Below are 114,047 nucleotides of genomic sequence, written 5' to 3' on the forward strand. Positions count from 1 at the left end.
TGAAAAAAATTCTGACAGGGATCACGACGGCGGCCATGCTGATGGGCAGCGCCGCCTACGCGGAGACGACGCTCAAGCTGGTTGAGGTGATCACCAGCCCGGAACGCACCAAGGTGCTGCAGAGCATCGTTGACGGTTACGAGGCCGCCCATCCCGATGTTTCCGTCGAAATCATCAGCCTGCCGTGGGGGCAGGCGTTTGAGAAGCTGGCGACCATGGTTGCCGGCGGCGATATCCCCGATGTTGTCGAAATGCCCGACACCTGGCAGGCGCTTTATGCAGGCTCCGGCCAGCTGGCAAGCCTCGCCGATCATGTCGCCGACTGGGAGCATGGCGCAACGCTGACAGACAAGACGATTGCAATGGGCAGCCAGGCGGGTGATCTCTATATGATCCCCTACGGGTTCTACCTGCGCGCGATGTTCTACAACAAGAAACTGCTGGCCGAAGCCGGTGTCGAACCGCCCGAAACCATGGAAGACTTCATGGCGGCATCGGCTGCGGTATCGGAACTGGACGGCAAATCAGGCTACTGCCTGCGCGGTGGTCCGGGTGGCACCAACGGCTGGGTGATGATGGCGGCTGCGATGAACGGCACCAATGACTTCTTCACCGATGATGGCAAGAGCCGCATGAATGAGCCAGGCTCGGTCGAGGGCATCCAGTTCATGCTTGATCTCTACCAGAAGGGCTATGCCCCGAAGGATGCGGTCAGCTGGGGCTTCAATGAGATCGTCGCCGGTTTCTATTCTGGCACCTGCGCTTTCCTCGATCAGGATCCTGACGCGCTGATCGCGATTTCGGAGCGGATGCCAGCCGAGGATTTTGCGGTGATCCCGATGCCTGTCGGCCCCTCCGGCAAGGCATTCCCGACCATCGGTTTTGCAGGCTGGTCGATCTTCAATGCGACCAAGCATGAGGACGAGGCCTTTGATCTGGTGGCGGCGCTGTCTGCACCTGAGGCCAATGGCACCTGGGCCAAGCGAGTTGGTGTGATCCCGGTCCATAAGGGCGCTGATCAGGATCCCTATTTCCAGACCGAGCAATTTGCAGGCTGGTTCAAGGAGTTGAACGGTGAGCAGTATGAGCCGACCACCATGCCGACCTTTCTGGAGAAATGGGGCTATTTTGCAAGCACCGTGGTTCTGGAAACCAGCCAGGAAGCGCTTCTTGGTCAGCGCAGCGCACAGGATCTGGCCGATGAATGGGCGGATTTCCTGACCGGCGAATATGCGAAATGGCAGGCAAAGCAGTGATTGCGCGCGCCCAAAAAAACGTCGTGCCCGGGGGAACCGGGGCACGGCGCTCGCTCTACTGGCACTATATGGTTGAGCCGTTTCTCTACCTGTCGCCGATGATCCTGTTGATCGGCAGCGTCATGCTGATGCCGCTGGTGATTGGGGTGTCCTACTCGTTTCAGGCCATTGAACTGCTGAATCCTTTCGACACTGGCTGGGTCGGGTTTGAAAACTATCAAAAGCTCTGGACGGATCGCAAATTCTGGATCGCGCTTGAGAACACCTTCTTCTGGACGTTCTGGTCGATCTTCTTTCAGTTCTTTCTCGGGCTGGGGCTGGCGATGCTGCTGAACACGCAGTTCTTTGGCAAGAAGCTGTTTCAGGCGCTGGTGTTTCTGCCCTGGGCGGTGCCGACCTTTCTGTCAGCCCTGACATGGGCCTGGCTGTTCAACCCGGTGATCGGACCGATCCCGCACTGGCTGGCCGCGCTTGGGGTGCTGTCGGAGCCCTACAATATCTTGGGTGATCCTGATCTGGCGATCTGGGGGCCGATCACCGCCAATATCTGGTTTGGTGTGCCGTTTTTCGCCATCACGCTGCTGGCTGCGCTGCAGTCCATTCCGGGTGAGCTGTACGAGGCTGCCGAAATCGACGGCGCCAGCGCGTGGCAGAGCTTTACCAAGATTACCCTGCCGTTCCTGGCGCCAATGATTGCCATCACGGTGATGCTGCGCACCATCTGGATCGCCAATTTTGCCGATCTGATCTTTGTGATGACCGGGGGTGGTCCGGCCAATTCAACGCAGATCCTGTCCACCTACATCTTTACCACCGCGTTCCGCAAACTGGACTTCGGCTATGCCTCGACCATTGCGGTGGCGCTGCTGATCATCCTTCTGGCCTATGCTGTCATCCTGCTGTGGATGCGCAGACGGCTGGTCAAGATCTGAGGATCACCATGGCTAATATCGCGCGTTCATCCAGACGTCATCCAGCGCTTGCGCTTGGGAAATATGCCGCCATCGCATTCTATCTCGGCTTTGCGCTGTTTCCGCTCTACTGGCTGATGAAAATCGCCGTTACGCCCGATGCGCTGATCTTTTCCGAGGGCACGCGGATGCTGCCCAGTGCAGTGACGTTCGAGAATTTCGCCACCGTGCTGTTTGAGACCGAGTTCCTGGCCTATTTCCGCAACTCTCTGACAGTCTCGCTCGGCACGGCGTTCTTCACCACGCTGATTGCAGCCGGGGCGGGCTATGCCTTCTCGCGATTTGTCTTTGCGGGCAAGCGGATCATCATCGGCGTGATGCTGATCACCCAGATGTTCCCGCTGCTGATGATCATCGCGCCGATCTACAAGATCGTGGCTGATCTGGGCCTGCTGAACTCGCTCACCTCGCTGATCGTGGTCTACACCGCCTTCAACATCCCATTTGCGACCTTCCTCATGCAATCCTTCTTTGACGGGATCCCAAAGGATCTGGAAGAGGCCGCGATGATGGATGGCTGCACCCGGTTTCAGGCGCTGCGCACGGTGGTGTTTCCGCTGACACTGCCGGGGCTGGGGGCGACGCTGGGTTTTGTCTTTACCGCCGCCTGGTCCGAGCTGCTGTTTGCGCTGATGCTGATTTCAAAAAATGACGCGATGACCTTCCCGGTCGGGCTGCTGACCTTCGTATCGAAATTCTCGGTGGACTGGGGGCAGATGATGGCGGCTGGCGTGCTGGCGCTGGTGCCAAGCTGCCTGTTCTTCATTTTCATACAACGCTACCTGGTGCAGGGCCTCACGTCCGGCGCGGTCAAAGGATAGGGGGCCGGATCATGGCACGGATCGAACTCAGAGATGTTGCGAAACGCTATGGCGCTGTTGAGGTGCTGCGCGATATCAATCTTGATATTCAGGACGGTGAATTCATCGTTCTGGTCGGGCCATCAGGCTGCGGCAAATCTACCCTTCTGCGGATGATCGCAGGGTTGGAGCCGATCACGTCTGGCGATTTCGAGATCGACGGGCAGCGCATGAATGACGTGCGGCCACGGGATCGCGACATTGCCATGGTGTTCCAGTCCTACGCGCTTTATCCGCATATGGATGTGGCGCGGAACATGGGGTTTTCCATGGAGATCCGCAAGGAACCGGCAGAGGAGCGCAGATCGCGGGTCGCCAAGGCCGCCGAAACCCTAGGCCTGTCGAAACTGGTGGATCGCTTGCCCAAGGCGCTATCGGGCGGGCAGCGCCAGCGCGTTGCCATGGGGCGCGCCATCATCCGCGATCCGCGCGCGTTCCTGTTTGATGAGCCTCTGTCCAATCTGGACGCGGCGCTGCGTGTGGAGATGCGGCTGGAGATTGCTCGGCTGCACAAGCAACTGGGCGCAACGATGATCTATGTGACCCATGATCAGGTCGAGGCGCTGACGCTGGCGGACCGCATTGTGGTGTTGAATGGAGGCGATATTCAGCAGGTCGGCTCGCCGCTCGATCTCTATGAGCGGCCCGCCAATAAGTTCGTGGCGCAGTTCATCGGCTCTCCCACGATGAACATATTGCCGGTATCCGGGGCCGATAGCGGGGTGATGGCCCGCAATGGCATGATGCTGACGCTGGATCATCTGCGCGACACCGCCGCAGCTGTGGATCTGGGCATCCGACCGGAGCATCTGGATGTGGTGGCACCGGGTGAGGGGGATCTGACTGCGGTTGCAGATGTGGTTGAACGTCTGGGATCGGACACAAACATCTATGCCAATGTCGATGGGCTGGGCCCGCTTCTCGTGCGCAAACATGGCAATATCCCGGTCCGAAACGGGGATCGGCTGGGATTGCGGGTGCAGCGGCAGAATGCTCATATCTTCAACGCAAATGGCAGGGCCATCCGGCCCGCTGCCTGACGTGCGACACAAAGGAGAGTAGCCATGGTCACGCCGAACCCTGCCGGAGCGCTGGATGCAGCCGGTTTCTGGCTGGACGACCCGGATCACCGCGCTTTTCTGATAGCGGATGCTCGCCGGCAACTGGGTTTCTTTTCTGCGAGTCTGGGCAAGGGACCGGGCTTCCATACCCTTGATGCCGCCGGTCAGCCATTGCCGGACAACACACAGGAGCTGCACACAACCACGCGTATGGTGCATTCCTACGGGCTGGCGCATATCTGCGGCTATGCCGGTGCCGACCGGATCATTGACCATGGCATCGCCTATCTCAACAGTCATCATCGCGATCCCGTCCATGGCGGGTATCTTTGGGCGATGAAGGGCGACACGGTCGCTGATGATCGCAAACTGGCCTATGGGCATGTCTTCGTGCTGCTGGCGGCCTCCACTGCCAAGCTGGCCGGGCATCCAGGTGCGGATGCGTTGCTGTCGGATGTCGCCGAGGTGCTGGACCACAGATTCTGGGAACCGCAGGCGCAGCGCTTTGCTGATGAATGGAACCGGGACTGGACGCCGTTTTCATCCTATCGCGGCATGAACGCCAATATGCACGGGGTCGAGGCGCTGCTGACAGCCTACGAAGCCACCGGCGAGTCGATGTTCCTCGAGCGAGCGGGGCATATTCTGGCTTTTTTTGTCGGTGATATCGCCGGGCAGGACGGCTGGAGACTGCCAGAGCATTATACCGAGGAGTGGCAGATTGATCGCGCCTATGCCGGTGATCCGATGTTTCGGCCTGCGGGCACCACGCCGGGCCATTCCTTTGAGATGGGGCGGCTGCTGTTGCAGCACTGGGATCTGGCCGGACGGCAGGATCCAGGCGTTCCGTGCCGCGCCCGGAAGCTGATCGAGCGGGCCCTGGCGGACGCCTGGCTGCCGGATGGCGGGTTTGCCTATACGCTTGACTTCGAGGGTAAGGTTGCGATGACCAATCGCTTCTGGTGGCCGGTAACCGAGGCCATCGGCGCGGTTGCCGCTTTGATCAGGCTGGACGCCCGGGCCGAGGACGAGCTGTGGTATCGCCGCCTCTGGAGCTTTGCACAGGCCCATTTCATTGATGAAGAGCGCGGTGGCTGGTATCCCGAGATTGACCAGGCGGGGCAGGTGACGCAGACGATTTTTACCGGCAAGCCGGATATCTACCACGCGCTTCAGGCCTGTCTGTTGCCCATGGGCGCCTTGCAGTTGGGCCATGTGTCAGGGTTGAAACAATTGCCGACACCGCTGTTGTCCTGAGTACGGCGCGCACCTGAAAAAACCGGTCCGACCACCCATCCATCTGCCGCTAGTGCAGCGCCTTGGCCCGGACATTGGTGAGCCCCGCTCGGCCCGGACTGTACCTGCGCCGGGCGTCGCAGGGCGGCCGACATTATCGCGAAATATCGACGCGATGACACCGTAAAAAATCCCGACATCAACCAAATAAGGGCTTAGCGAATGAACGCTAAGCCCTTGGAAACTTTGGCTCCGGCGGTAGGGATCGAACCTACGACCAATTGATTAACAGTCAACTGCTCTACCGCTGAGCTACGCCGGAATGTGGGGCTGATATATGGCGTGCATTCTGGCGCGTCCAGAGAAAAAATGCCCTCGGCTGCATTTTTTTGACAGCTCGATCGCGCAGGGTTTTGGGCCGTGGCGGGGCTGGGGCGATTGGCGGTCTGCGCCGCGTGATGGCCATCAATATTCCGTCGTCCGGCGATACGGGGCGTGCTGCCGCGCGGCTACTTTCCGCATCGAAACTGTGGTAGGCTTACCGGATGGGGATCTTTCGATCTTGCAAAGCGACCGGCGCTGCGGGTGTCGGGAGACGCGGCTGGACAAGCCAATCTCGGCAGGAGAGACGAGATCGAAAATACCAGAGCCAAAGAGGCGGGACCGCGCGGCTGAGTGCGGCGGTGTTCCCCCGCTAATGGGCCATCCCCGAGGGTGTCGAGCGATAATTTTGACACAGACAGAGCATCGCCAAGGGCGTGTGCTCGAAGGGGGACGACATGGCGAAAGTGACATTTCCGGGACGTTGGCCGCCGTCGGCAAATCTTGCCAGCAGCACGGTGAAGGCCTGGCTGCGGTACGAGCGGCAGTATCCGGGTTCGCGCCGCCCGTCGCGGCTGATTTCACATCCGACGGCCCCCTATGTCGCAGAGGCCACCGTCGGGGCAGCTGACGGGCCGATCAATCTGGCTGCGCTGACCGGCGCGGCGGCCGACTATCTGAAACACCTGAGAGCCTATGTGAACGCGACAACTCCGCCTCTGGGCGCGGCGGACCCGATGCTGGACCTGATTGCAGGTGTCGCCTCCGCTGGAAGCATGCTTCGCTGGTGCGATATCTGGCCGGAAATTGATGGGCCGTCGACCCGGTTGAAAGGGCAGATTGCCAGTTGGAACATGTCACGCAATCCGAAGGGCGCGATGCCGGGCACCGTGATCCTGGTCGCGACCGAGGGGATCGAGAACCCATTGCTCTCGTCGTTCCTGATGCGGTTTCCCTCAGCAGGATTTCGGGTGCCGGTTGAGGTGCGCCAGACAACACGCGGCTTTGATCTGATCATCCGCGGTCTGACAGCTGAATTCCCAGGCGGTGCAAATCGCGCGCTGTCGGCGATCCTGGCCAACAGCAGTGCTGACGAAAAACAGTCTATTCTGAGCCGGTTGGCGCAGTCGTTGTCAAGCGTTCCGATCGGGTTTCAGGCGGCAGATGATCCTGCAACGGCCGAACCGCAGGCCGCCACGGATACCGGCGATTTGCCGACGGCGTCGACCACCGATGATGCTGCGGACAGCGACACGGGCGGCGAGGCGCCCCCGGTCGTCTCAGCGCCGCGGATGATGTCGATGCTTGAGGAAACTATCGCCAAACAGGCCGGGGTGGAGGCGCGGTCGCTGTTGTTGCAGGATATCCAGTTTTCGGCGGAACAGGACAATGTCGCTGCGGGGGCCTGGGAGATGACGCTGGTCCTGCTGGCGCGCGGGCAGGAGACAACGCGCGGCGCGCCGCTCAGCTATCGGCTGACGGTGCGTCTGCGGTTGCAGGACCTCGCTCAGAACAGCGTCGAAGTCGTGTCGGTGACGCGGGTGCCGCTGGTGAGCCATGCAGTGGCAGGTGGTGGCCCCCGGGTGCCGGAGCTGGAGCCATTTGTGCGGGTGTTCCCGGTGCCGCCACCGGATTGGGGCGGGCACCCGGCGCCGCCCTTGTCCTGGCGGCGCCCCACGCGGCCGGACAAGATCCTTGACCTGTTCCGCGAAAATCGCGCGATTAAGCTGGATCTGGGGATGAAGATGCAGCGACCGGCCTATGTGGTGCGCAATTGCCCGCGTTTTGTGCCGGGTGATGGTCACGGCGATCTGCCCAAGCCGCTGCCGCCGATGGATGTGTCAGATGTGCCGCCACGCCGCAACCTGTCCACCGCAATCAGCGCCTATTGGCATAGCACGGTGTTCTTTGACAGCATGAGCGGGCTGGGTTTGGCACCGGATGCCTATGTTGCGACGGCGGACGGACCGCTGGCCGTGCATTACCGCTCGGGCATCGTGCCCGGACCCGGCAGAAGCGGTCGGACAATCAACGCGCAGGTGCGTTACGACGTGGCGCCGGATGCCGCCCAGCAGAGCAAGCCGAGCATCGACATGCATCTGGCGCTGGCCAATCTCAACCGCTGGGCCAGGGTCAAGCCGGGGACGCCAGATAGCCAGCTGGAGCCGCTGGGCATCGCCAGCAGCGGGCGCTGGATGCTGCATGAATTCGGTCATTACCTGCTGGCGGCGCGGATCGGGCAGCTTGAGTTCGATTTCGCCCATAGCGCCGGCGATTCCCTGGCGGCGGTTTTCTTTGACCCGTTGTCGGATCTGTCCAGCCCGGCCTATCCGGGCGATGCACGGATGCGGGGCTGGACCTTCCCGTTTGTCTTTGCGCCACGGCGGCATGATCGCACCCCGGCCATGGGCTGGGGCTGGTACGGTCTGCTGAACCGCTCGGTTGTTGAGGATCCGCCCAAGTCCGGCACCGAGCATAAGGCCTATCTGACGGAGCAGATCCTGTCGTCCTCATGTTTCCTGCTTTACCGCGCGCTTGGCGGCGATACGCTGGCAGGGAGCGACGCCGATTGGGGGCAACGCACCCGCGCCTCCGATATGACGCTGTATCTGCTGCTGCAGGCAATGGCAGGTCTGGCGCAATCGCCGTCGCGCGCTGAAATGCTGGAGGTTGGGATGGAAGCCGCAGGCTGGGGTGCCCCGGCGTTGGTTCCGCTACCCAGAGGCGGGGCGGAGTGGCAGCCGGCAACCTCGCACAAGGTGACACGATGGGCCTTTGAAACCATGGGCATGTTTCCGGCGAACCCGGAGAAGATCAGCAGCAAGGCGGGAGCGGCCCCGGTGGTGGATATCTACATCCGCGATCGCCGCGCCGATGTTTTTCCAACTGGTGATGGCCCGGTGACAGTGGGGCGCGGCAGCTATCTGCCGGTCTCTCTGCACTGGGCGCAGGATGCTGATTGGGTAATGCCGGGACTGGTGCCGGATCTCGGTAACCGGGGAACGGTCGCGGCGCAGGGTGCAGGGCTGCGCGTCTGGGGCGGCTGGGTCCTGAACGATAAACCGATCTCGCAGATTATGGACCGAAGCATCCTCTGGAGTCCGCATCCGCTTGCGCTGGGGCCTTGTGACATCGGCCCGGATCAGCAGGCAGCATCGGATCTGACGCAGAATGACGTGCAGCAGATCACGCAGCTCTGTAAAGATACGCGCAATGCAGCACCCGCAGGGCTGCAGCTGGTGTTTTTCTATGAGCTGACCCATGTGAATGACCGCGCCAATACCGACCCCGCAGCGGGACTGGCGCCGCAGATCGGCGCAGGCGAAACCCCGCCACAGACGGTGCAGGCCCTTGTCGATCTGGTCGCCTGTGACAACAATCTGGGCCTGCACATGATCGGCTAGGGTCGGGAGCCAAGAGGTCCCGGAGCTCAGGCGATTTCGCCCGAAATCCACGGTGTCGGCCATTCTGTCTTGGCCTTGTCAAGGATACGGTGCAGCGTCGGAACATTGAGATGTGCCCAGGGGACTGGCCCGGCGTTCGGATCAACCGGCGCGCGGTCCATCATGCAATACCAGATCCCCGCCGCGATATGGCGGCCCGCGGTTGAATCCGACGGGTAGTGCACGCCGATCCGCTCGCGGTTCACCGCGATCCGGTTGGCCATGGTCAGCAGCGGCGAGGCGATAACGTTGGTGCCAAGCAGATCGTCATAGGTCGGCTTGCGCAGCAGAGTGCCTGCCGGGATCTGGATATTGGTTCCCGTGCCATCGGACTCATAGCCCCTCACCACGCCGAATCGCTGTGCGATGCCCGGAATCTCCAGCAGTAGCAGCGACAGGAAATGGGCGAGAAAGGCGTGGCCGCTGGGAAAGGCAGGATGGGCAGGCGGACCAAATGGCACGGTTAGCCCCGGACGCAGAATTGAGGGGCGGACCCGCTTGTAATGGGCTTTGTAGCTCATATAGGCGACATTGCCGACCGCCAGTCCCAGATCAATAAGCTTCAGCGTGAAGGGGTGATCAAAGCTGTTGGCCCCCAAAAAATGGATCAGATAGGCCGGCAGGCCATCGGCCTGAATGTCGCATTCGACCATATATTGCTGACGATCATCCTCCATATACATCTTGAGCACTTCCAGCTCGGCGACGATGATCTCAAAGGCCTCCTTGGCGGCGTCCTGAGAGTCCGTTGGGGTTCCGGTTTGGACATAGCGCCAACGCAGATCGTTTTGTTCCAGCCAGCGGTCGCCGACATGGGCGGGATGCCAGTTCTGGTATTGCGATGCGAATTCCAGTGCTGCCATGGTGCCGGGTTCGGACCTGTCCGCCGCACGCAGCCATTCCCCAAGGTTGGGGTCAAATGGCAGCGCCCAGAACCGCAGAGCAGGATCCCAGTCCTCGGTGATCCATTCCAGCGCGATAGGGTATTGCGGTTGCGCCGGTGTGCCTTTGTCCTTTGGGATCTGATAGGGTGTGATGATCATCGACAGCGGGAAGGGATCGCCACCGTTGTTGTCCGGGCTGAAATCCAGCGTCCAGGGCAGGAGGCCCAGCTCTTTGGGCGTTGCGTAGTAGCTGCGCAGAATGCCGATGCCGGCGTCTGCGCCATTGCCCAGAAGATAGCCGTTATCCTCAATCCCTAATCCCAGACCCGCGCCAAGCCCCAGACCGTTGCCGAGGCCCAGACCATTGCCGAGACCCAGGCCAAGTCCTTGACCTGCGCCCAAACCCAGCCCGTTGCCAAGTCCTAATCCCAGGCCGTTACCCAGCCCCAGACCATTGCCCAAGCCGAGGCCGTTGCCAAGCCCAAGACCATTGCCCAAACCAAGACCGAGCCCAAGTCCCAGACCAAGCCCGTTCGACGACGCTTGCGAGTTGCCATGTCCAGCCATCAGTAATCCCCCTTAAACCGTTGAATACGTGTTAAAAACAAACTGTGTGACTGCGCGTGTCGGTGCTCTGCCGGTCTGCCTCTTGATGTCCTTCCTGCTTGCCGGGTTGCCCCGATCATTGTTGTTCCAAATCCTAATCAGGCAGCCCTGCGCGTGTCAGACCATCGGTCAGACGACCCAGGGCTTCCTTTGATTTCAGCGGATACCAGGTCGCAAATTTCGATACCGAAAATCCCGGATCCAGTTCGATTATTTCCCGGCCCACCTTGCGGGCGCTCTCGGTCTGCCCGCTGAGCGCAAAGGCGGCGGCGAGCAGCCGGAGGCTGGCCATGAACCGCGGTTTGTTGCGGCGGGCGTTCTTCAGGAACCGGATCGCTTCAGGCATGTTGCCATCGACAAATTCAGCAAGGCCCGCAGCAGTCAGGAAGAAGAAGCTCAACGGATCATAGGGTGCCAGTCGCCAGACATTGAGCAACCGTTCACGGGCCTCGGCGCCGTCGCCAAGATAGGCATATGTCGTCGCACTCAGCCCCCAGGCCAGCGGCAGGTTCATGTTATGGGCCAGCGCATCCTCGAAGAGTTCCAGCGCATCCTCGGGGCTGTTCTCATGCAGGCTGAGCACATGGGCGCGGATCGACAGGGTCAGCGCGTCATCGGGGTCCAGCTCGACCGCGCGGCGGGAATGGTTGATCATGGTCAGAATATCGTCGCGCGGGTTGTGGGAATACCCTTCTGCCAGAAAGAAATTCATGCACCAGGCCAGATAGGCGTGAGCCTGGGGGTAATTAGGGTCGAGAGACACGGCGCGCTTCAACAGAGCGATGGCCTCTTCATAGCTGTAGTCATCCAGCTGATAGAGCCGCGCCAGCGCCCGCAGGACACATTTATAGGCGTCCAGGCTCTCTGTGCTGCGTGCGCTGATATGCTCCGCCTCGGTCGACAGCACCTTGGGTTCCAGCATGGCCAGAATGCTGGAGGCGATTTCATCCTGAAAGGCAAAAAGATCCTGCAGGTCACCGCGATAGGTCTGGGCCCAGATCGCCCGGTTGCGCAGAACATCCATCAATTCGACAAAGATGCGGAGCTGGTCGCCATGCTGGTCGACGGAGCCGGTCAGCAGATAGGCAACGCCCAGATTGCGGCCGATCTTGGCAGGGTTTTCCTTGCTACTGCGGAATTGCAGCGTCGAGGTGCGCGCCATGACGAACATGGTGCGGCTGCGGGAGACGCCGGAGATGATCTCCTCGGTGATGCCATCGCCGAAATACTGTTCCTCGGCCTGCGCACCGCGATCCTGAAACGGCAGGACCGCCAGCGTCGGGCGGTTTTTCCAGTCAGCATGAGGATGTAGCAGAACACTGTCGCCGCTGCTGCTGAGGACCTGATAGACGTGGACGGGCCGGTCAATATTCTTCAACAGCGGCGCGCCGAGGTCGTGAAACCTGAGCGACAGCTTCCCGCGGACGATATCGCGGACCATTTTGGTGACCACCACGGTGCCCGGATTGGCGAGCTGATGAATGCGCGAGGCGATGACAACACCGTCGGACTGCACTGTCCCCTCATCGTCGATCACATCGTCGATATTGACACCGATACGGATTTCCATCGGGTTCTCTTCGGCGACCTGCTGGCGCAACCGATCCTGAACAGCCATCGCCCAGAGCACGGCATCCGTGGCGCTGGTGAATTCGACCAGCAGCGCATCCCCGGCATCCGACCGACGCACGCCGCCATAGCGTTTCAGCTCATCCAGCAGCACGGTGTCGCGCAGCTCGCACCAGCGACGGACAGTCTCAGTTGTGCTGATCTCCATATGCCGTGTGTAGTCTGCCACATCGGCAAAGGCGAAAGCTGTCAGTCGCGTCGAGATCTTTGGAAACGTTGTTGGGATGGGCCTTTGCATGGATGATGTCCTGCCGCCAGTAGGGGGGCAGTATATCGAACGGTCGCGATTTTTAAAGAATGTAGACCGGCGGTTTGCGCATCTTTGCCAGCTATCTGCGAAATGGGCACCCTGCCGGATGATCAGCTTTGAGAGCTATCAACCTCAGGGTAGACGGCGGTCTTTTTCACCACACCGTAGACGAAACTGGTGTCAATCGAACTGATGCCGCCGATGGGATGCAGGCGCGCGCGTACGAAGCGTTCGTAATCTTCCAGATCGGCCACCACCACACGCAGCAGATAATCGGCAAGGCCAGTCATCACGAAACATTCCAGGACCTCAGGCGTGCCACGGATCTGGCGTTCAAAGTTGGCCACCACGCTTTCAGTATGGTTCTCCAGGCTGACCCGCACAAAGACCGTGACCGGCAGGCCATAGACCTTGGCATCAACGTCGATGCTATAGCCCTGAATGACATTGCTGCTTTCAAGAATGCGCAGCCGGCGCAGGCAGGGAGAGGGTGAGAGGTTGACCTCCGCCGCGAGATCGAGATTCGTCATCCGCCCATTGCGTTGCAAGGCCCGTATGATGCGTCTGTCCGTCGCGTCCAATTTTGGCTTCTCTGGCATATTATGCCAATCCTTATGCTGTCTGAAGGTAAATTAGCAACTAATCGCCCAGCTGACCATCCTAAGATGCTGGAAACACATTAGGGTGATTTTCATGAAAAAGACCGACTCCAGCTTTTCGACACGTGCAATCCACCATGGCTATGACTCGCAGTCGCAGCAGGGGGCGTTGAACCCGCCGCTCTATCTGACCTCGACCTTTACCTTCGACTCCGCCGAGGCGGGCGGCGAGATGTTCACCGGTGAGCGTGAGGGGCATTTCTATAGCCGCATTTCCAACCCGACACTGGACCATCTGGAGCAGCGCATCGCCAATCTTGAGGGCGGCGAAGCCGGGCTTGCGACCGCTTCCGGCATGGGCGCAATCACCTCGACCCTATGGTCGTTTCTAGCGGCCGGGGATGAAATCATCCTAGACAAGACACTATATGGCTGCACGTTTTCCTTCATGACCCACGGGCTGCCACGATTTGGCGTCAATGTGCGTCTGGTCGATATGACAGATCCCTCAAATCTGGCAGAGGCGATCAGCCCGAAAACCAAACTGGTCTATTTCGAAACCCCGGCAAACCCCAACAATCGCCTAATCGACATCTCGGCGATTTCCGAGATCGCGCATAAAGCTGGCGCAAAGGTGGTTGTCGACAACACCTTTGCCACGCCGGTGATCACACGCCCGATCGAACTGGGCGCCGATATCGTGGTGCATTCGGCAACGAAATTCATCAGCGGCCATGGCGATGTGATCGCCGGTCTGGTTGTCGGCTCAAAGGAGGACGTCACCCAGATCCGTCTTGTCGGGCTGAAGGATATGACCGGTGCGGTGATGTCACCCTTTAGTGCGATGCTGTTGATGCGCGGTTTGAAGACGCTTGAACTGCGAATGGAGCGTCACTGCAAATCCGCCCGCAAGGTGGCTGAGGCGCTGCAATCCCACCCGGCGGTGGAGCGGGTCTATTACCCGGGCCTTGACGGCTTTGCACAGAATGAACTGGCCGCGCGGCAGATGTCGGGCTTTGGCGGGATGATCCCCTTTGAGGTTGTTGGTGGCAAGGCTGGCGGTATCGCCATGATGAACCGGCTGGAGCTGGTCCAGCGCGCGGTGTCGCTGGGCGACGCCGAAACGCTGATCCAGCACCCGGCCAGCATGACCCATTCGACCTATACCCCCGAAGAGCGTGCAGAACATGGCATCGCCGAGGGGCTGCTGCGGATGTCAGTTGGGCTTGAAGGTGTCGATGATATCATCGACGATCTGATGCAGGCGCTGTCCTCGCATAACGCTTACGCCGCCGCCTGAGTATGGCGGCCCCGGGTGGGGTGTTTCATTCCGCCAGATTTGACAGGTCCCCTCCGCATTCGTGCGGGAGGGAGAGTATCTTCACCTAATCAATGAGTTGACCCATGACCTCTTCAGTGGCCGCGCCGATACCTTCCTCCGAAACGCTCAAGACGATCGAGCAGCGGCTATTGTGGCTGTCCCACTGGATGATCCACAACGCCAACCACCTGCGCCCCAAGGCGGACGGCATCAAGGTTGGCGGTCATCAGGCCAGCTCGGCTTCTATGGTGTCGATCATGACCGCGCTCTACTTCAGCGCGCTGCGGCCAGAGGACCGGGTGGCGGTGAAACCCCATGCCTCGCCGATCTTTCATGCGATCCAGTATCTGATGGGCAACCAGACCCGCGAGAAGATGGAAAACTTCCGGGGCTTTGGTGGCGTGCAGAGCTATCCGAGCCGCACGAAGGATATTGATGACGTGGATTTCTCGACCGGCTCCGTGGGGCTTGGGGTGGCGATCACTTCCTTTGCGTCGATGGTCCAGGATTATGTTACCGCGAAATCCTGGGGATCCGATGCGCCAAAGGGGCGGATGGTCGCGCTTGTCGGCGATGCCGAACTGGACGAGGGCAATGTTTACGAATGCCTTCAGGAGGGATGGAAGAACGACCTGCGCAACACCTGGTGGATCATCGACTATAATCGCCAGTCGCTGGATGGGATCGTGCGCGAAGGGCTGTTTCAGCGGATCGAGAAGATCTTCGACGCCTTCGGCTGGGATGTGGTGAAGGTGAAATACGGCGCCTTGCAGCGCGCCGCCTTTGAGGAGCCGGGCGGTGACAAGCTGCGCCAGTGGATTGATGACTGTCCCAATCAGACCTATTCGGCGCTGACCTTCATGGGTGGTGCTGTCTGGCGTCAGCATCTGCTGGATGATCTGGGCGATCAGGGCGACGTCAGCGCGCTGATCGAGCGCCGCTCCGATGCAGAGCTGGCAGCCTTGATGGAGAACCTCGGCGGCAACTGCGTTGCGACCATGGCCGAGACATTTGCCGCCATCGACCATGACCGCCCGGTCTGTTTCCTCGCCTATACGGTCAAGGGCTGGGGTACACCCATTGCCGGCCACAAGGACAATCACGGCGGGCTGATGAACAAGACCCAGATGGCCGAATGGCAGCGCTATATGGGGGTTGCCGAGGGGCAGGAGTGGGAGCCCTTTGCGACCGTGCAGAACCCCGCTGCATTGCAGAGTTTTCTGGATCAGGTGCCGTTTTTTGCAAAAGGGGCGCGGCGTTATCACGATGCCCGCCTGCCGGTGCCGACAGTCGAGGTGAAAACCGACCGCGAGATGTCGACCCAGATGGGCTTTGGCAAGATCCTCGATGATCTCTCCAAAGGTGACAGCGACCTTGCCGCGCGCATTGTGACCATGTCGCCGGATGTGACGGGGACCACGAACCTTGGCCCCTGGGTGAACCGGCGCAAGCTCTTTGCACGTAAGGCGCAGGCGGATGCCTTTATCGAACACAAGATCCCCTCAACCGCGAAGTGGGAGTTCACGCCAGAAGGCCAGCATATCGAGCTGGGCATCGCCGAAATGAACCTGTTCCTGCTGCTGGGGGCTGCCGGCCTGTCGCAATCGCTGTTTGGCAAGCGGCTGATCCCTATCGGCACGGTCTATGATCCCTTTGTGGCGCGTGGCCTCGATGCGCTGAACTACGCCTGTTATCAGGATGCCCGCTTCATGATCGTGGGCACGCCTTCCGGCGTGACCCTGGCGCCGGAGGGCGGTGCGCATCAATCCATCGGCTCACCCCTCATCGGGATGAGCCAGGACGGGCTGGCCGCCTTTGAGCCGGCTTTTGTGGATGAGCTGGCGGTGATCATGGAATGGGCCTTTGATTATCTTCAGCGCGACGGCGAGGGCGATCCGGATGAACGCACCTGGCTCCGGGATGAGACCGGCGGTTCCGTCTATCTGCGCCTGACCACCAACCCGATTGAACAGCCGGGCAAGCGGGTTGATGACGCCTTCCGTCAGGGCGCGATTGATGGCGCCTATTGGCTGAAGCAGCCGGGGCCGAACTGCGATGTGGTGATTGCCTATCAGGGGGCGGTTGCGCCGGAGGCAATCAAGGCCGCTGCCGCCATCGGCGAGGGACGCCGCGATGTCGGCGTTCTGGCAGTGACCTCGGCCGACCGGCTGAACGCAGGCTGGACTGCTGCGCAGCGGGCCCGGGCGCGCGGTGTGCCGCAGGCACAAAGCCATATCGAGGCATTGCTGGCGGAGCTGCCGCGTCACTGTAAACTGATCACGGTGATCGACGGCCACCCGGCGACGCTGAGCTGGCTGGGCAGTGTGCAGGGCCATCAGAGCATTCCGCTGGGGGTCGAGCATTTCGGTCAGACCGGCACCATCGCCGATCTCTATCGCCACTTCGGCATTGATGCGCAGGCGATCACCGAAGCGGCCGATGGGCTGACCGCAGGCAGACGGCTGAAGGTCGTATAGCAACCTCGACCCAATGCAGCGCCAGCCCTGACCGATTGGCAAAGGTAGGAAAGCGGCAGGCATCCGTGCGCCCCCGCGCATCCCGTCGCGCAGGCCCCGCCACCGCCCGCAGGGATTGAGAGGCCAATATAATAACGGCTCCCGAAGTAATCTTCGGGAGCCGTATGTGCTGAAGGTCGGCAGGCGGGCCAAAGCGGGTGTTCGGTGCCGTCGCATAGGGTGTCAACTATCTGCACTACGCGGGCCTCGGCGAAATCACGATACGTATAGATCGATAACTTTGCGGGCCTCAGCGATCACCTCTTCGCGAAATGCCGCTGGCCCATGGACCTCGGCCTCAGCGCCCAGAGATAGAACGTCACGGATGGCCTTTACGCCAACCTCCATTTGTACGTTTACGCAGAACCATCCTTTTCGTTTCGGGATCAGAACAGGGGACTGCGGTGCAAAACCCATTTCGTTCAACATGCGCAGACCAGTTGAACTGACATGAAGTGCAACGGATTGAGACTTCAGCCGGTGCTCGAAATCTGCGATCCAGCTGTTCCAAAAGGCGCTGATATCAAAAGTCGTCGGGCGTGAGAACGTGTCGTCAAGAACCTTGATGCTCCGGATATTTGCAATCTTGTAGACACGTGGGGTTTCGACGAGCGCAACGAGATACCAGTTACCGGCTTTCAGGACAATCGCCAGGGGCGATACAACGCGGTCCACGACGCCTTTCCAGCTCTCGTATTCTATCGACAGTCGCCGTTCATTCCACACCGCAGCGGCAACCTCCGACACAAATGGAGCAGTGTCCTTCTTTCGATACCAACCCTGCGGATCCAACAAAAACCGCTCGGAAACAACAATGGCCTGATCGCGCGCGGGACCAGAGAGCGAAGCCATGACTTTTAGCTCTGTTTGGCTCGCAGCTTTCAGCAAACCCAGATCATCCAATGCAGAACCAAGCCCAGCCAGCAGCAGGCTGCGTGCTTCATCCGCATCAAGGCCTGTCAAACGGGTCTGGTATCCATCCATCAACCGATACCCGCCGCCTCGTCCCCGCTCGGCGAAAACCGGGACACCTGCATAGCTCAGCTGATCGATGTCCCTGTGGATCGTGCGCAAGCTGACCTCAAACTCATCGGCCAATTGCTGTGCCGTCATCAGGCCGCGGGTTTGGAGAAGCAACAAAATTGACAGTAAACGCGAAGATTTCATCTGCTCTCTCAAAAACATGACACGAAGTGTCATGTTATGTCGTTCATAAGCACTCTTGTCACGAAAGATAAGGGAGACACCATGCACACCGATTGCGACCCCACGGCGACAACCGCTGTTCAGAATGATTTTGACTTCATGTTCGGGTCTTGGACTGTAAAGCACAGACGCTTGAAGGAGCGGCTAACCGGCTGCGATGATTGGGAGGTTTTCGATGGCCTTTCGCAAACTCAGCCAATTCTTGCAGGCAATGGAAATATTGAAGACAACTTTGTCGGGTTTCCTGGGCAGCCTTATCGCGCGATTGCGTTGCGAAGCTTCGATCCTGGTTCAGGGGTGTGGGCAATCTGGTGGCTCGACGGTAGATTACCCCACATGCTTGATACACCGGTAAAAGGTGCATTTACAGGAGATATCGGCGAATTTCGCGCGAATGACGTGTTGAATGGGCAGCCTATAATAGTCAGATTTCTTTGGAAAAAAGGGCCGGTGCCGCGATGGGAGCAGGCGTTTTCAACCGACGATGGAACCACATGGGAAACCAACTGGACGATGGACTTTACACCGGCTGCCTGATGAACGACAGGGTTCTGCCGGATAACGGGCTTTGGGACGGAGCGTAGAAACGGTCAAACGGGCCCACAACCGCCGCTGAGGAATACGCAGCATCCTTCACGAAAAGCCGGTGTTGATTTGGATAACACAAAGCCCGGACCGCAAGATGCGCTCCGGGCTTTTAATCTTTTCGTCGCAGATGGTGTGACCACGACGCCAAGAGCCGGTGATTGGCTCTGCGGGCGTGTCATGAACTGCCGTCAGCTGGCGTCGGCATCGACCTCGCGAAAGATGCCGACCAGTTTGGTGACGTCTCCGTTGTCGTCGCGGATCGCCATGCCTTTGCTTTCGACGCGGATCTCGACGCCGTCCTTGCGGATCAGGCGTTTGACAAAGCGGAAGCCTTCACCGCTTTCGATGGCTTCGGCGACATTGCGTTTGACGTCCTCGCGATCATCGGGATGGAAGAAGGCAATCGCGCTGTCGATATCCGGCACATAGTTCTCTGGCGTCACACCGTGGATCTCATAGACCTTCGGCGACCAGTAAGGGGTCTGTTCATCAGCCTCGATGGACCAGAAACCGATCCCGACCATCTCCTGTACCAGTTCGGCCTGTGTCAGCAGCGCCTCGGCGCGCTGGCGGGCCTCGACGGTTTCGGTGACATCGGTGCCGATGGTGAAAACCGTCGGCTCTCCGGTGATATGGTGCGGGAAGCGATGCCGGTCCATGTTGATCCAGCGCTCTTCGCCGCCATCGGCCAGTGTCACCTGACGCAATTCACTGTCAAAGCCTTCGGCCTTGTCCAGGACCGCGTCGTCCTGCTCGAACATCTCCTTGCCCGCTTCATTGTCTTTGATGAGTGAAAACACATTTTTCGACAATGCCTTGTCACGGCTGAGGCCCAGCAGCTCAGCATAGGCCTCACTGATGCGCAGGATTTCACCGCTGCGGGTCCGGTTCAGCAGCAGCAGTTTCGAATTGTCGAGGATCATCTCCATCTCATGCGCCATGCCGGGGAATTCCGACACCACCATGGTGACGCCAAGGATCTGCCCGTTGACATCGAAGTAGGGCGAGCAGGTCAGCCGGATACGGGTGCCGCGCGAAGTGAATTCCTCGGTGACGGTCTGGCCAAGGCGCAGCGCCTCGCTACAGATCGGCGCCAGGATCGGGAATCCTTCCGGCAGGGCGCATTGGCTGATGTGCGGGCTGGAGATGGGCCGCCGGATGTTGAACATCCGGGTCGCCGCCAAAGTCGCCTGAGTGATCTGAAGCGCACTGTCGGCCACAACAATCGCCAAGGGCGTGCTTTCGAGCACAGAAATCAGCTCGCCGGTGCGTCCGCTCAGCTCGGACGCCGTCACCTGCAATTCCTCGTTGACGGTGATCAGCTCCTCGTTGGTGGACTGGAGCTCCTCGTTGGAGGTTTCCAACTCTTCGTTGGTGGCCTGCAACTCTTCATTGGTGGATTGCAGTTCTTCGTTCAGCGATTGCAGCTCCTCATTCGAGGTTTCAAGCTCCTCGATGGTCTGCTGCAGTGCTTCGCGGGTGGCTGCAACCTCATTCTCCAGATTGCGGATCCGCTCAAATGTCGCGTCACCTTCCTCGCCGACGAACGGAGCCTGATCGATCTTGGACCGGTCTACGGTCACCGGGGTGAACACCACCAGCGCTGCACGTTCGCTGATCTCCTTGGCCACGATCGGGTAGACGTCGAGCCGGATTTCCTCATCGTCAGTCTCGGCAAGAAGGTGGCGGGCACCGCCCTTATGGGTGCCGTTCTTCAACGCGATGGTGATCAGGCTGCGGGCTTCTTCGCGCAGCGGGCTGCGCAACAGATCAAGGTGCATCCGCAGCGAACTGGTCTCGTTCACCTCAATGAACTGGCTGACCGAGCCATAGACACGCGCGATGGAGAAATCTTCGGTCACCAGCAGGGAATTCTTGCCCAGCGACTGCGCCAGCGCCTCGAACAGCTGGCGATCGGTTGATGGCGCCTGCTGCGATGGCGGCTTGATGGTTGGACGCTGCACCATCATCGGGATCGACGGCATGTTATAGGGCTGCTGCGACTGATGGGCACGCAGGGAGCGTTTGCGATAGACATGACTGGCTGAGCGGTCCTGCACAAACAGCTCATCCGATCCGGCGACGCTTTCTGCGGTGCCGAGGAACAGCAGACCATGCGGTGACATAGCGTAGTGGAAGCGCGACATGACCTTTTGCTGAAGCGGATTACCAAAATAGATCAGTAGGTTCCGACAGCAGATCAGGTCCACCTTCTGAAATGGCGGGTCCTGGCAGACGTTGTGGTCCGAAAACAGAACCGCATTGCGCAGATTATCGACCACCCGGACACCATCGGTCTGCCGGATAAGGTATTTGTCAGCCAGCTCCGAGGGGATATCGTTGAGTGCGGCGAGGCTATAGACTCCCTTACGGGCCGTCTTCAGCGCGTCCTTGTCGATATCCGTGGCAAAGATCTGGACCCGTGACTTCAGCTGGTTGGTCGGATTGCCGAGCGCCTCTGACACGACCATGGCGATGGAATAGGCTTCCTCGCCGGTGGCGCAACCCGCAACCCAGATCCGCAGGGGGCCGGGGCCGCGATCCTTGATCAACTGCGGCAGCAGAGTCTTCAGAAGCTCGAATTCCTCGCGATCACGAAAGAACCGGGTGACGGAGATCAGGAGATCCTGGAACAGCGCATCCACCGCATGGGGGTTGTTGCGGCAGAACTGCGTGTATTCCTCCTGGGTTTCGATCCCCAGGGCGATCATCCGCCGCTCGATACGACGGCTGATTGTTGTCTGCTTGTAGTCGCGGAAATCGACGCGGGTGCGCGCAAGAAGGATCTGCAACAGATCCGAAACCGGTGAATCCCTCAGACTGTTTTCGTGGCGAAACGAGGAAAAGTCACGCGGTGAGGAGAGGATTTTCTGTAGATTGGTGCCAATATCCTGCGGCCGCAGCACCAGATCAACGCAGCCGGTCTGCACCGCTGCTACCGGCATGCCGTCGTATTTCGCGCTTTCGGCGTCCTGTGCAATGGTGATGCCGCCAGCCTCGCGGATGGCCTGCACACCATAGGCCCCATCGCTGCCGGTGCCGGACAGGATGATCGCCATAGAGTTGTCGCCGTTCTGCTCCGCCAGGCTGACCAGAAAGCGGTCGACCGACGGGCGCGGGGTGCCGGGTTCGGCATTCGGATCCTGCAAGAGATGCAGACGGCCTTTCGAGAAGATGACATCGCTTTTGGGCGGCGTGATATACACGACATTCGCTTCCGGCACGGTGCCGTTTTCGATGGTGCCAACTTTCAGCTGGGTCTGCCGCGCCACCAGCTCGGTCATCAGGCTTTTGTGGTGTGGTGACATGTGTTGCACAACAACATAGGCGGCAGGCGCATCCACAGGGAGAGTCGCGACGAGCTCTCGGATGGCTTCCAGTCCACCAGCGGACGACCCGATTCCGATGATTGTCAGGTCATTCTTCGTTTGCGTTGTCATATGCGTGCCTATCGTCTACCATATGTAAACCTCTTATCCTCTAGATCGATGTCAGGTCCATGGCAAATCCCGATCGGACTGAGGTTTTGACCGGACGATGTGTCTACCGTCACGGTTGAGCAATCGAGGAGGCAACATAATGCAATTAATGGTTGTATAGAGCTTGACGTGGAATGTTACTCCAAACTACGCTGCTTAAACGGTTTGTAAACTACTCCTAACTACATATTAAAGACATCTCCAGTTATACAGGTTGGGTGTAATGAACGTTGTTGCCATGACTGACAATATGGATGCTGGAGAGGATCAGCGCAGGTTCATCGTGAACCTTATGGCTCAGAAGGGGCAGCTGCCCTTTGTCCGCTCTTGCGAAGTGGTCAGCCCGACATTCCGCAATCGCACATCCTTCGTCAAATCACTGGCGCTGGAGGACGTGTTTTGCGACTCGATCGCCGAGGGGTTGAACGACTGCGTTAAGATGCTGTCGGGCGACACACAGGTGATATCGCTGCCCTCGCTGATACTTGAAGTTCCGGGGCTCGTCCTTGCCGGGGCGCATATCCTGACAACGGTCAACGATGACGGCAGCCAGTCCATTATTATCAGGTTCCGGATCAGCCTTGGCGGTATTGGCTATGCGTTCCGCCCCGACGTGGGCTTTGGTGCCGGGCTTGAAGATCTGACGCGTGAGGTGAGCGCACAGGTGCTCACCGATCTTGCGCTGCCATTGCTGAATGTGCTTTCGGCGACCGATGCGGGTCTGGTCGATGCCGAAACGGCAATCGGCTCGCTCAGCCGGCAGCTTGCGGATCGTGTCCATGAGATTCGCTTCCAGATCGAACTGGTGAAGCGCTATACAGACGGGTTGGAACGGCAGCGCAACAGCTGCACCGCCCCAGAACCCGCGCCAAAGCAACTGCGTCAGCTCAGCTCCGGCTGACACTTGCACCGCAAGGGGCGTTAATCCCGCAATGTCGCTGCAAATGATGGCTCCACATCTTCTGATACCTGGCGTCAATCGTCATGGTGGCTGCTCTGCTTGCGGATCTAGGTGCAATGGATTCCACCGCTGAATATAATGCCTTACCAAACGGGCGGAGACGCAAGGCCGGTTGAGTGAATTGCCTGACTGGGTTGTATTCAGCCGTTCTTATCGGGCGGTTCAACAGCCTGTTTTCATGGCAATGCGGGGGCGGGGCGCCTGCGTTGACCACAAGCCTTCTCCCCAAGGGCGGAACGAATACCTCGCTTGCATGGACGTGTCACGTCAGGAGGCGCGTCAGCTCCGGTAAGTTTTAAGGTTAGATATTTTAATCTTGAAATAAATATCCACTTCGGCCTAGGCTTGCCAAAGCGGCCGGTGCAACGGCCGATGGACGGAGCGCAGCCCGATGGGTGTGCGGGGATCTGGACGGCAGCCATATGCTGACCGCTGTCATCGTGACAATTCCATACATCCCCGCAAAATGCTGGCGCCGCGCGGTCCAATCGGAAAGAGTAAGCAGCGAGGAGTCACCACAGAAGTGACCTTCATTGCTCAGATAGATCAGGGAGATGGACCAATGACGACACTTAAGACCATGGCGCTTGCCGCAGCGGTTTCGACGCTGGCCTTGGCCGCCGGCGCCGAGACAAAGATTGGCATGATCACAACGCTATCCGGCGGTGGTGCAGGACTGGGTGTCGACGTGCGCGACGGCTTCATGCTGGCAATGGAACAGGCCGGCCGCGACGACATCGAGGTGGTCATCGAGGATGATCAGCGCAAACCAGAAAGCGCCGTACAGATCGCCGACCGCATGATCCAGTCCGAAAAGGTTGACATCATGACCGGGATCATCTGGTCCAACCTCGCAATGGCAGTGGTGCCCGCGGCGACGGCTCAGGGCGTGTTCTACCTGTCGCCCAATGCAGGCCCCTCCGCGTTGGCGGGCAAGCGCTGCCATGAGAATTATTTCAACGTCGCCTGGCAGAATGACAACCTGCACGAGGCAGCAGGTGCCTATGCAAATGACGCGGGCCTGAAAAACAGCTACATCCTCGCCCCGAATTACCCCGCAGGTCAGGACGCGCTGACCGGCTACAAGCGCATGTATAAAGGCGAATTGGCGGGCGAGACCTACACCAAGCTTGGCCAGACCGACTATGCCGCAGAGATCGCCCAGATCCGCGCATCCGGTGCCGACAGCGTCTATTTCTTCCTGCCCGGTGGCATGGGGATTTCATTCCTCAAGCAATACGCCGACAGCGGTGTCGATCTGCCCGTTGTAGGTCCGGCCTTCAGCTTTGATCAGGGGATCCTGCAAGCAGTCGGCGGCGCCGCGCTTGGGATCAAGAACACCTCGCAGTGGAACAAGGATCTCGACAACCCAGCCAACACGGCCTTTGTTGCGGCCTTTCAGCAGAAATATGAGCGTCTGCCGTCGCTCTATGCAAGCCAGGGCTATGACACTGCCAACCTCATCCTGAGCGCGCTGGACAAGGCAAGTGTCGATGACAAAGACGCCTTCCGCGCCGCGCTGAAGGCGGCAGAGTTCGACTCCGTCCGGGGAGATTTCAAATTCGGCGACAACCATCACCCGATCCAGAACATTTATGTTCGTGAAGTCATTCAGGAAGGCGATGTCTACACCAACAAGATCATCGCAACAGGTCTGGAAAATCACGCCGACGCCTATGCGGCAGACTGCAAGATGTAAAACCATCTGAGTGATGCGGGCCAGTGGAGGACACCGGCCCGCATATCACAAACCCAGTTGTTGCGGAGGCACGCTGCCTCTGCCTTGGTGGAACTGTCACATGTCCCTCATTCTAATATTGGAGCAGATCCTGAACGGATTGCAGTTCGGGGTGATGCTCTTCCTCATGGCGGCTGGCCTGACGCTGGTCTTCGGCGTCATGGGGCTGATCAATCTGGCGCATGGTGCGCTTTATATGGTTGGCGCCTTTGCCGCTGCCATTGTCGCGGGCTGGACCGGTTCCTTTGTGCTTGCGCTGGTGGCCAGTCTCGCTGCCGCCGCAGCCGCCGGCGCGCTGGTCGAACTTCTGGTGATCCGCAAGCTTTATGATCGGGATCATCTGGATCAGGTGCTGGCGACCTTTGCGCTGATCCTCATATTTTCCGAAGGCACACGCTGGGTCTTTGGCTCCTTTCCACTGTTCCTCGATGTGCCAAGCTACCTGTCGGGGCCCGTCACCCTGCCGGGCGGTATTCAATATCCACTCTACCGGCTGACGATCATCCTGATCGGGCTGGTGGTGGCGGCTGGTCTGTTCTGGCTGATCGCGCGCACGCGCATCGGCATTCAGATCCGTGCAGGTGAGAATGATCGCGAGATGATCGCCGCACTTGGTGTAGATATTTCAAAGCTCTACACGCTGGTCTTCGCGCTTGGGGCAGCGCTTGCGGGCCTCGCCGGCGCATTGGTCGGGGCCATCCAGTCGGTTCAGGTCGGCATGGGAGAGCCCGTGCTGATCCTGGCCTTTGTGGTGATTGTCATTGGCGGCATCGGCTCGATCAAGGGGGCGCTGGTCGGCGCGCTTCTCGTCGGGCTGACGGATACACTTGGCGGGGTTTTCCTGCCGCAGTTCTTTGGCCTGTTCATGGAACCTGCAAGCGCGACATCCATCGGAGCATCGCTTGCGTCGATGCTGATCTACATCCTGATGGCTGCAATCCTGTTGGTGCGCCCATCCGGTCTATATGGGGGACAGCATTGATGGCGCACGAAAAACTGTTGAACGCGGCGGTGATCCTGCTGCTGTTGGGAATTCCGCTCTGGGCGCATTTCGTCGGCGACCCCTTTGTGATCACGCTCGCCACCAAGGTGGCAATCCTGGCGCTGGCAGGCGTCGGGTTGAACATCGCACTTGGCATCGGCGGGCTGGTCAGCCTGGGCCACGCGGCGTTCTTTGGAATTGGCGGCTATGCGATGGGGATCCTTGCCGCCCATGCGCAGAACTACGAGCCGCTGGCACAGTGGCCGATGCTGATAGAAGGCACCAACCAGATGCCGGTCATTTGGCTGGTCGCGGTTCTTGTCAGTGCCTTTGCTGCATTGGTCATTGGTGCGCTTAGCCTGCGCACATCGGGTGTCTATTTCATCATGATCACCTTGGCCTTTGGTCAGATGCTGTATTACTTCGCCATCAGCTGGACCGCCTATGGTGGCGAGGATGGTCTGTCGATCTGGGTGCGCAATGAATTCCCCGGCCTCAACACATTGGTTCCATTGCAGTTCTTTCTGGTCTGCTATGTGATCTTATGTGCTGCGCTGTGGTTTGCGTCGCGTCTGGCGCGGGCGCCTTTTGGTCTGGCGCTGGCAGCTGCGCGGCAATGCGAGGCGCGGGTGGAGACGGTCGGGATTACGCCCTACAAACTGCGGCTGACGGCTTTTGTCATCTCTGGCGCGATCACCGGTCTGGCGGGGGCGCTATTTGCGGATCTGAACCGCTTTGTCAGCCCGACCATGCTCAGCTGGCACACCAGCGGCGAGATCATGATCTTTGTCATCATCGGCGGGGTTGGCCGCCTGTTTGGTCCGGTCATCGGCGCGGCGCTGTTCATCCTGCTTGAACACTTCCTCGGCGGGATCAGCGATTATTGGCAGATCTACCTTGGCGGTCTGTTGCTCATCATCGTGCTATATGCCCGCGGCGGCGTGATCGGCGCAATCAGCGGACGGGAGGTCGCCCATGACTGAGGTGCAGAGGTCAGAGCAGGTTCTGAAGGTCAGCAATCTCAGCAAATCCTTCGGCGCATTGCAGGCGAGCAAGAACATCTCGCTTGATCTTCGGGCGGGGGAAATTCATGCGCTGATCGGCCCAAATGGAGCAGGGAAATCCACACTTATCAAACAGATATCCGGTGAACTTCGACCGGATAGCGGATCAATCTCCCTGCTAGGCCAGCCGGTTGACGAACTGGATCGCGTGGCGCGGGCGCGGATGGGACTGGGCCGGACCTTTCAGATTTCGGCCCTCGCGATGGAGTTCACGGTGCTGCAAAACGCAGTGCTTGGCGCATTGGGCGCGCGGGGCGGCGTGTTTCGGTTCTTGGGCAATGTCATGAAGGACAAGGCGCTGGTGGCACAGGCAGAGCACGCATTGGATCGTGTCGGACTGAGCAATGAGGCGGCGCGGCGCACGGCAGATCTCTCTCATGGGCAGCGCCGCCAGCTGGAGGTGGCCGTTGCGCTCACCATGGCGCCTAAGCTGTTTTTGATGGATGAACCCATGGCCGGGCTTGGGGCTGGCGGATCACAGGCGCTTACCGGGTTTCTCGACCAGCTGCGACAGGAGGCGCCAATCCTGTTGGTGGAACACGATATGGATGCGGTTTTTGCGCTTGCTGATCGGATCAGCGTCCTGGTCTACGGCGAGGTGATCGCAACCGGCACCACCGATGAGATCCGCAACCACCCCGAAGTCCGCCGCGCATATCTGGGTGAGGAGGAGGCGGTATGACGCTGTTATCGCTTAAGAACGTCACGGCCTCTTATGGTCCGTCTCAGGCCTTGTTTGGGGTCGATCTGGAGATCGGCGAAGGTGAGGTTGTCGCGCTGATGGGGCGCAATGGGATGGGCAAATCAACCACGATCAAGACCATCTGTGGAATGTTGCCCGCAAGCGACGGGACGCTGTCCTTCGCCGGACAGAACCTGCGCAAACTGCCGTCGCACAAAATTGCAAGGCTCGGCGTTGGTCTGGTGCCGGAGGGGCGGCGATGCTTTGCACCGCTGACAGTGGAGGAGAACCTGACCGCCGCGGCGCGTCCGGGCCCATGGGATTTTTCCATGGTTGCGGATCTTTTCCCCCGTTTGGCGGAGCGTCGCGATCAGACGGCTTCCTCCCTGTCGGGCGGAGAGCAGCAGATGCTGGCCATCGGACGCGCGCTGATGATCAACCCAAGATTATTGATACTGGATGAGGCAACCGAAGGTCTGGCCCCGGTGGTCCGTCAGGAGATCTGGGCCGCCATTGCCCGACTGAAACGCGATAGCGGCCTTGCAATCCTGGTGGTGGACAAGACCCTGCGCGAACTGGCGGCTGTGGCGGATCGCGCGGTGATCCTGAACAAGGGGGTGACGGTCTGGACCGGCGGCATGGCCGCGCTGACGCCCGACTTGAAAGACCGCTATCTGGGCGTCTAGGCGCTGCCGCGGCTTGGACTTGTGATCTGGCTTTGCTAGGCAGGGCAAAATCCCCGGCCAAGGAGCCTGACATGCCCGCCATCACCCTCTGCATTCCGGCCTACGCAATGGGCGGCGACGGTGCGCGCTACCTTCAGGACTCCTTTGAGCACCTTTGCAATCAGAGTTTTACCGACTTTGATATCGTCGTCTCCGATCAATCCGATGACACCGCGGTAGAGGATGTTTGTCGATCCTACGAGGATCGTCTGTCGATCACGCATCTGTGGAACCGCGAGGGGCTGCGGCAGGCCTCCGCCAATGTGAACAACGCTATGGCCCATGCCACGGGTGAGGTGATCAAAGTGTTGTTTCAGGATGATTTGATTATAGATCCCAATGGATTGTCTCATATTCATGATGCAATGGGGCAGGGCGCTGACTGGTGTCTTTGCGGCTCTGGTGTGACGCGGGACGGCAGCAGCATCCTGCGCCCGATGGTGCCCCGTCTGAGCGCGCGTTTGCATTTTGGCAAGAATACCGTCTCAAGCCCCTCGGTGCTCGCAATGCGCCGCGCTTCGGCGCTGGAGTTTGACGAACAGCTGATCTGGCTGATGGATGTCGACCTGTATAAACGGTTGTGGGACACCTACGGCGACCCGGTCATTGTGCAGGGGACCATCATTGCCAATCGCATGCACGACGGGCAGGTCAGCGCCTCTGTCAGCAAGGCGCTGCGACAGAAGGAACTGCGCTACGTCGCCCGGAAATTTGCCCGCAGCACCACGCTGCGCGGCTGGCTAGAGTATCTGCGGCAGCGTCTGAAGGCGCTGTAATCCAAGGCATGGGGTGACGGGCAAATCGGCCTTTGCCCGTCAACTATCTCAATGGCTTAGCGGGGCAGGTGAATGTTGAACTGCTCACGTATCGCCTTGTCCAGAACCGGATCGAACTGTGCCTGCGATGGCTCCGCGAGGATCTGAAGCTTGCGCGCAATGGCCTTGGCCACGAGATCAGGTTTGTCGATCTCCACCCATTCCTTTGGCGATGTGCGATCAGCCAGAGCCGGGTAGATATAGTCGGTCTGCATACGTCCCAATGTCTGGTCCGACCCCAGATAATGCCCCGGCCCGCCGATACAGGTGGCGCGGATTGTCTCCAGGCTGACCGAATCTTCGTCAACCTCGATGCCGCGGACGCAGCGCAGGGCCTGCCCGATCAGATCATCCCCGAGGATCAGCGACTCCAGACAGAAGCCGAGCAGAGAGGCGTGCATTCCGGCGGCCTCGTAAACCATGTTCAGTCCTGACAATCCGGCCAGAACGTTGGAGCACATCTGCTCCCAGCCGGCCTGCATGTCCGGCATCTTGGCATCGGCAATACCCGCTGCTGCGCCACCGGGCAGCCCGTAGAAGGCGTGCATCTGTGCACAGCCCGCCGATAGCAGTGCCTGTTCGCCGGAGCCGCCGGACATCGCGCCGGTGCGCAGGTCGGAGACAAAGGGCCAGGTTCCAAAAATCGCGGGCGCGCCGGGCTTTACCGCGTTGACGTAAACCAGCCCGGCGAGGCATTCGGCAACCGCCTGAACAATGGCGCCGGCAATCGGCGCAGGCGCGGTGGCGCCGGCCTGTCCGGCAGACAGCAGCAGAACCGGCATACCTGCAAGGATCACTGCCTCCATCGCCTGACAGCTTTCGGTGGCGAATTTCATTGGCGGCACAACAAAGCAGTTGGAATTGGAGACAAAAGGCCGTTCGCGCCAGGCCGCCTCTCCGCCCGCGATCATGTGCAGCATCTCCATCGCCGGCGCAACAAAGGCGGGATCCGAGAACGACGTCCCCACATGTTTGGTCGTGCCGGAGCAGCAGGCGTAGATGGTGTTCAGATCCATCTCGAGGTTATCGGTGATATCGCGCGCCACCATGGGCCGTTGCAGGAAGTGGATATTGTCCATCCTGTCGCAGATACGGGCGGCATCGTGCAGATCCTGAACGGTGCATTCGCGGTAGTTTCGCCCGTCGATCTCGACCAGATGGACCGCCGCACCCGCAGTGCCATAATGTACTTTGTTGCCAGAGAGATGCAGGTCGTTCTTCGGGTCGCGACCATAGAGGGTCACGCTGCGATTGGCGTTGCGAATTGTATCTTCCACCAGAGCGCGCGGAAACCGGATGCGGCCGTCCTCGCCCTGGATACATCCTGCGGCAGTCAGATAGGCCACACCGGTTGGTGGTGCATCTGCCAGCCCGATCTGTTCCAGCGCGTCCAGGGCCGCCTGATGAATGCGTTCGACGCCGACATCGCTGAGGGGGCGGTACTGCCCGCCTTCCAGTCCGGGGCGGACCGGGCGCAGGTGATCGGCAAGCGGCGCGGCACGGGCGGCACGACGGGCAGCGCGTCCGCCGCTACGGGCCGCACGAGGGGAGTTCGATTGATCTGTCATTGGGGTCTCTCAGGTTTTGGGGTCGGATCTGATGGGTTCAGATCCGCTGTGGCCGCCCCCGTGCCGCACGTCCGCGAGCCGCCCCGATCGTGCGGCCGATCAGGCTGATGATCCATCGCTCGCCTGACTGTGGTTCCATCTGGATGCCTGTCATGTCGACACTCCGCTTCACTCTGGACATCGTTGCACAGAAGGGGGGCGATTCTGTTCCATTTGCGACCAATGTGAAATTTGCGACAGAAATTTCACGCAGGTCTGGAATTCCCGACCGCTGGCAGCTGCGGGCGGGTTTGGAAAAAATCTAATTAATCAATGAGATTGCGATGCGGTTTTCATCTGCACCAAAGGCGCGATTTCGGGCAATCTCAGGACAGGATCATACTGAACCGAGTGTTAAACATTCTGGAGGATACTGGTCGCAGATGGGTCGTCACGCGCGCTGAAGCAGCGCGCAGCCAGAAAAGGGCAGAGCCGATGATACCGGCCAAATTACGCACCACGTTGAAGAACTGCCTGTCAGCGGGGCCGGCACGCCGGTCGGATGGTTCTGGCCATCTGTGGCGAGGGGCAGCCGCTGGTCTGGTGCTGAGCATCGGCATGGCGGGGCCGGTTGGCGCTGGCGATTGGAGCGGGTTCTTTCTGGGTGCCTCCATGGCTCGGGTGACCGGTGCCGCGTCTGACGGCGGCACCACCAGCGCGCCCGGTCTGCATCTGGGGTATGATCACGATTTCGGCCGCGTCATCCTGGGGGGAGAGGTCGAGGTTGATCGCAGCGGCGGGGCAGGCGACAGCCAGGCAGAGGATCAGACACACCGGATCAAGCTGCGGGCCGGATATGACATGGGCGAAACACTGGGCTATGTCACCATCGGATCGGCACGTCGCGAAACAGCGACAGACAGCGACAATGGCGCGGTCTACGGGCTCGGCGTCAGCTATTCTCTCAACCGGGCGCTGCGGTTGAGCGGCGAATACCTGCATCAGGACGCCAATGACGGCGCGGCGCTTCAGGCACCAGCGCGTGATATCCTGTCGATCCGCGCGTCATTTCAATTCTAGCGGCTGACACCCGCCGCACCACGCCCAACGTGTTTCCGCGCCGCGGCGGTTCCTGATCTCGTCAGGTTCGGCGCGGCAAAATCCACCCTTGCCGATCAGCATAGCGCCTTTTCGGGCATGAGCGGCAATTGGCCCGTTGGCGGTTGGGCGGGCGCAGTCTTGCCAGTCGGCAGATCCGCGCCTCAATCCTATCGGCAGGAACCTGCCCTGAGCCCTGATTTTGGGCCAATAGGCGCGCAAGATCTCCAAAAAATCCGCAGGGGGCTGGAACAAAGCGGCCGGCAATCTTCTTTAGGTGAGGCAGACGCGAGAGTAGCGCGTCCAAGCAAAGACAGATGTCGAAAGACAGACAAGGAGAAGTCGAGATGACTCGTATCGTATCCATGGCCGCTATCGCCGCCGCACTGAGCACTCCGGCCTTTGCCGGCAATCTGGAAGAGCCCGTCGTGGCACCAGCACCTGCCGCACCGCCCGTTGTGGTTGCCAATGACGGTGGTGACTGGACCGGTGCCTATATCGGTGGCCAAATTGGGCAGCTGGACGCAGACACCAGCAATGGCCTGTCGGGAGATGACGTCTCTTACGGTGTTCACGCCGGTTACAACTATGACTTCGGCCGCTTCGTGCTGGGTGGGGAAATCGACTATGACGCCACCGATGTGGATCTGGGCGGCGGCGCTGCCACTGTGGACTCGGTGATGCGCGGCAAGGTCAAGGCCGGCTATGATTTCGGCCCGGTGCTGGCCTATGTGACCGGCGGTGTGGCGCAGGTTGATACCTCCGTCGGTGATGAAACCGGTGAATTCTACGGCATTGGCGTGGCCTATCGTGTCACCGACCAATGGACCGTCGGCGGCGAAGTTCTGGAGCATGACTTCGACAACCTGGGCAGCACCGGCATCAGCGCCGATGCGACCACCGTGTCGCTGCGCGCCTCTTACCAGTTCTGATGTTATCCCCTCGGGGATGATAGCGGCGCGTCCATTTCGGTGGGCGCGCCGTTTTCATGTGCAGATACCCCGCCCGGATCCCCCCGTACCCGCGGTGTCCTCCTGTGGTCGATTTGCAGGCTTGGCGGAGCTATTGCCTTGTGTTATGCAAATCCCATGAACCGGCTGTGCAACATTATTACCTGCTGCATTACCTGCTGAAAAACTCAGCGGGCTGGTTTCTGTCGTTCCCTTCTTTTGAACAAGTTGCTAAGCCCGCGCTGCGCGCCGCTGATCTGCGGCACCCGTTGGGAGATTGGCCTGAGGCGCCCTTGCGTTCCGGTCAGACGAAGGATTTGTGATGACGACGATCAAGCTGCACAACACACGCACCCGCGGCAAAGAGGTGCTGAACCCGATCAATCCCGACGATGTACGCCTCTATCTCTGCGGGCCGACGGTCTATGATCGCGCCCACCTGGGCAATGCGCGCCCGGTGGTGGTGTTCGATGTGCTCTATCGCCTGTTGCGCCATGTCTACGGCACCGATCACGTCACCTATGCGCGCAACTTCACTGATGTGGACGACAAGATCAACGCAACCGCTCTGGCGCGCAAGGAGGCTGGCGCCCCCGGCACGCTTGAGGAATTGGTGCAGCAGCGGACCGAGGAAACCATCAGCTGGTATCTGGCCGATATGGCTGAACTCGGGGCGCTTGAACCGGATCACATGCCGCGGGCAACCGCCTATATCCCGCAGATGATTGACATGATCGAAGCGCTGATTGCCAAGGGCCATGCCTATGCCGACGGGGCAGGCCATGTGTTGTTCTCGGTCAAGAGCTACAAGGACTACGGCGCGCTCTCCGGTCGCTCAGTGGATGACATGATCGCAGGCGCCCGGGTTGAAGTGGCGGATAACAAGCGCGATCCGATGGATTTCGTATTGTGGAAGCCCTCCACCGATGAGCTGCCGGGCTGGGACAGTCCCTGGGGCCGAGGGCGCCCGGGTTGGCATATCGAATGCTCCGCCATGAGCCACGAGCTGTTTGGCGCGAGTTTCGACATTCACGGTGGCGGCAATGATCTGATGTTCCCGCATCATGAGAATGAAATTGCGCAAAGCTGCTGCGCCCATCCCGAGGGCGATTTTGCAAAAATCTGGCTGCACAATGAGATGTTGCAGGTCGAGGGCAAGAAGATGTCCAAATCACTGGGCAACTTCTTCACCGTGCGCGACCTGTTGGATCAGGGCTATCCGGGCGAGGTGATCCGCCTTGTATTCCTGCAAACCCATTATCGAAAACCGATGGATTGGACCGACAAGAAGGCAAAGGAAGCGGAGGCAACGCTGCGCAAATGGCGGGCGCTGACCGCGGGCATCGAGCCCGCACCCACCGCTGCTGCCGCGGTTCTGGAGGCGCTGTCGGACGATCTGAATACAGCGGGTGCGCTTGCGGAGTTGCACAGGCTGGCCTCGGCTGGTGCCGCGGCGGATCTACTTGCATCGGCCAAACTGATGGGCTTGCTGAGTGATGAGATGGGGGTCTGGGCGGCAGGTGAAGATATTGATTTAAGCGCCTATGAAAAAGCGCTTTTCGAGGCGCGAGAGATCGCAATGAAAACCAAGGATTTCGCCGAGGTCGACCGGTTGAAGACCGCCTATCTTACCGCAGGCGTCGAGGTGCGGATGTCCAAGGAGGGGGTCCAGCTGGTGCCGGGGCCGGATTTCGACCCCGAAAAACTCGGCGCGATCTAGCCCCCCGATACGGATCCTCGCAGGCGGGCGCCGGGCCCGCCTGCGCCAGATCCAACAGACAGCAGAGGCCCTCATGACGGGGCAACGACCATACTTTGCCAAGCCATGAGGCCAGCCATGACCAAAGACCGTCTTTACCTTTATGACACCACCTTGCGGGACGGGCAGCAGACGCAGGGCGTGCAGTTTTCCACCGCTGAGAAAGTTCGGATCGCAACCGCACTGGATGGGCTTGGGGTGGATTACATCGAAGGCGGCTGGCCGGGGGCCAATCCGACGGACAGCGGCTTCTTTGAAACCGCCCCCAGAACGCGGGCCACCATGACCGCTTTTGGCATGACCAAACGGTCCGGGCGTTCGGCGGCAAATGATGATGTGCTGGCGGCGGTGCTGAACGCCGGCACCGCCGCGGTCTGTCTGGTCGGCAAGAGCCATGATTACCACGTGACCCATGCGCTGGGGATCGATCTTGAGGAAAACCTCGACAATATCCGCGCCTCCGTCGCCCATCTGGTGGCCGAGGGGCGCGAGGCGCTGTTTGATGCCGAACATTTCTTTGACGGATACCGGGACAATCCGGACTATGCGCTTGCGGCCTGTCGCACAGCGCTTGAGGCCGGCGCGCGTTGGGTTGTGCTCTGTGATACCAACGGCGGCACCCTTCCGGCGGATGTGGGCCGCATCGTCAAGGAGGTGATCGCGGCAGGGTTGCCGGGGGAGCGTCTGGGGATCCACACCCATAATGACACCGAAAATGCGGTGGCCTGTTCGCTGGCGGCAGTCGACGCCGGGGCGCGGCAGATTCAGGGCACGCTCAACGGTCTGGGCGAGCGCTGCGGCAATGCCAATCTGACAACGCTGATCCCGACGCTGTTGTTGAAGCAGCCCTATGCCGATCGCTATGACATCGGTGTCAGCCGGGAGGCCCTGAGCACTCTGACGGCGCTCAGCCGGATGCTGGACGAGATCCTGAACCGGGTGCCGACGAAACAGGCCGCCTATGTCGGGGCGTCGGCCTTTGCGCATAAGGCGGGGCTGCATGCCAGCGCGATCCTGAAAGATCCAAGCACCTATGAGCATATCGACCCGGCGCTGGTCGGCAATACGCGCATCATCCCGATGTCCAATCAGGCAGGTCAGTCGAACCTGCGCCGGCGCCTGTCCGAGGCGGGCCTGAGCGTCGAGACCGGCAACCCGGCCCTCGCGCGTATTCTGGAGCGGATCAAAACCCGTGAGGCCGAGGGCTATTCCTATGATACCGCGCAGGCCTCGTTTGAGATCCTGGCGCGCGAGGAACTGGGGCAATTGCCCAGTTTCTTTGAGGTGAAGCGGTACAAGGTGACGGTCGAGCGGCGCAAGAACAAATACAACCGCATGGTGTCGCTCTCCGAGGCGGTTGTTGTTGTGAAAGTGGACGGCCAGAAGCTGTTGTCGGTCAGTGAATCCCTCGATGAGACCGGCAGCGACCGCGGGCCGGTCAACGCGCTGGCAAAAGCGCTGACCAAGGATCTCGGCCAGTATTCCAAGGCGCTGGATGACATGCGGCTGGTCGATTTCAAGGTGCGGATCACCCAGGGCGGCACCGAGGCTGTCACGCGGGTCATTATCGACAGCGAAGACAGCAAGGGGCGGCGCTGGTCGACGGTCGGCGTCAGTGCCAACATAATCGACGCCTCCTTTGAAGCGCTGCTGGATGCGATCCGCTGGAAGCTGCTGCGGGACACCGACACGGCGGGCGGCGCGGCTTGATGCTTGCATTTGACGATGATGTGACCGCCTGCGCCGATCTGGTGCAGAAGGGCGACCCGGATCGCTTTGCCACGGTGATGGCTGCGCCGGTAGAAGCGCGGGCGGCGCTGTTTACGCTCTACGCCTTCAACCTTGAGCTGGCGCGGGCGCCCTGGGCCTCGGCGGAGTCGATGATTGCCGAGATGCGCGTGCAGTGGTGGCGCGATGTCGGGACAGAGATTGCGGCCGGTGGGCCGGTGCGACGGCATTACGTCGCAACGCCACTGGGGACGGTGCTGCGGCCTGACCTTGCGGTGCATATTGATGCGATGGCAGAGGCGCGGCGCTGGGACATCTACCGCGACCCCTTCGAGGATGAGGCAGCGCTGGCGGATCACATCGACAAGACGACGGGCGCGCTCATGTGGATGGCAGCGGCGACACTGGGCGCGCGGGATGAGACGCTTGTGCGCCGCTTCGCCTATGGCGTGGGCGTCGCCAACTGGCTGCGGGCAATTCCGAAGCTGGTTGCCGAGAAACGCGTCCCGCTGCTGGATGGCACGCCGGAGGGGGTGCGCGCGCTGGCGGAGAGCGGTCTTGCAGCGCTGAAGGACGCTCGCTCCAATCGTGCTGCAATCGCAAAATCCGCCTTGCCCGCGCTGCTGCCGGGCTGGCAGGCCAGCGCGATGCTGCAACAGGCGGTGGCGGAGCCTCGGCGGGTGGCCGACGGGACCCTGGGCACCAGTGAGTTCCGCCGCCGTGCCAGCCTGATCTACCGGGTCTCCACCGGGCGATGGTAAGGCATCAGACGCCGGATAGGACCAGATAAGAAAGACGCCTGCGGCTCCCCGTCAGGCGTCTTTTCATGTCGTGCGGTCTCGGCTCGCCGGAGATCAGTGACCGTGAACAGGACGCGGTTTCAGCACCAACCACAACAGCGCGCCGCCCGCCAGCACCAGGAAGGGTGCCATCGCCATATTGACTGCGGTCCAGCCTTCGACCGGACTGCCACCAGAGCAATTCATCAACCCGCCCGAAGCCAGCGAGGCAAAGGTGACACCGCCAAAGACCAGCAGATCGTTGAGCCCCTGCATCCGGCCGCGCTCATAGCTTTCATGAGCACCCGCCAGCATCGTGGTTGCGCCGATGAAGCCAAAGTTCCAACCGATACCCAGCAGGACAAGGGCGACAAAGAAGTTTTCCAGATCAACGCCTTGCAGGGCAACAGCGCCAGCCCCGCCCAGGATCACAAGTCCCGCGCCGACGATTTTTTCGACACCGAAACGCGCGATCAGATGCCCGGTAAAGAAGGACGGTACATACATCGCCAGCACATGGGCTGTGACGACATCCGCCGCGCTGCCTTCGCTGAAGCCGCAGCCAACAACGGCCAGCGGTGTCGAGGTCATCACCAGGTTCATCAGCGCGTAGGACACCATGGCGCAGATCACTGCAACCGCGATGGTGGGGTTGCGCAACAGCTCCATCCGGCTGCGCCCTCGGGGCGCATCTTCGCTGGGCACCGGCGGTTTGGGGATTTTCAGGAACAGGAACAGGACTGCGCCCAGCACATTGACGGCGACCACGGCCATATAGGTGCCAAGGAAAGGGATCACAAAGGCCTGGCTTGTCGCCTTCACGATCTGCGGGCCGATGATCGCGGAGAGCAGACCGCCAGCCATCACATAGGAAATTGCCTTGGGCCGGAACGCATCAGAGGCGGTATCGGTGGCGGCAAAACGGTAAAATCCCTGTGCACTCATGTAGATGCCGGTGAGGAAACTGCCGAGGAGAAAGATCGGAAACGAGCCGAGGTAGAGCCCATAAGCCCCGATGACACCACCCAATGTGCCACCAGCGGCGCCAACAAAAAAACCCGCCCTACGTCCGTAGCGCTGCATGATCGCCGAAATCGGCGTTGCCGCCAGCATGGAACCGGCCACAATCAGCGAAATCGGCAGCGTTGCGAAACAGGCATTGCTGGCAAGCGATTGACCTGCGAGACCACCAATGGTGAAGATCATCGGCATCTGCGCACCCAGAAAGGCCTGCGCGAGCACGAGAATGACAACATTGCGCTTGGCGATGCGGTCGTCGGGGAGGGGGAGGCTGTCTGTCATGGCAGATGCGTATCCCCGAAAATCCGACAGGGCAAGATTGATGCTGCATCGGTGCGCTATGCGCGCGAAAAAGACGCAAAGGAGCGGTAAAATGACAGGATCGCAAACTCCGGTCGGTCAGTTTGGGGGTGACGCCCGGTCGGCCGCAATCGGGCGGATCATCACCAGCGATGCCTGTGTGCGTGAGGGCGCCCAATGGCTGGCCGCAAGCGACCCGCGCTTTGCCCGCGCGATCGACCTCTGCGGGCCCCTGCCGCTGCGCCGCAAACCGGAGGGTTTTGCCGAACTGCTCAGCGCGATTGTCAGTCAGCAGGTGAGCGTTGCCTCCGCCAATGCGATCTGGGGCCGGATGGTCGGAGCCGGGTTGGACACTGCGCCTGCTGTTTCCGCCGCCAGCGAGGACGACCTGCGCGCGGTTGGCCTCAGTCGTCAGAAGATCCGCTATGCCCATGCTCTTGCGGCAGCGGGACTTGATTTTGACGCGCTGCGCCAGCTCCCCGATGCCGAGGTGATCAAAATCCTGACACAAGTGTCCGGTATTGGCACATGGACCGCAGAGATCTATGCGATGTTTTCGCTTGGTCGGGCGGATGTCTTTGCCCATGGTGACCTGGCCCTGCAAGAGGGGGCGCGGATCCTGCTCGATCTGCCGCAGCGGCCAAAACCCGCCGAGATGCGCCGCATAGCTGAAGCCTGGTCACCCTGGCGGTCGGTTGCGGCGCGCGTGCTCTGGGCCTATTACCGTGTGGCAAAGGACAGGGAAGGGATCCGATGACACGAGTATTGACAGCTGAACGCAAGGCGCCCCTGTCGGGGCAGACACGATCTGTGGTGGTGTTTCTGCATGGCTATGGCGCCAATGGGGCCGATCTGCTGGGGCTGGCGGACCCGTTGGGGGAACATCTGCCGGATACGCTGTTTGTGGCCCCGGATGCCCCGGAGCGCTGCGCAGGCACGCCCTTTGGTTTCCAGTGGTTCCCGATCCCTTGGATCGACGGCTCCTCCGAAGAGGAATCGATGCGCGGCATGATGGCCTCCATCGAAGATCTGAATGCCTTTCTGGATGCGCTGATGGTGGATGAGGATGTGCTGCCGGAACAGGTGGTGCTGTTTGGATTCTCCCAGGGCACCATGATGAGCCTGCATGTGGCCCCGCGTCGCGAAGATGCGGTGGCTGGAATCGTTGCCTTCTCCGGCCGGCTGCTGTCGCCCGAAACGCTGAAGGACGAAGTTGTCTCGAAGATGCCGGTATTGCTGGTGCATGGCGACGCCGATGACGTGGTGCCGCCGCAATCTCTGCCAGAGGCAGCTGAAGCTCTGGGGGAGGCCGGATTTCAGGACGTCTTTGCCCATATCATGAAGGGCACAGGCCACGGCATCGCGCCCGACGGTCTGAGCGTGGCGCTGGCCTTCATGCGCGACAAGCTGAGCCTCTGATCCGCCAGAGCGGTTTGCCAGACAAAACGCCGTCGAAAGCCGTGCAGCCTAGCGCTTGCGCGGCTTTCGTGGTTTGCGGGGCGGCTTTTGCGGGTCTGACGGGGTTGTTTTTGCGCCTACCGCCTTGCGCCGGGCAATCGCCTGCCGGTTCGGGGCGGGTTTGGGTTTTGGCGGACCGGGGATGCTGGGCACCTCCAGATCTTCCCAGGTGCCGGGGCTGAGCCCGTCAAGAGTCCAGATGCCGATGGCCGCCCGGATCAGGCGCAGTGTCGGATGGCCCACTGCCGCTGTCATCCGCCGTACCTGCCGGTTGCGGCCTTCGCGAAGGGTGAGGGCGATCCAGCTGTCGGGTACGGATTTACGCACCCGGATTGGTGGGGTCCGCGCCCAGATTCCCTGCGGTTCGTCGATCAATGCGGCCTTGGCAGGTCGGGTCAGCCCATCTTTCAGCTCAACACCCTCTGCAAGCGCCTGAATGGCGGCCGCATCCGGTGTCCCCTCGACCTGCACCCAATAGGTTTTCGGCATCTTGTGCTGCGGATCCGAGATCCACGCCTGCAAGCGTCCCTGGTCGGTCAGCAGCATCAACCCCTCGCTGTCGCGATCCAGTCGCCCGGCCGGATAGACACCGGGCAGGTCAATCCAGTCGCTCAGCGTGGCGCGCGGGCTGCCCTCGCTGCCGCGGTCGGTGAACTGGGGCAAAACATCGAAGGGTTTGTTGAAACGGATCAATCTGGTCATCAGTCTGCAATAGGCAGCCCCCGGCAGGCTGGCAAGGGCAGCGGCGTTGCCGGCAGTGATTTCGCATAGGGGATTTTGCGACCGCCGACCCGCCAGCAGCTGTCATGCCGCTGTCACGGAATCATCCTACCGCTTGAGGCGAAGCGAGGTCAGTGCCCCGTTGCGATCATTGATAATGGGGGCTTGCCAGCTGACTGACACGATATATAGTTAAATCAAAGCAGGGGCGGGCTCCCCGCTCTGGTGTCGAAACGCAGGCAGACAGGGCGGTTGAGCCGTTGCAGAACATGCAGATCCATCAGCAAGAGATGACAGCATATGTCGCGCCTCCGGCGTGGACTGCAATCCGTGGTCCTGTTGCGCCGCAGAATGACACCGGGGTGAGGACGCGGCCGCAGACCGGGCTGCGAATACCTGTCTGGCCTTACCCGTGCCATCTGTCGGTATCCCTGCGGAGCACTGGCAGCAAGAAACCTGATTTGAAGACAAGCGCGTGGGCTCCACGCGCTTTTGTTTTTTTCAATACCGGGACGATCCGGCAGGCTGGAAACAGACTGCTGCGCCGTCCTGGGCAACGGCGTTGGTCCGGGCGCAGGCCACCGCTGTTGAAACGAGGAGGTGCAGTATGACCGTCGCCGTTGGTAATCTCAGAACATTGATTCTGAACGCGGATATGCAGCCACTCAGCTGGGCGCCGCTATCCGTCTGCAATTGGCAGGATGCTTTTGTCGCCGTCCATCAGGAGCGGGTCATACAGGTCAAAACCTACGAAGATGTGGCGGTTCATTCGGCCTCTGCCTCCTTTGAAGTTCCCGCCGTGGTCGCCCTCAAGCGGTATCGCAAGCGCAAGAAGGTGGCCTTTACCCGCTATAATGTCTTTCTGCGTGATGAATTCTGCTGTCAATACTGTGGCAAGCGCTTTGCTGCGAAGGATCTGACGTTTGATCACGTGATCCCTCGCAGCAAGGGCGGGGCCTCGTCCTGGACCAATATCGTGGCCTGTTGCAGCGCCGATAATCTGCGCAAGGGCAATCTGAAACCGCAGCAGGTCGGACTGAAACTGCGCCGCAAACCCTTTGCTCCCAGTCCGCATGAGCTGGATGCCATCGCCCGCCGTCTGCCCCGTCCGAAGCCTGAATTGCATCAAACCTGGATGGATTTTCTCTATTGGGATAGCGAACTGGACAGCTGAATCTCATCAGTCGTTCAAAAATAAACTAAGGCCCCGACCGGACAGGCGGGGCCTTTTTCCTTAGAATAGCAGCGAGGGACAATCCCGATCTCAGCCCTTGGCGCGCTGCACCATGCCGAAGAGATCGCGCGGGTCGTCCGGGTCGGCGAGCATGTCCAGCTCCAAAAAGAAATCCGTGTCCTTGATCCGGTCACGGATGTAGCGCAGGGCCGAGAAATCCTCGATTGCAAAGCCGACACTGTCAAACAGGGTGATCTGCTTGTCATCTCGGCGACCGGGTTTCTGGCCAAGGATCACCTGCCAGAGTTCCGTCACCTCAAAATCCTCCGGCATCTGCTGGATCTCGCCCTCGACGCGGGTTTGCGGCGGGAATTCCACAAAGACATCAGAGCGGGTCAGGATACCCGGTGCCAATTCGGTTTTGCCGGGGCAATCACCGCCGATGGCGTTGATATGGACGCCGCTGCCGACCATGTTGTCAGTGAGGATGGTGGCATATTGCTTGTCAGCGGTGCAGGTGGTCAGGATCTGCGCGCCTTCAATCGCTTCTTCGGGGGTTGCGCAGGACACCACGGTGAGGCCGCTGCCAGCAAGGTTGGCGGCACATTTCGCGGTCGCCGCCGGGTCGATATCGTAGAGGCGAACCGATTTCAGCCCGCAGATTGCCTGCATGGCGAGCGACTGGAACTCCGACTGCGCGCCATTGCCAATCATCGCCATTGTTGTGGCGCCCTTCGGGGCCAGATGTTTTGCAACCATCGCAGAGGTCGCGGCAGTACGCAGCGCGGTCAGGATGGTCATCTCGGTCAGCAGCACGGGATAGCCTGTGTAGACATCGGCGAGCAGGCCAAAGGCGGTCACCGTCTGCAACCCCTCTGAGGTGTTCTTCGGATGGCCGTTGACGTATTTGAAGCCATAGGCTTCGCCATCAGAGGTCGGCATCAGCTCGATCACGCCGACGTCGGAATGGCTGGCAACCCGCGGCGTCTTGTCAAACAGCTCCCAGCGTTTGAAATCCTCTTCGATGTAATCGGCGAGGTCCCTCATCACGGTGTCGATACCGATCGAGTGAATGAGGCGCATCATGTTGTCGACGCTTACAAAAGGCACAAGCGCCTTATCCGAAGGTTGGGTCATGACCGGGTCCTTTCACGGGGGCTAAGGTGGATGCCTGCCAGCATGCAGCGCATTGACCCGCCAGCGGTTTCAGTTGTTAGAATGGCGCGCCGCAGGGGCGTGCCGTACTCGGCGGGCGCAGCCTGATGCTGGCTCATTGATAGCTTCGCGTCGGACGATCAAACACGCGCCGACCCAGGGCTGAGGCACAGAGATCGACCATCAGATGGGCCGTGCGCCCGCGTTCGTCCAGAAACGGGTTCAGCTCGACCAGATCGAGCGAGGTCATCAACCCAGAATCATGCAGCATCTCGCAGACCAGATGCCCCTCACGGACAGTGGCGCCGCCGGGGACGGTGGTGCCGACAGCCGGCGCCACGGAGGGGTCGAGGAAATCGACATCCAGCGAGACATGCAACATGCCGTTGACCTCGGCCACGCGGTTGAGAAAGGCCGAGAGCGGACCTGCAATGCCGTTCTCGTCAATCTCGCGCATGTCGTGACGATGAATGTTGCTCGCCTCCAGCGCCAGCCGCTCCGGGGTGTCGACCGACCGTAGACCGATCATACAGACGTTTTCCTGCGGCACCGGGTTCTGCACCTTCGGAAAGCCCGCAAAATCCGGACGGCCGGTGAAATACCCCACCGGCGTGCCATGCAGGTTGCCACTGTCGGAGGTGGCCGGCGTGTGGAAATCTGTATGGGCGTCGAGCCACAGCACGAATTGCGGACGGCCTTCCTTGGCGGCGTGGTTGGCAACACCGACAACGGATCCGAGCGACAGGGAATGGTCTCCGCCCAGGAAAATCGGCAGGCCGTCCTTCATCGCTTCTTCTGCAGCGCGGATCAGGCGGTTGGTCCAGCCAATGGTTTCATTGCGGGCAAAGACAAGACCGTCATTGTGGTCGGCCTCATGGCTGGCCGGACGCAGGTTGCCCTGATCAATCACCTTGTGACCCAGGCTTTCGATGGCACGTCCCAGACCGGCGGTGCGATAGGCATCCGGCCCCATCAGGCACCCTGCACGCCGCTTGCCACTGTCTACGGGAGCGCCGATCAGAATACAGGTCTTGGATGTCACGCGCATATCTCCTCTGCGAAAAATGAATACTCTTAGAAAGCTCCGATTTGAGGTGGAATCCAGCAATCATTTCGCTCATATAGTAGGGCAAATCGTCAAGATGGAGATCAGATTGGACAAAACGGATGAACGGCTGATTGCCGCCCTGCGCCATAACGCACGCGCGTCACTCTCCGATCTTGCCTTGCAGCTGAACCTGTCTCGGACCACCGTCCGGGCACGGATCGAGCGGCTGCAGACCAAGGGCGATATCCTTGGCTTTTCCGTAGTGCTGAAAGAGGATGTGCTGCGCGACCCGGTTCGCGGTCTGATGATGATCGGTATCGAGGGGCGCGGCACCAGCCGCATCACCCGCCAGCTTCAGGGGCTGCCCGAGGTGCGGGCGATCCATACCACCAACGGGCGCTGGGACCTTATCGTCGAGCTGGGCACCGAAACGCTGGAAACGCTGGATGCCGCGCTGGCAAAGATCCGTACCTTTGAAGGTGTGGTCAGCAGCGAGACCAATCTTCTGCTCGCCACGAAGAAAGACAGCTGAAAAGGATAGATCGCCGCGTGGAGAGCTGCGGCCGGGGCCCTGTGCATCGGCTCCCGGTGACTGGCTGCACCGGGATCAGATCCGGTTTTTGCGCATGTGGTTGGCTGCGGCTATCCAGATCACCGCCAGCAGCAGCGAGGCAATCGCATTCCAGCTGGCCATCGACAGGCTGAACAGCTCCCACGGGACCTCGTCGCAGCGCACGAGCGGTGCCGACATGATCTGCTGCATCAGATCTTCGGAGCTCAGATTGCCGATCGGGCCGGAGGTGCAGGAGTTCGGACCTTCCCACCAGCCACGCTCAACCCCGGTATGATAGGCACCGATGGCGGCAGTCGCCAGCGCGGCCAGCGCGCCAAGGTAGGGCAGGATCAGCAGCGGTACCGCCAGTGCCAGAGCACCGATGACGACAGCTGCGCCATGCGGATAGCGCTGCCAGATGCACAGTTTGCAGGGGGCCATCTCGCCTAAGTATTGAAATCCAAAGGCACCAAGCAGCAGTGCAGCAGATCCGGCGCTGGCAATCAGGATGAGAATTCGGCTCATGTTTACAATACCTTCACTGCAAGAAACCCGCCGAACAACAACACCACAAAGACCGTAAAGACAAGCCCCAGCCGACGTTCGATGAAATCGCGGATCGGCGCGCCAAACTGCCACAGCAAGCCCGCAACCACAAAAAACCGCAGCGCACGGGCCAGAATGGAGGTCACAACGAAGGTTGCGATTGGCATCCCGGTCCAGCCTGACATGATTGTGATGACCTTATACGGAAAAGGCGTGATCCCGGCGATCAGCACCGCCCAGAACCCAAAATCATTGAAGCGGCTGTTGAATTCGACCATGGCATCTGCCTTGCCCATCGCGGCCAGCACCGGCTGGCCGATGCTGTCGTAGAAAAATGCGCCAATGGCGTAGCCGAGCAATCCGCCAGCCACGGAGGCGACCAGAGCCACCAGTGCAACCAGCCAGGCACGTGATGGGCGCGCGAGGATCATCGGGATCATCAGAACATCCGGCGGGATGGGAAAGACCGAGCTTTCGATGAAGGCAACGCCGGCCAGCCACCACAGCGCCTTTGGGTGGTCGGCCAAGGCCATCGTTCGATGATATAGCGCACGCAGCATCCTGTGAATCTCTCCCTGGCAATCCGCCCTGAGCGGTGCCACGTCGGGATGAGCAGGTCAACCACGATGGTTGCCCGCTAGACAGCCGTCGGCAGGCAGATGTTTTTTTGCCGCCAGCCGCGCGATTTGCCTATGGACCTCGGCCTTTGGCTTGGGTAGGAACGGGGCAGAGGCCCAAGTGGCGGAATGGTAGACGCAGGGGATTCAAAATCCCCCGCCTTTGCGGGCGTGCCGGTTCGAGTCCGGCCTTGGGTACCATAGATTTCAAGGGGTTACGTGATCAGTTCGCGTAGCCCCTTATCTTTTTAAAATCCGTATAAGCACAATGTAAGCACCGTGATTGCGTGTAAGTTGCCTGTTGGAATCAACGCTGATTTGCAAGCGGGATAGTCTTGCGGCATGGTTGCCGTGGATTAGTTAAAGGAGATTGCTGATGGCTGATGTAAAGCCGCGCACAGATGTTGCTCGTGTGGCGTATGAAATGGCTCTTATGATCTGGCAAGCAGAGCACGGCGAATACGAACGACCAAAGTTCGATGCTGCGCCCCAGTTTATTCGCCTGGTCGCGGAGTGTACTCGTGCACTTTCACATGACACTGGGTCGCTAAACCCGGAGAAAGTGCTTGTATCCAAGTAGGACGCGCGCCCCGGCTGACCACTGGTTTGCCGGGGCTGTCTTTGACAGCTTTATGAAAATGGGATTTTCAAGTGAACCCCAGAAACTTTATGATCGCAGCAGTAGTCGTTTGCAGCGCTATTGCTATTTATTACACAGGCTATGTTAGGAATGAAAACCGCTGTGCTGATGAGTTGCATGCAGGCATTGAAAGCGCCATGGCTACTATTGACCGCTGGCGCAAAGAGCGCCCCGACTATGTCACACAAACCGATGGCGAGTTGCTCCAAATGAAAGCCGACCTCGCGAAAGCCAATGTTACAGTTGCGGCAATGTCCATAGACCAACACCGGCATGCCTGCGACGTGTATCTTCGCGGGTTCACGCTTTCTTATAAGTGATCTTCAGCATAGAGACTTGATCCCCAGCGCTCCTGATCGACATGTGCCAAACTCTTTGTTAGGTTCGCAACTCATTCATTTGTCGCTGCGAGTGGTGAGGCAGCTCTAACGAACCCCAGATGAGCATCTGGGGCGCTAGAGTTTTGGTGAGAATGGCCGCTCTTCGCGGGCGGGCCAGGGGCTGGCGGCTATGGCATCCTTCAGGGCCTGATATATCTCCGGATCTATGGCCGTTCCCTGCATATCATCCATTATCTCAAAGGCCTTTTCCAGCGGCAGTGCCGAGCGATAGGGCCGGTCCGCGGTCAGCGCGTCAAAGATGTCAGCAACCGTCAGCACGCGCATGTCGGTGGTGAGATCGGCGGCTGCAAGCCCATGCGGGTAGCCTTTCCCATCGAGACGTTCATGATGGGCCGCTGCCACCTCCGCCACGTCTTCAAAGACCGAAATCCGCCGCAGAACATCGTGTCCCAGCACGGGATGCAGCTTCATGCAGGCGAATTCTTCCTCGGTAAGCTTGCCCGGTTTGTCGAGGATCGCATTGGATACCCCCAGCTTTCCCAGATCATGCAGAAGTCCGGCCCGCACCATCCAGCGACGATGCACCAGATCATGGCCCAACTGTTCACAGATCATGTCCGTGTAATGGGCGACCCGTTCGGAATGGCCGTAGGTAAAGGGGCTTTTTGCGTCGATAACCTTTGAAAAAGCGTAGGAAATTTCATCGAGATAGGTTTCATCAACCGTGAGGGTCGCCCGGGCGGAGCGATCCGAGAACACGCTCGCTTCCAGTCGACTGCTGGTCAATGCGTCATAGAAACCGGGGGATCGGATCACCCGGGTAAACACTGGAACGAGATCGGGATCGAACCAGCTTCCGGCACGCTCCTCCAGCTCTGTAGCGGCGGCTTTTGAGCCCATCTGCAGCGTGAACACATCGGTGACCTGAGCCATCAGCGCAATGCGCGAGAACAGCGGAATCTCGTCGCCGCTGATGCCGGCCGGGTGGCCGCCGCCGTTCCAATGCTCGTCCAGCCCTGCGATCCCTTCTGCGACCTGTTCGGAGAACCGCATCAGCCGGGCGATCTCCGCGCCACGATCGCAGCGGGTCTGGATCAGCTCAGTCGCCAGACTGCCGCTGCGGCCAATCACGCCGGTCACTGTTTTCAACCGCTTCAACCGGCTGTCGCCCTGGCCGGTATGGCGCAGGACAAATTCGAGCTTCTGCCGGGTGGTTCCGTCTACGAATTTGAAATTGCGTTTGAAGGTCAGATCATCCGTGCGGTAGAGCGCGCAGATGCGGGCGGCGTTTGAGCTACAGCCAAGATCCTTCAGAAGCAGGGTAAAGTAGAGATCAGCGCGATCCTCCTGCGACAGATCGAGGTAATCGGCGACCTGCATGCCGATCCAGCAGCATCTTACGCAATGACCCTCTGGCTGGCCTTCTGTAAGATCAAGCGCGTGGCTGAGCGCGCCGAGGAGTTCGCCTAGCTGGACGGTCTGGCCGCCAACCTTTGGGTATGTCACGCCATGCAGGACACCAGAGGAGACGGTCGCAACCGTCATCCCCGGACCCGGTCCGGACAGCGAATAGGGGGTCGGCGTGGCCACCATGACACGCATCCTTGTTCAAACGCGCGTCAAGCCTACTATCTTGGCCTTAATCTCAGGTTACCGCCCCGTGCGCGGCGCATTACGAGGGGCGTCGCCCGTTTGGCAGCTCTCTGTCAGACCTCTGACAGCCCCATTTCAGGCCACCCGATTGGCCGAGGCCCGCAGCAGCGTTTGCGTATAGGGGTGCTGTGTCTGCCCGGCGCGCATGGCATCAATGCTGAGCACCTCTACAATCTCGCCATGCTGCATCACCGCCGCGGCATCACACATATGCGCAACGACCGCGAGGTCATGAGACACCATCACAAAGGTCAGCCCATGCGCGGCACGTAAATCGCTGAGAAGGTTCAGGATCTCCGCTTGTACCGAGACATCCAGCGCCGAGGTCGGCTCGTCCAGCAGCAGGATATCCGGCCGTGGGGCCAGCGCGCGGGCGATGGCGACGCGCTGCCGCTGACCACCGGACAGCTGGTGCGGATAGCGAAAGCGGAACGACGGCCCAAGACCAACATCCTGCAGCAGCTGTTCCACCCGTGCATCGATGTCGCGGAACCCGTGCAGATGCAGTGTCTCCGACAGCACCTGATCCACGGATTGACGCGGGTGCAGCGAGGCATAGGGATCCTGAAACACCATCTGAACGGTCTTGTAGAATGCGCGGTCACGGGTCGGTCCAAGCCGTTTGCCCTCAACCGATATCTCACCATTCCACTGCGGCGCGAGACCGGTGATGGCTTTCAGGATAGTGGATTTTCCTGAGCCGCTTTCGCCGACGAGGCCGAAACTGGCGCCGGTCTCGACCGCCAGAGACGCCGATTTCACGGCATGGACCAATGCGCCACGGTCGCCGAAATAGACGTTTAAGTTATTGATTTCCAGCGCCATTGTCATCTGCGACCCTCCACGCTAGGCGCATCCCGCCAGGCGGGATCACGTTGCAGCACCTCAAGCCGAGGACGCGGAGCATCAAATCGGGGCAGGCTGCCGAGTAGACCTCGTGTATAAGGGTGCTGCGCCTCGTGCAGCTGATCGGCGTCGCAGACCTCGACGATGCGGCCTGCATACATGATCAGCACCCGATCACAGAACTGCGACACCAGATTGAGATCGTGGCTGATAAAGATCAGCCCCATGCCGCGTTCCTTCACCAGCCGATCCATGATCGACAGCACCTGTCCTTGCACCGAGACATCCAGCGCCGAGGTCGGCTCATCCGCGATCAGGATTTCCGGGTTTGGGATCAGCATCATGGCAATCATGATCCGTTGCCCCATGCCACCCGACATCTCATGCGGGTAGGCGGTCATCACGCGCTCCGGGTCGCGGATCGACACGGCCTCCAGCATTTCCAAGGCCTTGGCATAGGCCTCGGTCTTGGTGGATTTGCTGTGCAGGCGGTGGGCTTCGATCAGTTGATCGCCGATGGTCATCACCGGGTTGAGCGAGAATTTGGGATCCTGCATCACCATGGAGATCTGTTCGCCGCGAACCTTGCGCATCTCGCGCTCCGATTTTGCCAGCAGGTTCTCGCCGTGCAGATTGATGTGATCCGCCTCGACGATGCCGGGTGGCCGGATCAGTCGTAGGATGGCGCGACCGGTCATTGACTTGCCGGAGCCGCTTTCCCCAACGATGCCGAGCCGTTCACGGCCGAGCGAGAAGGACACACCGCGCACTGCGTCAAAGATGCCATTGCGGGTGGGAAACCGCACCCAGAGGTTTTCGATATCCAGAAGCGGGCTCATGAGGCGCTGTCCTTTGGGTCCAATACGTCGCGCAGGCCATCTCCCAGCAGGTTGAACGCCAGCGAAACGGCAAAAATGGCAAGACCGGGCATGGTGGCCACCCACCAGTGATCGAGGATGAACCGGCGCCCTTCGGAGATCATCGCGCCCCATTCCGGGCTTGGTGGCTGGGCGCCAAGGCCGAGGAATCCCAGACCGGCGGCGGCCAGAATAATGCCTGCCATATCGAGCGTCACCCGAACGATCAGCGAGGAGATGCAGAGTGGCCAGATATGTTTGATGATGATCCTGAGCGGGCCTGCGCCTTGCAGGCGGATCGCGCTGATATAGTCGGAGGAGCGGATCGTCAGTGTCTCGGCCCGCGCCATCCGTGCATAGGGCGGCCAGGCAGTGAGCGAGATCGCCAGCACCGCGTTTTCGATCCCGGCGCCAAGAGCAGCGACAAAGGCCAGCGCCAGCACCAGCCGTGGAAACGCCAGGAAAATATCGGTGATCCGCATCAGAATGATATCGGCCCAGCCGCCGACGTAGCCGGAGACGGTGCCAACCAGAAGGCCCGCAACCGGTGCAATCAGCGCCACCAGCGCCACGATATAGAGGGTGATGCGGGCGCCATGGATCAACCGGCTGAGGATATCACGACCAAGGGAATCCGTGCCCAGAATATGCCCCTCGCTGCCCAACGGTTGCAGCCGATTGGCGAGATTCTGCACATATGGGTCATGGGGCGCGATCACCGGCGCCAGCAGCGCGATGGAAATCAATAAAATCAGGATGGCCAGCCCGACCATCGCCATATGGTTCTGCTTCAGCGACAGCCAGCCCTGATAGAGTGCCGCCAGCCGGGCCTGACGCCGCGATCTCGGCGTGTCGGTCAGCAGCCAGGCGCGCAGGCCCTGCTGAGGGGCCGGGGTTTGCGATGACAGGCTCATTTCGACCTCGGATCAAAGACTTTGTAGAGAAGATCGGAGAAGATATTGAGGCAGATGAACACAAGCCCCACAACAACTGTACCGCCCAGTACCGCATTCATGTCAGCCGACAAAAGTGCGGTGGTGATATAGCTGCCGATCCCCGGCCAGGAAAAGATGATTTCGGTCAGAACCGATCCCTCAAGCAGATTGGCATAGCTTAGGGCGATCACGGTGATCAGCTGCACGCGGATATTGCGAAATGCGTGCGTCCAGACGACGGCCCATTCACTCATGCCTTTGACGCGGGCGGTGGTGATATATTCCGCCGAGAGCTGTTCGAGCATGAACGAGCGCGTCATGCGGCTGATATAGGCAAGGCTGTAATAGCCGAGCAGCGCGGCGGGCAGCACGATATGAGAAAACGCGTCTCGAAACGCGCCCCAGTCACCTGCAATCAGCGAGTCCACCAGGATCATGCCTGTGACCGACGGGATCATATCCTCGTAGAAAATACCCTGACGTCCGGGGCCGCCGACCCAGCCCAGAATGCCGTAGAACAGCAAGAGCCCCATCAGGCCGAGCCAGAAGATCGGCATGGAATAGCCCACAAGTGCAATCACGCGGGCAATCTGGTCGATCCAGCTGCCCCGGCGTACGGCGGCGATGACCCCCAGCGGCACGCCCAGAATGCAGCCGAAGAGAATGCCAATAGTGGCAAGTTCAAAGGTCGCCGGAAACACGCGCGCGATATCGGAGGAGACATCCCGCGCGGTCAGCAGCGAGGTTCCGAAATCACCGCGCAGCACATCGGTGACATAGTAGAAAAACTGAATAGCCAGCGACCGGTCCAGACCCAGCTCACGATAGGCGGCATTATACTGCTCCTCGGTGGCGCGTTCGCCCACGATGGCCAGCACCGGATCGATGGGCATCACGCGACCGATCAGGAAGGTGACGAACAAGAGGCCCAGCATGGTGACGGCGATGGACGACAGCGTCACCAGTGTGCCGCGCGCCCAAGGGGGGAGGGGCAGCCAGGGCCGCCGCTCCGTTTCTGTTGCGAAATTCGCCATTTTACTTGGTCACGTCCCAGTAGGCGACAGAGGTGATCGCCCCGCCGAGGCTCAGCCCTTCGACATTGTCGGCCATGCCAGCCTGTTCGATCAGCTGGAACATGATGGCAAAGGGAGCTGTGTCGCGGAACTCTGCCTGAATTTCGTGGTACATCTCGGCGCGCTTGTCGGTGTCGCCCTCGACCACGGCGGCGGCAACCTTTTCCGTCAGCCCGCCGGTGTCCCAGCCGTTGCGCCAGGCCAGAAGACCGGTTGCATTGGCTTCGTCCGAGTTATCCGGGTTATAGGCAAAGGTCCCCGCATTGGTATGCGGATCAGGATAGTCCGGGCCCCATGCGCCCAGATAGATATCCAGTTCCCGCGCGCGGTATTTGCCCAAGATCTGTTTGCCAGTGCCAACCTCAAGGTTCAGCGTGATCCCGGCCTGTGCAAAGGTGTTTTGCAGCGACTGTGCAATTTCCAGCCGTTCCTGCGCCTCGCGCACACCGACCGTCAGCTCCAGATTCTCGACACCGGCCTCTGCCAGCAGCGCCTTGGCCTTTTCCACATCGAGCGAGAAGGGGTTTTCGTCCACAGCGCCCAGATAGGTCTTCGGCAGGAAGTTCTGGTGACCGACATACCAGTTCTTCAGGAAGCTGTTTTCCATCCCGTCATAGTCGATGAGATATTTCAGCGCCTGACGGACCTGCGGCTTCGACAGTTCCGGGTGTTTCTGGTTGAAGGAGACATACATCAGGCGGCCGCGCATTTCGCGCAGCACCTCGACACCCTCAACACCGGCCAGACCGTCCACATCCGAGGGCGTCAGATCGCGGGCCACGTCGATATCACCGCGTTCCAGCATCAGGCGCTGGGTGGCGCTTTCCTGAACGTGGCGCACGATGACGCGCTTCATTTCTGGCTCACCGCCATAATACGAGGGGTTTGCGCTCAGGGTGACACTTTCCTTCGGCTTCCAGCTGGCCAGGCTGTAGGGGCCGGAGCCTGCCGAATTGGTGGTCAGCCAATTGTTGCCCATATCGCCATCGACCTCATTGGCCATGACCAGTTCCTTGTCGACGATGGCGCCGATGGTCGCCGTAAGGCAGTTCAGAACAAAGGAGGTCGCATAGCGTTTGTCGGTGGTGATAGACAGCGTATTGCCATCAACCTTGATGGTTTCATCGACGTTTTCGGGCGTAAAGCCAAACTGCGTGATGATGAAGGACGGCGTCTTGTTCAGAATGACCGCGCGCTTCAGCGAAAACGCCGCATCCTCGGCCCGGACCGGGTTGCCAGACTGGAAGGTCACGCCTTCGCGCATGGTAAAGGTGATGGTGCGGCCATCCTCGGAGACGGTCCAGCTTTCGGCCAGATCGGGCTGATAGCCTGCGTCCAGATCGGAGGGGTCAAAGTTGACCAGCTTACCATAGATGTTGCGGATCACATCGGCACCCGCAAATTCAAAGCTCTGCGCCGGATCCAGCGTGGTGATATCGTCAATGCGGTTGGCGATAACCAGCATATTGGCGGGCGTCTCAGCCATGGTCGCCATCGGGGTGAGGCCAATCGCCAGCCCCAGCGCGGCGGTGCCAAGAAGGGTATGAATGGTTTTCATCTTTAACTCCCTATTGTGTTTTTGATCTTGGAATATCGCGCTGTTGTCAGCGTCTTGTTGTTGTGTGGGTCTGAACCGGAGCGCGCACCGGTCAGCTGCGCGCCTCCGTTTTCGGGCTGCGCCAGGTGGCATCCAGAACCCGCAGCCAGTTGTCGTGACATAGTTTTTTCATCAACGTCTCATCCACACCGTGGTGACGCAGAGCGGCGCGAAGCGCGGGCAGGCCTGCAACGGTCCTGATCTCCCGCGGTACGGTGGCCCCGTCGAAATCCGAGCCGAAACCAACCCGATCCTCGCCGAGCTGGCTGATCAGGTGGTCGATATGGCGCAGCATCCGGTCAATCGGGGTGTTTTCGTCCATCCGACCATCTTCGCGCAGAAAGGCGACCGCAAAGTTCAGGCCGACCATCCCGTCACTGTCGCGGATCGCGTGCAGCTGGCGGTCGGTGAGGTTGCGGCTGTGCGGCGTCAGCGCATGGGCATTGGAATGGGTGGCCACCAGCGGCGCTGCGCTCAGCTTGGCGACATCCCAGAAACCGGCCTCGTTCAGATGCGACAGGTCGATCATAACACCCAGATCATTGCAGCGCCGGATCAGCCGTTTGCCATCCTCCGTCAGCCCCGGACCGGTATCGGGTGATCCCGGAAACCGGAAGGGCACGCCATGGCCGAACCTTGTCGGGCGGCTCCACACCGGACCGATTGAGCGAAGCCCGGCCTGATAAAGCAGGTCGAGCATGTGGAAATCCGGATCAATTGCCTCCGCGCCCTCCATATGCAGCACCGCCGCCATCATCCCGGTCGAGAGGCAGTCGCGAATATCTTCGGTTGTGCGGCAGACCTTCAGCGCGCCGTCGCTTTCCAGCTGAAACAGCAGGGACGCCTGCGACAGCGCGACAGGGGCGGCATCGGCCCAGCTGATCGCCGCCGACAGCGGCATATCATAGCTGTCTGCCATCATCTCGTCTTCGCTATCCAGACTGTGGCCATCCGGAATATAGATCGCAAAGAAGCCGCCGCCAAAGCCGCCCGTGCGCGCTTTGGCCAGATCAATTTGGCGCCCGCCGTTGCCTTGGAACCCGTCCACGCCGGATGAAATATCGCGATTGTGCAATCGCAGCAAAACATCGTTGTGGCCGTCGAAAATCAGAGGGTCAGTCATATTTCTTCCTAATTCCCTGATATGAGGTCGTATCTTTTGCGCTAACGCAAGGGAATTTACGCCCGTTTCCGGGATAAGACGGACGAAGGCCCAAAAACTGCCATCTAACTGGGAGGAATGGCGTGACAGCGGTCATCTTGCCCGCTGGTCGTTCGACCGGGCCGGGAAGATGTTCGATTATCGCGCAATGGCGACTCGGCTGGTCAGGCCTGTTTCAGCCCGTAGGTGGCGAAGGCAGCAAGCGCCTCCTCCATCTGCGCCGTGCTTAGCAGTTTTGGTGTGCCGATGCTGCGGGCCAGTATGTACGTCCGCGCCAGACTCTCCAGCTCCACCATGCGCCACATCGCCCGCGCCAGCGTATCACCGGTCACGAGGGCCCCATGGTTTGCCATCAGGCAGGCGTGGCGGTCGGCCATGGCGTGGACGACATGATCCGACAATTCAGCCGTACCGAACAGCGCGTAATCCGCCAGCGGCACGTCATCTCCGCCAAAGGCCGCGACCATATAGTGGCAGGCCGGGATCGTCATGTGGTTCACGGCGAGAGCGCAGCAATGCGCCGGATGGGCATGGACGACCGCCATCGCCTCTGGCTTCGCCGCAAGCAGCGCCTGATGAAACTGCCACTCCGACGACGGGGCCGGCTGTGCATCCTCGGGATCAGGCCCGCCCGCAAGCGGCATTCGGACGATCATCTCCGGGCTCATCGCCTCATAAGGGATGCCGGACGGGGTGATCAGCATGTCACCCCCGGCGATCCGCAGGGAGATATTGCCGGAGGTGCCCTGGTTGATGCCGGTCCGGTTCATCTCCAGGCAGGCATCAATGATGGACTGACGCAGGGCGCGGCTGTCATCCGGGGCGGGTCTAGTCATGGCGCGGTCACCCGGCCTTGCGGATAAGATCGGGGAACAGCGCCGCCAGCCCCTCGGCAGAGGCATCGCAGATGCCGCGCTCTGTGATCAGCCCGGTGACCAGCCGATTGGGGGTCACGTCAAAGGCCGGGTTGCCGCAGACCGTGCCGTCCGGTGTCACACGCGCAAGCCCGATGTCGCCGCTATCAAGCACGCCCTGAACATGGCTTACCTCGCGGCTGTCGCGGTCCTCGATCGGGATCTCGGCAACGCCATCGGTCACCGTCCAGTCGATGGTCGGCGAGGGCAGGGCGACATAGAAGGGCACCCCGTTGTCATGGGCTGCCAGTGCCTTCAGATAGGTGCCGATCTTGTTGCAGACATCACCCTGACGCGTGGTGCGGTCGGTGCCGGTGATCACCAGGTCGACCTGTCCGTGCTGCATCAGATGACCGCCGGCATTGTCGGTGATGTAGCTGTGGCTAATACCATGGCTGCCCAGTTCCCAGGCGGTCAGCGCGCCCTGATTGCGCGGGCGGGTCTCATCGACCCAGACATGGATCGGAATTCCGGCATCATGGGCCTGATACATCGGGCTGGTGGCGGTGCCCCAGTCAACCGTGGCGATCCAGCCTGCATTGCAATGGGTGAGCAGCCGCACCGGCTCACCTGCGGGTTTCTTCTGTGCGATCTCACGGATCAGGGTCAGCCCGTAAGTGCCGATGCGCCGGTTGATTTCAACATCCTCATCGGCGATTGCATGGGCCAGTTTCAGTGCGGCGTCAGCACGCTCATCTTCGGGCAGGGGACGCAGGACCTCCATGCAGCGGTTTAGCGCCCAGCGCAGGTTGATCGCAGTGGGGCGGGTCGCATTGAGCTGCTCCCAAGCGGCCTCCAGCGCACCGTCCGAAGGATCAAGCTCGGCCGCCAGCGCCATGCCATAGGCGGCGGTGGCTCCGATCAGCGGCGCGCCACGCACCCGCATCTCGACGATGGCGGTCGCGAAATCATCCAGTGTTGCAACCGGCTGAATGCGAAACTCATGGGGCAGCCAACGCTGGTCGATAATCATCAGAACCGATTGATCCTCGTCCCACCAGAGCGAGCGATAATGTGTGCCGTTGACCTTCACTGCGGTGTCCTCCGTTGATGGCTGGCCCAGCGCCGCCGCTGATGCCGTCCTAGCGCATTGGCGGTAAAGTGCAATCCTCTTGCGCGCTAGCCGCCGCGCAACCTCTGCATGAGGTAGATTTCATTCTGGGGCCGGAGCGGTTCATCAAGACTGGCAGCAATGATCCGGCCGTCCACGGCAACGGATACGCCTGCGTCGAGAGCCGGTGCAAGTGCGGGATAGGCAGATTTGAGCGCTGCGATCATCGCGCCGATTGTGGTGGCCTGAACCTCCACTGCGTCCTGCCCATCTGCAAACCGTCGCAGGCCCGACCAGAGGTGTACGGTCAGGCGCGGTGTGCCCGCGCCCTGACCTGTGGTGCTGTACTCAGGTGCCATTGCGGCGCCTCAGCCCGTCTTGGCGCGCTGCTGATCCAGGGCGGCCAGAATGCGCGGTGGCGACATCGGCAGCGCATGCAACCGCACCCCCGCCGCCGCAGAGACTGCATTGGCGATGGCCGCGAGAGGCGGACAGATCGAGGTTTCGCCGACACCGCGCACGCCGAAGGGATGACCGGGGTTCGGCACCTCGACAATCACCGTGTCGATCATTGGCAGGTCCGAGGCGACGGGGATCCGATAGTCGAGGAACACCGCATTCTGCAACCGCCCGTCCTCGCCGTAGATATATTCCTCATTCAGCGCCCAGCCGATGCCCTGTGCGGCACCGCCCTGAAACTGACCTTCGACATAGGTGGGATGGATCGCCTTGCCCGCATCCTGAATGACCGTATAGCGCGTCACAGCGGTCTTGCCGGTTTCGGGATCCACCTCCGCATCGACGATATGGGTGGCAAAGGAGACGCCGGCCCCTTCGGGCGTCGCCTCGTAATGGCCCGAGATCGGTCCGCCGGTCTTGCCCATGTCGCGGGTAATCTCCGCCAGCGGCATCGGGTCGAAGTTGCCCGCATTGGGACCGGAGGGCACGGCATGGCCGTCCTCCCATTTCACAGCATCCTCGGGGATACCCCATTTGGCAGCGGCACGTTTGCTGAGCTTGGCCACGGCATCCTCTGCCGCCTTGATCGTGGCAAGGCCGCTGGCATAGGTCACCCGGCTGCCGTGGGAGACGTCGTTATAACCAAGCGTGGCAGTATCGGCGATGGTGACGCGGATGCTCTCATAGGGAATGCCCAGAACCTCTGCCGCCATCAGCGCCATGGAGGCGCGGGAGCCGCCGATATCGGGCGTGCCAACAGAAATCTGACAGGTGCCATCCTCTGACAGCGACAATGACACCGAGGTTTCGCCACCATGGTTAAACCAGAAGCCGCAGGAGATCCCGCGCCCCTGACCGGGTTTCAGCGGGGCATTGTAGTGGGGATGCGCCTTGGCAGCCTCGAGCGTTTCCACCAGACCAATGCGTTCGAACTTTGGCCCGTAGGAGGCTTTGGTGCCCTCGCGCGCGGCATTTTTCAGGCGCACTTCGATCGGGTCGAGATCCAATTTGCGGCAGAGCTCGTCAATCACAGATTCCACCGCGTAGGCCGCCATCGGCGAGCCGGGCGCGCGATAGGCCGCCTGTTTGGGGCGGTTGCTCATGACGTCATAGCCAATCTGCTGGACGTTCTTCAGATCATAGGGCGCAAAGGCACACATTGCGGTCATATCCGCAGGCGCACCCGGAAAGGCACCGCCCTGTAGGCGGAAGGTGCCCTGTGCTGCGGTGATGATACCGTCTGCGGTCATGCCGATCTTGATATCCATTGAGGTCGAGGAGGTGGGGCCGGTGGCGCGGAACACCTCGGGGCGGCTCATCACCAGTTTGACCGGGCGATTGGACTTGCGCGACAGGGCCAGTGCGACAGGTTCGATGAACACCGTGGTCTTGCCGCCAAAGCCACCGCCGATTTCCGAGGCGGTGACGCGCAGCTGCGATGTCTCAATCCCCAACAGCGCCGCGCAGTTCTTCTGCACATACCAGTGGCCCTGCGTACAGCACCACAGTTCACCCTTGCCGTCCTGTCCCAGCTGGGCAAGGCAGGCATGGGGTTCGATATAGCCCTGATGCGTGGCCTCGGTGACAAAATGCTCCTCGACCACCAGATCGGCCTTGGCAAAGCCCGCCTCGACATCGCCATGGCCGCTTTCGTGGTAGCGCACCACGTTTGGGTGCATCCCCTCCGGCACAGAGTAATCGGCAGCGCCCTCGCGGATCACCGGTGCATCCTTGGCCATCGCCTTATCGACATCGGTCACATGGGGCAGCACCTCATACTCGACCTCGATCAGCTTCAGCGCGTCACGAGCGGCGAGGGCCGAGGTGGCCGCCACAGCCGCGATGGCATGGCCATCATAGAGCGCGGTATCGCCCGCCATCACGTTTTCCAGCACATTCCATTGTTCGCCTTCCAGCCCCGGCGCGGGTTTGATGGCGTCCGAGAAATCGGCACGGGTGACAATCGCCTTCACATCGCTCAGCGCCTCGGCCTTGCTGGTGTCGATATGTTTGATCCGGGCATGGGCGTGAGGGCTGCGCAGGATGGCCCCAAAGAGCATTCCCGGTGCCGTGATATCGGCGCCAAAGCGCGCCTTGCCCGTGACCTTGTCCAGACCATCGGGGCGGTTGGGACGGGTGCCCACCTGGGTGAAATCGGTCTTGCGTTGATCCAGAGCCATTATGATGCCTCCCGCATCTCTGCCGCCGCGTCCATGACGGCGCGAATGATCTTGTCATAGCCGGTACAGCGGCACAGATTGCCCGCCAGCCAATAGCGCACTTCGGTCTCGCTGGGGTCGGGGTTCTTCTCCAGCAGCGCCTTGGCCGCGACCAGAATGCCCGGCGTGCAGATACCGCATTGCAGCGCGGCGTGGTCGATGAACTTCTGTTGCAGCGGATGCAGTGTTTCGCCAGCACCGATGCCTTCGACGGTGGCGATTTCCTGGCCTGCGGCTTCGACGCCGAGCACCAGACAGGAACAGACCAGCCGCCCATTGAGAGTGATCGAACAGGCGCCACAGTCGCCGGTGCCGCAGCCTTCCTTGGCACCGGTAAGGTTCAAACGGTCGCGCAGCACATCAAGCAGCGTTTCGCGCGGATCGCAGAGGTAATCGACGGCATCGCCGTTGACGGTGGCCGAGACGTGGATCTTCGTGCTCATGCTTTGTCTCCCTTGGCGCGGGCATAGGCGGTTTCTGCGGCGCGGCGGGCCATCACGCCCGCCACCTGCGTGCGAAAGGCAATGGTGCCGCGTTTGTCGGTGATCGGTGAGCAGGCATCAGAGGCAGCGGTGGCCAGTCGCCCCAAGGCCGCGTCGTCCAGCCTGGAGCCGATCAGGGCATCGGCACAGGCCTGCACCAGCAGTACCGTGGGCGCGACAGCTCCGAGGGCAACGCGGGCATCCGCGACGGTGTCGCCCTCCAGCCGAAGCCAGACACCACAGCCGACCACGGCGATGTCCATCTCGGTTCGCGGGATAAACCGCAGATAGGCGTCGCCCTGACCGGGCACGGCGGGCGGCAGATGCACCGCCGTGATCAACTCGCCGGGCTTCAGCGTGGTCTTGCCGGGAGCTGCCGGAATATCCACGACCGCGGCGCGGCGATTGCCGTCAGGTCCGGTGATGCTGACCGATGCACCTGCCGCAACCATAGCCGGCACGCTGTCGGCGGCAGGGGAGGCATTGCAGAGGTTGCCGACAAGCGTGGCCCGGCCCTGCACCTGGGTGGATCCGATCAGGTCCATCGCCTCGACCACGCCCGGCCATGCGGCGGACAGGTCATCATGTTCGGACATTTCGGCTCCGGCCACCGCGGCGCCGATGGTCCAGCTGCCATCGCTTTCCTTGCGGATGTCGCGGACGCCATCAATCGCCTTGATGTCGATCAGCGTATCCGGCGTGACGATATCGGCGCGCATCTGCACCAGCACATCGGTGCCGCCGGCCAGAACACGGGTAACCCCCGATGCTGAAGCCGCCAGCTCCGCCGCTTCGGCAAAGCTGGTTGGTCGGTGATAGTTCATTGGGACTGTCCTTTTGCTGGCCTGCTGCAGGTGGCTGATGGGTGGGTCCGGATGTCCGGGGCATGGAATGCGCTGCGGGCTGTCTCGACGCATATGCCTGGCGGCGGGCCAAGGCGGTGCGCTTTTCGGTATCTTGCGTCCTTGCGCAGTCTTCGGCAAGCCGCCATCGCAGCCGGTTTTGGACATAGGCGTGAAATCTCACGCTCGCAAAGCACAATCGGCAGTGATGTTCACATACCGCACAGGGCAACGACCGAAGGCGCGCTTAGGTGGCAGGGGCCCATAAACGGGGAGGGTATTGCGCTTTTGCCCCTTGCGGTGTCGGATCCAGTCTTTTATGGCGGCGGCAATTCCAGAAATCTTCTAGAAAATATCGCCATCAAAGGGGTTTGAATGGCGAAGTTGGGTTGCGCATGGGTGTGACAATCTGCCACAGTGCGCCGAATCCAATGGATGTGGATGCGGGGGAATATTCCGGGATTGGTATCAGATACGCTGAAACCTCGTGCCTGCGGGGCCACGGGCAGATCGTAAGCCTTGACTTGGTCTGATGCGCCTGAAACGCTTTAACCGCTGGACCTGCCGGAAATTGTTGCCAGAACGCGCGACAAAACACACCTGGCGTCTACATGTCCCCAAGGGTTCAACGACCCCAGCCGCGCCGTGTGCGGCTCTACGGTTTCGAAGACAAAAACGTGGGAGAACACTACATATGACCAACACCAAGCTGGCCGTTAGCGCCCTTGTGGCTACCGCCTTCATGGCACCTGCCGCGATGGCAGAAGAATTCATCACAATCGGTACCGGCGGTGTGACCGGCGTGTACTACCCGACCGGTGGCGCGATCTGCCGTCTGGTCAACAAGACCCGCAAAGAGCACGGTATCCGCTGCTCCGTGGAATCCACCGGTGGCTCCGTCTACAACATCAACACCATCCGTGATGGTGAGCTGGAATTCGGTGTGGCGCAGTCCGACTGGCAGTACCACGCCTATAACGGCACCTCCAAATTCGAAGAGCAGGGCGCCTTTGAAGGTCTGCGTGCCGTGTTCTCCGTTCACCCGGAGCCCTTTACCGTTGTGGCGCGTGCCGATGCCGGCATCACCAATTTCGACGACCTCCAGGGCAAGCGCGTCAACATCGGCAACCCCGGTTCCGGTCAGCGCGGCACCATGGAAGTGCTGCTGGAAGCCAAGGGCTGGGGCATGGACAGCTTTGCGCTGGCAACCGAGCTGAAGGCCGCCGAACAGTCCGCAGCGCTCTGCGACAACCAGATCGACGCCATGGTCTACACCGTTGGCCACCCCTCCGGCTCGATCCAGGAAGCCACCACCGCCTGCGACTCCGTCCTGGTGACCGTGGATGGCGAAGCGGTTGAAAAGCTGATCGCTGACAACTCCTTCTACCGGACTGCAACCATTCCCGGCGGCATGTACCGTGGCTCCGACGCGGATGTGAGCACATTCGGCGTTGGCGCGACCTTCGTGACCTCTGATCAGGTCTCGGACGAGGCGGTCTACACCGTGGTAAAAGCGGTCTTTGAAAACTTCGAAGACTTCAAAAAACTGCACCCGGCCTTCGCCAACCTGAAGCCTGAGGAAATGGCAACTGCGGGCCTGTCCGCACCGCTGCATCCCGGCGCGGCGAAGTACTACAAAGAACAGGGCTGGGTTGAATAACCAGACCGATTGATCGAACGGGGCGCCATGGCGCCCCGTTTTGCACCTGCGGTCTCCACGTCCGCTGACCGGGGTGTCAAGAACAAGTGGAGCAGTACCTGCACCCAAGCGGTACGAGCTTTCGAGGGGAACCATCATGACAAGTGAAACACAGGGCAAAGGTCCGCTGTCGGAGGAAGAGCTTCAGGCTCTTGTTGCCTCATCAGACTCCGGCGCCCGCAACCCGATTGGCAGCGTAGGGCTGTTCCTGGCCATTGTGGCCTGCATCTGGTCGGTCTTTCAGGTGCTGCTGGCCTCTCCGGTTGCCAATCTCGTGCTACCGGGCAGCGTCGTAAACAATGCGCGCCAGATCCATCTGGCCTTTGCCATTTTTCTCGCCTATGCGGCCTATCCCGCGCTGAAGAGCAGCCCGACGGACCGGATCCCGGTTCAGGACTGGATCCTGGCGCTGATGGGCACATTTACCGCACTTTATGGCTATATCTTCTACGAGAAGATCGTGAATGCCGGTGGCAAGGGTGATGACATCGACACGGTCTTTGCTGCGATCGGTCTTGTGCTGCTGTTTGAGGGCGCGCGCCGCGCCCTTGGCCCGGCGATGGCAATCGTGGCCTCTGTGTTCCTGCTGTATGTTTTCTTCGGCTCATCCGAGCTGGTCCCCGATGTGATCCGCTGGAAAGGCGCATCGCTGGACCGCGCGATGGAGCAGATGTGGATCACCTCGGAAGGTGTGTTTGGAATCGCGCTGGGGGTGTCGACGAAATTCGTGTTTCTCTTCGTGCTGTTCGGTGCACTTCTGGATAAGGCGGGTGCCGGCAATTACTTTATCAAGATGGCCTTTGGCGCGCTTGGTCACCTGCGCGGCGGCCCGGCAAAGGCGGCGGTGGTCGGCTCTGCCGCAACCGGTCTGATCTCCGGCTCCTCGATTGCCAATGTCGTGACCACCGGTACCTTCACCATTCCGCTGATGAAGCGGGTTGGCTTCACCTCGGAGCAGGCCGGTTCGGTAGAGGTTGCCTCCTCTGTCAATGGCCAGATCATGCCGCCGGTTATGGGCGCGGCTGCGTTTCTTATGGTGGAATATGTCGGCATTTCTTATGTCGAGGTGATCACCCATGCGTTCCTGCCGGCGACGATCTCCTATATCGCGCTGATCTACATCGTGCATCTGGAAGCCGTAAAGCGGAAGATGCCGACCCTGGGCAACCGCGAAGTAAACCTGATGCGCACGGCGCTGGGTATGCTGAGCTTCTTCCTGATGTTTGCGGGGCTGTGCTATGGCACCCAATTCCCGGTTGATGCGATCGAAGCCGTCGCACCAAGTGCAGCCGGCCTGATCATCACCTGTCTGGTTGCATTGGTCTATGTCGCGCTGGTCTATATGGCAGCGCAGGTTCCCGACCTTGAACCCGATGATCCCAACGCCAAGGACATCGAACTGCCCGAGGTTGGCGAGATCTACAAGGCCGGTCTGCATTACCTGCTGCCGATCATCGTGCTGGTCTACTTCCTGATGATCGAACAGAAATCGCCGGGACTGTCGGCTTTCTGGGCGACCGCCTTGCTATTCGTGATCCTGCTCACCCAGAAACCGCTGAAGGCGCTGTTCCGCGGACAGAGCAACCTGCTGCACAACTTCATGGATGGGCTCAACGACCTGTGGCACGGCATGGTGGATGGTGCGCGCAACATGATCGGCATCGCGCTGGCAACAGCAACAGCCGGCGTGATCGTGGGCACGGTGACCCTCACCGGCGTTGGTCAGGTCATGGCCGATCTGGTTGAGTTCCTGTCGGGCGGCAACCTGATCCTGATGCTGGTGATGGTAGGGCTGTTGTCCCTGATCCTCGGCATGGGTCTGCCCACGACGGCGAACTACATCGTTGTCAGCTCGCTGATGGCTGGCGTTGTGGTAGAACTGGGGGCGCAATCAGGTCTGATCGTGCCGCTGATCGCGGTGCATCTATTTGTGTTCTACTTCGGCATCATGGCGGATGTGACACCGCCTGTGGGCCTTGCGAGCTTTGCCGCGGCGGCTGTCTCCGGGGGCGATGCGATCCGTACCGGCTTCATCGCCTTCTTCTACAGCCTGCGCACCGTGGCGCTGCCGTTTGTGTTCATCTTCAACACCGATCTTCTGCTGATTGATGTCACCTGGGCTGAGGGGATACTGGTTGCGGTGACCGCCACCATTGCGATCCTTGTCTTTACTGCCGGCACCATGGGATATTTCCTGACCCGCAGCCGGATCTATGAAAGCGTGGCGCTGGTGGCAATTGCCTTTGCAATCTTCCGTCCCGGCTTCTTCATGGATTACATCCAGCCGCCGTTCACGCAGGTGGAGCCGGCCGAACTGGTCACCGCGCTCGACGATGTCCCCGAAGGCACCGAAGTGCGCGTGAAAGTGGCGGGTCCCGATTTCGACACTGGCGAGATGACCGAAACCACTTTGGTTCTGACCGTCGGCGCAGAGGGCGGGCAGACAAGCCTCGATCAGTTCGGACTGCTGCCGCTGGAAGAAGACGGCATTGTCAAACTGGAAGAGCCGATGTTCGGCACCCCGGCGCAGCCGATGCTGGACGGGTTTGATTTCTATCTGGATGACCCGGTATCCTTGACCTCGGTGCAGGTGCCGTCGGATCAGCTGCCCAAGGAGCTGATCTTTATCCCGGCGCTGCTGCTGCTGGGGCTTGTTGCCCTGATGCAGACGGGCCGTGCCCGCAAAGAGGAGGCAATGGCATGAGTAAATCTGTTCTCTGCGCGCTGGAACTGAACGGCGACACGACGGACCGCAAGGTGCTGGCAGAGGCGGCCCGACTGGCCGATCTGGATGGCGCGCAGCTGGATGTCGTCAATGTGCTGCCCGATTTTGGCGAAAGCTGGGTCTCGGGGTTCTTCGAAGAGCACCACCATGAACGCGCGGTAAAGGAAACCGCAGATCATCTGGGCAAGCTCTGCGAGGAGGTCCTCGGCGCCGAACGCAACGCCAAGGTGCGGCATCTGGTGGCCACCGGCAAAGCCTATCAGGAAATCCTGAAGGTCGCGGACAAGGCGGGAACCGATCTGATCGTGATCGGCGCGCATAAGCCGGAGCTGTCGGATTATCTGCTGGGACCCAATGCGGCGCGGGTGATCCGCCATTCCACCTGTTCGGTCTATGTGGTGCGCTGATCCGCAGGCATTCTAACCGCATATCTCCGGATTTAAGGGGCGCCCGATCGGGCGCCCCTTTTTCCGTCGCCCATGCGCCCGGTCTGCCTTTAGTCGGGAGGCGGCGCGTAACCTGTCATCTCCAGATATCCCTTACCGCTGTGGCTGCCAGTGATCCGCACCGGTCCCTCCCAATAGGGAAAGGACATCGCCATCCAGGCCTGCGGGTTCAGCGCGGTGACTTCGATATCGAGGCCGCGTTCGGGCAGGCGCAGGTTCCACTCCGTTGGGACCGCGCGACCGGCAACCTGTGTCAGCCCGCGCGGCGTCGCCTGAAGATGCCCCGGCTCCAGCGGAGAGGGCGTGCCATCGGCTGCGATCCATGTGCCTGAGGTGAACAGGCTGCTTCCCCGCAACTGAAACCCCATCAGCTTTTCGCCACTATCAAAGCGCAGCGAAAACCAGTCCCAGCCGCTCTGATCCTCAGACAGGGGCTGGCTTGACCATTCACGGTCCAGCCAGCCTTCTCCGGTCACCTGCACCGGGCCGCCGGGCAGCTGCAATGTGCCGCTCAGCTGATAGTGCGGCTGGGAATAATAGTAGCTGGCCTGTCCATCCGCCGATTTCACCGAATAGCCGCCATCTCCCTGCAAGACCAAGGGACCATTGGCTGTGAGAGAGAGATCATAGCGAAAATCCTGCCCGGTCGCGCGCAGGCTCAGCGCGTCCAGACCGGCATCGCGGCCGCGCATGAACCAATCGTCGATATAGGCCTCAAACGGAGCGGTGCTGACACCGGCCTGCCCAATGCCACCCCGCGCCAGCCGCTCGGCGTGAAAATGGGCGTCGGGCGTCGTCAGACCAGCGTGGCCCATCCAGATCTGGGGGTCTTCCCAGGCGGATGCGGTCGGCATCGAACGGGCATCACCCGGTTGCAGGGCAGACCGGAACAGCGTCCACTGAACCCCGTAGTCACGCCCGTCATCTCCGGTCAGATTGGCGGTCAGATACCACCACTCGATGCGGAACTCGGGGTGGGCGCCGTGATCACGCGGGAAAACCAGCTGGGTGCCGCGTGCAGGTACTGCAAACCCGTCCACCTCGGTTCCGAGCCCGGCATATCCCTGCGCCGCAGCCGGACCGGCAAGCCGGATGACCAGCACCAGCACCGCGACAAGGCCGCAGAAAATCGCTTGGAGAGCAGGCTTAACGTTCATTGGCAAAGACCCTCAGCAGATCGGCGGGTTTCAGCTTTGACAGCCGCCGTGCCGGCAGGGCCGCCGCCAGCGCGGCCGCCGCCAGCGCCATCAGGAACAGCCTTAGCCAGTCCAGCGGAAACAGAAACATCGGCAGGCGCCAGCCGAAGGCTTCGACATTGACAACCGCGAGCAATGCCCAGCCCAGCAACAGGCCGAGAGGCAGGGCGAGCAGGGCCGTCAGCCCGGCCAGGATCACGCTGCGTAGAAGTTCATATCTGGCCAGTTGACGGCGTGTCAGCCCCATCGCCCAGATCGGCGCCAGCTGCGGCAGACGTTGGCTCCAGAGCGTCAGCAGGCTGGTCAGCATTGCAAAGCCAGCGACGCCGAAAGTCAGCAGATTCAGCGCTCCGGTCACGACAAAAGTACGGTCAAAAATCGCCAGCGACTGCCGTTTAAGCGCGCTCTGGTCGATGAAGGCACTGGACGGCAGATCGAAATCCTGTTGCAGCTGACGGCGCAGGCGCGCCACGTCCTCAACCGGCAGACGCAGGCCAAAACGGCGGTTCTCGATCAGCGGGCGATGCTCCAGCAGGGTGGCGAGACCGACAATCGCCTGCGGGTTGGGGTTGCCATAGTCGGAATAGACGCCTGCTATCCGCATGTGCCATTCCGGTGCAATCTGCAGTAGATCTCCGGTTTCCAGGTCGCCACGGCGCGCCAGCTGTTCGTTGATCAGCGCGCCGCTGCCGTCGGCCACCTGCTGCCAGACGGTTGCGTCGGCCTGCAACAGCGGCCAGTTGTCGCGATAGGTGGCATCATCGACCACACCGTAAACGTCCATCGGGGCGCCGCTGTAGCGCTCATCACTGTGGCGGATTGGCAGGGCGCGGATACCCCTCTCCGCCAGCCAGGGCAGCACCTCATCGGCCATCTCGTCGCGCGGAAGCGTCATATAGAGCTCCGAGGCCAGCCGTTGATCTAACCAGGCAAGGAAGGTGAGGCGAAAGCTGGAAACCATTGTGCCAACACCGATATTTGTCGCCAGCGCCAGAAGAAGTGCCATCAGCGCCAGCGACAGACCCGGCAGCTGCGCGCGCATGTCCGCCCATAACCAGAGCGTCACCGGGCCACGCGCCATTCGGGTTCCGACCAAGGCCAGCCGCGATAGCGTCAGCGGCAGCAGCAGCGCGGCCCCCAGCATCAGACAGCCGAGAAAGACAAAGCCAGCCAGCAGCCCGTCGAACAGCACCGGTATTGCTGCCGCCGCCAGCACCATCAGCGCACCGGTCGCAGCAGAGAGCCGATGGCCACGCAGCGCCTGCTGACCGCGCGCGGTTGCAGCTGGCGCTGCGAGAATGGGCAATCGCGACAGGCTGTACCAGCTTTGACCACCGGCCAGCATCATGCCTGCCAAGGCCATCGCAAGGCCAGAAAGCACCCAACCTGGACGCAGGTTCAGGCTGCCATCGACCGAGGCGCCATATAGCCCCGAAAGGGTTGCGCTGACACCGGGAAGGAGAGCCGCCGCGATCAGATAGCCAAGGATCAGGCCAAGCAAGGCCGCCGCAAGCGTGATTGCCAATAGTTCAGTAAAAACAAGCCAGACCAAAGTATTGAGCGGTAACCCTAAACTGCGCAGGCTGCGGAACATGCCGCGTCTCTGCTCAATCCCCAATGCGATGGTGCCCTGCACGATGAACAGGCCCACCGCAAAGGACAGCAGCCCAAAGGCGGTGAGGTTGAGGTGAAAACTGCGGGTGAGCTGCGCCGTATCCGCGCCGGTTGATGCGCTCTGCAAACGCAGGTCAGGCACCAGTTCGCCCAGCGATCTGAGCCCGCTGGGTTGCGCATCCAGCACCATCAGGCGGCTGATCGCATCCGGTCGCGCGAGCAGTCGCGCCGCAGTCGCTATGTCACTGATCAAAACGTCTCGGGGGACCGCTGTGCTGCGCGTTGTCGGAGGCAGATCAAGATCGAGGCCGGTCACATCCGTCTCGGGGTGCAAGAACAGGTGACCAGGTGCCAGCAGCAGATCCGCCGGGGAAAGCGCCACGGATGTGTCGCCGTCGGATTCCGTCGCGGTTCCGGCTTCGCTCAGCCGTTCCATCATCGGATGCGAGAGGATATCAATGCCCACCATCTCAAGGCTCCTTCCGTCGGGGCCTTTTTGTTGGTTTATGAGGTCACCGATCAGTATCGGCGAGAGCTGCCAACCTTCACGTCGCAGCGCAACATATTGAGAAATATTAATATCTCCCTCTGGATTTACGAGATAGCTTTGTCCGGACGGGGAGATGCGCGCTGCGGCTTCGGCATAGCTTGCACGCGCCTCGGCATTGATCGCCTGCACCGCAGACCAGAGCGCGGTGGCCAGCGCGAGACCGGTGATCAGCATGGCCAATTGCAGCGGGTGCTGGCGCCAGTGAGACAGGATCGCGGAGAATGCAGCCGCTCTCATGTCCCGGCCTCACGCAGGCGGCCATTGCTGAGGTGGATTTGCCTGTCTAGCAAGCCCGCAATGGCCTGCGAATGGGTCACGAGCAGCAGCGCCGCGCCAGTTTCCCGCACCAGATCCAGCATCAGCTCCATGACCGAAGCACTCGACGTTTCGTCCAGATTACCGGTCGGCTCATCCGCCAGCAGCAGCTTTGGGCGCAGCGCCAGCGCGCGGGCGATAGCGACCCGCTGCTGCTGTCCGCCAGACAGCTGTTCGGGGTAGCGCCGCTGTAGTTCGGCCAGCCCCAGCCGACGGGTCAATGCCTCGATCCAAGGGGCATCAACCGTGTCTGCCAGCCGGGCATGCAGGCTGATGTTCTGACCAACGGTCAGGGCCGGGATCAGGTTGAACTGCTGAAACACAAGGGACACATGTCGTCGCCGCAGCGCCGCGCGCCCGGTGTCATCCAGCTCGGCGAGGGACACATCATCCACCACTATGCGGCCGCGGTCGAACTGATCCAGCGCGGCCGCCAGATGCAGCAACGTGCTTTTGCCGGATCCGCTGTCTCCGGTGAGTGCGAGGCTGCTCCCGGCGGCCAGATCCAGCGAGACACGGTCCAAAACCGGAACAGCGCCGGACGGCCCCGAATAGGACTTGCTGACCTCCTCAATGATTAGCATCGACGTATAACCTTTTGCGGTTGTTATGGTTTGTCCGACTGCGCCGCGATACATCCCGCGACCAGACAGGCTGATCTTGTAGGCTGACCTTTCCGGGGATCCCGGCCCAAGACAACAGATAACATTGACGCGCCCTGATGTAGGCCCCATTTGAAGCTTGCCCATGCAATAATGGGGTTGGGCTCAACAAAGGCTATGCCATGTCGCTGTTCTCACTGCCATTCCGCTGGTCATCGCGAGGTCTGGCACCTGCCATTCTGGCCGCTCTGGCAGCGGTCCCACTAACGGAGGTCGCCGAGGCGCAAACGGCATCCGGCAGCCGCGAAGCGCTCTGCCGCAGCCGGGCGGAGGCCTACGCCGGCGCGCCGCGCAGTGATGCCCCTGACGGTCTGCGGCTGGGCAATGATCGCGCCGGGATCACTTTCTCCGGGACAGTTCGGATCGGGATCAGTGTGCAGGAGGGCAAGCTGCGCCGCGCGAGATCACGCAGCGGTTCCGAAGCCGAGGACCGCGATGATTACTTCAACACGCCCGAGGCGCAGCGCAAGCGGCTGGTCAAACAGTACTATCGCGATTGCATGTCGCAGCGCTGATTTCGTAGACTGCGCCAAAATCGGAGCCGTGAGCCGAGCCGATCGCGGCTGATCGACAGATCCATCGGCGCAAGGTCAACGAATGAGGGCAGGGACATGACACTCATCCAGCAGCTGCTGCTCGGCAGCCTGTACCTTGGGATCTGCCTTGTCGTGGAGGCTGGGTTGCTGGTGTTCTGCATCCATGTTCTGCGCAGACGGCTTGGCGTGCTGCAACGTGGGCGGCGCTTTGTGCAGATGAGCGCAGTGCTGGCGGTTGCGATCGGGCTGATCGTCTTTGCCCATACGCTGCAGGTCTGGATCTGGGCCACGGCGCTGATTTTCTCTGGTGCCATAGGTGACTGGAATACTGCGATTTATTTCTCGCTCGCGACCTATACCACCCTCGGCTACGGCGATATCGTCCTTGGCGAGGGGATGCGGATCTTTGCCGCGTTCGGCGCAGTTACCGGGCTCTTTGCCTTTGGCATCAGCACGGCGTTTCTGGTGGCTGCATTGCGAGAGGTGTTCCTGCTGGAAGATACCGCGCCGGTGAGAGTGCGCTGACCCGTCACCTCCGGCGTGGTGCCCTACAGGATTGGCGCCAGCAGGCGGGCGACAGGCGCACCAAAGCGGATGGTCACCGGTTGCGCGTCCAGATCCGTCTCCAGAAGTGTTGACGATGCCATGTCCTCATCCAGCATCTGCGCCACCTGTTCTGCCGTTTCCGCATCAAAGCACAGCGCCATACTCTCAAAATTCAGCCGGAAAGAACGGTTGTCGAGGTTCATCGTGCCCACCGCCGCGATGGTATCATCCACGACAAAAACCTTCTGGTGCACAAATCCGGCCTGATACCTGTAGATTTTGACACCAACCTCGCGCAGGTCGTCAAAATAGGCGTAGGCAGCCAGCCAGGGTGCGTAGTGATCCGCAGTCTCGGGCAACAGGATGCGCACATCGACCCCGCGCATGGCAGCGTTCTTCAACGCAGCCACAACATCCTGATCCGGCACGAAATAAGGCGAGGCAAGCCAGATCCGGGAACGCGCTGCGGAGATGGCAGAGAAATACAGCATCGAGCCGTTGATCGTACTGTCTCCCGGCCCGGTTTCGACCACCAGCGCGGGTTTGCCTGCGCCCTCGACCGGGGCGCAGTCCCAGGTCAGCAGGTCAAGGATCGGATCCTCGGTCAACCAGAACCAATCCTCCGCATAGCCCAGCTGTAGCTGCTGCACGACCGGGCCGGTCAACCGCACCTGCGTATCGCGCCAAGCGCCAAAGGCCGGGTCGCGCCCCATGTATTCATCGCCGATATTCATTCCGCCCGTAAAGCCGACACGCCCATCGACGATGACCGTCTTGCGATGGTTCCTGAAGTTCAGGTGAAACCGATGTTTCGGGCCGGGGCGGGTGCTGGGGTCAACCTGATTGACACCTGCCGCCTCCAACGCCTCGCGGTATCGGTTTGACAGCCCGTGACTGCCTACCGCATCCGTCATGAACCAGACAGCAACGCCGCGCGCGCGCGCGTCAAGCAAGGCGGTCTTGAACCGCTGTCCGATCTTGTCATCGCGCACGATGTAGAAATGGACCAGAACGTAATCCTCTGCCGCATCAATGGCCTCGATAATCGCATCGGCGATTTCAGCGCCGTTTTTGAGCAGCTCAAACCCGTTGCCCCGGCAAACCGGATAACCGGCCAGCCGTTCGAAGGGGGCCTGGTTCGCGGCCAATTGATCGCGGTCCTGTGTGTGAAGATCTGAGTAGACGCGCAGCGCGTTCAGGACCCGCTCCGCCTTGCGCCGGGTGGCGCGATACCTCGAAAACCGGCGTTGCCCGAAAAACAGATAGAGCGGCAGCGCCACCAGCGGAGCGGACAGCAAAAATACCACCCAGCCGATTGCCCCTTGCGGCGTGCGGGCGGTGCGGGCCGCCTTCAGAGAGGCCAGACCCGCAAGCACCCACATCATCAGTACAGCCGATGTGCTTATCGCAATCCAGGCCATCGCCGCGCTCCCTGTCGCATATCTTCTGGCCAAACCTACATCCGGCGGATGGGCTTGGCTATATCTCCCTGAAAGGGCTGGTTTTTTGAAGCGAGCTATGAGACCGTCAGGCCATGAGCATGCGACCCTATGTGAAACCCGGCGCCTATGCGTTGTATCTGGCCGCCAAGCGGTTCAACGACAAGAACGGCTGGGTGCTGAGCAGCCATATCGCCATGTCGCTGATGCTCGCCTTGTTTCCCTTTATCCTTTTTACCGTGGCGCTCACCGGTGCGGTGGCGGGGTCATTGTCGGGCGGGGTTGATCTGGAAAACCTGGTGGAGCTGGTCTTTGGCTCCTGGCCGGAAAGCGTCTCGGATCCCATCGTGCGGGAGGTCTATTCGGTGCTTGCCACATCTTCCACCGGGGTGGTCACGCTGGGTGGTGTCATCGCTATCTACTTTGCCTCCAACGGGGTGGATGCGGTGCGTCTGGCAATGGTGCAGGCCTATCATGAACGCGATACCAGGCCGTTCTGGAAGACCCGGGGCCTGTGCATTGGTCTGGTAATCCTGGGGGGCGCGGGCATTATGGCGGCGGCGGTGTTTGAGCTGATCCTGCCGCTTTATGCGCGCCATCTGGCCAGTTTCTTCCCGCAAGTCCCGCTGAGAGGCAACTGGGAGGGCGGTCTGAACGGGGTTCTGGTTGCGGTGATCCCGCTGGTTGCTGTGTTTGCCTTCCACATGCTGCTCCCGGCGAAGCGTCACCGGCTCTCCCAGGTGCTACCGGGGGTGCTGCTGACAGTGGTGCTGTGGTGGGCGGCCGGCCTCGCCTTTGCCATCTACATCAGCAGTTTTGCGGCCTATTCGGCCACCTATGCGGGACTGGCGGGGGCAATGGCGGCGCTGATCTTTCTCTATCTGAACTCAGCCATTCTGATCCTTGGTGCGGAACTCAACGGGGTGCTGCTGCATCCTACCTCCTGACCTGTCGCAGGCGTTTGCAACCGTCCGAGTGCACCAGCCCGTGCCTGAAGTGAAATTGTTTCGAAAATCGCAACAATAAGGCAGTTCTGCCACAATTGAGCCACGATGCGGCCCAGTGGCCGGTCTATTCTTCGATGAGAACAGCCCGAACGCTCATACGGTACGAGGAACAGATGCGTCTTTTGCAAAGCAAACTTCCGCCCCGCCAATTGGTGCAACGCCTGCTGAAACAGCCTGTCGCGGCGCCTCATCGCATCGAGAAGGACTGCCCGCGCGTGACGCTGCGCGCTGAAGGCACCTCACTGGAAACCATCGCCTTGCAGGCGCTGGCGCTGCGGTCGTTTTCCAGCACCGCTCAGCGCGGCAGCTGATCGCCCAGACCTGAAAGCCGGGGCAGGGCGGTTGCCGTGCGCCCGGCCACAGCCCGGTTAGAGATCAATCGTCAGACGCATCCGAAGGCTCACCGCGAAACCCGGTTGCAACCACGAATTTTTCCGAACTGTCCGAACGTGACGATGGCGGTTTGACGTGGAAAACCTTGGTGAATTTCTGCTTCAGCAGCTTTTGCAGATCACCCTCGGCCCCGCCGGCCAATACCTTGGCCACGAAGGTACCGCCTTCTTCCAGAACGTCGAAGGCAAAATAGGCCGCGGTTTCACAAAGCGAGATAATCCGCAAATGGTCGGTCTGCTTGTGACCGGAACTGGCAGCTGCCATATCCGACATCACCACATCTGCCTTGCCACCAAGCCATTCCTTGACCTTGTCGTCGGCCCCTTCGTCCATGAAATCCAGCTGGTGGAACTCGGCACCCGCCAGCGGCTCGACCTCCTGCAGATCAACGCCGATGATGCGGCCTACCGCCTTACCCGGCTTTTCCCCCAGCGCATTGATCCGCTTCACCGCTACCTGCGCCCAGCCGCCCGGGGCGCAGCCCAGATCGACCACCCGCGCGCCATTCACAAGGAAGCGGAATCTATCGTCGACTTCCATGATCTTATAGGCCGCGCGCCCACGGTAGCCTTCGGCCTGGGCGCGTTTCACATAAGGGTCGTTCAACTGCCGCTGCAACCAGCGGGTGGAGCTGAGTTTACGCCCACGGGCAGTCTTGACCTTGACCTTCAGGTCACGCTGTCCGCGCCCGGAGGTGTTCTTGCCAGTGGGTGTTTTTCCCGTGGGTGTCTTTGCCATATTTGCTGTTCCCTGTCGTCCGTGGCCGCATCGGGGCCAACTGTCGGACGCTCATATCCTGTGTGTGGCCGTCAGAACGGCCCGTCTTCCAGAACGCCGTCGGCGCTCATCTGTGCATAAAGCAGGCCTTCGCGCAGGCCCCGGTCCGCAACGGACAACCTGTCCGTCGGCCAGCACCGCAAGAGCGCCTGTAGAATTGCCGCCCCTGACATGATCAGCGCCTGACGGTCTTCGCCAATACGCGGGTCGCTGCGGCGCCCCTGAGGGCCGAGTTCTAAATAAGAGCGGATAACCTTGTCAATCTGATCGCTGGTCATGCGCAGCCCGTCCACCTTGGTCCGGTCATAGCGTTTCAGCCCCAGATGCGAGGCGGCAACGGTGGTGACGGTGCCGGAGGTGCCAACGATCTGAAAGCCCTGTCGGGTCTGCTCGTCCTTATAGGGCGCAAAATCGGCGAGGTTCTCTTCAAAGAACCAGCTCATCAGGGCAAAACGGGCCGCGTCATCCTCGACGTCGTGGAACTGATCGCGCAGCGTCGCGACCCCAAGTGGTACTGAGATCCAGTCAACAACCTTGGCCGCGGGAAAGGGGCTTTCAACGGGATGAAACCCTGCGTGCAGCCGCATGATGGCGGATGGCCGGTCGCGGCGCGGGATCGAGGAGATGTCGATCCAGACCAGTTCGGTGGAGCCGCCGCCAATATCGACCACCAGCAGCTGATCCGTCTTCGTCGACACCAACGGCGCGCAGGAAATCACTGCCAGACGCGCTTCTTCCTCGGGTTGGATGATCTCCAGCGTCAGACCGGTCTCGCGGCGCACCTGACGAATGAACTCTCGCGCGTTCTTCGCCCGACGACAGGCCTCGGTCGCGACCAGCCGCATCCGTTTCACCCGGTTGCGTTTGAGCTTTTGCTGGCAGATACGCAGAGCCTGGATGGTGCGCGCCATCGACGCGCGCGACAAGCGCCCGGTCCGCTCCAAACCGGCGCCAAGCTGCACCGATTTTGAAAAGCTGTCCACCACATGGAAGCCGCTGCCCTTGGGTTGGGCAATCAGCATCCGGCAGCTATTTGTCCCCAGATCGAGCGCCGCATAGAGCGCATCAGGATCTGGGCGGGCCGGTGCAGGGCTCTCTACCACTCGGGGAAATGCGCCCGCACCTTTGGAACGCCTGGGCGCCATGATTCACGCCCTCCGATAATCGTGTTGATCCAAGCATATGTGGGCTGACCGCCACGTGCAAGGTGGCCCGAATGCCCCGATGACGATTTGCCGATTGACGAATTGACGTTTCTTGAACGGTTTTGAGCGCTTTGCCGATCAAATTCATAAAGCTGTTGAATATTATGAGGGCGCTGCCCGGTAGCCAGCCCGGCCCGCCATTGCTATCCAGAAGCGACCCGGAAAAGGTCGCTCAGAACCAATGTCAGGTCGAAATCCGACGAACGCGCCCGGCGATGCCACACTAGAAACGCAACTACACAGACGCAAAGGAAGCTCAGGCAATGCCCGACGTCACCATCGTATATTGGCGCGACATCCCAGCACAGATCATCGTCGGCAAAGGCCGTCGCGGGGCCAAACGTCAATTGGAAGAGCGGTTTGAACAAGCCATCGACCGTGCGGCAATGAAGGTGAACGCGAAGGACGCCGACGCCTATCTCGCGGAATGGCGCAAGGCTGCGCCCTACGCCATGGATGGTGAACCGGCCGATATCGCCGAGGCCGAGGCCAAGCGTCTGGAAGCGGATTATGATCAGGACCGGCTCAAGACACTGATCGCTAACGACGGATGGGCATGAGCCTGACATCTTTTTGGGAGGCCACGATGGCTTTGTTGAACTTCAAGAAACGCGATGCTGGCGTAGCGCAGCCCAGCAGCCCCGAGGTCGAGGCCTTTCTGGAAAACTACTCGATCGAGGTGATGCCCCGTACCGCTGCCAAGGTCGAGAGCTTCCGCGATCTGCTGCCCGCAGGCACCCGCGTCTACATCGCCCATATCGAAGGTACGCCGATCGAGGAAATGGTGGAAACCGCCAAGCGGCTCAATGCCGAAGGTTACCCGGTGATGCCGCATTTTCCCGCGCGGATCATCCAGGACGAGGCCACGCTGGCCGATTGGATCGCCCGCTATCAGGGGGAGGCCGATGTCAAGCAGGCGCTGTTGCTGGCCGGTGGTGTTGCCAAACCTCATGGTGCCTTTGACAGCTCCATGCAGCTCTTGGAAACAGGATTGTTCGACAAGGCCGGGTTCACCAACCTGCATGTTGCGGGCCACCCCGAAGGCAACAAGGATATCGATCCTGACGGCAGCATGAAGAACGTCTCGGATGCGCTTCTGTGGAAACAGAAATTCTCCGAACGCACCGATGCGAAGATGGCGCTGGCAACCCAGTTCGCCTTTGAGGCGAAGCCGATCATCGAATGGGCCGACAGCATCAAGGCCGCAGGCGTAGATCTGCCGATCCATATCGGCATTGCCGGCCCGGCCAAACTGCAGACGCTGATCAAATTCGCCATCGCCTGCGGTGTTGGACCGTCCCTCAAGGTGCTGCAAAAGCGCGCGATGGATGTCTCCAAGCTGCTGCTGCCCTATGAGCCGACAGATGTGATTGCCGAGCTGGCCGCCCACAAGGCCGCCAACCCCGATTTCAACATCACCAATGTGCATTTCTTCCCGCTGGGTGGCATCAAGACCAACGCCACCTGGGCCATCAACAACGGCGGCGCAGCAGCGCAGCCGGTCAATTCCCAAGGATAAAAAATGACCCGTACCGTCGTAGAATCTAAGACAAAAACCGCAATCCTGGGATTTGATGAGCCGTTCTGTGTGATCGGCGAACGGATCAACCCCACAGGCCGCAAGAAACTCGCGGCCGAGTTGGAAGCCGGCGATTTCTCCACCGTTGAACAAGACGCGATTGCGCAGGTGATGGCCGGCGCCAACATCCTCGATATCAACGCGGGCGTTGTCTACAACTCCAACCCGAACCCGAACGAGACCGAGCCGCCGCTGATGACCAAGATCGTCCAGCTGGTGCAAGGTCTTACCGACACGCCGCTCTGCATCGACTCCTCGGTGCCCGGCGCGCTTGAAGCCGGTCTGCAGGCCGCCGAGGGCCGTCCGCTGCTGAACTCGGTCACCGGCGAGGAAGAGCGCCTGGAGCACGTGCTGCCGCTGGTCAAAAAGTACAACGTGCCGGTCGTGGCCATTTCCAACGACGACACCGGCATCTCCGAAGATCCCGACGTCCGCTTTGCCGTCGCCAAGAAGATCGTCGAGCGCGCCGCAGATTTCGGCATTCCTGCGCATGACATCGTGGTTGACCCGCTGGTGATGCCGATTGGCGCGATGGCGACCGCAGGCCAGCAGGTCTTTGCACTGGTTCGCCGTCTGCGTGAAGAACTGGGCGTGAACACCACCTGTGGTGCCTCGAACGTCTCCTTTGGCCTGCCGAACCGTCACGGCATCAATAATGCTTTCCTGCCGATGGCGATGGGCGCGGGGATGACCTCTGCGATCATGAACCCGGTGGCACTGCCGGTAACCCAGAAGAAGATTGCCGAAAAGAGAGCCGAAGTGGAGGCCGCCGGGATCATCCTGCCCGAGGGCATGGAAGACGAGGCCTTTGTTCAGATGTTCGGTCTTGGATCCACCAAGCCACGTCCGGGCAAGGAGATGGAAGCGATCCGCGCCGCCAACCTGCTGACCAACAACGATCCTCACGGTGGTGAATGGATCAAGGCCAACAAAGAGCCCGCAAAAGAGGGCGAGGAAAGCCGCGGTCGCGGTGGTCGCGCCGGCAGCCGTCGCCGTCGCGCCTGACTCGCCGCCCATACAAGCTATAAGAGGTCAGACCACTGGTCTGGCCTCTTTTTTTGCCTGGAAATCCAGTTGTTTCGCAAGCTGTCTGGCGCGGGGCTGCGGCGTCCCGATTGGCGCTAAAACGAGCGACCCACGGGTAAAACCATTCCTGAATGGACGCAGGCCGCTCTCTCCCGCCCCGGATTTGTCGGGATTAACCAATAATAGTGCGAGGGCGCAACAGCGTCCACTTATGGCCCTTGGACCGGCAAGCCCTTGCCACACAGCCCGCGCAACACAAGCACAGCACACAGGCGCCAGCGGCATCGTTGCATATGCGAAATATGGTGTGAGAGATGGCGCACCTGAGAGGATTCGAACCTCTGGCCTCTGCCTTCGGAGGGCAGCGCTCTATCCAGCTGAGCTACAGGTGCCTATATGCGTCGTATAGCTGCCGCGCGGTGGCTCTGCAATGGCAAAAAACATGGGAACCATAATTCAATTCAGGCGTTTGTGATCTGTATGATTATGCAGCGAATGGATATTGGGCAGGCTATGGTGCGCGCGGGAAACTCGCTGAATTCAGACGTCAGAGCACAGCAAAAAACCCATGTTGTCGGGCAACATGGGCTTGCAAAGGCTCGGGACACGAGAACAGGCGGGGCAGGCTGTTTAGCCGTTCCAGCTGCGGACAACACCGCAGTCCATATGAACGAAATTCGAGCCACTGTATTTGCCAACGCCACCGGCACGGCAGGCCATCGCGGCTTTCGCCATCTGCGATACGGAGCGCGAGGAGAGCCGCAGGTCAGCGGCCTGACCGCGCATGTGAAGCGAGTTCTTTGCAACCCCACGCGAGCGGCTGCGCAGCATCGCGTTGGTTTTCGGGCTGCGGTAGCCCGACAGCATCATATAGGGTTCATTCACATCAAGAAGATTGTGGGAGGCGGCCATGATGTCGATCGTGCGCAGGTCGATTTCCTTGACCTGATCGTTGCGCCAGTCGCGCATGAAGTGGTTCACTTCCTTGATCGCATCCTTGATGTATTTGCCGTCGATCCAATACACCATGTCGATCCGCTCACCGGTGCGGCCTGAGTACATCCGGATCCGCCGGATATCGCCTGCGCCGCGCAGGAAGCCCGCTGCATTGGAGAAGGTCGGAGCGGCGACCATGGTTGTTGCCGCGAACGCACCCAATAGAGCACGACGGGAGAAACCCGATTTTTCAGTTTTAGCCATTGTCACTGCGCTGTCCCGTACGCCTGATGTCTCTGCCTGTGCCCGATGTTACGGACAGGGTGTGGTCCTGTTTCCACGCGAGAACTGTATTGCACATACAGAATCGCGCGCCAAGTTTTGAATGTTGCAGCTCGACATGAACTGTGATTTTCGGCAATTTTTTGCGCAAAAGGGAAATAAATGGTTAATTTCCCCTCAATGTGTCGTGGCGATCACGGCCCGAGTGGTCGTAATTGAGACCGATAAGACGCAGGTGCCTGTTGCCTGTTTGCGCTGTTTAAAATGTGAATGGACAGCGGGGGCTGGCGTTCACCAGGATTTCATGTAGGCAACTGCAGACTGTGAAAAGCAATTCATTTGAGGACCGTACCCATATGTCGCCTGTGTTGATGACCCGTGCCATTTCGACCGTTGGCCCGACGCTGAAGGCGGGAGTTTTTGCACTTGCACTGGGCGGGGCTGCCCTTGCCATGCCCTCCGGTGTCAGGGCAGAGGTGACGGCGTTCAAACAGGCGGTTGCCGAAGCGGCCTCAGCGAGCGACCCGGTTGCCGCGTTTTACCGCGAAACGGGCTATGCTGCGATCTGGACCGGCAGCGATGATGCCGCGCGCATCCGGCGCGCAGCGCTGTTTCGCGCCCTGCAGGAGGCCCCGGTTCACGGGCTTCCGGATCGCAGCGCCGAAATAGATGCGCTGATGGAGCTGCTGAGCCAGGTTCGGACCACCCGTGACCTCGGTCGTGCCGAAGTCGCGATGAGCCGCGCGCTGGTGGGCTATGCCAGCGACCTGCAAACAGGTCTGCTTGAACCGCGCCGGATCGACGACGGTATCGTCCGCGAGAAACACCAACCGGATTTCGCCGCCTATCTGATCGGGATCCGTGATCAGTCTCCTGTGGCCTATCTGCGCAGCCTGGCGCCGCAAAGCGCCCAGTATCAGGCGCTGCTGCGTGAGAAGATGCGACTGGAAAAGCTGCAGGCGGCCGGCGGCTGGGGCCCACGGGTTGCGGCACAGAAACTGGAACGTGGCGACAATGGCCCGGCGGTGATTGCCCTGCGCAATCGTCTTATTGCGATGGGGTATCTGCCACGCAGCGCAGCGCGCAGCTACGATGGCGCGTTGGAGCAGGCCGTGCAGGCGTTCCAATCCGATCACGGGCTGACCGCCGATGGGGTCGCCGGTGGCGGGACAATCGCGGAAATCAACAAACCGGTTTCGGACCGGCTCAAATCCGTTCTGGTAGCGATGGAGCGCGAACGCTGGCTGACCCCGGATCGCGGCAACCGTCATATTCTGGTCAATCAGACCGATTTCACCGCAAAGATCATCGACAATGGCGAAGTGACCTTTGTGACCCGCTCTGTCATCGGCAAGGACAATGCCGACCGACGCTCGCCGGAATTCTCTGACGAGATGGAGCATATGGTGATCAATCCCAGCTGGTACGTGCCCCGGTCCATCGTCACCAAGGAATATCTGCCCAAGCTGCGCAGCAACCCAAACGCTGTGAGCCATATCGAAATCACCGACAGCCGGGGCCGCAAGGTGAATCGCGCAACCGCTGATTTCTCCAAATATACCGCGCGCACCTTCCCCTTCGCCATGCGCCAGCCGCCCAGCAGCAAGAACGCGCTGGGGCTGGTGAAGTTCATGTTCCCGAACAAATACAATATCTATCTGCATGACACACCGCAGAAGAGCCTGTTCCAGCGTGAGGTCCGCGCCTTCTCGCATGGCTGCATCCGGCTCGCGCAACCATTTGAATTCGCTTACGCTTTGCTGGCTCGCCAGACTGAAAACCCAAAGGATTTCTTTCACCGTATTCTGAACAGCGGCAAGGAGACCAAGGTGGTCCTTGATCAGAAGGTTCCGGTGCATATCATCTATCGGACCGCCTTTGTGTCCTCAAAAGGGCAGCCCGAATACCGTCGCGACATCTACGGTCGTGACGCCAAGGTATGGGCCGCGTTGGAACGGGCAGGGGTGGTGTTGCCGGGCGTACAAGGGTAATCCTCGGGCCCAAAGGCAACAGACCGGAAGGGCCCGACATGTTTACAGTCCGCGAAATCGCCGCCTCTCTTCAGGCAGAGGCCGCAGGAGATCTGGACCTGGTGGTGCAGCGCGCCGCTGAACCGCAGGATGCAGGCCCCGATGATCTGGCCATGGCCATGGCCCCGAAATACGCCGAAACCCTGAACGAAGGCAGCGCCCGCGTCGGATTGGTCTGGGAGGGCGCCGACTGGCAGGCGATGGGGCTGAAGGCCGCCATCTTTGCCCCGCGCCCGCGCCTCGCGATGGGCGGTGTGACCCGGCTGCTGGACCAGGGACAGGGCTTTGGCGATGAAATTCACCCCAGCGCTGTGATCGACCCCTCCGCAGAACTGGGCGAGAATGTCTCCGTCGGCCCTCTGGCGGTGATCGCCGCAGGTGCGCGGATCGGCGCAGGGTCAGTGATTGGCCCGCAGTGCTACATCGGGGCGGATGTCACCATCGGCACCGAGGCGCAGCTGCGCGAAGCTGTCAGCATTGGCGCCCGTGCCATCATCGGTGATCGCTTTCGCGCCCAGCCCGGCGCACGGATTGGCGGCGACGGGTTTTCCTATGTGACACCGGAGGTCTCCGGCGTGGAGACCGCGCGCAAAACCATGGGCGATCAAGGCGATAGCAAGGCGCAGAGCTGGCTGCGGATCCATTCGCTCGGCGCAGTCGAGATTGGCGATGACGTCGAACTCGGCACCAATTGCACCATTGATAATGGCACCATCCGCAACACCGTGATCGGCAGCGGCAGTAAGCTCGATAACCTCGTGCATATTGGCCATAACACCCGTGTCGGCCGGGACTGTCTGCTTTGTGGTCAGACCGGAATTTCAGGCTCCGTCGATATTGGCAACAACGTGGTTCTGGGCGGTCAGACCGGGGTTGCCGACAATATCTTTATCGGTGACGGGGTGATTGCCGGGGGCGGAACCAAGATCCTGTCAAACGTGCCCGCAGGCCGTGTGGTGATGGGCTATCCCGCTGTCAAAATGGAGACACATACCGAGATGTATAAGGGGCAGCGGCGTCTTGGCCGTCTGATGCGCGACATCGAGGCGCTGAAGAAGGCGGTTTTCAAATAACGGCGCACCACTTACATGACGCAAAATACCACTGATCAGGGATCCCTCATGAGCACGCAGGACAAGGTCATCGCCATCATCGCCGAACAGGCTGTGCTGGAACCATCGGATGTGACACTCGACAGCACATTGGAAGACCTCGGTATCGATAGCCTTGGCCTTGTCGAGAGTATCTTTGCCATTGAGGAAGAGTTCGACATCACCATCCCCTTCAACGCAAATGAACCGGACAAGAGTGATTTCGACATCTCCAATGTCGCTGCGATCATCGTCGGCATTGATAAGCTGATCGCCGAAAAATAACGATGTTCAGCGGGGTTGGAGGCACAAGATGAACCGGGTTGTCATCACTGGCATGGGGACAATCAACGCCCTTGGCCATACGGTGGCCGACACGCTGGCCTCAATGGCCGAAGGTCGCTGTGGCATCGGAGAACTCGATTTTCGCGACGTTGACCGCCTGTCGATCCGCATCGGCGGACAGGTGCGCGGGTTTGAGGCCGAGGGCCGGTTCAACCGGCAACAGATGAGCCTTTATGATCGTTTCACCCAATTCACGCTGACCGCCGCAAAGGAAGCGATAGAACAGTCGGGTTTGGAGTTTCACGGCGAGCTGTCGCAGAAATCCGGCGTGGTGCTTGGGACGGCTGGCGGCGGGGTCTCGACATGGGACGACAATTATCGCTCGGTTTACGAGGACGGCAAAAACCGGGTCCACCCCTTTGTCGTGCCCAAGCTGATGAACAATGCCGCAGCCAGCCATGTCTCGATGGAACATAATCTGAAGGGGCCGAGCTTTACCGTCTCGACAGCCTGCGCCTCTTCAAATCATGCCATGGCCCAGGCGTTTCAGATGGTCCGCTCCGGGATGGCGCCGGTGATGATCACCGGTGGATCTGAATCGATGCTCTGCTTTGGCGGCGTCAAAGCCTGGGAAGGGCTGCGGGTCATGTCACGGGATGCCTGCCGCCCATTCAGCGCCAACCGCAACGGCATGGTGCAGGGCGAGGGGGCCGGGATCTTCGTTTTTGAAAACTATGATCACGCCCGCGCCCGCGGCGCCGATATCATCTGCGAGGTCATTGGCTTTGCCATGTCCTCGGATGCCGCAGATATCGTCATGCCCAGCAAACAGGGCGCCGCGCGCGCCATTGCCGGCGCGCTGCAGGACGCAAAGGTCAACCCCGAGGACGTCGGCTACGTCAACGCCCATGGCACCGGAACCGCCGCCAACGACAAAACGGAATGCGCGGCCGTGGCGGATGTCTTTGGGCCCCATGCGGATAATCTGATGATGTCCTCGACCAAATCCATGCACGGCCATCTGATCGGCGGCACCGGAGCGGTCGAACTGCTGGCCTGCATCATGGCACTGCGTGACGGTATCGTGGCGCCAACCATCGGTTATGAGGAACCTGATCCGGAATGCGCGCTGGACGTGGTTCCGAATGAGGCACGGCAGGCCAATGTGACCGTCGCCCTCAGCAATGCCTTTGCCTTTGGCGGGCTGAACGCGGTGCTTGTCCTGCGCAAGATCTGAGCGATCGCCAGCCGCAGAGCCGAAAAAAAACCGCCGCATCCTGAGGCAGGGTGCGGCGGTGATCGTTTTCTGGACAGCGGCTTTCTGTTTGCCGCACCGGATGTTTATTGCTTCACAACGTCCACGACATTGTAACCGGCGGTAAATCCGCTGAGCGACAGCTCCATATTGATCACCTGATCCGGCGCTGGTGCGGGGCGCAGGCTCAGCGTGGCGATCTTGCCCTTTTTGAACGCGGCGATATCGGTCTCGGTCAGCCCGATCTGGGCGACGCAGCCCATTGGGCTACAGAAGGAATAATTATACCGCTTGCCGGGGGCGCCATCGATGGAAATGGTCAGCGCGGCCGGCAGCAAGGTTTCAAGCGGCACGATCACCGTCGCACCGGCGACAGCCTGGCTGCCTTCCTGATCAATCCGGAACAGCGAAAACTCCGCCATCGGATTGCCGCTGTCGTCGGACATGATCTGCAACAGCGAACAGGGATCGGTTTCTTCCTCGGTCTTGACGCAGGCCAGATCCCAATCGCCATGGGTTTCTTTGGAATAGCGCTGCCCCAGCTTGGGGCCATCCTGTACGGGCTGGCCAAGATCCAGAACCTCGTCGGCTTTTGGTGCCTCCGTGGCTGCGGCATCTGCGGCGGGCTGGCTCTCTTCGGTCTCGGCCGCCCCGGCGGTCTCCTGCGCCATCAGCGGCAGCGGCAGCGCCATCAGCGCGGCCAGGGTCATCGGGGTCAGGGACTTGATCATGATTGCCTCATCTATCCTGTGGTGTCGGATTTGATGTAGCATGGCCGAACCCCGGTGTCAGGCCAATAACCATGTTTGCCCGCTTCACTGGCGGGGAATTGACCGGATCGCGCGTCACGACTGGAAGCACTTGGAACAAAACAAAAAAGGGAGCATAACTGCCCCCTTTTTCGTATTTTTTCTCCCCGTCGGACTGGCCGACTTAGTTATTGGGAGGACGTTACGAAAGGGTCGGCCATCGGTCAACATGGAAAGAGAAAAAAATGTCGCAGTTGGTGGAATAATTGACGCCTACGCCCATAGCGCGCGCAATATGCACAAAACACCTGCCCGCAAGGCGCAGCTGATCGCCACGGGTCGGCCGCGAGCGCAAAAAAAAGGCCGTGCCCGAAGCACGGCCCAGTCTGACAGGGAGGAAATGTCCGCCGACACAACCGCATGATGGTCGACGGGCAATTATCACTCTCGCATTCAAAGGTTAATTTTGTATTTTCATTTGAGACCGATCGCATTTTTCGCGGGATCACAACAGTCAGGGGCAGATCATGCAGGACAAACTCTTTATCGGCGGCGGTGGTGAAGCCTATGCCGATCCACAGGCGCTGGCGCTGAAATATGCCAATCGTCACGGGTTGATCGCCGGAGCAACCGGCACGGGCAAGACGGTCACGCTACAGATCCTCGCCGAGAGTTTCTCCAATGCCGGCGTGCCGGTAATCCTGTCGGATGTGAAGGGCGATCTGTCCGGCCTGGCGAAATCCGGCAGCGCCGACCATAAGCTACATGATGCCTTTACCAGCCGGGCGACCAAGATCGGCTTTGACGACTACCGCTACCATGCCTGTCCGGTCACCTTCTGGGATCTCTACGGTGAGCAGGGGCATCCGGTCAGGACGACCGTGGCCGAGATGGGGCCATTGCTGCTGGCGCGGCTGTTGGAACTGAGCGAGGCACAGGAGGGCATCCTGAACATCGCCTTCCGTCTCGCGGATGAGGAAGGTCTGGCGCTGCTGGACCTGAAGGATCTACAGGCGCTGCTGGTCTGGGTGGGTGAAAACCGCGCGCAGCTATCGCTGCGCTACGGCAATGTCTCCACAGCCTCAATCGGGGCAATCCAGCGGCGGCTGCTGGTGCTGGAGAACCAGGGCGGGGCGCAGCTCTTTGGCGAGCCGGCCCTGGCGCTGAGCGACCTGATGCGCGGCACCGCTGACGGGCGTGGCATGGTCAATATCCTCGCCGCTGACAAACTGATGGCGGCGCCGGGACTATACGCAACATTCCTGCTCTGGCTGCTGAGCGAACTGTTCGAGGAGCTGCCAGAGGTTGGCGATCCTGAAAAGCCCCGGCTGGTGTTTTTCTTCGACGAGGCGCATCTGCTGTTTGATGATGCCCCCAAGGCGCTAATAGACAAGGTGGAACAGGTGGCGCGTCTGATCCGTTCCAAAGGGGTGGGGATCTATTTCATCACGCAGAACCCCGCAGATGTGCCGGAGGACATTCTCGGCCAGCTTGGCAATCGCATCCAGCACGCGCTGCGGGCATTTACCGCGCGCGACCGGAAAAACCTTCGCATGGCGGCCGAAACCTACCGTGAGAATCCACGGTTCTCAACCGAGGAGGCGATCCGCGAGGTCGGCGTCGGTGAGGCGGTTACCTCGATGTTGCAGAAAAAAGGTGTCCCCGGCGTTGTTGAGCGCACGCTGATCCGCCCGCCCAGTTCTCAACTCGGCCCGATCACCGCTGAGGACCGCAGGGCAATCTTGCAGAGCTCGGACATGGCCGGGAAATATGACCAGACCACCGACCGGCGGTCCGCCTATGAAATCCTGGCGGAACGCGCCGCAAAAGCCGCCGCCGAGGCTGAGGCCGCAGAAGATTACGCCGAGGCGGCACCCGAACCGATGGCACGCGAATATAACGCCGGGCGGCGCTATTCAGGCAGCCGGGTCAGCCGGTCCTCCGCGCGGCGGGTAAAACCACGCGACAGTTTTGCCTCAGCCATGTCCGAGGCGGTCATCAAGGAATTGAAAGGCACCACCGGTCGACGGCTTGTGCGCGGCATCCTCGGCGGTCTGTTCAAGGGGCGGTGAGCCGGCCCGACCTGCCAGAGCAAAACAAAACGCCGCCCGGGGAGCATATCCACGGGCGGCGTTTCGCGTTTCCATAGGTCCGATTGTCAGACCGGTCGCGGATCTGCGACCTCAGCGCTCGGGGATCAGGCCACGGGGGCTGAAGCGCAGCACCAGCAGCAGGATCAGCCCCATGGTCAGCAGGCGCATATGCGACGCGCTTTCCAGCAGATGAACCTTCAGCGCATTGGTGTCGGCCATGCCTGCGGTCAGGGTCTCGATCAGCAGGATGCCCATCGGCTCAACCTTGATCCACAGGAACCAGATCAGCAGACCTCCCAGCACCGCGCCAAAGTTATTGCCGGAGCCACCAACAATTACCATCACCCAGATCAGGAAGGTGAAGCGCAAGGGATTATACGTGCCCGGCGTCAGCTGGCTGTCGAGCGTGGTCATCATAGCCCCGGCAATGCCACAGATCGCAGAGCCAAGGATGAAGATTTGCAGATGGCGGCGGGTCACATCCTTGCCCATCGCCTCGGCTGCCACCTCATTGTCGCGAATGGCGCGCATCATCCGGCCCCAGGGGCTCTTCAATGCCATCTGCGCCATCCACAGCAGCACCAGCAGCACGACGGTGAACAGCAGCGAGTAGCCCAGCTTGACATAGAGCGTGGAGGCCAGAACCGGATCCAGACCATAGTCCGCCGCCTTGGCGACAAACTCCGCATCATTCTGCAGATCGACCTCATAGGGCAGGGGCCGGGGCAGGCCGACGACATTTTTCACGCCGCGCGACAGCCAGTCCTCGTTCTTCAGCACCGAGATGATGATCTCGGCAATGCCAAGCGTCGCAATCGCCAGATAATCAGACCGCAGACCGAGGGCCGTCTTGCCGATCAGCCAGGCAACGCCAGCCGCCAGCAGACCGCCCGCAGGCCAGGCCAGAAGCACCGGCAGACCCAGCCCGCCTAGGTTGCCCTCCAGCGCCGGGTTAATCGCCTCGACCCCGGCAACCGCCGGATCGAAGATTGCGCGATACACCACAAAGCCGAGGATCAGCACCGCCAGCAGCACCGCAATACGCAGCTTACCGGCAGGCACCATCCGCATGGTTGCAACGGCCGCGACCAGCGTCATCGCCCCCATGGCCAGTGCCATGATGATCCCGACACCGCCCTGGCTCCACGCGCCCGGTGTCGGAGCGGTAGAGACCAGCACAACGGCCAGACCACCAAGCGCCACGAAGCCCATGATGCCGACATTGAACAAACCGGCAAAGCCCCACTGAAGATTGACGCCAATCGCCATGATCGCAGAGACCAACCCCATGTTGAGGATCACCAGAGCCGAGTTCCAGGATCCGGAGAAAAACAGAAAGTTCGTGCTGCCCTCAAGCAGGATCAGAATGCCAACAAACAGAAACAGCAGGGAGGTTTTGACTGTCTCGCTCATACCACTTTTCCTTTGAAAAGGCCCGTGGGCTTGAACAGAAGCACGACCACAAGGATCGCAAAGGACACGGCGAATTTGTAATCCGTGCTCAGAAGCTGGACGAGGCCATCAGGCTTCATCGTTTCCGGCACAACATAGATCAGCACTTTCTTCCAGGCATAGGTGATGGTCACCTCGGAGAACGCGATGATGAACCCACCAGCGATGGCCCCGACCGGGCTGCCCAGACCACCAACGATAGCGGCGGCAAAGATCGGCAGCAGCAGCTGGAAATAGGTGAAGGGTTTGAAAGATTTGTCCAAACCATAAAGCACGCCGGCAATGGTCGCGAGGGTCGCAACGATCAGCCAAGTATACATCACCACCCGCTCCGGGTTGATGCCCGAGAGCAGCGCCAGATCTTCGTTGTCGGAATAGGCGCGCATGGATTTACCGGTGCGGGTCTTGTTCAGGAACCAAAACAGCAGCGCGACAACCACCACTGCGGTGATCACGGTGATGCCTTGCGTGGTCTTGATCGCCAGCCCCTCACTCAGGCCGGTCATCGCCTTGAAATCCCGCGCAGAAATCAGAAAGCGTTCGCCGTCAGCAAACCGCTGATCGCCCGGCCCGATGACAAATCGCACAAGGCCATTCATCATGAACATGACGCCCAGCGACACCATGACAAAAATCACCGGCTTGGCTTTCTGTGTCCGGTAGAACCGATAAACGGTGCGATCGGTGACCAGCATCAGAAGCATACAGCTCACGATGCCAAGCGGCAGCGCCAGCAGCGCAGTTGGCAGCGGGCCAAAGCTGATGCCCATCGACTGCAACCACCAGGTCACGATGATGGTCACCATCGTGCCGAAGGCCATAGTGTCGCCATGGGCAAAATTCGAAAACCGCAGCACCGAATAGATCAGCGTCACACCCAGCGCACCAAGCGCCAGTTGACTGCCGTAAGCGATTGCCGGAACCCCGACAAAATTTGTAAGCGCCACAAGGGCGTTGAGGAAGTCCATTATTTATCCTCTTGGCAGGTGCCGGTATATGTCACTTGGGAGGGATACCTTCTGGCACTTTTTTCATCGAGTGAGACATTGTCGCCGCTCATGAGTATCATCCAGCTGTCTACGGATGTGTCGGCTGGAGGGACCCTTGCGAACCTTATGGACGAACCAAGCTCCAGAAACGGGGCTAGTGAAACAAACTCTTCCGAGTCTCCTTGTGTCCAAGCGAAACGAGCCAGACCGCCACCGGCACCCCTATCTTCTGAAAGCACCGCAAGGGTGATCTTCATTTCGATGGGATCGGCCGGACACCTTTGAACCGTCTTGCAGTCCGCAGCATCGTTGGTGGTGCATTCCAGAACAGAAGTGCACTTAGGTTCCAAGTAGCAGCTGAGGTTAGTCCCAGCTTGGTCAGCAAGAGCAGCAGCAGGGCTAAGTGCCGTACAGATAACGAGAGCTCGACTGTGGTTTATTACAGCCGATTTTCTTAGTAGAGGCATACTCGGTCACCCCCCCAAGAAAGATTTGCGCACTTCGGGATCGGCGAGCAGCTCTTGGCCGGTGCCGGTGTAGGCATTGCGGCCCTGTACCAGAACGTAACCTTTGTCCGCGATCTCAAGCGCTTGTTTGGCGTTTTGTTCGACCATCAGGATCGGCAGGCCGGTGCGGGCCACCTCGATGATACGGTCGAACAGCTCGTCCATGACGATGGGCGACACACCTGCTGTCGGCTCGTCCAGCATCAGAACCTTTGGCTTGGTCATCAGCGCGCGGCCAACGGCCACCTGCTGGCGCTGACCCCCGGAGAGTTCGCCCGCCGGCTGGTTACGTTTTTCACGCAGTATCGGAAACAGCTCATAGACCTGCTCCATGGTATCGCGGAAATCATCGGTGCGGATGAAAGCACCCATTTCCAGGTTTTCCTCAACCGTCATCGAGGTGAAGATATTGCTGGTCTGGGGCACAAACCCCATGCCCTTGATCACCCGGTCCTGGGGGGTCAGCAGGGTGATATCCTCGCCGTCCAGACGCACGGCACCTGCGCGGACATCGAGCATCCCGAACACAGCTTTCATCGCGGTGGATTTCCCGGCACCATTGGGGCCAACGATAACGGCGATCTCGCCCTTATCGACGGCAATGGTGCAGTCGTGCAGGATATCCGGCCCTTTGCCGTAGCCGCCGGTCATCGTGTCACCGATCAGAAAGGGACCACCGTCCACCTTGCGTGTGGGGCCGCTTTTGCTGTGGGCAGGCTGCATCGTTCCGACACCATGCGGATTGGTGATCGAGGCATCACGATTGCCGTGATCGTTCTGGTAGGGATTGTCGCTCATGCTCCAGCCTCCAGTTTATCTTTGTTTTTCAGGCCGGTGCCGAGATAGGCTTCGATCACCTGCTCGTTGGCCTTGATCTGATCCAGCGTGCCTTCAGCCAGTTTCTTGCCCTCGGCCATGCAGATAACCGGGTCGCAGAGGCGCCCGATGAACTCCATGTCGTGCTCGATCACGACGAAGGTATAGCCGCGCTCCTCGTTGAGGCGCTTGATGGCATCGGCAATGGTATAGAGCAGGGTCCGGTTCACACCTGCGCCCACCTCATCGAGGAAGACGATCTTGGCGTCCACCATCATGGTGCGGCCCAGCTCAAGCAGTTTCTTCTGCCCGCCCGAGACCTGACCGGCCTTCAGATCAGCGATATGGCTGATGGTCAGGAATTCCAGAACCTCATCTGCCTTGGCCCGCAGCGCGCGTTCCTCATCCGCAATGCGCTTGCGGCCGAACCAGGTGTTCCACAGCGTCTCACCCGACTGCGCACTTGGCACCATCATCAGGTTCTCGCGGCAGGTCATCGACGCAAATTCATGCGCGATCTGGAACGTCCGCAGCAGCCCCTTGTGGAACAGCTCATGCGGCGGCAGGCCGGTGATGTCCTCACCGTCCATGGTGACCCGGCCAGAGGTCGGTTCAAGCACGCCTGCAATCACGTTGAAAAGAGTGGTTTTTCCGGCGCCGTTTGGCCCGATCAAACCGGTTATGGAGCCCTTAGCGATTTCCAGCGACGCGCCATCAACCGCATGGAACCCGCCGAAGTGCTTGTGCAAGTCCTCGACGACGATCATGTCATTTCATCCCCCACCGTCTTTTTGACGGCTTTTGAATTTGGAACAGCCCGGGCAAAACCCGGGCTGATCATCTTGGTTCGATCCGATTTTACGGGATCAGCGGAATTTCACGGTGGCGTTGGCGCCGTCCTTGACTTCGATCTCGCGGTAGGAGCCTGCGCTCTCACCGGGGCCGATCAGTTCTACGCCAGTCGCACCCTCATAGTCGATGTCGCCGCCATTCGCGAGGATTTCCAGGGCCTTGCCCAGCTCGCCGGGGTTGATCTTCTCACCGGGCGCATTGGCTACTTCGAGGATCTTGGAGCCATAGTCGGCCGGATCCTTGGAGTTTGCGGCCTGCATTGCCAGCATGAACAGCGCGGCAGCGTCATAGCTCTCCGGGGAATAGGCGGAGGTGCCGTCGAAACCGGCGGCTTTGGCCAGCTCAGCATAGATCGCCGCACCTTCGCTATCGGAACCGGCAATCTGGCCAAAGGAGCCATCAAGATCCGGGCCGATGTTCTTGGGCAGGGTGTCACCGATCATGCCACCGGGCAGACCGAAGGTGTCATAGGCACCGGAGTCGAGCGAGGCTTGAATGATGCCCAGGCCGCCCTGATCCAGGTAGCCGGCAACAACCAGAATATCGCCGCCAGCGGACGCCAGTGCGGCGACTTCTGCGGAATAGTCGCCCTTGCCGTCTTCATGCGCGGTCACGATGGTGACTTCACCGCCGACTTCCTCAAAGGAGGTTTTGATCGCGTCGGCCAGACCTTTGCCGTAGTCGTTGTTGGTATAGGTCAGGGCGATGGAGTTGACGCCGCGCTCTTTCAGCACTTCGGCCATCACCTGGCCTTCGCGGGCATCGGAGGGCGAGGTGCGGAAGAACAGGTCGTTGTCTTCCATGGTCGACAGGCCGGGCGAGGTGGCCGACGGCGAGATCATCACCATGCCGTTCGGGATCGCGACGTTCTGCAGGATCGCGCCGGTCACGCCGGAGCAGTCACCGCCGATGATGCCGTTGACACCGTCAGCAACCAGCTTCTCGCCGTTTGCAGTCGCCAGACCATTGTCGATACAGCCGGTGTCTGCGCGCACCGGAATGACAGTCGCCGCATCAAGCAGCTTGCCGGATTTGGTCACTTCCTCCATCGCCAGCTCAGCGCCGGAACCCATGGCCGGGGCGAGGGATTCGATCGGCCCAGTAAAGCCGAGAAGCACACCCAGCTTCACTTCCTTGGCGTGGCCACCCGCAAACGCAGTGCCAGCAGTCAGGGCAGCGGCGGCTGTCGCCATCATCATTTTTTTCATTTTTGTGAACTCCCATTTGTTGGAACATATTTGTTCAAATCGGACCCTAGGCAAGCGTGGTAAAAAAGGGAAGTCCTCTAGCGCCAACATGTCGCAGGTTTTTTCGCCCCGGTTACGGAGAATGGAATGTTCACAATGGGGTAGATGACCCAACGGCCGCTCGCCCCTGTGGCATCCGGGATCAGCTCACCGCAGCGCTCGTCGCAAGTCCCCAGATCCGCGTCGCATTTCATGCCGGGCGGCGCAAAAGCTGGCCAAATAGAAAATTCGCGCTAAATTCGGTCGAATAGCATGAATATGAGCCATTAGACCGCTCCCCCCAGGGTCTGATCACGGAATTGCGCAGGAGGCGTCATGCATATGGGGAGGTCTGTTATTAGAGTGCTCCAAGTCAACCCATCGTGTCAGGCGAAGCGACCCCGGCGACGGCGATCGTCGGCTTGTCAGCCGGAAAGACCGACCGGCCAGACGCGACAGATCCGGCCGATGCTGGCATCCCTGGCACAGCGCTTTATCGCATTAACCCTGCTGGCCACCGTTGGCACTGCGGTCTCGGCACAGACGCTGAGCAGCGATCAGGGAGTGTTGAAGATAGAGCGAATGGCCCACGGGCTGGATATCCCATGGGCTTTTGATTTCCTGCCTGATGGCTCGGTGCTGATCACTGAAAAAGACGGTGACCTGTTGCACCTGGCGGCCGGCCGCCTGACCCGCGTCAAAGGCACTCCGAAAGTGCTCGATCAGGGGCAGGGCGGGCTGCTGGACGTGTTGATTCCGCGCAATTTTGACAGGACCCGGCGGATATATCTCTCTTATTCGAAACGGCTTGGAAGAGGCTCTGCCACAGCGGTGGCCACCGGGCAGCTCGCCCGGCGCAACACCCAGCTTGAGGGGCTGCGGGACATCTTCGTCGCCGCGCCACCCGCCGACAGTGGGCGCCATTTCGGATCGCGGCTGGCAGAAGGGCCTGACGGAACTCTCTATGTCACTCTGGGTGATCGCGGCGACCGGCCATCGGCCCAATCCCTCACCTCACATCAGGGCAGCATTCTGCGTTTGAATCCCGACGGATCCGTCCCGCGCGACAACCCCTTTACCAAACAGAAAGGGGCGCAGCCGGAAATCTGGTCTTACGGGCATCGCAACCCCCAGGGACTGACCTTTGCCGCCGATGGCCAGCTCTGGTCTGTTGAACATGGCGCCCGTGGCGGGGATGAGGTCAATCTGATCGAGAAAGGCGCAAATTACGGCTGGCCGGTCATCGCCTACGGCCGGCATTATTCAGGGCTGAAAATCGGCGAAGGGACCACAAAGCCGGGCCTGAAGCAGCCGGCCCACTATTGGGACCCCTCGATGGCGCCCTCAAACCTGCTGGTGTATTCCGGCAGCATGTGGCCGGACTGGCGCGGTGATATCTTTGTCGGCTCGCTCAAGTTCGGCTATATCGCGCGGCTCTCCGGGCAACCACTGGCGGAGGTTGAGCAGATCAGGGGCGATGAGACAGGACGGATCCGGGACCTGCGCGAGGCCCCGGACGGTAGCATCTGGTTCCTGTCCGAGACCAATGGCGCGCTCTACCGCCTGTCGCGCTGAACCGGCGCGAACCGGACCCCGGGCCGATCCGGCATAGGCCTGATCCGTTAGGGGCGCGGGTCACAACGTCGGCGGGGCCGATTTGCTGCCACGTTCGCGATAAGGCGTCGTGTCGTAATGCGCCCGGTAGCATTTGGAGAAATGCGAAGGTGATGCAAACCCGCAGGCAAGCGCCACATTGATCACACTCATATCGGTCTGCATCAACAGGTTGCGCGCCTTCTGCAACCGCAGTTCCATATAATAGCGTTTGGGAGATCGGTTGAGATAGCGACGGAACAGCCGCTCCAGCTGGCGGGTCGACATGCCGACATTCTGCGCCAGAATGGAGGGGCTGATCGGCTCCTCGATATTGGCTTCCATCATCTGGATCACCATAGACAATTTTGGGTGGCGCACCCCGATCCGGGTCGGGATCGACAGGCGCTGCGTGTCCTGATCGGTCCGAATCGATGAATAGATGAGCTGATCGGCCACCGAATTAGCGATATCCTCGCCGTGATCATTGGCAATCAGCTTCAGCATCAGGTCGATGGAGGAGGTACCGCCGGCTGTCGACATCCGGTTGCCGTCGATGACAAAGACCGATTTGGTCAGCTCGACCTCGTCAAACTCCTCGTTGAAACTGTCGGCATTCTCCCAGTGAATCGTGGCACGTCTGCCATCCAGCAGGCCCGCGCGCGCCAGCGCATATGACGCCGTGCACAGCCCACCAACCTTCAACCCCTTGCGCGCTTCGCGACGCAGCCAGGACAGCAGTTTTTTTGTGGTGGTTTCCTGCACCGAAATACCGGAGCACAACAGAATTGTGTCATCGCGCTGGAGTTCGATCAGGTCGTCATCCACCTGAAAGGATGTTCCGGCCGAACAGCTGACCGTGCCGCCGCCTTCGGCCAAGAGCATCCAGGTGTAGACCTCGCGGCCAATCATCCGGTTGGCAATTCGCAGACATTCCAGCGCCGAGGCAAAAGACAGCATCGTAAAACGGTCAAGCAAAACAAAGGCATAACGCCGGGATTGGGGCCCTTTGGTCGGGCTTGGTGTTGGCTTGCTCTGCGTCTGCATGGCCAGCGTCCTCATTCAATATTTCTGTTCTTCGCAAGGGCGGATTTTGCGAAATTCGGGCACCGTGTTCATAGCTTCGCGGTGTCGTCAAGACTTTGCAAATCTAAACTGGTCAGCCGGAGTGTGATTTCGTATAGATGGCGTTCGTTAACTTTGAGACCTCTTATGCGGAGACACAGCTATGAGTGAGTGGCAAAAATCGACCTGGCGCCAAAAACCGCGGGTGCAAATGCCAGAATATACCAACGCCGACGCGCTGTCGGCTGTTGAGGCTCAGCTGTCAAAATATCCGCCGCTGGTATTTGCCGGTGAGGCGCGACGGCTGAAACAACACCTCGGCGCGGCCGGCCGGGGCGAGGCATTCCTGCTTCAGGGCGGCGACTGCGCCGAAAGCTTCGACCAGTTCAGCGCCGATGCGATCCGCGATACCTTCAAGGTGATGTTGCAGATGGCGATGGTGCTAACATACGGCGCCAAGGTTCCGGTGATCAAGGTCGGGCGCATGGCGGGCCAGTTCGCCAAACCCCGCAGCGCACCGACAGAGACCGTGAATGGCGTCGAGCTGCCCAGCTACCGCGGTGACATCATCAACGATCTGGCCTTCACCGAGGCCTCCCGCGTGCCGGACCCGCAGCGGATGCTACAGGCCTATACTCAGGCCGCCGCGACGCTGAACCTGATCCGGGCGTTCTCGACCGGCGGTTATGCCGATGTGAACCAGGTCCACGCCTGGACGCTGGGCTTTACCGAGGGCGAGAAGGCCGAAAGCTATCGTGAAATGGCGAATCGCATCACCGATACGCTCGACTTCATGAAGGCGGCCGGCATCAACAATGATACCGCGCACACCTTGCAGTCGGTTGACTTCTACACCAGTCACGAAGGTTTGCTGCTGGAGTATGAAGAGGCGTTGACCCGCCTGGATTCGACCTCCGGCAAATGGCTGGCCGGCTCCGGCCACATGCTGTGGATCGGCGACCGGACCCGTCAACCGGATGGCGCACACGTGGAATTCTGCAGCGGCGTGCTGAACCCGATTGGTCTGAAATGTGGTCCGACCACAACGGCCGAAGATCTGAAGGTTCTGATGGCCAAGCTGAACCCGGAGAATGAGGAAGGTCGTCTGACCCTGATCGCACGCTTTGGCGCAGGCAAAGCCGGCGAACACCTGCCACGCCTGATCAAGGCGGTTCAGGAAGAGGGCGCCAAGGTGACCTGGGTCTGCGACCCTATGCACGGCAACACCATCAAATCTTCCACCGGCTACAAGACCCGCCCGTTTGAGAGCGTCCTGCGCGAGGTTCGCGACTTCTTTGCGATCCACACCGCAGAGGGCACCATCCCGGGCGGCGTGCATTTCGAGATGACCGGTCAGGACGTCACCGAATGCACCGGCGGCGTGCGCGCCGTCACCGATGAGGATCTCAGCGACCGTTATCACACGGCCTGCGACCCGCGCCTGAACGCCAGTCAGTCGCTCGAACTGGCCTTCCTCGTTGCGGAAGAAGTCTCGCAGCTGCGCGCCCGCACTGCGGAGCGTCAAGCCGGCTGATCACCCACAGATCCACCCTGATCATCAGGATGGCACCTAGCAATGGGCCCTCACCCCATCCGGGTGAGGGTCTTTTTATTCAAAGGGTTGGGAGAAGTTGCTGATGCACCTTAGCCAGAGTTTCGGCAGCGATCCGCAAGACGCCACCAGCCCCGTGGGCGCAGCACCTTGGACATGGCGACAGGGTCGTTTGCGCATCTGACAAAAGGGAAACGCCCCGGACTTTCTGTCGCGGGGCGTCTGCTTTCTAGCTATGTCCAGTAGCGCGAAAGTATCTCGGGAATATGCTGTGCCGTCTCAGGCCTCAGTCTTTGCTGACCACCAGTCGGAGGTGGCTGCCGCGCTTCTTGGCGGGCTGTTTTTCGGCCTTTGGCGCCACGTCCTTCGCGCTCGACATCTGGCGGCTGCGCTCAATCAGCGAACGCGCTTCGGTCATCACGCTCGGCTCTGGCTCAAACCGCGCCTGCGTCTCGGCAAACCCCGGATTGGGTGTGTTGACGTCCTGCGGTTTACGCTGGGGTGCGACCGGATCAGCGGCTCGTGGCTTGGCCTTAAAGGGGGTGTCGCCCTTATGGCTGACCTGACGGATCTTTGTTTCGGTGATGGAGAACCGCTGTGACGTACCGGTCGGGTTGCCTTCGGAGATGAAAACACCCAGCGCACGGCTGATGTCGCCCAGATCGCTGCGCAGCGGCAGCAGCAGCATACGCGCCTCACGTGCGCCGCGCAGACGGTTGTTTTCGGTCTGAAGCGTCAGTTCGATGATGGCGGGCGTGTCGAACATGGTTTCCATTGCCGCGCTCATCTGTTTGCGCGCCTCCGGTGTGAAGAAAGCGGTGATCGGCATGCCGCGCACTTCCATGCCAGCCATTTCATTCACCCGCTGTCCGGCAAGACGGAACCGGGCGATACCGGGCGCGATCCGTTCCAGAATAAAGGTCTGGGGCAGGATGTTCTCCAGCCCGCGCGGGTCAATCTGCGACCGGCTGGGAATGTCATCACCCCGGCGCAGGGCGGTCCAATAGGCCTCCGCCTGACGCATGGGAGACAGCGATCCCGCAGCACGGAACCGGTCCATTGCCACAACCTTAGTTTGACCATCGGTCTGATCGTTATCTTTGCGGCCGCCAAAAAACATCGCTGTCATCCTCGCTGGATCCGGCTGGGTCATGCGCCAAGCTAAAGTTGGTTGCCTAACGATTAATGCCGAATTGGTTATCCTGAAGTTAACATGCCACAATCTTATTCAATTTTGGACTACTTCTTTAATCAATGGTTAACACTTTAGGATAGGACCGCGCGCTTATGGACTTGTCGGCTGCCCGTTTGTAAACCTTTGACCACGCAAAACTGCGCCTTGGGCGCCTCGGAGGGCAGCAGGACATGACCATCCATTCAATGACGAGCTTTGCAGCGGGACAGGGCAGCATCGGCGCCCATAGCTGGTCGTGCGAATTGCGCTCGGTCAACGCCAAGGGGCTGGATCTGCGGCTGCGCATTCCGGACTGGCTGGAGGGGCTTGAGACCAACCTGCGTGGCCAATTGAGCAAGGCGCTGTCGCGCGGCAACGTCTCCATGACCCTGCGCATCAGCCGCAGCGAAGCCGCCGCAAGCGCGCTTGAGATCAACCAGCCGGCGCTGGCATCGCTATTGCAGGCGATTGCCGAGGTGGAGCGTCAGGCCGATGCTGCCGGCATTGTGCTGGCACAGACCACGGCGGCCGATCTTCTGGCGCAGCGCGGCGTGTTGGAGCAGGCCAGCAGTGCCGATGATCCCGCCCCGATCGTGGCGGCACTGAGCGCAGATTTCGCCGCAATCCTGTCCGACTTTGTTAACATGCGCGCCAGCGAGGGCGCCGCGCTGAAGACCGTGCTGAAGGACCAACTGGACCAGATCAGCACGCTGCGCGATGAGGCCGCACGCCGCGCCGAGGCGCGCAAGGATGAGGTTGCCGCAAACCTGCGGACCAATCTTGCGCGGGTTCTGGACAACAGCGACGGCGTCGATGAAACCCGTCTGGCACAGGAACTGGCGCTTCTGGCGGTAAAATCCGACGTCACCGAAGAATTGGACCGGCTCACCGCCCATGTTGCGGCAGCGCGTGACCTTCTGGCCAAGGGCGGGGCGATCGGGCGCAAACTGGATTTCCTGATGCAGGAATTCAACCGCGAGGCCAACACACTCTGCGCGAAGGCGCAGAACAGCGATCTGACGGCGGTCGGGCTTGAGCTGAAGGCGGTGATCGACCAGATGCGCGAGCAGGTCCAGAACATCGAATAACGACACAGAATAACAACAACGTCATAAGACATAAGGAGAGCACGCCATGGCAGATCGGCGCGGCCTGTTGATCATCCTTTCTTCGCCCTCGGGGGCCGGGAAATCCACATTGGCAAAACGACTGCGGTCCTGGGATCCCAGCATCGAATTCTCCGTCTCCGCCACCACGCGCAACCCGCGCCCGGGCGAGGTGGATGGGCAGGACTATCATTTTATCACCACCGATGCCTTCAAAACAGCGGTGAGCGAAGGCGACATGCTGGAACACGCTCATGTGTTCGGCAATTTCTACGGCTCGCCCAAGGGGCCGGTAAAGGCGGCGATTGATAGCGGGCGCGACGTGCTTTTTGATATCGACTGGCAGGGCGCCCAGCAGATCCGCAACTCAGATCTGGGCCAGCACACGCTGTCGATCTTTCTGCTGCCCCCCTCGATCTTGGAGTTGCGCCGTCGTCTGGAAAGCCGGGCGCAGGACGATGCCGCTACGATCACCCGCCGGATGGAGAAAAGCTGGGACGAGATCAGCCACTGGGGCAGCTATGACCACGTGCTGATCAACGATGACCTCGACGCGACCGAGACGCAGCTGAAGACAATTATCACCGCCACCCGCCTGCGCCGGATCCAGCAGCCGCATCTGATGGACCACGTGCGCGGCCTGCAAAGCGAATTTGAGGAGCTGTCATGACCATCTATGCCCTGGGCGACAAGACCCCGAACATCCACGCCGACACCTGGGTCGCGCCCGACGCCAACCTGATTGGCCTTGTGGTGCTGGAGGAGGGGGCCTCGGTCTGGTTTGGCACCACCATCCGGGCCGATCACGAAGAGATCCGTATCGGTCGCGGCTCCAACGTGCAGGAAAACTGCGTCATGCACATTGACGCAGGCTACCCGCTGACCATTGGTGAAAACTGCACCATCGGCCACAAGGTGATGCTGCATGGCTGCACCATCGGCGACAACTCCCTGATCGGAATGGGTGCGACCATTCTGAACGGTGCCAGGATCGGCAAGAACTGCCTGATCGGTGCGGGCGCCCTGATCACAGAGAATAAAGAAATCCCAGATAACTCTCTGGTCATGGGCGCACCCGGCAAGATTGTCCGGGATGTTGACGAGGCTCTGGTGCAGTCGCTGCGCCAGAGCGCTGAGCACTACCAGGAAAACATGCGTCGTTTTCGCGACGAACTGACAGAGGTCTGACACGTGAGAAATTCCAAAGGGTCGCTGATGCGGCCAGATCCCTTGCCCTTCAGCGCGAGCCATCCGGTTGTGACACCGCTCAGCCCGTCGGTGGTCTATGCCAGCGAAACGCCGGATGCGCTTGATGACCAGTACGAAGGGCGGGTGCACGGCTATACCTACTCCCGCGAAGGCCATCCCAATGCCGATGTGGTCGCCAAGCGGCTGGATGCGATGGAAGGTATGCCCGGCGGTGTCGTGACCGGCTCCGGCATGGCGGCGGTTTCGGCCGTTCTGCTGGGCCTGCTGAAAACCGGCGATCACGTGATTGGCGGCAATCAGCTCTACGGGCGGTCGATGCGCCTGATGGCCGAGGATCTGCCGCGTCTGGGCATTGAAACCACTTTGGCCAATCCCGGTGATGTGGCCGCAGTGGAGGCCGCGATCCGCCCCGAAACCAAGATGATCCTGGTCGAGGCGGTGTCAAACCCGACGCTTGCCGTCGCCGATATCGACGGGCTGGCCCAGCTCTGCAAGGATCGCAATATTCTCTTGGTGGTGGACAATACCTTTACCACGCCGCGGGGCTTTCGTCCCTTTGACCACGGCGCCGATATCGTCATTCATTCAATCACCAAGCTGCTGGCCGGCCATTCCGATGTGATGCTCGGTTATGTCGTGGCCAAGGATCCTGAGATCAACACCCGTCTCAGCGTCTATGTGGTGACCACCGGCATGACGCCCAGCCCGTTCGACTGCTGGCTCGCCGAACGCGGTATGCTCTCGTTCGAGCTGCGGTTTGAACGCGCCCAGGCCACGGCGGTGACGCTGGCGGACCATCTGGCGGGGCTGCCGGGGGTGAAGCGGGTGATCTACCCGACCCGCAAGGATCATCCCGATCACGAGCGCGCAATGGCGCTGTTGGAGGGCAGGGGCTGCAATATGGTCAGCTTCGAGCTTGAGGGCGGGCGCGCTGCCGCCAATGCCTTTACCCGAGCGGCAGATGGGCTGAACTTTGCCCCGACCCTGGGCGATGTGGGCACAACGCTGTCGCATCCGGCCTCTTCCTCGCACCGCGCCCTCAGCGCGGAGGATCGCGCAAAACTGGGGCTGAGCGAAGGGTTCTTCCGCGTCTCGGTCGGGCTTGAGGATCCTGCAACGCTCTGCGCTGTCTTCACCGAAGCGGTCGCGGCTGCCATGTCATAGTTACAATTGATTTGTAACACGGCCGGCACAGCTAAAACGCGAGGGGCACATGACTGACGATCTGATTAACGGTTTCATGGAGGCCATCCCCTTGCCAGCTGTGCTGGTCGATCAAAGCGAAAGGTTCATCGCCGCAAATGCGGCGGCGACCACGCTGCTGGGCGCCAATCTGGTCGGGCGCCATTTCGCCACCATCTTGCGCCAGCCCAATGTGGCCACGGCGATCGAAAGCTGCCTTTACGACCGCAGCGCCAAAACCGCGCGTCACCTGTCCAATGATGGCGCACAGGACACCACGTTTGAGGTGGCCCTGCGCTATGTGCCGGGCATCGGCGCCGTGAATGGCGGCGCGGCGCTGATCAGCCTCACGGATATCACCGAGCGCGAGCAGGCGAGCCAGATGCGGCGTGATTTTGTCGCCAATGTCAGCCATGAACTGCGTACGCCGCTCACTGCGCTTATGGGGTTTATCGAAACGCTGCGCGGCCCTGCACGCGATGATGCTGCGGCACGGGATCGGTTTTTGCAGATCATGCAGGATGAAGCCAATCGGATGAACCGGCTGGTTGGTGATCTTCTGTCGCTGAACCGGGTCGAAAGCGAGGAGCGGGTGCGCCCGCGCGAACAACTGGATCTGGGCGCTCATCTGGCCTCGACCCTGAAATCGCTGGAGCCGGTAGCAGAGGCCGCCGAGGTGCAGCTGACGCTCGACATACCGGAGACGCCAACCGCCGTTACCGGCGATCCAGACCAGTTGCAGCAGGTCTTCACCAATCTGGTTGAGAACGCGATCAAATATGGCGGCGATCACGTCACGCTGCGGTTGCGGACCCGTGATCGTGATCCAGCGGTCCGCGCCGCTGCTGTCAGGGTCGAGGTAATCGACAACGGCAGCGGGATCGATCCCGTGCATCTGCCGCGCCTGACCGAACGGTTCTACAGGGTGGATACCCACCGATCCCGAGAGCAGGGCGGCACCGGTCTGGGGCTGGCGATTGTCAAACATATCGTCAACCGCCATCGCGGCCGCCTGCGGGTTGAAAGCAGCGCCGCCACTGGCACCGTCTTTACCGTCATCCTGCCGCGCTGAGCCGGCCACCGGGGCGCCGATGTGGCCTAGGCCGCGCCAACAGCCGCCAGCGATTAACAAAAACCGGGGCACCCGGAGCGTTTTGTCACAAAAATCCGCCAGAAATCCGGGTTTGTCATACAGCTGTTACATAGCTGTCACAAAAGGCTCACGCGCCGCCCTTAGGTGAGGGCGCAAGATCATCACGGGATGATCCTGAAAATTGACACCCAAGGAGACACAGATGTCCTTTGTGAAACTCACCGCATCCGCCCTGGCCATTTCGGCTGTTTCTGCCACTGCTGCGGCAGCGCGCGATCAGGTTCAGGTTGCCGGTTCTTCGACCGTTCTGCCCTATGCCTCCATCGTGGCCGAAGCCTTCGGCGAGAACTTCGACTTCCCGACACCGGTTGTCGAATCCGGTGGGTCCTCGGCTGGCCTCAAGCGGTTCTGCGAAGGTGTTGGTGAAAACACCATCGACGTGGCCAACGCATCGCGCCGCATCAAGGACAAGGAAATCAAGGCCTGCGCCGAAAACGGCGTGACCGACATCATCGAAGTTCAGATCGGCTATGACGGCATCGTGTTTGCCAATGACATCAAGGGCAACGCCTTTGAATACACGCCGACCGACTGGTTCCTGGCGCTCTCCGACGAAATCCTGGTTGATGGCAAAATGGTCGCCAACCCGAACAAGACCTGGGCCGACGTCAACAGCGCCTTCCCGGCACAGAACATCCAGGCCTTCATCCCCGGCACCAAGCACGGCACCCGTGAAGTCTTCGAAGACAAGGTGATCCTGGCGGGCTGTGAAGCCACCGGCGCATTCGAACACCTGCTGGCCCACGCCGAAGGCGACAGCGACAAGGCCAAGAAGAAAGCCGCCGAGAAAGCCTGCATCTCGCTGCGCACCGATGGTGTGTCGGTGGACATCGACGGCGACTACACCGAGACCCTGGCGCGGATTGAATCCAACAAGGACGGTATCGGTGTCTTTGGCCTGGCCTTCTACGAGAACAACACCGACAAGCTGCAGGTTGCCACCATGTCCGGCGTGGTTCCCACCACCGAGAGCATTGCCGAAGGGGAATACCCGGTATCGCGTCCGCTGTTCTTCTACGTGAAGAAAGCCCATATCGGCGTGATCCCCGGCCTGAAGGAATATGCTGAATTCTTCGTCGCCGATGAAGTTGCCGGTCCCGATGGCCCGCTGGCGGAATACGGTCTGGTTGCCGACCCCGAGCTGAGCAAGACACAAGCCGTGGTTTCCGAAGAAGAGGTCATGGGCGGCAATTCCTGATCGCTCGGCCAGAATGAGACAACGGGCCGGGGCATCTAGGGTTGCCCCGGCCCATTTCACGACCACCAAATGAAATACCCCTGCATGTCGGCGCGTCCGGCGCCGCAGGAGCGGAGTTTCCGCCCCACTCAAACGGAGTAGCTGATGCCGACAGTCTGGCTCGTTATTGCCCTGATCGCCCTTTCGGGGCTGGGCTTTGTGCTTGGGCGCAAGCGTGCGCTTGCTTCGGCCGGGGGCGACGCCAAGGCGTTGCATTCCCTGCCGGCCTACTATGGTCACAACGTGGCCTTCAGCGCGCTGGTGCCTGCCCTTGCCGTGTTGGCGATCTGGACATTGGTCCAGCCCATGGTGATCGAAAATCGCGTCTCGGCGATGATCCCCGCCGAGATGGTGCCGGAGAACTCCACTCTGGGTCTGGTGATGAGCGACGTGCGCCGTCTTGCCGACGGGCTGGATCAGGCGGTGGCGCAGGGGCTGCTCTCGCCGGATGAGGCGCGCAGCCTCGACAGCGGTGAAACGGATATTCGTGCCCGCCTCGGCGACATCGGCGTCGCCCTCGGGTCTGAAGTCCGCCCGGAGGTTCTGAGCGCGGCCCAGAGCTATCGCAGCCAGTCAAACAAAGGCCAGATCATCATGTCGGTGATCGTCGGTCTTCTGGCGATTGTCGGCTTTGCCTGGGCCTATGGCCGCACGCATAAGGATTTCCGCGCCCGCAATGTGGTGGAACAGGGGATCATGGCACTGCTGGTTCTGGCGGCCAGCCTCGCGATCCTGACCACGGTCGGTATCGTTTTCTCGATGCTGTTTGAGAGCATCAACTTCTTTGGCCTTCACGCCTGGTCAGATTTCTTCTTTGGCACCACATGGGCGCCGAATTTCCGCGGCGACAGCGATCTGTCGATCCTGCCGCTGCTGTGGGGCACGCTTTATATCTCTGCAATCGCCCTTGCTGTCGCAGTGCCTGTGGGCCTGTTTGCCGCCATCTACCTCTCAGAATACGCCGGCAGCACCACGCGCGCATTTGCAAAACCGCTGCTGGAAATCCTCGCAGGTATTCCGACCATCGTTTACGGCCTGTTTGCGCTGCTGACGGTTGGTCCGCTGCTGGTCAAGGTCTTTGGCCAGGGTGAGGATGGTCTGCTGGGCGTCGAATGGATGAGTGGTGCGACCTCGGTGCTGACCGCCGGACTGGTGATGGGCATCATGCTGATCCCCTTTGTCTCCTCGCTCTCTGACGACATTATCAACGCAGTGCCGCAGGCGATGCGTGATGGCTCGCTCGGGCTTGGCGCCACCAAATCGGAAACCATCCGCCAGGTGGTCCTGCCGGCGGCGCTGCCGGGCATCGTCGGCGCGGTGCTGCTGGCGGCCTCACGCGCCATTGGCGAGACGATGATCGTCGTGATGGGGGCAGGGGCGATTGCCAAGTTCTCGCTCAACCCGCTGGAATCAATGACCACGATCACCACCCGTATTGTCAGCCAGCTGACGGGTGATACGGATTTTGCCAGCCCCGAAACGCTGGTTGCCTTTGCCCTGGGGCTCACGCTGTTCGTGCTGACCCTCGGCCTGAATGTCCTGGCGCTCTATATCGTGCGCAAATACCGGGAGCAGTACGACTAATGACCGATATCAGCCAAAACACTCCGGGAAACACTCCTGGGCCAAACGCTGGTGCCGAACGGCGCCATGCAGGCTCGCTGTTGCAGCAATCGGATCGCACCCGCAAGCGCAACGCCGCCGAGCGCCGCTTTCGCGGCTATGGCATGGCCGCAATCGCGGTTGGCCTGCTGATGCTCGCTGTGCTGGTGTTCACCATCGTCAGCCGGGGCACCGGTGCCTTTCAACAGACTTTCATCACGCTTGAGGTGGAGCTGCTGGAAAGCAAGCTCGACAAATCCGGCACCCGTGATCTGGAGGCCATCAAGAAGGTGACCACCTTTGGCTACGCACCGCTGATCAAGAACGCGATGGAAACCAAGGTGGCCGAGCTTGGCATCCAAACCGGTCTCAAGCCCAAGGAACTGGCGGGCCTCCTGTCCAAGGACGCCGCCGCGCAGCTGCGCAGCTTTGTGCTGGCCAACCCCGACCAGATTGGCGAAACGGTTGTGTTCCGCTTCCTCGCCTCCAGCCGTGTCGACGGCTACCTCAAGGGCCGGGTCAGCCGCGACAGCATCGCCAATGACAAGAGCATTTCCTCCGAACAGCTGGATCTGGTCGATGCCTTGGTTGCGGCGGGGATCGTGGCCAAGACCTTTAACCTGGATTTCATCACCGGTGCGGATGCGTCTGACGCGCGCCCCGAAGCCGCGGGCATGGGGGTTGCGATGATGGGGTCGCTGTTCATGATGCTGGTGGTGCTCGCGCTGGCGCTGCCGATTGGCGTCGCCGCATCGATCTATCTTGAAGAATTTGCACCGAAGAACTGGCTCACCGACGTGATCGAGGTGAATATCTCGAACCTCGCGGCGGTGCCGTCCATCGTGTTCGGTATCCTCGGCCTTGCGGTGTTCATCAACTACATGCACCTGCCGATGTCGGCACCGCTGGTCGGCGGTCTGGTGCTGACGCTGATGACCCTGCCGACGGTGATCATCTCAACCCGCGCCGCATTGAAGGCTGTTCCGCCGTCGATCCGCGACGCGGCGCTGGGAGTGGGGGCCTCGCGGATGCAGGCGGTGTTCCACCATGTGCTGCCGCTGGCGGCACCGGGGATCCTCACCGGCACCATCATCGGGCTGGCGCAGGCCCTTGGCGAGACCGCACCGCTGCTGCTGATCGGCATGGTGGGCTTCATCGCCTCCAACGCGCCGGAAACCATTGCCGACGGCCTGCTGGCGCCGAATTCCGCCATGCCCGCGCAGATCTACGAATGGGCAAAACGTGCCGATCCGGCATTTTACGAACGCGCCTGGGGCGGTATCATCATCCTGTTGATCTTCCTCGTGACCATGAACACAGTGGCCGTGATCCTGCGCCGCCGCTTTGAACGCCGCTGGTAAGAGGGGCAGCCGAAATGAACCAGATGACTGCATTGGACAAAGACGTGCACACAGAAAAAACCAAGATCGCCGCCAAGAATGTGAATGTCTATTACGGCGAGGCCCACGCGATCAAGGACGTGAACGTCGAGATCGAAGACAACACCGTCACCGCCTTTATCGGTCCGTCGGGCTGCGGCAAATCCACGTTCCTGCGCTGCCTGAACCGGATGAACGACACCATCGACATCTGCCGCGTGACCGGTGATATCTCGATCGACGGCGAGGATATCTACGACAATCGCGTCGACCCTGTGCAGCTGCGCGCCAAGGTTGGCATGGTGTTCCAGAAGCCGAACCCGTTCCCCAAGTCGATCTACGACAATGTTGCCTATGGCCCGCGCATTCACGGCCTGGCCGCCAATAAGGCCGAGCTGGACGAGATCGTCGAGAAATCCCTGCGCCGTGGCGCCATCTGGGATGAGGTGAAGGATCGCCTGGACGCGCCTGGCACCGGTCTGTCCGGTGGCCAGCAGCAGCGCCTGTGCATTGCGCGCGCCGTCGCGACGGAGCCGGAAGTGCTCTTGATGGATGAGCCATGTTCGGCGCTGGACCCGATTGCAACCGCCCAGATCGAAGAGCTGATCGACGAGCTGCGCAACAGCTATTCGGTGGTGATCGTCACCCACTCGATGCAGCAGGCCGCGCGCGTCAGCCAGAAAACCGCCTTCTTCCACCTCGGCAACCTGGTGGAGTTTGGCGCGACTGGCCAGATCTTTACCAATCCCGAAGATCCCCGCACCGAAAGCTATATCACCGGCCGCATCGGCTGATCGTGAGGACCAAAGACATGCCAGAGCAACATATCGCATCCGCCTTCGACCGGGATCTGGAAGCCATTCAGGCGCAGATCATGAAAATGGGGGGCCTTGTCGAGGCCGCCATCATGGACGCCGCTCGTGCACTCGAAACCCGCGACGAGGAGCTCGCCCAGCAGGTGCGCAACGGCGACAAGGCCATCGACGGGCTGGAAGAGCTGATCAACGAAGAAGCCGCCCGCGTCATCGCCATCCGCGCGCCTGCTGCGGTCGATCTGCGGCTGGTGCTGTCGGTGATGAAAATCTCCGGCAATCTCGAACGTATCGGCGATTATGCCAAGAACATTGCCAAACGCACCGCCGTTCTGGCGCAGGGGCCCAGCGTCTCTGAGAGCGCCGCCGCCATGCGCCGTATGGCGCGCGAGGTCGAGCTGATGCTGAAGGACGCGCTGGATTCCTACATCCAGCGCGACGTGGAACTGGCGCAGGACGTGATCGCCCGCGACAAAGACGTCGATCAGATGTACAACGCGCTGTTCCGCGAATTCCTCACCTTCATGATGGAAGACCCGCGCAACATCACCCCCTGTATGCACCTGCATTTTATCGCCAAGAACGTCGAGCGCATGGGCGATCATGTCACCTCGATTGCCGAACAGGTGGTCTATCTGGTGACCGGCGACAAGCCCGAGGATGACCGGCAGAAAGCCGACACGACATCCTCTGTGCCGCAGGAGGTCTGACCATGGCTGCCGACCAACCCACCGTTCTGGTGGTCGAGGACGAATTGGCCCAACGCGAGGTTCTTTCCTATAATCTTGAGGCCGACGGGTTTCGTGTGCTGCGCGCCGAACATGGCGAAGAGGCGCTGCTGGTTGTCGAAGAGGACATGCCCGATATCATCGTGCTCGATTGGATGATGCCCAATCTCAGCGGCATCGAAGTCTGCCGTCGGCTGAAGTCGCGCCCCGAAACCCGGAACATTCCGATCATCATGCTGTCGGCCCGTTCGGAAGAGGTCGACAAGGTGCGCGGGCTGGAAACCGGCGCCGATGATTACGTGGTGAAGCCCTATTCGGTGATCGAACTGATGGCCCGCGTGCGCACGCAGTTGCGGCGGGTGCGCCCCTCGACCGTCGGGGTGCGGCTGGAATTTGACGATATCGTGCTGGACGCCGAGACTCATAAGGTCAGCCGGGCCGAGGCGCCCCTCAAACTTGGCCCGACCGAGTTTCGCCTGCTCTCCACCTTCATGGAGAAACCTGGCCGGGTCTGGAGCCGCGAGCAGCTCTTGGACCGGGTCTGGGGACGCGATATCTATGTCGATACACGCACCGTCGATGTCCATATCGGCCGGCTGCGCAAGGCGCTGACCCAACACGGCGGATCTGACCCGGTGCGGACGGTCCGTGGCGCGGGCTACGCGTTAGGGTAGCAATCTAACTACTTGAAAAATATGCGGCTTACGGGATTTCCCGGGGCCGCGCTTCGCTAATTGATCAGCCGATCTATCGCGGCAACGGGTCTTCCGGCTGCGCCTGACCTGCCAGCCAGTTACGGAACTTGATCAGGGCGGGATCCTTTGACCGGGCCTCTGGCCAGACCAGATAATAGGCGCCCTTGCTCTCGGTTGCTGTCGGGTAGAGCGCCACCAGACGGCCCGTTGCGAGATCCTGCTCCACCAGATAATCCGGCATCAAAGCCACCCCAAGCCCATGCAGTGCAGCCTGGGTAATGGTTGCGAATTGGTCATACATGGTACCGGATAATCCATCCTTCAACGCGATATCATGGGTCTCAAACCATTGCTGCCAGGCCTTTGGACGGGTCTGGATATGCAACAGGGGCAGGGCGGTGATATCTCCCGCGGTCTCGATCTGCCGACCGTTTAGAAGCTCCGGCGCGCAGACTGGCAACATCTGTTCGTGCTTCAGCAGCAGCGCGTCAGTTCCGGGCCAGTCAGCAGTGCCAAAATGTATCGCCGCATCAAAGCCTTCGCTGACAAAATTAAACGGTTCAAGCCGGGTCGACATATTGATGGTCACATCCGGGTGCAGCCGCGCGAATTCCGGCAGGCGCGGCATCAGCCAGCGCATCCCAAAGGCCGGCAGAATGGCCAGGTTGAGCGTGCCGGCCAGCGGCGCGGCCTGAACCCGCAACGTCGATTGCGCGATCTGATTGAGCGCCTGACGTATTTCGGCGGCGTAAGTCTGCGCTTCTGCCGAGAGCATGAGCCGCTTCTGGTCCCGCCGCACCAGATCCACGCCCAATTGTCGTTCCAGCGCCTGCAGTTGGCGGCTGACAGCGCCTTGCGTCAGAGCCAATTCATCCGCCGCGGCAGAGGCGCTGCCCAGACGGTCCAGCGCTTCTAGCGCGCGCAGCGCGGCAATTGAGGGGAGAAAGCGTCTCGGCGTGGCCATGTATGAGCTTTTGTAATGTTTGCTTGTGGTTCTGTCGCTGTCATTCCTCTTACCGCAAGGTTAAGGTCGGCGGCAAGTTTTGGATCAGGAAGGTGATGACAAATGACCGAAAAACCCGCATTGCGCGCCAAAGATGCCCCGGATCTCGGCCAGTTCAACTGGGAAGACCCGCTGCGTCTGGATGATCAGCTGGGCGAAGATGAACGCATGATCGCAGCTTCCGCGCGGTCGTATGCTCAGGAAAAACTTCAGCCTCGGGTTCTAAGTGCCTATGAAAACGAGGAAACCGATCCCGAGATCTTCCGCGAGATGGGCGAGATGGGTCTGCTCGGCACCACCATTCCGGAACAATACGGCGGCCTTGGTGCAGGCTATGTCTCCTACGGTCTGGTTGCACGCGAGGTCGAGCGCGTTGACAGCGGTTACCGCTCGATGATGTCGGTGCAAAGCTCGCTGGTGATGTATCCCATTTACGCATATGGCAGCGAAGAACAGCGCCAGAAATACCTGCCCAAACTCTCCTCCGGTGAGTGGATCGGTTGCTTTGGCCTGACCGAACCCGATGCGGGCTCGGATCCCGCCGGCATGAAAACCCGGGCCGAGAAAACCGATGGCGGGTATCGTTTGACCGGGTCCAAGATGTGGATTTCCAACGCGCCCATCGCCGATGTCTTTGTGGTCTGGGCCAAGTCCGAGGCCCACGGCGGCAAGATCCGCGGATTTGTTCTGGAAAAAGGCATGAAGGGGCTTTCGGCTCCCAAGATCGCCAACAAGGCGTCGCTGCGCGCGTCGATCACCGGCGAAATCGTCATGGATGGCGTCGAGGTCGGCGACGACGCGCTGCTGCCGCATGTCGAGGGGCTGAAAGGTCCGTTCGGTTGTCTGAACCGCGCGCGCTACGGCATCAGCTGGGGGGCGATGGGTGCGGCAGAGGCCTGCTGGCACGCCGCCCGTCAATACGGTCTGGATCGCAAGCAGTTTGGCCGCCCGCTGGCCAACACCCAGTTGTTCCAGCTGAAACTCGCCAATATGCAGACCGAAATCACCCTTGGGCTCCAGGCCTCATTGCGGGTTGGCCGCCTGATGGACGAAGCCAATGCAGCGCCTGAGATGATTTCCATCGTCAAGCGCAACAACTGCGGCAAGGCGCTTGAGATCGCCCGCAACGCCCGCGACATGCACGGCGGCAATGGCATCAGCCTCGAGTTCGGCGTCATCCGACATATGGTGAACCTCGAAACGGTGAATACCTATGAGGGCACACATGACGTCCACGCCCTGATCCTGGGCCGCGCCCAAACCGGTCTGCAGGCGTTTTTCTAAACAGATCGCATAACAAAACGTTTAAAAAGCGCATCGTTGTCTGACAACGGTGCGCTTTTTCGTTAACATCGTAAATCAGAGATGACTGGAGGCACGCGTTAATCAACGCCCAGACACTGATATTTCTGCAAGGCAGGTTTGCAAAAACGCAAATCATGGGCATCGCTTTATCCGCGCAAAGATTCTGACCGCTCTTTGCTGGACGAGCATCCCTCTGTCGCACGCCGAAAGGTTAAAGGGCAAGACGTGATAAATCCGGTCTTTCGTTGCAAAACACACGGCTCCGCGCGAGTGGGTTAACGCGTTCATGAAGCGGTGCAGTCCAGAGCGACCAGGCGGCTGCGCGCACCGAGATTTTTGCACAGGGGTGTTGCTATGGGTAATAACCGTCATCGACCTGCGCCGCTGCAAAACACCAATGCCAGATCGGGGCAAACCCGTCTGGCGGCGGGTTAATCCCATTGCTGGCATGCAAACCCGGGCCAGCGCAACCTCAGATGGCCAGGCCAATCCTACAAAGCGTCCATGAAGTTCCGCATGTTGGCAGGCGCAAATCTGCCAGATGGATCAACTTCCATGAACAAGCGGTAAAATCAGAATACCCGTGGTGTACGACGGGTGGTAGGACCGACACATATTACCTGTAATCAGTATTATGTATAATTTATATGATGCAGCGTCACTGTTGCAGGCTTGGCCGCAACATCGAACAGTTGCACAGCATATGTTCCAACGACAGCTGAGGCCCAAATGGATTTGCAAGGCAAAACGATTGTTATCACAGGCGCCGCCACAGGTATCGGGCGGGCTTTGGCGCTGACGATCGCCAAGCACGGCCCACGGCACATCATCTGTGCCGATATTGATGGCGCCAGTGCCCAGCATACCGCCGATGATGTTGGTGGCAGCGCCTTTGCCGTGGACGTCGGATCAGACCAGGCCATGGCGCAGATGATCGAGGCGATCGAGCGCGATATCGGCCCGATTGATGTTTTCTGTTCGAACGCCGGAATTCTCAGGATCGGCGGCCTGGAGACCTCCCTTGCGGATTGGCAGCGCAGCTGGGATGTAAACGTAATGGCGCATGTTTCCGCCGCCCAGCATCTCGTGCCACGTATGCTCGAACGTGGCGGCGGTTATTTCCTGAATGTCGCCTCGGCGGCCGGCTTGCTGAACCAGATCGGCGCCGCCAGCTACGGGGTTACCAAACATGCCGCCGTTGGGTTTTCAGAATGGCTGGCGATCACCCATGGCGACCAAGGGATCGGTGTTTCCGTCGTTTGTCCGCAAGCGGTGAAAACTGCCATGACCGAAGGATTGGAACATAGCGCTGCGGCTGTAGACGGTATGATCACCGCCGAGGACGTCGCAAAGATCTGCGTAGAAGCCATTGAGAACGAAACATTTCTCGTGCTTCCACACCCAACGGTGGCAAGCTACATCCAGGCCAAGGCCGCCGATACTGGACGCTGGATTACCGGTATGCAGCGGTTGCGCGACAAGTTCGACGCCCCGAACTCAGAATAATGGCTGCATCAGGATTTGGCGATGGGCCGCATCAGACCTTCCTGAGCGACGCTCGCCACCAAACGGCCATCCTGCGTGAAGATAGATCCGCGATTGAAGCCGCGGCCGCCTCCGGCAAAGGGCGAATCCATCGTATAGAGATGCCAGTCGTCGAATTTCACCGGTCCATGGAACCACATCGCGTGATCGAGACTGGCCGTCATCGCCTGTCCCTTTACAAAACTCAGACCATGCGGACGCAGCGCCGAGCCCAGCAAGCCATAGTCAGAGACATAGGCCATCAGCACATGTTGCAGCTGCGGGCTGGCGTCCTTGGCGGCTTTCATCCTGACCCACATATGGTTGATATCACTACATTTACCGGGATTGATCGGATCGCGCGGCTCAACATCGCGGATTTCGAACGGGCGTTCTCGGGAAAATTCTACGCGCAGTCGGCCATCCAGCGTTTCGGCTAGCTCACGTAGCAACACGTCACGAGATACCAGCGCATCGGGGGCCTTTACCTCCGGGATCTCATGCTGATGTTCCCAGCCCGGTTCATCAATGTGAAAGGACGCCGCGAGATTCAGGATCTGCTTGCCATTCTGCAAGGCGGTGACCCGCCGGGTGGTAAAGCTGCCGCCATCCCGCGCCGGATCCACCGCGTAAATCACCGGCTTTGACGGATCGCCCGGACGGATGAAATATGCGTGCAGCGAATGGCACAGACGATCCGGGACTGTCGCATAAGCGGCCATCAGAGCCTGAGCG

99 protein-coding genes and 3 tRNA genes (2 of these 102 cut by a window edge) are annotated in these 114,047 nt (G+C 60.5%); 58 read left to right on the forward strand and 44 right to left on the reverse strand.

What is annotated here, in order from left to right:
• The 5 genes in view from VWZ87_RS05420 to VWZ87_RS05440 are tightly spaced (at most 24 nt apart) and all read left to right on the forward strand, a layout consistent with a single transcriptional unit that may run on beyond the window.
• Positions 1 to 1,256 carry the 3' portion of an ABC transporter substrate-binding protein gene (locus VWZ87_RS05420; protein WP_340545676.1) on the forward strand. It extends 1 nt beyond the left edge of the window, so 1,256 of the gene's 1,257 nt are visible here — the last part of the coding sequence; the start codon is cut by the window's left edge — 2 of its three bases fall inside, at positions 1 to 2; it ends in the stop codon at positions 1,254 to 1,256.
• Positions 1,238 to 2,188: a carbohydrate ABC transporter permease gene (locus VWZ87_RS05425; protein WP_340545675.1), complete on the forward strand. Its 951-nt coding sequence runs from the start codon at positions 1,238 to 1,240 to the stop codon at positions 2,186 to 2,188. The genes VWZ87_RS05420 and VWZ87_RS05425 overlap by 19 nt, the downstream gene beginning before the upstream one ends.
• An 8-nt stretch (positions 2,189 to 2,196) precedes the next feature.
• Positions 2,197 to 3,048, forward strand: coding sequence for a carbohydrate ABC transporter permease (locus VWZ87_RS05430; RefSeq protein ID WP_416534881.1), 852 nt, complete (start codon positions 2,197 to 2,199; stop codon positions 3,046 to 3,048).
• A gap of 11 nt (positions 3,049 to 3,059) precedes the next feature.
• Positions 3,060 to 4,127 (forward strand): ABC transporter ATP-binding protein, encoded by a 1,068-nt coding sequence (locus tag VWZ87_RS05435; protein WP_340545673.1) that lies wholly within the window; start codon positions 3,060 to 3,062, stop codon positions 4,125 to 4,127.
• A 24-nt stretch (positions 4,128 to 4,151) separates the two neighbouring features.
• A complete protein-coding gene (locus VWZ87_RS05440; protein WP_416534882.1) occupies positions 4,152 to 5,405 on the forward strand; it encodes an AGE family epimerase/isomerase in 1,254 nt (417 codons plus the stop codon).
• Positions 5,406 to 5,631: 226 nt separating this feature from the next.
• On the opposite strand, the gene VWZ87_RS05445 is transcribed toward VWZ87_RS05440, so the two are convergent.
• A tRNA-Asn gene (locus VWZ87_RS05445) sits at positions 5,632 to 5,706 on the reverse strand.
• Positions 5,707 to 6,163: 457 nt separating this feature from the next.
• Here VWZ87_RS05445 and VWZ87_RS05450 point away from each other — a divergent pair.
• On the forward strand, positions 6,164 to 9,109 hold the full coding sequence (locus tag VWZ87_RS05450; protein ID WP_416534883.1) for a hypothetical protein: 2,946 nt from the start codon (positions 6,164 to 6,166) through the stop codon (positions 9,107 to 9,109).
• Between the two features lie 26 nt (positions 9,110 to 9,135).
• On the opposite strand, the gene VWZ87_RS05455 is transcribed toward VWZ87_RS05450, so the two are convergent.
• From VWZ87_RS05455 to VWZ87_RS05465, 3 genes are all read right to left on the reverse strand, one after another.
• Positions 9,136 to 10,599, reverse strand: a complete 1,464-nt coding sequence (locus VWZ87_RS05455) for a phosphatase PAP2 family protein (RefSeq protein WP_416534884.1) — start codon at positions 10,597 to 10,599, stop codon at positions 9,136 to 9,138.
• Positions 10,600 to 10,732: 133 nt separating this feature from the next.
• Complete coding sequence (locus VWZ87_RS05460) at positions 10,733 to 12,505, reverse strand: adenylate/guanylate cyclase domain-containing protein (RefSeq protein WP_416534885.1); 1,773 nt, start codon at positions 12,503 to 12,505, stop codon at positions 10,733 to 10,735.
• A 122-nt stretch (positions 12,506 to 12,627) separates the two neighbouring features.
• Entirely contained in the window at positions 12,628 to 13,116 is a 489-nt protein-coding gene (locus VWZ87_RS05465) for an Lrp/AsnC family transcriptional regulator (RefSeq protein WP_340545668.1), read from the reverse strand.
• 94 nt (positions 13,117 to 13,210) lie between these two features.
• Here VWZ87_RS05465 and VWZ87_RS05470 point away from each other — a divergent pair, with 94 nt between their 5' ends.
• Together VWZ87_RS05470 and VWZ87_RS05475 are read left to right on the forward strand one after the other, a co-directional pair.
• On the forward strand, positions 13,211 to 14,416 hold the full coding sequence (locus VWZ87_RS05470; protein ID WP_416534886.1) for a methionine gamma-lyase: 1,206 nt from the start codon (positions 13,211 to 13,213) through the stop codon (positions 14,414 to 14,416).
• 104 nt (positions 14,417 to 14,520) lie between these two features.
• Positions 14,521 to 16,914, forward strand: a complete 2,394-nt coding sequence (locus VWZ87_RS05475; RefSeq protein WP_416534887.1) for a 1-deoxy-D-xylulose-5-phosphate synthase N-terminal domain-containing protein — start codon at positions 14,521 to 14,523, stop codon at positions 16,912 to 16,914.
• Between the two features lie 255 nt (positions 16,915 to 17,169).
• Here VWZ87_RS05475 and VWZ87_RS05480 read toward each other — a convergent pair whose 3' ends face one another.
• The gene (locus VWZ87_RS05480) at positions 17,170 to 18,153 is read right to left on the reverse strand and encodes a helix-turn-helix transcriptional regulator (protein ID WP_416534888.1); all 984 of its coding nucleotides are present in this window, start codon (positions 18,151 to 18,153) and stop codon (positions 17,170 to 17,172) included.
• A 48-nt stretch (positions 18,154 to 18,201) separates the two neighbouring features.
• Between VWZ87_RS05480 and VWZ87_RS05485 the strand changes: the two genes are divergently transcribed.
• The gene (locus VWZ87_RS05485) at positions 18,202 to 18,696 is read left to right on the forward strand and encodes a DUF1579 domain-containing protein (protein ID WP_416534889.1); all 495 of its coding nucleotides are present in this window, start codon (positions 18,202 to 18,204) and stop codon (positions 18,694 to 18,696) included.
• Positions 18,697 to 18,935: 239 nt separating this feature from the next.
• On the opposite strand, the gene VWZ87_RS05490 is transcribed toward VWZ87_RS05485, so the two are convergent.
• Positions 18,936 to 22,187 (reverse strand): chemotaxis protein CheB, encoded by a 3,252-nt coding sequence (locus VWZ87_RS05490; RefSeq protein WP_416534890.1) that lies wholly within the window; start codon positions 22,185 to 22,187, stop codon positions 18,936 to 18,938.
• Between the two features lie 262 nt (positions 22,188 to 22,449).
• Between VWZ87_RS05490 and VWZ87_RS05495 the strand changes: the two genes are divergently transcribed.
• The 7 genes from VWZ87_RS05495 (at position 22,450) to VWZ87_RS05525 (ending at position 29,154) form a co-directional block, all read left to right on the forward strand.
• Positions 22,450 to 23,127, forward strand: coding sequence for a hypothetical protein (locus VWZ87_RS05495; protein ID WP_416534891.1), 678 nt, complete (start codon positions 22,450 to 22,452; stop codon positions 23,125 to 23,127).
• 622 nt (positions 23,128 to 23,749) lie between these two features.
• Positions 23,750 to 24,886: an ABC transporter substrate-binding protein gene (locus VWZ87_RS05500; RefSeq protein ID WP_416534892.1), complete on the forward strand. Its 1,137-nt coding sequence runs from the start codon at positions 23,750 to 23,752 to the stop codon at positions 24,884 to 24,886.
• Positions 24,887 to 24,986: 100 nt separating this feature from the next.
• On the forward strand, positions 24,987 to 25,907 hold the full coding sequence (locus VWZ87_RS05505) for a branched-chain amino acid ABC transporter permease (RefSeq protein ID WP_340545660.1): 921 nt from the start codon (positions 24,987 to 24,989) through the stop codon (positions 25,905 to 25,907).
• Positions 25,907 to 26,890 (forward strand): branched-chain amino acid ABC transporter permease, encoded by a 984-nt coding sequence (locus VWZ87_RS05510; RefSeq protein WP_416534893.1) that lies wholly within the window; start codon positions 25,907 to 25,909, stop codon positions 26,888 to 26,890. Before VWZ87_RS05505 ends, VWZ87_RS05510 begins: the two co-directional genes overlap by 1 nt.
• Positions 26,883 to 27,653, forward strand: coding sequence for an ABC transporter ATP-binding protein (locus VWZ87_RS05515; RefSeq protein WP_340545658.1), 771 nt, complete (start codon positions 26,883 to 26,885; stop codon positions 27,651 to 27,653). Before VWZ87_RS05510 ends, VWZ87_RS05515 begins: the two co-directional genes overlap by 8 nt.
• Positions 27,650 to 28,339 (forward strand): ABC transporter ATP-binding protein, encoded by a 690-nt coding sequence (locus tag VWZ87_RS05520; protein WP_340545657.1) that lies wholly within the window; start codon positions 27,650 to 27,652, stop codon positions 28,337 to 28,339. Before VWZ87_RS05515 ends, VWZ87_RS05520 begins: the two co-directional genes overlap by 4 nt.
• A 71-nt stretch (positions 28,340 to 28,410) precedes the next feature.
• Complete coding sequence (locus VWZ87_RS05525; protein ID WP_416534894.1) at positions 28,411 to 29,154, forward strand: glycosyltransferase family 2 protein; 744 nt, start codon at positions 28,411 to 28,413, stop codon at positions 29,152 to 29,154.
• A gap of 56 nt (positions 29,155 to 29,210) precedes the next feature.
• On the opposite strand, the gene VWZ87_RS05530 is transcribed toward VWZ87_RS05525, so the two are convergent.
• On the reverse strand, positions 29,211 to 30,761 hold the full coding sequence (locus VWZ87_RS05530; protein WP_416534895.1) for a trimethylamine methyltransferase family protein: 1,551 nt from the start codon (positions 30,759 to 30,761) through the stop codon (positions 29,211 to 29,213).
• Between the two features lie 474 nt (positions 30,762 to 31,235).
• Between VWZ87_RS05530 and VWZ87_RS05535 the strand changes: the two genes are divergently transcribed.
• The 5 genes from VWZ87_RS05535 (at position 31,236) to VWZ87_RS05555 (ending at position 37,036) form a co-directional block, all read left to right on the forward strand.
• Positions 31,236 to 31,820 carry an outer membrane protein gene (locus tag VWZ87_RS05535; protein ID WP_416534896.1) on the forward strand — a complete coding sequence of 195 codons (585 nt, stop codon included), beginning with the start codon at positions 31,236 to 31,238 and terminating at the stop codon, positions 31,818 to 31,820.
• 365 nt (positions 31,821 to 32,185) lie between these two features.
• Positions 32,186 to 32,770 carry an outer membrane protein gene (locus VWZ87_RS05540; protein WP_340545653.1) on the forward strand — a complete coding sequence of 195 codons (585 nt, stop codon included), beginning with the start codon at positions 32,186 to 32,188 and terminating at the stop codon, positions 32,768 to 32,770.
• A gap of 340 nt (positions 32,771 to 33,110) precedes the next feature.
• Positions 33,111 to 34,508: a cysteine--tRNA ligase gene (gene cysS / locus VWZ87_RS05545; RefSeq protein ID WP_416534897.1), complete on the forward strand. Its 1,398-nt coding sequence runs from the start codon at positions 33,111 to 33,113 to the stop codon at positions 34,506 to 34,508.
• A 117-nt stretch (positions 34,509 to 34,625) separates the two neighbouring features.
• Entirely contained in the window at positions 34,626 to 36,257 is a 1,632-nt protein-coding gene (cimA, locus tag VWZ87_RS05550) for a citramalate synthase (protein ID WP_416534898.1), read from the forward strand.
• On the forward strand, positions 36,257 to 37,036 hold the full coding sequence (locus VWZ87_RS05555) for a squalene/phytoene synthase family protein (RefSeq protein ID WP_416534899.1): 780 nt from the start codon (positions 36,257 to 36,259) through the stop codon (positions 37,034 to 37,036). Before cimA ends, VWZ87_RS05555 begins: the two co-directional genes overlap by 1 nt.
• A gap of 93 nt (positions 37,037 to 37,129) precedes the next feature.
• Here the strand turns inward: VWZ87_RS05555 and VWZ87_RS05560 are convergent, their stop codons facing one another.
• On the reverse strand, positions 37,130 to 38,356 hold the full coding sequence (locus tag VWZ87_RS05560; protein ID WP_416534900.1) for an MFS transporter: 1,227 nt from the start codon (positions 38,354 to 38,356) through the stop codon (positions 37,130 to 37,132).
• A 91-nt stretch (positions 38,357 to 38,447) separates the two neighbouring features.
• On the opposite strand from VWZ87_RS05560, the gene VWZ87_RS05565 reads away from it, so the two are divergent.
• Both VWZ87_RS05565 and VWZ87_RS05570 read left to right on the forward strand, forming a co-directional pair.
• Positions 38,448 to 39,131 (forward strand): DNA-3-methyladenine glycosylase family protein, encoded by a 684-nt coding sequence (locus tag VWZ87_RS05565; RefSeq protein ID WP_340545648.1) that lies wholly within the window; start codon positions 38,448 to 38,450, stop codon positions 39,129 to 39,131.
• Complete coding sequence (locus VWZ87_RS05570; protein WP_340545647.1) at positions 39,128 to 39,793, forward strand: alpha/beta hydrolase; 666 nt, start codon at positions 39,128 to 39,130, stop codon at positions 39,791 to 39,793. The genes VWZ87_RS05565 and VWZ87_RS05570 overlap by 4 nt, the downstream gene beginning before the upstream one ends.
• Before the next feature lie 48 nt (positions 39,794 to 39,841).
• Here VWZ87_RS05570 and VWZ87_RS05575 read toward each other — a convergent pair whose 3' ends face one another.
• Positions 39,842 to 40,534, reverse strand: coding sequence for a pseudouridine synthase (locus tag VWZ87_RS05575; protein ID WP_340545646.1), 693 nt, complete (start codon positions 40,532 to 40,534; stop codon positions 39,842 to 39,844).
• A gap of 625 nt (positions 40,535 to 41,159) precedes the next feature.
• On the opposite strand from VWZ87_RS05575, the gene VWZ87_RS05580 reads away from it, so the two are divergent.
• Positions 41,160 to 41,726, forward strand: a complete 567-nt coding sequence (locus tag VWZ87_RS05580) for an HNH endonuclease (RefSeq protein WP_340545645.1) — start codon at positions 41,160 to 41,162, stop codon at positions 41,724 to 41,726.
• Positions 41,727 to 41,816: 90 nt separating this feature from the next.
• Here the strand turns inward: VWZ87_RS05580 and VWZ87_RS05585 are convergent, their stop codons facing one another.
• Entirely contained in the window at positions 41,817 to 42,863 is a 1,047-nt protein-coding gene (locus VWZ87_RS05585; protein ID WP_416534901.1) for an ornithine cyclodeaminase, read from the reverse strand.
• 133 nt (positions 42,864 to 42,996) lie between these two features.
• Positions 42,997 to 43,923: an arginase gene (gene rocF / locus VWZ87_RS05590; RefSeq protein WP_416534902.1), complete on the reverse strand. Its 927-nt coding sequence runs from the start codon at positions 43,921 to 43,923 to the stop codon at positions 42,997 to 42,999.
• 112 nt (positions 43,924 to 44,035) lie between these two features.
• Between rocF and VWZ87_RS05595 the strand changes: the two genes are divergently transcribed.
• Positions 44,036 to 44,461, forward strand: coding sequence for an Lrp/AsnC family transcriptional regulator (locus VWZ87_RS05595; RefSeq protein WP_340545642.1), 426 nt, complete (start codon positions 44,036 to 44,038; stop codon positions 44,459 to 44,461).
• 75 nt (positions 44,462 to 44,536) lie between these two features.
• Here the strand turns inward: VWZ87_RS05595 and VWZ87_RS05600 are convergent, their stop codons facing one another.
• Together VWZ87_RS05600 and VWZ87_RS05605 are read right to left on the reverse strand one after the other, a co-directional pair.
• Positions 44,537 to 45,007 carry a disulfide bond formation protein B gene (locus VWZ87_RS05600; RefSeq protein WP_416534903.1) on the reverse strand — a complete coding sequence of 157 codons (471 nt, stop codon included), beginning with the start codon at positions 45,005 to 45,007 and terminating at the stop codon, positions 44,537 to 44,539.
• 2 nt (positions 45,008 to 45,009) lie between these two features.
• Positions 45,010 to 45,588 carry a YqaA family protein gene (locus VWZ87_RS05605; RefSeq protein WP_340545640.1) on the reverse strand — a complete coding sequence of 193 codons (579 nt, stop codon included), beginning with the start codon at positions 45,586 to 45,588 and terminating at the stop codon, positions 45,010 to 45,012.
• Positions 45,589 to 45,760: 172 nt separating this feature from the next.
• On the opposite strand from VWZ87_RS05605, the gene VWZ87_RS05610 reads away from it, so the two are divergent.
• The 3 genes from VWZ87_RS05610 to VWZ87_RS05620 all read left to right on the forward strand — a co-directional run bounded on the left by VWZ87_RS05610 (position 45,761) and on the right by VWZ87_RS05620 (position 46,605).
• Positions 45,761 to 45,846: transfer RNA gene (locus VWZ87_RS05610), tRNA-Leu, on the forward strand.
• A gap of 175 nt (positions 45,847 to 46,021) precedes the next feature.
• Positions 46,022 to 46,225 carry a hypothetical protein gene (locus tag VWZ87_RS05615; RefSeq protein ID WP_416534904.1) on the forward strand — a complete coding sequence of 68 codons (204 nt, stop codon included), beginning with the start codon at positions 46,022 to 46,024 and terminating at the stop codon, positions 46,223 to 46,225.
• A gap of 89 nt (positions 46,226 to 46,314) precedes the next feature.
• Complete coding sequence (locus tag VWZ87_RS05620; RefSeq protein WP_416534905.1) at positions 46,315 to 46,605, forward strand: hypothetical protein; 291 nt, start codon at positions 46,315 to 46,317, stop codon at positions 46,603 to 46,605.
• 135 nt (positions 46,606 to 46,740) lie between these two features.
• Here the strand turns inward: VWZ87_RS05620 and VWZ87_RS05625 are convergent, their stop codons facing one another.
• The 13 genes from VWZ87_RS05625 to VWZ87_RS05685 form a co-directional block, all read right to left on the reverse strand.
• A complete protein-coding gene (locus VWZ87_RS05625) occupies positions 46,741 to 48,219 on the reverse strand; it encodes an HD-GYP domain-containing protein (protein WP_416534906.1) in 1,479 nt (492 codons plus the stop codon).
• Positions 48,220 to 48,354: 135 nt separating this feature from the next.
• Positions 48,355 to 49,110, reverse strand: a complete 756-nt coding sequence (locus VWZ87_RS05630; RefSeq protein WP_340545624.1) for an ABC transporter ATP-binding protein — start codon at positions 49,108 to 49,110, stop codon at positions 48,355 to 48,357.
• Positions 49,107 to 49,964, reverse strand: coding sequence for an ABC transporter ATP-binding protein (locus tag VWZ87_RS05635; protein WP_340545623.1), 858 nt, complete (start codon positions 49,962 to 49,964; stop codon positions 49,107 to 49,109). Before VWZ87_RS05635 ends, VWZ87_RS05630 begins: the two co-directional genes overlap by 4 nt.
• Positions 49,961 to 50,896: a nickel transporter permease gene (gene nikC / locus VWZ87_RS05640; RefSeq protein ID WP_340545622.1), complete on the reverse strand. Its 936-nt coding sequence runs from the start codon at positions 50,894 to 50,896 to the stop codon at positions 49,961 to 49,963. The genes VWZ87_RS05635 and nikC overlap by 4 nt, the downstream gene beginning before the upstream one ends.
• Positions 50,893 to 51,951 (reverse strand): ABC transporter permease, encoded by a 1,059-nt coding sequence (locus tag VWZ87_RS05645; protein ID WP_340545621.1) that lies wholly within the window; start codon positions 51,949 to 51,951, stop codon positions 50,893 to 50,895. The genes nikC and VWZ87_RS05645 overlap by 4 nt, the downstream gene beginning before the upstream one ends.
• A 1-nt stretch (position 51,952) precedes the next feature.
• Positions 51,953 to 53,548 (reverse strand): ABC transporter substrate-binding protein, encoded by a 1,596-nt coding sequence (locus tag VWZ87_RS05650; protein ID WP_340545620.1) that lies wholly within the window; start codon positions 53,546 to 53,548, stop codon positions 51,953 to 51,955.
• 91 nt (positions 53,549 to 53,639) lie between these two features.
• Positions 53,640 to 54,710, reverse strand: coding sequence for a dipeptidase (locus VWZ87_RS05655; protein ID WP_416534907.1), 1,071 nt, complete (start codon positions 54,708 to 54,710; stop codon positions 53,640 to 53,642).
• A 203-nt stretch (positions 54,711 to 54,913) separates the two neighbouring features.
• The gene (locus VWZ87_RS05660; RefSeq protein WP_416534908.1) at positions 54,914 to 55,585 is read right to left on the reverse strand and encodes a class II aldolase/adducin family protein; all 672 of its coding nucleotides are present in this window, start codon (positions 55,583 to 55,585) and stop codon (positions 54,914 to 54,916) included.
• 7 nt (positions 55,586 to 55,592) lie between these two features.
• Entirely contained in the window at positions 55,593 to 56,696 is a 1,104-nt protein-coding gene (gene mtnA / locus VWZ87_RS05665) for an S-methyl-5-thioribose-1-phosphate isomerase (protein ID WP_416534909.1), read from the reverse strand.
• An 86-nt stretch (positions 56,697 to 56,782) separates the two neighbouring features.
• Positions 56,783 to 57,073, reverse strand: a complete 291-nt coding sequence (locus VWZ87_RS05670) for a MoaD/ThiS family protein (RefSeq protein WP_416534910.1) — start codon at positions 57,071 to 57,073, stop codon at positions 56,783 to 56,785.
• 9 nt (positions 57,074 to 57,082) lie between these two features.
• Positions 57,083 to 59,353 carry a xanthine dehydrogenase family protein molybdopterin-binding subunit gene (locus VWZ87_RS05675; protein WP_416534911.1) on the reverse strand — a complete coding sequence of 757 codons (2,271 nt, stop codon included), beginning with the start codon at positions 59,351 to 59,353 and terminating at the stop codon, positions 57,083 to 57,085.
• The gene (locus tag VWZ87_RS05680) at positions 59,353 to 59,835 is read right to left on the reverse strand and encodes a (2Fe-2S)-binding protein (protein ID WP_416534912.1); all 483 of its coding nucleotides are present in this window, start codon (positions 59,833 to 59,835) and stop codon (positions 59,353 to 59,355) included. The genes VWZ87_RS05675 and VWZ87_RS05680 overlap by 1 nt, the downstream gene beginning before the upstream one ends.
• On the reverse strand, positions 59,832 to 60,698 hold the full coding sequence (locus VWZ87_RS05685; RefSeq protein ID WP_416534913.1) for an FAD binding domain-containing protein: 867 nt from the start codon (positions 60,696 to 60,698) through the stop codon (positions 59,832 to 59,834). The genes VWZ87_RS05680 and VWZ87_RS05685 overlap by 4 nt, the downstream gene beginning before the upstream one ends.
• Before the next feature lie 712 nt (positions 60,699 to 61,410).
• Between VWZ87_RS05685 and VWZ87_RS05690 the strand changes: the two genes are divergently transcribed.
• The 3 genes from VWZ87_RS05690 to VWZ87_RS05700 all read left to right on the forward strand — a co-directional run bounded on the left by VWZ87_RS05690 (position 61,411) and on the right by VWZ87_RS05700 (position 65,547).
• Positions 61,411 to 62,376: a TAXI family TRAP transporter solute-binding subunit gene (locus VWZ87_RS05690; RefSeq protein ID WP_340545612.1), complete on the forward strand. Its 966-nt coding sequence runs from the start codon at positions 61,411 to 61,413 to the stop codon at positions 62,374 to 62,376.
• Between the two features lie 136 nt (positions 62,377 to 62,512).
• Positions 62,513 to 65,119, forward strand: a complete 2,607-nt coding sequence (locus VWZ87_RS05695; RefSeq protein WP_416534914.1) for a TRAP transporter permease — start codon at positions 62,513 to 62,515, stop codon at positions 65,117 to 65,119.
• The gene (locus VWZ87_RS05700) at positions 65,116 to 65,547 is read left to right on the forward strand and encodes a universal stress protein (protein WP_340545610.1); all 432 of its coding nucleotides are present in this window, start codon (positions 65,116 to 65,118) and stop codon (positions 65,545 to 65,547) included. Before VWZ87_RS05695 ends, VWZ87_RS05700 begins: the two co-directional genes overlap by 4 nt.
• Before the next feature lie 89 nt (positions 65,548 to 65,636).
• On the opposite strand, the gene VWZ87_RS05705 is transcribed toward VWZ87_RS05700, so the two are convergent.
• Genes VWZ87_RS05705 through VWZ87_RS05715 form a run of 3 tightly spaced genes read right to left on the reverse strand, consistent with a single transcriptional unit; the run spans position 65,637 to position 69,845 of the window.
• Positions 65,637 to 66,743, reverse strand: coding sequence for a lipocalin-like domain-containing protein (locus VWZ87_RS05705; protein ID WP_416534915.1), 1,107 nt, complete (start codon positions 66,741 to 66,743; stop codon positions 65,637 to 65,639).
• Complete coding sequence (locus VWZ87_RS05710) at positions 66,733 to 69,183, reverse strand: FtsX-like permease family protein (protein WP_416534916.1); 2,451 nt, start codon at positions 69,181 to 69,183, stop codon at positions 66,733 to 66,735. The genes VWZ87_RS05705 and VWZ87_RS05710 overlap by 11 nt, the downstream gene beginning before the upstream one ends.
• Positions 69,180 to 69,845, reverse strand: coding sequence for an ABC transporter ATP-binding protein (locus VWZ87_RS05715; protein WP_416534917.1), 666 nt, complete (start codon positions 69,843 to 69,845; stop codon positions 69,180 to 69,182). Before VWZ87_RS05715 ends, VWZ87_RS05710 begins: the two co-directional genes overlap by 4 nt.
• Before the next feature lie 200 nt (positions 69,846 to 70,045).
• Here VWZ87_RS05715 and VWZ87_RS05720 point away from each other — a divergent pair, with 200 nt between their 5' ends.
• Entirely contained in the window at positions 70,046 to 70,438 is a 393-nt protein-coding gene (locus tag VWZ87_RS05720; protein WP_416534918.1) for a hypothetical protein, read from the forward strand.
• Positions 70,439 to 70,534: 96 nt separating this feature from the next.
• The gene (locus VWZ87_RS05725) at positions 70,535 to 70,984 is read left to right on the forward strand and encodes a potassium channel family protein (RefSeq protein WP_340545605.1); all 450 of its coding nucleotides are present in this window, start codon (positions 70,535 to 70,537) and stop codon (positions 70,982 to 70,984) included.
• A gap of 23 nt (positions 70,985 to 71,007) precedes the next feature.
• On the opposite strand, the gene cls is transcribed toward VWZ87_RS05725, so the two are convergent.
• A complete protein-coding gene (gene cls / locus VWZ87_RS05730) occupies positions 71,008 to 72,426 on the reverse strand; it encodes a cardiolipin synthase (protein WP_416534919.1) in 1,419 nt (472 codons plus the stop codon).
• A 113-nt stretch (positions 72,427 to 72,539) separates the two neighbouring features.
• Between cls and VWZ87_RS05735 the strand changes: the two genes are divergently transcribed.
• Both VWZ87_RS05735 and VWZ87_RS05740 read left to right on the forward strand, forming a co-directional pair.
• On the forward strand, positions 72,540 to 73,391 hold the full coding sequence (locus VWZ87_RS05735; RefSeq protein ID WP_340545603.1) for a YihY/virulence factor BrkB family protein: 852 nt from the start codon (positions 72,540 to 72,542) through the stop codon (positions 73,389 to 73,391).
• 173 nt (positions 73,392 to 73,564) lie between these two features.
• A complete protein-coding gene (locus tag VWZ87_RS05740) occupies positions 73,565 to 73,762 on the forward strand; it encodes a hypothetical protein (RefSeq protein WP_416534920.1) in 198 nt (65 codons plus the stop codon).
• 64 nt (positions 73,763 to 73,826) lie between these two features.
• Here the strand turns inward: VWZ87_RS05740 and VWZ87_RS05745 are convergent, their stop codons facing one another.
• Positions 73,827 to 74,582, reverse strand: a complete 756-nt coding sequence (locus VWZ87_RS05745) for an RlmE family RNA methyltransferase (RefSeq protein WP_416534921.1) — start codon at positions 74,580 to 74,582, stop codon at positions 73,827 to 73,829.
• 71 nt (positions 74,583 to 74,653) lie between these two features.
• On the reverse strand, positions 74,654 to 75,766 hold the full coding sequence (locus VWZ87_RS05750; RefSeq protein ID WP_340545600.1) for a Ppx/GppA phosphatase family protein: 1,113 nt from the start codon (positions 75,764 to 75,766) through the stop codon (positions 74,654 to 74,656).
• A 323-nt stretch (positions 75,767 to 76,089) separates the two neighbouring features.
• On the opposite strand from VWZ87_RS05750, the gene VWZ87_RS05755 reads away from it, so the two are divergent.
• Genes VWZ87_RS05755 through VWZ87_RS05765 form a run of 3 tightly spaced genes read left to right on the forward strand, consistent with a single transcriptional unit; the run spans position 76,090 to position 78,410 of the window.
• The gene (locus tag VWZ87_RS05755; protein ID WP_340545599.1) at positions 76,090 to 76,386 is read left to right on the forward strand and encodes a virulence factor; all 297 of its coding nucleotides are present in this window, start codon (positions 76,090 to 76,092) and stop codon (positions 76,384 to 76,386) included.
• Between the two features lie 26 nt (positions 76,387 to 76,412).
• A complete protein-coding gene (locus VWZ87_RS05760) occupies positions 76,413 to 77,345 on the forward strand; it encodes a methylenetetrahydrofolate reductase (RefSeq protein WP_340545598.1) in 933 nt (310 codons plus the stop codon).
• Positions 77,346 to 77,348: 3 nt separating this feature from the next.
• Positions 77,349 to 78,410: a methyltetrahydrofolate cobalamin methyltransferase gene (locus VWZ87_RS05765; protein ID WP_340545597.1), complete on the forward strand. Its 1,062-nt coding sequence runs from the start codon at positions 77,349 to 77,351 to the stop codon at positions 78,408 to 78,410.
• Positions 78,411 to 78,746: 336 nt separating this feature from the next.
• Here the strand turns inward: VWZ87_RS05765 and VWZ87_RS05770 are convergent.
• Both VWZ87_RS05770 and VWZ87_RS05775 read right to left on the reverse strand, forming a co-directional pair.
• Positions 78,747 to 78,823, reverse strand: a tRNA-Arg gene (locus VWZ87_RS05770).
• 238 nt (positions 78,824 to 79,061) lie between these two features.
• The gene (locus VWZ87_RS05775; protein WP_340545596.1) at positions 79,062 to 79,631 is read right to left on the reverse strand and encodes a YcbK family protein; all 570 of its coding nucleotides are present in this window, start codon (positions 79,629 to 79,631) and stop codon (positions 79,062 to 79,064) included.
• A gap of 374 nt (positions 79,632 to 80,005) precedes the next feature.
• Between VWZ87_RS05775 and VWZ87_RS05780 the strand changes: the two genes are divergently transcribed.
• From VWZ87_RS05780 to VWZ87_RS05795, 4 genes are read left to right on the forward strand one after another with little or no spacing between them, the layout of a single operon-like run.
• A complete protein-coding gene (locus VWZ87_RS05780; protein ID WP_416534922.1) occupies positions 80,006 to 81,640 on the forward strand; it encodes a L,D-transpeptidase family protein in 1,635 nt (544 codons plus the stop codon).
• A gap of 38 nt (positions 81,641 to 81,678) precedes the next feature.
• Positions 81,679 to 82,752 (forward strand): UDP-3-O-(3-hydroxymyristoyl)glucosamine N-acyltransferase, encoded by a 1,074-nt coding sequence (gene lpxD / locus VWZ87_RS05785; RefSeq protein ID WP_416534923.1) that lies wholly within the window; start codon positions 81,679 to 81,681, stop codon positions 82,750 to 82,752.
• A 48-nt stretch (positions 82,753 to 82,800) separates the two neighbouring features.
• Positions 82,801 to 83,055: an acyl carrier protein gene (locus VWZ87_RS05790; RefSeq protein WP_340545593.1), complete on the forward strand. Its 255-nt coding sequence runs from the start codon at positions 82,801 to 82,803 to the stop codon at positions 83,053 to 83,055.
• Between the two features lie 28 nt (positions 83,056 to 83,083).
• On the forward strand, positions 83,084 to 84,292 hold the full coding sequence (locus tag VWZ87_RS05795) for a beta-ketoacyl-[acyl-carrier-protein] synthase family protein (protein WP_416534924.1): 1,209 nt from the start codon (positions 83,084 to 83,086) through the stop codon (positions 84,290 to 84,292).
• 104 nt (positions 84,293 to 84,396) lie between these two features.
• Here the strand turns inward: VWZ87_RS05795 and VWZ87_RS05800 are convergent, their stop codons facing one another.
• Positions 84,397 to 85,041 carry an invasion associated locus B family protein gene (locus VWZ87_RS05800; protein WP_416534925.1) on the reverse strand — a complete coding sequence of 215 codons (645 nt, stop codon included), beginning with the start codon at positions 85,039 to 85,041 and terminating at the stop codon, positions 84,397 to 84,399.
• Positions 85,042 to 85,586: 545 nt separating this feature from the next.
• Here VWZ87_RS05800 and VWZ87_RS05805 point away from each other — a divergent pair.
• The gene (locus VWZ87_RS05805; protein ID WP_416534926.1) at positions 85,587 to 87,131 is read left to right on the forward strand and encodes a helicase HerA-like domain-containing protein; all 1,545 of its coding nucleotides are present in this window, start codon (positions 85,587 to 85,589) and stop codon (positions 87,129 to 87,131) included.
• A gap of 111 nt (positions 87,132 to 87,242) precedes the next feature.
• On the opposite strand, the gene VWZ87_RS05810 is transcribed toward VWZ87_RS05805, so the two are convergent.
• The 5 genes from VWZ87_RS05810 to VWZ87_RS05830 all read right to left on the reverse strand — a co-directional run bounded on the left by VWZ87_RS05810 (position 87,243) and on the right by VWZ87_RS05830 (position 92,975).
• Positions 87,243 to 88,565, reverse strand: coding sequence for a branched-chain amino acid ABC transporter permease (locus tag VWZ87_RS05810; RefSeq protein ID WP_416534927.1), 1,323 nt, complete (start codon positions 88,563 to 88,565; stop codon positions 87,243 to 87,245).
• Complete coding sequence (locus VWZ87_RS05815) at positions 88,562 to 89,572, reverse strand: branched-chain amino acid ABC transporter permease (RefSeq protein ID WP_416534928.1); 1,011 nt, start codon at positions 89,570 to 89,572, stop codon at positions 88,562 to 88,564. Before VWZ87_RS05815 ends, VWZ87_RS05810 begins: the two co-directional genes overlap by 4 nt.
• A 494-nt stretch (positions 89,573 to 90,066) precedes the next feature.
• On the reverse strand, positions 90,067 to 90,897 hold the full coding sequence (locus VWZ87_RS05820; protein ID WP_340545587.1) for an ABC transporter ATP-binding protein: 831 nt from the start codon (positions 90,895 to 90,897) through the stop codon (positions 90,067 to 90,069).
• Positions 90,894 to 91,682, reverse strand: coding sequence for an ABC transporter ATP-binding protein (locus VWZ87_RS05825; RefSeq protein ID WP_340545586.1), 789 nt, complete (start codon positions 91,680 to 91,682; stop codon positions 90,894 to 90,896). Before VWZ87_RS05825 ends, VWZ87_RS05820 begins: the two co-directional genes overlap by 4 nt.
• Positions 91,683 to 91,781: 99 nt before the next feature.
• Positions 91,782 to 92,975 (reverse strand): ABC transporter substrate-binding protein, encoded by a 1,194-nt coding sequence (locus tag VWZ87_RS05830; protein ID WP_416534929.1) that lies wholly within the window; start codon positions 92,973 to 92,975, stop codon positions 91,782 to 91,784.
• A gap of 486 nt (positions 92,976 to 93,461) precedes the next feature.
• On the opposite strand from VWZ87_RS05830, the gene VWZ87_RS05835 reads away from it, so the two are divergent.
• Entirely contained in the window at positions 93,462 to 94,568 is a 1,107-nt protein-coding gene (locus VWZ87_RS05835) for a PQQ-dependent sugar dehydrogenase (protein WP_416534930.1), read from the forward strand.
• A 60-nt stretch (positions 94,569 to 94,628) separates the two neighbouring features.
• Here VWZ87_RS05835 and VWZ87_RS05840 read toward each other — a convergent pair whose 3' ends face one another.
• On the reverse strand, positions 94,629 to 95,633 hold the full coding sequence (locus tag VWZ87_RS05840) for a GlxA family transcriptional regulator (RefSeq protein ID WP_416534931.1): 1,005 nt from the start codon (positions 95,631 to 95,633) through the stop codon (positions 94,629 to 94,631).
• Between the two features lie 181 nt (positions 95,634 to 95,814).
• Between VWZ87_RS05840 and VWZ87_RS05845 the strand changes: the two genes are divergently transcribed.
• Positions 95,815 to 97,185 carry a class II 3-deoxy-7-phosphoheptulonate synthase gene (locus VWZ87_RS05845; protein ID WP_416534932.1) on the forward strand — a complete coding sequence of 457 codons (1,371 nt, stop codon included), beginning with the start codon at positions 95,815 to 95,817 and terminating at the stop codon, positions 97,183 to 97,185.
• Between the two features lie 304 nt (positions 97,186 to 97,489).
• On the opposite strand, the gene VWZ87_RS05850 is transcribed toward VWZ87_RS05845, so the two are convergent.
• Complete coding sequence (locus VWZ87_RS05850; RefSeq protein WP_340546320.1) at positions 97,490 to 98,323, reverse strand: PAS domain-containing protein; 834 nt, start codon at positions 98,321 to 98,323, stop codon at positions 97,490 to 97,492.
• 245 nt (positions 98,324 to 98,568) lie between these two features.
• On the opposite strand from VWZ87_RS05850, the gene VWZ87_RS05855 reads away from it, so the two are divergent.
• The 11 genes from VWZ87_RS05855 (at position 98,569) to phoB (ending at position 109,459) form a co-directional block, all read left to right on the forward strand.
• Positions 98,569 to 99,465, forward strand: coding sequence for a YicC/YloC family endoribonuclease (locus VWZ87_RS05855; RefSeq protein ID WP_416534933.1), 897 nt, complete (start codon positions 98,569 to 98,571; stop codon positions 99,463 to 99,465).
• Positions 99,466 to 99,511: 46 nt separating this feature from the next.
• On the forward strand, positions 99,512 to 100,153 hold the full coding sequence (gmk, locus tag VWZ87_RS05860) for a guanylate kinase (RefSeq protein ID WP_416534934.1): 642 nt from the start codon (positions 99,512 to 99,514) through the stop codon (positions 100,151 to 100,153).
• Complete coding sequence (locus VWZ87_RS05865; protein ID WP_340545579.1) at positions 100,150 to 100,671, forward strand: gamma carbonic anhydrase family protein; 522 nt, start codon at positions 100,150 to 100,152, stop codon at positions 100,669 to 100,671. Before gmk ends, VWZ87_RS05865 begins: the two co-directional genes overlap by 4 nt.
• Positions 100,672 to 100,698: 27 nt before the next feature.
• Positions 100,699 to 101,856: a trans-sulfuration enzyme family protein gene (locus tag VWZ87_RS05870; protein WP_416534935.1), complete on the forward strand. Its 1,158-nt coding sequence runs from the start codon at positions 100,699 to 100,701 to the stop codon at positions 101,854 to 101,856.
• A 49-nt stretch (positions 101,857 to 101,905) separates the two neighbouring features.
• Complete coding sequence (locus VWZ87_RS05875; RefSeq protein WP_340545577.1) at positions 101,906 to 102,946, forward strand: sensor histidine kinase; 1,041 nt, start codon at positions 101,906 to 101,908, stop codon at positions 102,944 to 102,946.
• 223 nt (positions 102,947 to 103,169) lie between these two features.
• Complete coding sequence (locus VWZ87_RS05880) at positions 103,170 to 104,225, forward strand: substrate-binding domain-containing protein (RefSeq protein ID WP_340545576.1); 1,056 nt, start codon at positions 103,170 to 103,172, stop codon at positions 104,223 to 104,225.
• A 144-nt stretch (positions 104,226 to 104,369) separates the two neighbouring features.
• The gene (gene pstC / locus VWZ87_RS05885; protein ID WP_416534936.1) at positions 104,370 to 105,848 is read left to right on the forward strand and encodes a phosphate ABC transporter permease subunit PstC; all 1,479 of its coding nucleotides are present in this window, start codon (positions 104,370 to 104,372) and stop codon (positions 105,846 to 105,848) included.
• Positions 105,848 to 107,227 (forward strand): phosphate ABC transporter permease PstA, encoded by a 1,380-nt coding sequence (gene pstA, locus VWZ87_RS05890; protein ID WP_416534937.1) that lies wholly within the window; start codon positions 105,848 to 105,850, stop codon positions 107,225 to 107,227. Before pstC ends, pstA begins: the two co-directional genes overlap by 1 nt.
• Positions 107,228 to 107,241: 14 nt before the next feature.
• Positions 107,242 to 108,039 (forward strand): phosphate ABC transporter ATP-binding protein PstB, encoded by a 798-nt coding sequence (gene pstB / locus VWZ87_RS05895; protein ID WP_061049311.1) that lies wholly within the window; start codon positions 107,242 to 107,244, stop codon positions 108,037 to 108,039.
• 17 nt (positions 108,040 to 108,056) lie between these two features.
• Complete coding sequence (gene phoU / locus VWZ87_RS05900; RefSeq protein ID WP_061049310.1) at positions 108,057 to 108,767, forward strand: phosphate signaling complex protein PhoU; 711 nt, start codon at positions 108,057 to 108,059, stop codon at positions 108,765 to 108,767.
• Between the two features lie 2 nt (positions 108,768 to 108,769).
• A complete protein-coding gene (gene phoB / locus VWZ87_RS05905) occupies positions 108,770 to 109,459 on the forward strand; it encodes a phosphate regulon transcriptional regulator PhoB (protein WP_061049309.1) in 690 nt (229 codons plus the stop codon).
• A 73-nt stretch (positions 109,460 to 109,532) separates the two neighbouring features.
• On the opposite strand, the gene VWZ87_RS05910 is transcribed toward phoB, so the two are convergent.
• Complete coding sequence (locus tag VWZ87_RS05910; protein WP_061049308.1) at positions 109,533 to 110,444, reverse strand: LysR substrate-binding domain-containing protein; 912 nt, start codon at positions 110,442 to 110,444, stop codon at positions 109,533 to 109,535.
• 102 nt (positions 110,445 to 110,546) lie between these two features.
• Between VWZ87_RS05910 and VWZ87_RS05915 the strand changes: the two genes are divergently transcribed.
• Positions 110,547 to 111,767, forward strand: a complete 1,221-nt coding sequence (locus VWZ87_RS05915) for an acyl-CoA dehydrogenase (protein ID WP_340545573.1) — start codon at positions 110,547 to 110,549, stop codon at positions 111,765 to 111,767.
• Positions 111,768 to 112,517: 750 nt separating this feature from the next.
• Entirely contained in the window at positions 112,518 to 113,294 is a 777-nt protein-coding gene (locus tag VWZ87_RS05920) for an SDR family oxidoreductase (protein WP_416534973.1), read from the forward strand.
• Between the two features lie 8 nt (positions 113,295 to 113,302).
• Here VWZ87_RS05920 and VWZ87_RS05925 read toward each other — a convergent pair whose 3' ends face one another.
• On the reverse strand, positions 113,303 to 114,047 hold the 3' portion of the coding sequence (locus tag VWZ87_RS05925) for an acyl-CoA thioesterase (protein ID WP_340545571.1). Its footprint extends 122 nt past the window's final position; the window shows 745 of its 867 coding nt (coding positions 123-867); the start codon falls outside the window, past its right edge; its stop codon occupies positions 113,303 to 113,305.

Origin of the sequence: Phaeobacter sp. JH20_37, assembly GCF_048056015.1 — a bacterium.
Classification (GTDB): domain Bacteria; phylum Pseudomonadota; class Alphaproteobacteria; order Rhodobacterales; family Rhodobacteraceae; genus Phaeobacter; species Phaeobacter bryozoorum.

Excerpts from the sequence above, each read along its gene's own strand:
- VWZ87_RS05425 (WP_340545675.1), top strand. The coding sequence starts at position 1,238 with ATGGCAGGCAAAGCAGTGATTGCGCGCGCCCAAAAAAACGTCGTGCCC.
- VWZ87_RS05430 (WP_416534881.1), top strand. The coding sequence starts at position 2,197 with ATGGCTAATATCGCGCGTTCATCCAGACGTCATCCAGCGCTTGCGCTT.
- VWZ87_RS05435 (WP_340545673.1), top strand. The coding sequence starts at position 3,060 with ATGGCACGGATCGAACTCAGAGATGTTGCGAAACGCTATGGCGCTGTT.
- VWZ87_RS05440 (WP_416534882.1), top strand. The coding sequence starts at position 4,152 with ATGGTCACGCCGAACCCTGCCGGAGCGCTGGATGCAGCCGGTTTCTGG.
- VWZ87_RS05450 (WP_416534883.1), top strand. The coding sequence starts at position 6,164 with ATGGCGAAAGTGACATTTCCGGGACGTTGGCCGCCGTCGGCAAATCTT.
- VWZ87_RS05455 (WP_416534884.1), bottom strand. The coding sequence starts at position 10,599 with ATGGCTGGACATGGCAACTCGCAAGCGTCGTCGAACGGGCTTGGTCTG.
- VWZ87_RS05460 (WP_416534885.1), bottom strand. The coding sequence starts at position 12,505 with ATGCAAAGGCCCATCCCAACAACGTTTCCAAAGATCTCGACGCGACTG.
- VWZ87_RS05465 (WP_340545668.1), bottom strand. The coding sequence starts at position 13,116 with ATGCCAGAGAAGCCAAAATTGGACGCGACGGACAGACGCATCATACGG.
- VWZ87_RS05470 (WP_416534886.1), top strand. The coding sequence starts at position 13,211 with ATGAAAAAGACCGACTCCAGCTTTTCGACACGTGCAATCCACCATGGC.
- VWZ87_RS05475 (WP_416534887.1), top strand. The coding sequence starts at position 14,521 with ATGACCTCTTCAGTGGCCGCGCCGATACCTTCCTCCGAAACGCTCAAG.
- VWZ87_RS05480 (WP_416534888.1), bottom strand. The coding sequence starts at position 18,153 with ATGACACTTCGTGTCATGTTTTTGAGAGAGCAGATGAAATCTTCGCGT.
- VWZ87_RS05485 (WP_416534889.1), top strand. The coding sequence starts at position 18,202 with ATGCACACCGATTGCGACCCCACGGCGACAACCGCTGTTCAGAATGAT.
- VWZ87_RS05490 (WP_416534890.1), bottom strand. The coding sequence starts at position 22,187 with ATGACAACGCAAACGAAGAATGACCTGACAATCATCGGAATCGGGTCG.
- VWZ87_RS05495 (WP_416534891.1), top strand. The coding sequence starts at position 22,450 with ATGAACGTTGTTGCCATGACTGACAATATGGATGCTGGAGAGGATCAG.
- VWZ87_RS05500 (WP_416534892.1), top strand. The coding sequence starts at position 23,750 with ATGACGACACTTAAGACCATGGCGCTTGCCGCAGCGGTTTCGACGCTG.
- VWZ87_RS05505 (WP_340545660.1), top strand. The coding sequence starts at position 24,987 with ATGTCCCTCATTCTAATATTGGAGCAGATCCTGAACGGATTGCAGTTC.
- VWZ87_RS05510 (WP_416534893.1), top strand. The coding sequence starts at position 25,907 with ATGGCGCACGAAAAACTGTTGAACGCGGCGGTGATCCTGCTGCTGTTG.
- VWZ87_RS05515 (WP_340545658.1), top strand. The coding sequence starts at position 26,883 with ATGACTGAGGTGCAGAGGTCAGAGCAGGTTCTGAAGGTCAGCAATCTC.
- VWZ87_RS05520 (WP_340545657.1), top strand. The coding sequence starts at position 27,650 with ATGACGCTGTTATCGCTTAAGAACGTCACGGCCTCTTATGGTCCGTCT.
- VWZ87_RS05525 (WP_416534894.1), top strand. The coding sequence starts at position 28,411 with ATGCCCGCCATCACCCTCTGCATTCCGGCCTACGCAATGGGCGGCGAC.
- VWZ87_RS05530 (WP_416534895.1), bottom strand. The coding sequence starts at position 30,761 with ATGACAGATCAATCGAACTCCCCTCGTGCGGCCCGTAGCGGCGGACGC.
- VWZ87_RS05535 (WP_416534896.1), top strand. The coding sequence starts at position 31,236 with ATGATACCGGCCAAATTACGCACCACGTTGAAGAACTGCCTGTCAGCG.
- VWZ87_RS05540 (WP_340545653.1), top strand. The coding sequence starts at position 32,186 with ATGACTCGTATCGTATCCATGGCCGCTATCGCCGCCGCACTGAGCACT.
- cysS (WP_416534897.1), top strand. The coding sequence starts at position 33,111 with ATGACGACGATCAAGCTGCACAACACACGCACCCGCGGCAAAGAGGTG.
- cimA (WP_416534898.1), top strand. The coding sequence starts at position 34,626 with ATGACCAAAGACCGTCTTTACCTTTATGACACCACCTTGCGGGACGGG.
- VWZ87_RS05555 (WP_416534899.1), top strand. The coding sequence starts at position 36,257 with ATGCTTGCATTTGACGATGATGTGACCGCCTGCGCCGATCTGGTGCAG.
- VWZ87_RS05560 (WP_416534900.1), bottom strand. The coding sequence starts at position 38,356 with ATGACAGACAGCCTCCCCCTCCCCGACGACCGCATCGCCAAGCGCAAT.
- VWZ87_RS05565 (WP_340545648.1), top strand. The coding sequence starts at position 38,448 with ATGACAGGATCGCAAACTCCGGTCGGTCAGTTTGGGGGTGACGCCCGG.
- VWZ87_RS05570 (WP_340545647.1), top strand. The coding sequence starts at position 39,128 with ATGACACGAGTATTGACAGCTGAACGCAAGGCGCCCCTGTCGGGGCAG.
- VWZ87_RS05575 (WP_340545646.1), bottom strand. The coding sequence starts at position 40,534 with ATGACCAGATTGATCCGTTTCAACAAACCCTTCGATGTTTTGCCCCAG.
- VWZ87_RS05580 (WP_340545645.1), top strand. The coding sequence starts at position 41,160 with ATGACCGTCGCCGTTGGTAATCTCAGAACATTGATTCTGAACGCGGAT.
- VWZ87_RS05585 (WP_416534901.1), bottom strand. The coding sequence starts at position 42,863 with ATGACCCAACCTTCGGATAAGGCGCTTGTGCCTTTTGTAAGCGTCGAC.
- VWZ87_RS05600 (WP_416534903.1), bottom strand. The coding sequence starts at position 45,007 with ATGAGCCGAATTCTCATCCTGATTGCCAGCGCCGGATCTGCTGCACTG.
- VWZ87_RS05605 (WP_340545640.1), bottom strand. The coding sequence starts at position 45,588 with ATGCTGCGTGCGCTATATCATCGAACGATGGCCTTGGCCGACCACCCA.
- VWZ87_RS05615 (WP_416534904.1), top strand. The coding sequence starts at position 46,022 with ATGGCTGATGTAAAGCCGCGCACAGATGTTGCTCGTGTGGCGTATGAA.
- VWZ87_RS05620 (WP_416534905.1), top strand. The coding sequence starts at position 46,315 with ATGATCGCAGCAGTAGTCGTTTGCAGCGCTATTGCTATTTATTACACA.
- VWZ87_RS05625 (WP_416534906.1), bottom strand. The coding sequence starts at position 48,219 with ATGGTGGCCACGCCGACCCCCTATTCGCTGTCCGGACCGGGTCCGGGG.
- VWZ87_RS05630 (WP_340545624.1), bottom strand. The coding sequence starts at position 49,110 with ATGACAATGGCGCTGGAAATCAATAACTTAAACGTCTATTTCGGCGAC.
- VWZ87_RS05635 (WP_340545623.1), bottom strand. The coding sequence starts at position 49,964 with ATGAGCCCGCTTCTGGATATCGAAAACCTCTGGGTGCGGTTTCCCACC.
- nikC (WP_340545622.1), bottom strand. The coding sequence starts at position 50,896 with ATGAGCCTGTCATCGCAAACCCCGGCCCCTCAGCAGGGCCTGCGCGCC.
- VWZ87_RS05645 (WP_340545621.1), bottom strand. The coding sequence starts at position 51,951 with ATGGCGAATTTCGCAACAGAAACGGAGCGGCGGCCCTGGCTGCCCCTC.
- VWZ87_RS05650 (WP_340545620.1), bottom strand. The coding sequence starts at position 53,548 with ATGAAAACCATTCATACCCTTCTTGGCACCGCCGCGCTGGGGCTGGCG.
- VWZ87_RS05655 (WP_416534907.1), bottom strand. The coding sequence starts at position 54,710 with ATGACTGACCCTCTGATTTTCGACGGCCACAACGATGTTTTGCTGCGA.
- VWZ87_RS05660 (WP_416534908.1), bottom strand. The coding sequence starts at position 55,585 with ATGACTAGACCCGCCCCGGATGACAGCCGCGCCCTGCGTCAGTCCATC.
- VWZ87_RS05670 (WP_416534910.1), bottom strand. The coding sequence starts at position 57,073 with ATGGCACCTGAGTACAGCACCACAGGTCAGGGCGCGGGCACACCGCGC.
- VWZ87_RS05675 (WP_416534911.1), bottom strand. The coding sequence starts at position 59,353 with ATGGCTCTGGATCAACGCAAGACCGATTTCACCCAGGTGGGCACCCGT.
- VWZ87_RS05680 (WP_416534912.1), bottom strand. The coding sequence starts at position 59,835 with ATGAGCACGAAGATCCACGTCTCGGCCACCGTCAACGGCGATGCCGTC.
- VWZ87_RS05685 (WP_416534913.1), bottom strand. The coding sequence starts at position 60,698 with ATGAACTATCACCGACCAACCAGCTTTGCCGAAGCGGCGGAGCTGGCG.
- VWZ87_RS05690 (WP_340545612.1), top strand. The coding sequence starts at position 61,411 with ATGACCAACACCAAGCTGGCCGTTAGCGCCCTTGTGGCTACCGCCTTC.
- VWZ87_RS05695 (WP_416534914.1), top strand. The coding sequence starts at position 62,513 with ATGACAAGTGAAACACAGGGCAAAGGTCCGCTGTCGGAGGAAGAGCTT.
- VWZ87_RS05700 (WP_340545610.1), top strand. The coding sequence starts at position 65,116 with ATGAGTAAATCTGTTCTCTGCGCGCTGGAACTGAACGGCGACACGACG.
- VWZ87_RS05705 (WP_416534915.1), bottom strand. The coding sequence starts at position 66,743 with ATGAACGTTAAGCCTGCTCTCCAAGCGATTTTCTGCGGCCTTGTCGCG.
- VWZ87_RS05710 (WP_416534916.1), bottom strand. The coding sequence starts at position 69,183 with ATGAGAGCGGCTGCATTCTCCGCGATCCTGTCTCACTGGCGCCAGCAC.
- VWZ87_RS05715 (WP_416534917.1), bottom strand. The coding sequence starts at position 69,845 with ATGCTAATCATTGAGGAGGTCAGCAAGTCCTATTCGGGGCCGTCCGGC.
- VWZ87_RS05720 (WP_416534918.1), top strand. The coding sequence starts at position 70,046 with ATGTCGCTGTTCTCACTGCCATTCCGCTGGTCATCGCGAGGTCTGGCA.
- VWZ87_RS05725 (WP_340545605.1), top strand. The coding sequence starts at position 70,535 with ATGACACTCATCCAGCAGCTGCTGCTCGGCAGCCTGTACCTTGGGATC.
- cls (WP_416534919.1), bottom strand. The coding sequence starts at position 72,426 with ATGGCCTGGATTGCGATAAGCACATCGGCTGTACTGATGATGTGGGTG.
- VWZ87_RS05735 (WP_340545603.1), top strand. The coding sequence starts at position 72,540 with ATGAGCATGCGACCCTATGTGAAACCCGGCGCCTATGCGTTGTATCTG.
- VWZ87_RS05740 (WP_416534920.1), top strand. The coding sequence starts at position 73,565 with ATGCGTCTTTTGCAAAGCAAACTTCCGCCCCGCCAATTGGTGCAACGC.
- VWZ87_RS05745 (WP_416534921.1), bottom strand. The coding sequence starts at position 74,582 with ATGGCAAAGACACCCACGGGAAAAACACCCACTGGCAAGAACACCTCC.
- VWZ87_RS05750 (WP_340545600.1), bottom strand. The coding sequence starts at position 75,766 with ATGGCGCCCAGGCGTTCCAAAGGTGCGGGCGCATTTCCCCGAGTGGTA.
- VWZ87_RS05755 (WP_340545599.1), top strand. The coding sequence starts at position 76,090 with ATGCCCGACGTCACCATCGTATATTGGCGCGACATCCCAGCACAGATC.
- VWZ87_RS05760 (WP_340545598.1), top strand. The coding sequence starts at position 76,413 with ATGGCTTTGTTGAACTTCAAGAAACGCGATGCTGGCGTAGCGCAGCCC.
- VWZ87_RS05765 (WP_340545597.1), top strand. The coding sequence starts at position 77,349 with ATGACCCGTACCGTCGTAGAATCTAAGACAAAAACCGCAATCCTGGGA.
- VWZ87_RS05775 (WP_340545596.1), bottom strand. The coding sequence starts at position 79,631 with ATGGCTAAAACTGAAAAATCGGGTTTCTCCCGTCGTGCTCTATTGGGT.
- VWZ87_RS05780 (WP_416534922.1), top strand. The coding sequence starts at position 80,006 with ATGTCGCCTGTGTTGATGACCCGTGCCATTTCGACCGTTGGCCCGACG.
- lpxD (WP_416534923.1), top strand. The coding sequence starts at position 81,679 with ATGTTTACAGTCCGCGAAATCGCCGCCTCTCTTCAGGCAGAGGCCGCA.
- VWZ87_RS05790 (WP_340545593.1), top strand. The coding sequence starts at position 82,801 with ATGAGCACGCAGGACAAGGTCATCGCCATCATCGCCGAACAGGCTGTG.
- VWZ87_RS05795 (WP_416534924.1), top strand. The coding sequence starts at position 83,084 with ATGAACCGGGTTGTCATCACTGGCATGGGGACAATCAACGCCCTTGGC.
- VWZ87_RS05800 (WP_416534925.1), bottom strand. The coding sequence starts at position 85,041 with ATGATCAAGTCCCTGACCCCGATGACCCTGGCCGCGCTGATGGCGCTG.
- VWZ87_RS05805 (WP_416534926.1), top strand. The coding sequence starts at position 85,587 with ATGCAGGACAAACTCTTTATCGGCGGCGGTGGTGAAGCCTATGCCGAT.
- VWZ87_RS05810 (WP_416534927.1), bottom strand. The coding sequence starts at position 88,565 with ATGAGCGAGACAGTCAAAACCTCCCTGCTGTTTCTGTTTGTTGGCATT.
- VWZ87_RS05815 (WP_416534928.1), bottom strand. The coding sequence starts at position 89,572 with ATGGACTTCCTCAACGCCCTTGTGGCGCTTACAAATTTTGTCGGGGTT.
- VWZ87_RS05820 (WP_340545587.1), bottom strand. The coding sequence starts at position 90,897 with ATGAGCGACAATCCCTACCAGAACGATCACGGCAATCGTGATGCCTCG.
- VWZ87_RS05825 (WP_340545586.1), bottom strand. The coding sequence starts at position 91,682 with ATGATCGTCGTCGAGGACTTGCACAAGCACTTCGGCGGGTTCCATGCG.
- VWZ87_RS05830 (WP_416534929.1), bottom strand. The coding sequence starts at position 92,975 with ATGAAAAAAATGATGATGGCGACAGCCGCCGCTGCCCTGACTGCTGGC.
- VWZ87_RS05835 (WP_416534930.1), top strand. The coding sequence starts at position 93,462 with ATGCTGGCATCCCTGGCACAGCGCTTTATCGCATTAACCCTGCTGGCC.
- VWZ87_RS05840 (WP_416534931.1), bottom strand. The coding sequence starts at position 95,633 with ATGCAGACGCAGAGCAAGCCAACACCAAGCCCGACCAAAGGGCCCCAA.
- VWZ87_RS05845 (WP_416534932.1), top strand. The coding sequence starts at position 95,815 with ATGAGTGAGTGGCAAAAATCGACCTGGCGCCAAAAACCGCGGGTGCAA.
- VWZ87_RS05850 (WP_340546320.1), bottom strand. The coding sequence starts at position 98,323 with ATGTTTTTTGGCGGCCGCAAAGATAACGATCAGACCGATGGTCAAACT.
- VWZ87_RS05855 (WP_416534933.1), top strand. The coding sequence starts at position 98,569 with ATGACCATCCATTCAATGACGAGCTTTGCAGCGGGACAGGGCAGCATC.
- gmk (WP_416534934.1), top strand. The coding sequence starts at position 99,512 with ATGGCAGATCGGCGCGGCCTGTTGATCATCCTTTCTTCGCCCTCGGGG.
- VWZ87_RS05865 (WP_340545579.1), top strand. The coding sequence starts at position 100,150 with ATGACCATCTATGCCCTGGGCGACAAGACCCCGAACATCCACGCCGAC.
- VWZ87_RS05870 (WP_416534935.1), top strand. The coding sequence starts at position 100,699 with ATGCGGCCAGATCCCTTGCCCTTCAGCGCGAGCCATCCGGTTGTGACA.
- VWZ87_RS05875 (WP_340545577.1), top strand. The coding sequence starts at position 101,906 with ATGACTGACGATCTGATTAACGGTTTCATGGAGGCCATCCCCTTGCCA.
- VWZ87_RS05880 (WP_340545576.1), top strand. The coding sequence starts at position 103,170 with ATGTCCTTTGTGAAACTCACCGCATCCGCCCTGGCCATTTCGGCTGTT.
- pstC (WP_416534936.1), top strand. The coding sequence starts at position 104,370 with ATGCCGACAGTCTGGCTCGTTATTGCCCTGATCGCCCTTTCGGGGCTG.
- pstA (WP_416534937.1), top strand. The coding sequence starts at position 105,848 with ATGACCGATATCAGCCAAAACACTCCGGGAAACACTCCTGGGCCAAAC.
- pstB (WP_061049311.1), top strand. The coding sequence starts at position 107,242 with ATGAACCAGATGACTGCATTGGACAAAGACGTGCACACAGAAAAAACC.
- phoU (WP_061049310.1), top strand. The coding sequence starts at position 108,057 with ATGCCAGAGCAACATATCGCATCCGCCTTCGACCGGGATCTGGAAGCC.
- phoB (WP_061049309.1), top strand. The coding sequence starts at position 108,770 with ATGGCTGCCGACCAACCCACCGTTCTGGTGGTCGAGGACGAATTGGCC.
- VWZ87_RS05910 (WP_061049308.1), bottom strand. The coding sequence starts at position 110,444 with ATGGCCACGCCGAGACGCTTTCTCCCCTCAATTGCCGCGCTGCGCGCG.
- VWZ87_RS05915 (WP_340545573.1), top strand. The coding sequence starts at position 110,547 with ATGACCGAAAAACCCGCATTGCGCGCCAAAGATGCCCCGGATCTCGGC.
- VWZ87_RS05920 (WP_416534973.1), top strand. The coding sequence starts at position 112,518 with ATGGATTTGCAAGGCAAAACGATTGTTATCACAGGCGCCGCCACAGGT.